General features: G+C 67.6%; 97 protein-coding genes, 2 tRNA genes and 1 pseudogene (1 of these 100 running past the window's edge). 49 read left to right on the top strand and 51 right to left on the bottom strand.

Translation table 11 applies throughout. The features are described 5' to 3' along the window. From BM394_RS13425 to BM394_RS13405, 5 genes are all read right to left on the bottom strand, one after another. Positions 1-143: the 5' portion of a GroES family chaperonin gene (locus tag BM394_RS13425; RefSeq protein WP_092632434.1), read on the bottom strand. Its footprint begins 178 nt before the window's first position; only the first 143 of its 321 coding nucleotides appear in the window; it begins with the start codon at positions 141-143; its stop codon lies off the left edge, out of view. Between the two features lie 83 nt (positions 144-226). Next, positions 227-2,095 (bottom strand): NHL domain-containing thioredoxin family protein, encoded by a 1,869-nt coding sequence (locus BM394_RS13420; RefSeq protein ID WP_092978390.1) that lies wholly within the window; start codon positions 2,093-2,095, stop codon positions 227-229. Positions 2,096-2,193: 98 nt separating this feature from the next. After that, positions 2,194-3,084: an ornithine cyclodeaminase family protein gene (locus tag BM394_RS13415; RefSeq protein ID WP_092978238.1), complete on the bottom strand. Its 891-nt coding sequence runs from the start codon at positions 3,082-3,084 to the stop codon at positions 2,194-2,196. Between the two features lie 476 nt (positions 3,085-3,560). Then, positions 3,561-3,794, bottom strand: coding sequence for a hypothetical protein (locus BM394_RS13410; RefSeq protein WP_092978236.1), 234 nt, complete (start codon positions 3,792-3,794; stop codon positions 3,561-3,563). 717 nt (positions 3,795-4,511) lie between these two features. Next, positions 4,512-5,789, bottom strand: coding sequence for an acetyl-CoA C-acetyltransferase (locus BM394_RS13405; protein WP_092978234.1), 1,278 nt, complete (start codon positions 5,787-5,789; stop codon positions 4,512-4,514). Between the two features lie 125 nt (positions 5,790-5,914). Between BM394_RS13405 and BM394_RS13400 the strand changes: the two genes are divergently transcribed. From BM394_RS13400 to purL, 5 genes are all read left to right on the top strand, one after another. Beyond that, positions 5,915-7,252: a 3-oxoacyl-ACP reductase gene (locus BM394_RS13400; RefSeq protein WP_092978388.1), complete on the top strand. Its 1,338-nt coding sequence runs from the start codon at positions 5,915-5,917 to the stop codon at positions 7,250-7,252. A gap of 196 nt (positions 7,253-7,448) precedes the next feature. Then, on the top strand, positions 7,449-8,333 hold the full coding sequence (locus BM394_RS13395) for a MaoC family dehydratase (RefSeq protein WP_092978232.1): 885 nt from the start codon (positions 7,449-7,451) through the stop codon (positions 8,331-8,333). Positions 8,334-8,460: 127 nt separating this feature from the next. Continuing rightward, positions 8,461-8,700, top strand: coding sequence for a phosphoribosylformylglycinamidine synthase subunit PurS (gene purS / locus BM394_RS13390; RefSeq protein ID WP_092929888.1), 240 nt, complete (start codon positions 8,461-8,463; stop codon positions 8,698-8,700). Continuing rightward, entirely contained in the window at positions 8,697-9,383 is a 687-nt protein-coding gene (gene purQ / locus BM394_RS13385; protein WP_092978230.1) for a phosphoribosylformylglycinamidine synthase subunit PurQ, read from the top strand. The genes purS and purQ overlap by 4 nt, the downstream gene beginning before the upstream one ends. After that, the gene (purL, locus tag BM394_RS13380) at positions 9,380-11,713 is read left to right on the top strand and encodes a phosphoribosylformylglycinamidine synthase subunit PurL (protein ID WP_092978228.1); all 2,334 of its coding nucleotides are present in this window, start codon (positions 9,380-9,382) and stop codon (positions 11,711-11,713) included. Before purQ ends, purL begins: the two co-directional genes overlap by 4 nt. A gap of 192 nt (positions 11,714-11,905) precedes the next feature. Here purL and BM394_RS13375 read toward each other — a convergent pair whose 3' ends face one another. After that, positions 11,906-12,724: a lysozyme gene (locus BM394_RS13375; RefSeq protein ID WP_092978226.1), complete on the bottom strand. Its 819-nt coding sequence runs from the start codon at positions 12,722-12,724 to the stop codon at positions 11,906-11,908. Positions 12,725-13,082: 358 nt separating this feature from the next. Between BM394_RS13375 and BM394_RS13370 the strand changes: the two genes are divergently transcribed. Continuing rightward, positions 13,083-15,260: a putative bifunctional diguanylate cyclase/phosphodiesterase gene (locus BM394_RS13370; protein WP_175530091.1), complete on the top strand. Its 2,178-nt coding sequence runs from the start codon at positions 13,083-13,085 to the stop codon at positions 15,258-15,260. Between the two features lie 271 nt (positions 15,261-15,531). Here BM394_RS13370 and BM394_RS13365 read toward each other — a convergent pair whose 3' ends face one another. Then, the gene (locus BM394_RS13365) at positions 15,532-16,383 is read right to left on the bottom strand and encodes a GGDEF domain-containing protein (RefSeq protein WP_092929896.1); all 852 of its coding nucleotides are present in this window, start codon (positions 16,381-16,383) and stop codon (positions 15,532-15,534) included. 499 nt (positions 16,384-16,882) lie between these two features. Here BM394_RS13365 and BM394_RS13360 point away from each other — a divergent pair, with 499 nt between their 5' ends. Beyond that, positions 16,883-18,244: a glycosyltransferase 87 family protein gene (locus tag BM394_RS13360; protein ID WP_092978384.1), complete on the top strand. Its 1,362-nt coding sequence runs from the start codon at positions 16,883-16,885 to the stop codon at positions 18,242-18,244. Positions 18,245-18,461: 217 nt separating this feature from the next. Here the strand turns inward: BM394_RS13360 and BM394_RS13355 are convergent, their stop codons facing one another. Both BM394_RS13355 and BM394_RS13350 read right to left on the bottom strand, forming a co-directional pair. Then, positions 18,462-19,907, bottom strand: a complete 1,446-nt coding sequence (locus tag BM394_RS13355) for a hypothetical protein (RefSeq protein WP_139235218.1) — start codon at positions 19,905-19,907, stop codon at positions 18,462-18,464. Between the two features lie 221 nt (positions 19,908-20,128). Then, positions 20,129-21,358, bottom strand: a complete 1,230-nt coding sequence (locus BM394_RS13350) for a hypothetical protein (RefSeq protein ID WP_092978222.1) — start codon at positions 21,356-21,358, stop codon at positions 20,129-20,131. A 333-nt stretch (positions 21,359-21,691) separates the two neighbouring features. Here BM394_RS13350 and BM394_RS13345 point away from each other — a divergent pair, with 333 nt between their 5' ends. Further along, entirely contained in the window at positions 21,692-22,843 is a 1,152-nt protein-coding gene (locus BM394_RS13345; protein WP_092978220.1) for an AI-2E family transporter, read from the top strand. A gap of 439 nt (positions 22,844-23,282) precedes the next feature. Here the strand turns inward: BM394_RS13345 and BM394_RS13340 are convergent, their stop codons facing one another. Beyond that, positions 23,283-24,479, bottom strand: coding sequence for a GGDEF domain-containing protein (locus BM394_RS13340; RefSeq protein WP_092978382.1), 1,197 nt, complete (start codon positions 24,477-24,479; stop codon positions 23,283-23,285). A gap of 616 nt (positions 24,480-25,095) precedes the next feature. On the opposite strand from BM394_RS13340, the gene macS reads away from it, so the two are divergent. Then, complete coding sequence (macS, locus tag BM394_RS13335; protein ID WP_425427661.1) at positions 25,096-26,262, top strand: MacS family sensor histidine kinase; 1,167 nt, start codon at positions 25,096-25,098, stop codon at positions 26,260-26,262. An 11-nt stretch (positions 26,263-26,273) separates the two neighbouring features. After that, positions 26,274-26,951, top strand: coding sequence for a response regulator (locus BM394_RS13330; protein ID WP_092929906.1), 678 nt, complete (start codon positions 26,274-26,276; stop codon positions 26,949-26,951). 51 nt (positions 26,952-27,002) lie between these two features. Here BM394_RS13330 and ptsP read toward each other — a convergent pair whose 3' ends face one another. The 3 genes from ptsP to BM394_RS13310 all read right to left on the bottom strand — a co-directional run bounded on the left by ptsP (position 27,003) and on the right by BM394_RS13310 (position 32,253). Beyond that, the gene (gene ptsP / locus BM394_RS13325; RefSeq protein WP_092978218.1) at positions 27,003-28,640 is read right to left on the bottom strand and encodes a phosphoenolpyruvate--protein phosphotransferase; all 1,638 of its coding nucleotides are present in this window, start codon (positions 28,638-28,640) and stop codon (positions 27,003-27,005) included. 886 nt (positions 28,641-29,526) lie between these two features. Then, positions 29,527-29,832 (bottom strand): glutaredoxin family protein, encoded by a 306-nt coding sequence (locus BM394_RS13315; RefSeq protein WP_342752610.1) that lies wholly within the window; start codon positions 29,830-29,832, stop codon positions 29,527-29,529. Between the two features lie 321 nt (positions 29,833-30,153). Further along, a complete protein-coding gene (locus BM394_RS13310; RefSeq protein ID WP_245780170.1) occupies positions 30,154-32,253 on the bottom strand; it encodes an MMPL family transporter in 2,100 nt (699 codons plus the stop codon). A gap of 176 nt (positions 32,254-32,429) precedes the next feature. On the opposite strand from BM394_RS13310, the gene BM394_RS13305 reads away from it, so the two are divergent. Next, positions 32,430-33,194: a TetR/AcrR family transcriptional regulator gene (locus BM394_RS13305; RefSeq protein ID WP_092978210.1), complete on the top strand. Its 765-nt coding sequence runs from the start codon at positions 32,430-32,432 to the stop codon at positions 33,192-33,194. Positions 33,195-33,240: 46 nt separating this feature from the next. On the opposite strand, the gene BM394_RS13300 is transcribed toward BM394_RS13305, so the two are convergent. Continuing rightward, the gene (locus BM394_RS13300) at positions 33,241-35,205 is read right to left on the bottom strand and encodes an acyl-CoA dehydrogenase family protein (RefSeq protein ID WP_092978208.1); all 1,965 of its coding nucleotides are present in this window, start codon (positions 35,203-35,205) and stop codon (positions 33,241-33,243) included. Between the two features lie 131 nt (positions 35,206-35,336). On the opposite strand from BM394_RS13300, the pseudogene BM394_RS23715 reads away from it, so the two are divergent. Then, positions 35,337-35,477, top strand: a pseudogene (locus BM394_RS23715) (type II toxin-antitoxin system BrnA family antitoxin); the annotation flags it as partial. A gap of 204 nt (positions 35,478-35,681) precedes the next feature. Here BM394_RS23715 and BM394_RS13290 read toward each other — a convergent pair. Together BM394_RS13290 and BM394_RS22445 are read right to left on the bottom strand one after the other, a co-directional pair. Next, a complete protein-coding gene (locus BM394_RS13290; RefSeq protein WP_092978206.1) occupies positions 35,682-35,891 on the bottom strand; it encodes a hypothetical protein in 210 nt (69 codons plus the stop codon). Positions 35,892-36,356: 465 nt separating this feature from the next. Next, complete coding sequence (locus BM394_RS22445; protein ID WP_139235217.1) at positions 36,357-36,659, bottom strand: hypothetical protein; 303 nt, start codon at positions 36,657-36,659, stop codon at positions 36,357-36,359. Positions 36,660-37,101: 442 nt separating this feature from the next. On the opposite strand from BM394_RS22445, the gene brnA reads away from it, so the two are divergent. Next, on the top strand, positions 37,102-37,335 hold the full coding sequence (brnA, locus tag BM394_RS13285) for a type II toxin-antitoxin system BrnA family antitoxin (protein ID WP_092978204.1): 234 nt from the start codon (positions 37,102-37,104) through the stop codon (positions 37,333-37,335). Positions 37,336-37,427: 92 nt separating this feature from the next. Here brnA and BM394_RS22835 read toward each other — a convergent pair whose 3' ends face one another. Continuing rightward, positions 37,428-37,925, bottom strand: a complete 498-nt coding sequence (locus BM394_RS22835) for a calcium-binding protein (protein ID WP_175530090.1) — start codon at positions 37,923-37,925, stop codon at positions 37,428-37,430. A 378-nt stretch (positions 37,926-38,303) separates the two neighbouring features. On the opposite strand from BM394_RS22835, the gene BM394_RS13275 reads away from it, so the two are divergent. Further along, a complete protein-coding gene (locus BM394_RS13275) occupies positions 38,304-38,618 on the top strand; it encodes a hypothetical protein (RefSeq protein ID WP_092978200.1) in 315 nt (104 codons plus the stop codon). Positions 38,619-38,757: 139 nt separating this feature from the next. Here BM394_RS13275 and BM394_RS13270 read toward each other — a convergent pair whose 3' ends face one another. The 8 genes from BM394_RS13270 to leuS form a co-directional block, all read right to left on the bottom strand. Continuing rightward, positions 38,758-39,174: a hypothetical protein gene (locus tag BM394_RS13270; RefSeq protein ID WP_092978198.1), complete on the bottom strand. Its 417-nt coding sequence runs from the start codon at positions 39,172-39,174 to the stop codon at positions 38,758-38,760. Positions 39,175-39,180: 6 nt separating this feature from the next. Then, positions 39,181-40,596 (bottom strand): hypothetical protein, encoded by a 1,416-nt coding sequence (locus BM394_RS13265; protein ID WP_139235216.1) that lies wholly within the window; start codon positions 40,594-40,596, stop codon positions 39,181-39,183. Positions 40,597-40,685: 89 nt separating this feature from the next. After that, positions 40,686-41,210: a hypothetical protein gene (locus BM394_RS13260; RefSeq protein ID WP_092978194.1), complete on the bottom strand. Its 525-nt coding sequence runs from the start codon at positions 41,208-41,210 to the stop codon at positions 40,686-40,688. A 45-nt stretch (positions 41,211-41,255) separates the two neighbouring features. Further along, positions 41,256-41,594, bottom strand: coding sequence for a hypothetical protein (locus BM394_RS13255; protein WP_092978192.1), 339 nt, complete (start codon positions 41,592-41,594; stop codon positions 41,256-41,258). Between the two features lie 42 nt (positions 41,595-41,636). After that, positions 41,637-42,452, bottom strand: a complete 816-nt coding sequence (locus BM394_RS13250) for a carbohydrate binding domain-containing protein (protein ID WP_139235215.1) — start codon at positions 42,450-42,452, stop codon at positions 41,637-41,639. Between the two features lie 409 nt (positions 42,453-42,861). Beyond that, positions 42,862-44,736, bottom strand: coding sequence for a DUF262 domain-containing protein (locus tag BM394_RS13245; protein ID WP_092978188.1), 1,875 nt, complete (start codon positions 44,734-44,736; stop codon positions 42,862-42,864). A 153-nt stretch (positions 44,737-44,889) separates the two neighbouring features. Next, positions 44,890-45,123 (bottom strand): hypothetical protein, encoded by a 234-nt coding sequence (locus tag BM394_RS13240; protein WP_092978186.1) that lies wholly within the window; start codon positions 45,121-45,123, stop codon positions 44,890-44,892. Between the two features lie 188 nt (positions 45,124-45,311). After that, entirely contained in the window at positions 45,312-48,224 is a 2,913-nt protein-coding gene (gene leuS, locus BM394_RS13235; protein WP_092978184.1) for a leucine--tRNA ligase, read from the bottom strand. A 432-nt stretch (positions 48,225-48,656) separates the two neighbouring features. Here leuS and BM394_RS13230 point away from each other — a divergent pair, with 432 nt between their 5' ends. The 5 genes from BM394_RS13230 to BM394_RS13215 all read left to right on the top strand — a co-directional run bounded on the left by BM394_RS13230 (position 48,657) and on the right by BM394_RS13215 (position 53,790). Further along, positions 48,657-49,562, top strand: coding sequence for a type IV toxin-antitoxin system AbiEi family antitoxin domain-containing protein (locus tag BM394_RS13230; RefSeq protein WP_092978182.1), 906 nt, complete (start codon positions 48,657-48,659; stop codon positions 49,560-49,562). A gap of 153 nt (positions 49,563-49,715) precedes the next feature. Further along, the gene (locus BM394_RS22830; protein ID WP_175530089.1) at positions 49,716-49,853 is read left to right on the top strand and encodes a hypothetical protein; all 138 of its coding nucleotides are present in this window, start codon (positions 49,716-49,718) and stop codon (positions 49,851-49,853) included. Between the two features lie 317 nt (positions 49,854-50,170). Next, entirely contained in the window at positions 50,171-50,869 is a 699-nt protein-coding gene (locus BM394_RS13225; RefSeq protein WP_092978179.1) for a hypothetical protein, read from the top strand. A 181-nt stretch (positions 50,870-51,050) separates the two neighbouring features. Further along, on the top strand, positions 51,051-53,168 hold the full coding sequence (locus tag BM394_RS13220) for an N-6 DNA methylase (RefSeq protein WP_092978177.1): 2,118 nt from the start codon (positions 51,051-51,053) through the stop codon (positions 53,166-53,168). 91 nt (positions 53,169-53,259) lie between these two features. Further along, the gene (locus BM394_RS13215) at positions 53,260-53,790 is read left to right on the top strand and encodes an SdpI family protein (protein ID WP_092978175.1); all 531 of its coding nucleotides are present in this window, start codon (positions 53,260-53,262) and stop codon (positions 53,788-53,790) included. Between the two features lie 139 nt (positions 53,791-53,929). On the opposite strand, the gene BM394_RS13210 is transcribed toward BM394_RS13215, so the two are convergent. Together BM394_RS13210 and BM394_RS13205 are read right to left on the bottom strand one after the other, a co-directional pair. Then, positions 53,930-54,502, bottom strand: a complete 573-nt coding sequence (locus tag BM394_RS13210; RefSeq protein WP_092978173.1) for a YqgE/AlgH family protein — start codon at positions 54,500-54,502, stop codon at positions 53,930-53,932. Between the two features lie 305 nt (positions 54,503-54,807). Further along, a complete protein-coding gene (locus tag BM394_RS13205; RefSeq protein ID WP_092978378.1) occupies positions 54,808-56,259 on the bottom strand; it encodes a CCA tRNA nucleotidyltransferase in 1,452 nt (483 codons plus the stop codon). 393 nt (positions 56,260-56,652) lie between these two features. On the opposite strand from BM394_RS13205, the gene BM394_RS13200 reads away from it, so the two are divergent. The 11 genes from BM394_RS13200 (at position 56,653) to BM394_RS13150 (ending at position 71,317) form a co-directional block, all read left to right on the top strand. After that, complete coding sequence (locus BM394_RS13200) at positions 56,653-57,186, top strand: NUDIX hydrolase (protein ID WP_092929946.1); 534 nt, start codon at positions 56,653-56,655, stop codon at positions 57,184-57,186. Then, positions 57,183-59,630, top strand: coding sequence for a DUF6049 family protein (locus tag BM394_RS13195; protein ID WP_092978171.1), 2,448 nt, complete (start codon positions 57,183-57,185; stop codon positions 59,628-59,630). Before BM394_RS13200 ends, BM394_RS13195 begins: the two co-directional genes overlap by 4 nt. Positions 59,631-59,995: 365 nt before the next feature. Then, positions 59,996-61,825 carry a murein biosynthesis integral membrane protein MurJ gene (gene murJ / locus BM394_RS13190; protein WP_092978376.1) on the top strand — a complete coding sequence of 610 codons (1,830 nt, stop codon included), beginning with the start codon at positions 59,996-59,998 and terminating at the stop codon, positions 61,823-61,825. A gap of 137 nt (positions 61,826-61,962) precedes the next feature. Further along, positions 61,963-63,606, top strand: coding sequence for a protein kinase family protein (locus BM394_RS13185; protein WP_092978169.1), 1,644 nt, complete (start codon positions 61,963-61,965; stop codon positions 63,604-63,606). 266 nt (positions 63,607-63,872) lie between these two features. Further along, positions 63,873-64,481, top strand: coding sequence for an RNA polymerase sigma factor SigM (sigM, locus tag BM394_RS13180; protein ID WP_092929952.1), 609 nt, complete (start codon positions 63,873-63,875; stop codon positions 64,479-64,481). Further along, a complete protein-coding gene (locus BM394_RS13175) occupies positions 64,478-65,353 on the top strand; it encodes a hypothetical protein (protein ID WP_092978167.1) in 876 nt (291 codons plus the stop codon). Before sigM ends, BM394_RS13175 begins: the two co-directional genes overlap by 4 nt. Before the next feature lie 251 nt (positions 65,354-65,604). Continuing rightward, complete coding sequence (trxB, locus tag BM394_RS13170) at positions 65,605-66,618, top strand: thioredoxin-disulfide reductase (protein WP_092978165.1); 1,014 nt, start codon at positions 65,605-65,607, stop codon at positions 66,616-66,618. Between the two features lie 103 nt (positions 66,619-66,721). Next, complete coding sequence (gene trxA / locus BM394_RS13165; RefSeq protein WP_092978163.1) at positions 66,722-67,048, top strand: thioredoxin; 327 nt, start codon at positions 66,722-66,724, stop codon at positions 67,046-67,048. Between the two features lie 287 nt (positions 67,049-67,335). Next, positions 67,336-68,484, top strand: a complete 1,149-nt coding sequence (locus BM394_RS13160; RefSeq protein ID WP_092978161.1) for an N-acetylmuramoyl-L-alanine amidase — start codon at positions 67,336-67,338, stop codon at positions 68,482-68,484. 320 nt (positions 68,485-68,804) lie between these two features. After that, positions 68,805-70,169 (top strand): aminotransferase-like domain-containing protein, encoded by a 1,365-nt coding sequence (locus BM394_RS13155; protein ID WP_092978159.1) that lies wholly within the window; start codon positions 68,805-68,807, stop codon positions 70,167-70,169. A 197-nt stretch (positions 70,170-70,366) separates the two neighbouring features. Continuing rightward, the gene (locus tag BM394_RS13150) at positions 70,367-71,317 is read left to right on the top strand and encodes a D-alanine--D-alanine ligase family protein (protein ID WP_092978157.1); all 951 of its coding nucleotides are present in this window, start codon (positions 70,367-70,369) and stop codon (positions 71,315-71,317) included. A gap of 495 nt (positions 71,318-71,812) precedes the next feature. Here the strand turns inward: BM394_RS13150 and BM394_RS13145 are convergent, their stop codons facing one another. From BM394_RS13145 to rpmH, 8 genes are all read right to left on the bottom strand, one after another. Then, entirely contained in the window at positions 71,813-72,802 is a 990-nt protein-coding gene (locus BM394_RS13145) for a ParB/RepB/Spo0J family partition protein (RefSeq protein ID WP_092978155.1), read from the bottom strand. Further along, positions 72,799-73,734: an AAA family ATPase gene (locus BM394_RS13140; protein ID WP_092925610.1), complete on the bottom strand. Its 936-nt coding sequence runs from the start codon at positions 73,732-73,734 to the stop codon at positions 72,799-72,801. Before BM394_RS13140 ends, BM394_RS13145 begins: the two co-directional genes overlap by 4 nt. 68 nt (positions 73,735-73,802) lie before the next feature. Continuing rightward, positions 73,803-74,510 carry a 16S rRNA (guanine(527)-N(7))-methyltransferase RsmG gene (gene rsmG / locus BM394_RS13135; protein ID WP_092978374.1) on the bottom strand — a complete coding sequence of 236 codons (708 nt, stop codon included), beginning with the start codon at positions 74,508-74,510 and terminating at the stop codon, positions 73,803-73,805. Between the two features lie 454 nt (positions 74,511-74,964). After that, positions 74,965-75,531 carry a Jag family protein gene (locus BM394_RS13130; protein WP_092978153.1) on the bottom strand — a complete coding sequence of 189 codons (567 nt, stop codon included), beginning with the start codon at positions 75,529-75,531 and terminating at the stop codon, positions 74,965-74,967. Positions 75,532-75,563: 32 nt separating this feature from the next. Next, positions 75,564-76,511, bottom strand: a complete 948-nt coding sequence (gene yidC, locus BM394_RS13125; RefSeq protein WP_092978151.1) for a membrane protein insertase YidC — start codon at positions 76,509-76,511, stop codon at positions 75,564-75,566. Between the two features lie 6 nt (positions 76,512-76,517). After that, the gene (yidD, locus tag BM394_RS13120; RefSeq protein WP_092978149.1) at positions 76,518-76,841 is read right to left on the bottom strand and encodes a membrane protein insertion efficiency factor YidD; all 324 of its coding nucleotides are present in this window, start codon (positions 76,839-76,841) and stop codon (positions 76,518-76,520) included. Continuing rightward, positions 76,841-77,338, bottom strand: a complete 498-nt coding sequence (rnpA, locus tag BM394_RS13115) for a ribonuclease P protein component (RefSeq protein WP_092978147.1) — start codon at positions 77,336-77,338, stop codon at positions 76,841-76,843. Before rnpA ends, yidD begins: the two co-directional genes overlap by 1 nt. A 12-nt stretch (positions 77,339-77,350) precedes the next feature. Next, on the bottom strand, positions 77,351-77,494 hold the full coding sequence (gene rpmH / locus BM394_RS13110) for a 50S ribosomal protein L34 (protein WP_092627947.1): 144 nt from the start codon (positions 77,492-77,494) through the stop codon (positions 77,351-77,353). 566 nt (positions 77,495-78,060) lie between these two features. On the opposite strand from rpmH, the gene dnaA reads away from it, so the two are divergent. The 14 genes from dnaA to BM394_RS13045 all read left to right on the top strand — a co-directional run bounded on the left by dnaA (position 78,061) and on the right by BM394_RS13045 (position 95,064). Then, positions 78,061-79,950 carry a chromosomal replication initiator protein DnaA gene (gene dnaA / locus BM394_RS13105; RefSeq protein WP_092978145.1) on the top strand — a complete coding sequence of 630 codons (1,890 nt, stop codon included), beginning with the start codon at positions 78,061-78,063 and terminating at the stop codon, positions 79,948-79,950. A gap of 991 nt (positions 79,951-80,941) precedes the next feature. Continuing rightward, positions 80,942-82,063: a DNA polymerase III subunit beta gene (gene dnaN, locus BM394_RS13100; protein ID WP_092925145.1), complete on the top strand. Its 1,122-nt coding sequence runs from the start codon at positions 80,942-80,944 to the stop codon at positions 82,061-82,063. Between the two features lie 121 nt (positions 82,064-82,184). Then, positions 82,185-83,075 (top strand): phosphogluconate dehydrogenase (NAD(+)-dependent, decarboxylating), encoded by an 891-nt coding sequence (gene gnd, locus BM394_RS13095; RefSeq protein ID WP_092925147.1) that lies wholly within the window; start codon positions 82,185-82,187, stop codon positions 83,073-83,075. A gap of 72 nt (positions 83,076-83,147) precedes the next feature. Further along, positions 83,148-84,323, top strand: coding sequence for a DNA replication/repair protein RecF (recF, locus tag BM394_RS13090; protein WP_092978143.1), 1,176 nt, complete (start codon positions 83,148-83,150; stop codon positions 84,321-84,323). A 151-nt stretch (positions 84,324-84,474) separates the two neighbouring features. After that, positions 84,475-85,062, top strand: coding sequence for a DciA family protein (locus tag BM394_RS13085; protein WP_092978371.1), 588 nt, complete (start codon positions 84,475-84,477; stop codon positions 85,060-85,062). 456 nt (positions 85,063-85,518) lie between these two features. After that, positions 85,519-87,492: a DNA topoisomerase (ATP-hydrolyzing) subunit B gene (gyrB, locus tag BM394_RS13080; protein ID WP_092978141.1), complete on the top strand. Its 1,974-nt coding sequence runs from the start codon at positions 85,519-85,521 to the stop codon at positions 87,490-87,492. A 118-nt stretch (positions 87,493-87,610) separates the two neighbouring features. Beyond that, a complete protein-coding gene (gyrA, locus tag BM394_RS13075) occupies positions 87,611-91,366 on the top strand; it encodes an intein-containing DNA gyrase subunit A (protein WP_092978139.1) in 3,756 nt (1,251 codons plus the stop codon). 159 nt (positions 91,367-91,525) lie between these two features. After that, complete coding sequence (locus BM394_RS13070; protein ID WP_425427660.1) at positions 91,526-92,299, top strand: DUF3566 domain-containing protein; 774 nt, start codon at positions 91,526-91,528, stop codon at positions 92,297-92,299. A gap of 140 nt (positions 92,300-92,439) precedes the next feature. After that, a tRNA-Ile gene (locus BM394_RS13065) sits at positions 92,440-92,513 on the top strand. A gap of 66 nt (positions 92,514-92,579) precedes the next feature. Beyond that, the gene (locus tag BM394_RS23025; RefSeq protein ID WP_130468691.1) at positions 92,580-92,696 is read left to right on the top strand and encodes a DLW-39 family protein; all 117 of its coding nucleotides are present in this window, start codon (positions 92,580-92,582) and stop codon (positions 92,694-92,696) included. A 99-nt stretch (positions 92,697-92,795) separates the two neighbouring features. Further along, positions 92,796-92,871 (top strand) — tRNA-Ala (locus BM394_RS13060). Positions 92,872-93,146: 275 nt separating this feature from the next. Next, positions 93,147-93,536, top strand: coding sequence for a VOC family protein (locus tag BM394_RS13055; RefSeq protein WP_092978137.1), 390 nt, complete (start codon positions 93,147-93,149; stop codon positions 93,534-93,536). 132 nt (positions 93,537-93,668) lie between these two features. After that, complete coding sequence (locus BM394_RS13050) at positions 93,669-94,199, top strand: DUF1648 domain-containing protein (RefSeq protein ID WP_092978135.1); 531 nt, start codon at positions 93,669-93,671, stop codon at positions 94,197-94,199. Positions 94,200-94,431: 232 nt separating this feature from the next. After that, complete coding sequence (locus BM394_RS13045; protein WP_092978133.1) at positions 94,432-95,064, top strand: class I SAM-dependent methyltransferase; 633 nt, start codon at positions 94,432-94,434, stop codon at positions 95,062-95,064. Between the two features lie 97 nt (positions 95,065-95,161). Here the strand turns inward: BM394_RS13045 and BM394_RS13040 are convergent, their stop codons facing one another. From BM394_RS13040 to BM394_RS13020, 5 genes are all read right to left on the bottom strand, one after another. Beyond that, positions 95,162-96,136: an NAD-dependent epimerase/dehydratase family protein gene (locus BM394_RS13040; RefSeq protein ID WP_092978131.1), complete on the bottom strand. Its 975-nt coding sequence runs from the start codon at positions 96,134-96,136 to the stop codon at positions 95,162-95,164. A gap of 106 nt (positions 96,137-96,242) precedes the next feature. Continuing rightward, on the bottom strand, positions 96,243-96,800 hold the full coding sequence (locus BM394_RS13035) for a TetR/AcrR family transcriptional regulator (RefSeq protein WP_245780166.1): 558 nt from the start codon (positions 96,798-96,800) through the stop codon (positions 96,243-96,245). A gap of 345 nt (positions 96,801-97,145) precedes the next feature. Next, positions 97,146-97,406, bottom strand: coding sequence for a hypothetical protein (locus BM394_RS13030; protein WP_092978129.1), 261 nt, complete (start codon positions 97,404-97,406; stop codon positions 97,146-97,148). 367 nt (positions 97,407-97,773) lie between these two features. Beyond that, on the bottom strand, positions 97,774-98,331 hold the full coding sequence (locus tag BM394_RS23935) for an SRPBCC family protein (protein WP_175530087.1): 558 nt from the start codon (positions 98,329-98,331) through the stop codon (positions 97,774-97,776). Positions 98,332-98,418: 87 nt separating this feature from the next. Beyond that, positions 98,419-98,979, bottom strand: coding sequence for a hypothetical protein (locus BM394_RS13020; RefSeq protein ID WP_092978125.1), 561 nt, complete (start codon positions 98,977-98,979; stop codon positions 98,419-98,421). Between the two features lie 206 nt (positions 98,980-99,185). On the opposite strand from BM394_RS13020, the gene BM394_RS13015 reads away from it, so the two are divergent. Further along, complete coding sequence (locus BM394_RS13015; RefSeq protein WP_175530086.1) at positions 99,186-99,749, top strand: peptidylprolyl isomerase; 564 nt, start codon at positions 99,186-99,188, stop codon at positions 99,747-99,749. 57 nt (positions 99,750-99,806) lie between these two features. Further along, positions 99,807-100,730 carry a rhomboid family intramembrane serine protease gene (locus BM394_RS13010; protein WP_217643488.1) on the top strand — a complete coding sequence of 308 codons (924 nt, stop codon included), beginning with the start codon at positions 99,807-99,809 and terminating at the stop codon, positions 100,728-100,730. A 181-nt stretch (positions 100,731-100,911) separates the two neighbouring features. Here BM394_RS13010 and BM394_RS13005 read toward each other — a convergent pair whose 3' ends face one another. Further along, the gene (locus tag BM394_RS13005) at positions 100,912-101,361 is read right to left on the bottom strand and encodes a PH domain-containing protein (RefSeq protein WP_092978123.1); all 450 of its coding nucleotides are present in this window, start codon (positions 101,359-101,361) and stop codon (positions 100,912-100,914) included. 88 nt (positions 101,362-101,449) lie between these two features. Beyond that, on the bottom strand, positions 101,450-101,716 hold the full coding sequence (gene crgA / locus BM394_RS13000) for a cell division protein CrgA (RefSeq protein ID WP_092978355.1): 267 nt from the start codon (positions 101,714-101,716) through the stop codon (positions 101,450-101,452). Between the two features lie 266 nt (positions 101,717-101,982). On the opposite strand from crgA, the gene BM394_RS12995 reads away from it, so the two are divergent. Next, entirely contained in the window at positions 101,983-102,807 is an 825-nt protein-coding gene (locus BM394_RS12995; protein WP_245780165.1) for a class E sortase, read from the top strand. Positions 102,808-102,835: 28 nt separating this feature from the next. Continuing rightward, positions 102,836-102,991 (top strand): hypothetical protein, encoded by a 156-nt coding sequence (locus BM394_RS22825; RefSeq protein ID WP_092978119.1) that lies wholly within the window; start codon positions 102,836-102,838, stop codon positions 102,989-102,991. 161 nt (positions 102,992-103,152) lie between these two features. On the opposite strand, the gene BM394_RS12985 is transcribed toward BM394_RS22825, so the two are convergent. After that, a complete protein-coding gene (locus BM394_RS12985) occupies positions 103,153-103,791 on the bottom strand; it encodes an NAD-binding protein (protein WP_092978117.1) in 639 nt (212 codons plus the stop codon). A gap of 28 nt (positions 103,792-103,819) precedes the next feature. Further along, positions 103,820-105,196 carry a TrkH family potassium uptake protein gene (locus tag BM394_RS12980; protein WP_092978115.1) on the bottom strand — a complete coding sequence of 459 codons (1,377 nt, stop codon included), beginning with the start codon at positions 105,194-105,196 and terminating at the stop codon, positions 103,820-103,822. A gap of 228 nt (positions 105,197-105,424) precedes the next feature. Here BM394_RS12980 and BM394_RS12975 point away from each other — a divergent pair, with 228 nt between their 5' ends. Then, complete coding sequence (locus tag BM394_RS12975; protein WP_092978112.1) at positions 105,425-106,066, top strand: aminodeoxychorismate/anthranilate synthase component II; 642 nt, start codon at positions 105,425-105,427, stop codon at positions 106,064-106,066. A gap of 148 nt (positions 106,067-106,214) precedes the next feature. Here the strand turns inward: BM394_RS12975 and pknB are convergent, their stop codons facing one another. The 7 genes from pknB to BM394_RS12940 form a co-directional block, all read right to left on the bottom strand. Continuing rightward, on the bottom strand, positions 106,215-108,191 hold the full coding sequence (gene pknB / locus BM394_RS12970; protein WP_092978110.1) for a Stk1 family PASTA domain-containing Ser/Thr kinase: 1,977 nt from the start codon (positions 108,189-108,191) through the stop codon (positions 106,215-106,217). Beyond that, positions 108,188-109,996 (bottom strand): serine/threonine-protein kinase, encoded by a 1,809-nt coding sequence (locus tag BM394_RS23520; protein WP_092978107.1) that lies wholly within the window; start codon positions 109,994-109,996, stop codon positions 108,188-108,190. The genes pknB and BM394_RS23520 overlap by 4 nt, the downstream gene beginning before the upstream one ends. A gap of 3 nt (positions 109,997-109,999) precedes the next feature. Beyond that, complete coding sequence (locus tag BM394_RS12960; RefSeq protein WP_092978105.1) at positions 110,000-111,463, bottom strand: peptidoglycan D,D-transpeptidase FtsI family protein; 1,464 nt, start codon at positions 111,461-111,463, stop codon at positions 110,000-110,002. Then, positions 111,460-112,929, bottom strand: a complete 1,470-nt coding sequence (locus BM394_RS12955) for an FtsW/RodA/SpoVE family cell cycle protein (protein WP_092978103.1) — start codon at positions 112,927-112,929, stop codon at positions 111,460-111,462. Before BM394_RS12955 ends, BM394_RS12960 begins: the two co-directional genes overlap by 4 nt. Continuing rightward, the gene (locus tag BM394_RS12950; RefSeq protein ID WP_092978101.1) at positions 112,929-114,425 is read right to left on the bottom strand and encodes a PP2C family protein-serine/threonine phosphatase; all 1,497 of its coding nucleotides are present in this window, start codon (positions 114,423-114,425) and stop codon (positions 112,929-112,931) included. The genes BM394_RS12955 and BM394_RS12950 overlap by 1 nt, the downstream gene beginning before the upstream one ends. Continuing rightward, positions 114,422-114,886 carry an FHA domain-containing protein FhaB/FipA gene (locus BM394_RS12945; RefSeq protein ID WP_092925187.1) on the bottom strand — a complete coding sequence of 155 codons (465 nt, stop codon included), beginning with the start codon at positions 114,884-114,886 and terminating at the stop codon, positions 114,422-114,424. The genes BM394_RS12950 and BM394_RS12945 overlap by 4 nt, the downstream gene beginning before the upstream one ends. A gap of 52 nt (positions 114,887-114,938) precedes the next feature. Continuing rightward, on the bottom strand, positions 114,939-115,343 hold a 405-nt coding region (locus BM394_RS12940; RefSeq protein WP_139235221.1), incomplete at its 5' end, for an FHA domain-containing protein.

Genomic DNA, 115,343 nt, shown 5'->3' with positions numbered 1-115,343 from the left:
TCGCCCCAGAGCAGGCGTTTGGCCACCTGGGCGGTCGCGGGTATCACGATGCCGCCGCTGCTGCGACGTTCACCGGACTCTTCGGAGACCCGCACCATGACCCGGTCATGCAACATCTGGATCTCAAGCTTGGCATCGGTCACCCGGAAAGTTTACGCGTCCGGTCGAGTCCGCCGAAGGCGCAGGGTAGGCCGCCGAGCCAAGCCACGGAACCGCGACGAGCCGGTCACTGCTCGTCCAGCCCACCCATGACCAGCGGCAACCGCTCGCTGCCACCACTGTCGAGCCGGACCGGCACTCCCCAGTCCTGCCTGGTCAGTCGACAAGCCGGATGCTCCACCTCGGAATCGTCGTCACAGCTGGCCGCCTGCGCGACCACGTGCAGCACCCCGTGCTCGATCCCCTCGGCCAGCACGAGCCGCCTGCTCAGCTCCGTACCGACACCGGCGCCCTCGACCAGCAAGTCCTCCGGGGAGGAGCTGATCTCGAGCCGGGTGGAAGGGCCGTAGCGCTCGTCCAACTTCTGCCCGGGCGGAGGGTCGAAAACCACGGTGAGCTCGACCTCACCGGGACTGATCTCGGTCGCCGGGCGGTTGACCCGCTGGGACCCGCCCTCGATCAGCCGCGCGGTCACCCCTGGCGGCACCGGGCGTTCCAGCCGGTGCGCGGTACTCGCCGCGACCACCAGCTCGCCTTCGGATGTGGTGGCGCCGGACGGCTCGGCGACACCGGTCGCCAGCGTCGAGACCTCCCCGGTGGCTGGTTCGTAACGCCGTACCGCGCCGTTGTAGGTGTCGCAGATCGCGACGGTGCCGTCGGGCAGCACCGCGACACCGAGCGGGTGTTGCAGCAGCGCATCCGAGGCGGGGCCGTCGGAGTGGCCGAAGTCGAACAGGCCCTTGCCGATCGCGGTGTGCACCTCGAAAGCGTCTGCCGCGGGCTCCACCCAGCGCAACGCCGAGGTCTCGGCGTCGACGAACCAGAGCCGCTCCTGCTCGCCCGCCCCCGCGACGGCGAGGCCGGAGGGCTGGGCGAAGAACGCCTCGGTCGCCGGGCCGTCGCGCAACCCCTCCACGGTGGTGCCCGCGAACCGGGTGATGCTCTCCGCCACGGGATCGAACAGCCCCAGGGTGTGGTTCCCGGCCATCGCGATGACCACACCGCCCGCCGGTTCCCACCAGGTCACGTCCCACGGGCTCGTCAGCGCCGTTCGCGACGCCGCACCGGAATCCGGCTCGTCGCGCCACTGCGCACCGGTTCCAGCGACCGTGACGACCGCACCGTCGGCCAGCCGCAGCCCGCGCAGCAGGTGATTGACCGTGTCGGCCACCACGACGTCGTAACCGACCCGCGCCGCGACCCGCTCGGGCAGCAGTGCCATGCCACCGGGCTCGCTGAACGAGGCGAATTCGGCCTCCCCGTCGGCGTCGCCCCTGCGACCGGTTCCGATGCGCCGCAGCGGGGTCTCGCCGTCCGCCGCGAACTCGACCAGCGAGTGTCGCGACGAGTCCGCGACGAGCAGGGTTCCCCCTTCCAGACCGAGCACCTTCGTGGGGAAGCGCAGCGTGGTCTCCGGCTCCGGGGCCTCGACCCGGGGTTCGGCACCCCGGTGGAGGGTGCCGCGCCGCTCGTGCTCGGGCACGAGCTCGCCGAGTATCCGGCGCAGCGCTTCGACGTGCCCCTCCCCGGCAGCCTGGTGCACCACGTAGCCCTCGGGATCGATCAGCACCAGGGTCGGCCACGCCTTGACCGCGTAGTCGCGCCAGGTCGCCAGCTCCGGATCGTCGAGCACCGGGTGGTCCACGCCGTAACGCTCCACGGCGGCGGCGAGCGCGTCCGGGTCCGCCTCGTGCTCGAACTTGGGCGAGTGCACGCCGATGGTGACCAGTTCCTCGGCGAACTCCCGCTCCAGCGGGCGCAGCTCGTCGATGACGTGCAGGCAGTTGACGCAGCAGAACGCCCAGAAGTCCAGCAGCACGAACTTCCCGCGCCGCTCGGCGAGTCGTGGTGTGGTTCCACCGGTGTTCAGCCAGGCGCGCCCGGAGGGTTCCGGGGCTCGGACACGGGCACGGCGGTTCTGCTGCGAAGTACTCACGTCCGTGCTCAACAGCACCGCACTCGGTGATGTTCCCTTGCGTGGCGCAGACAACCCACGTGGCACGGGCAACGAGCCGGCGTCCGAAGCCGAGGATCTCACCCGGAGATCGCGCCGAACAGGCGATCGGCGAACAGCACCTCCGAACCGGCCAGACCGACCGAGCAGTACACCGTGAGCTGATCGGAACTCTCCCGACCGGGGTGAGCGCCGATCAGGACATCGCCCAGCGACACCAGCCTCGCCGGATCGGCGAGGAAGTCGGGCAGAGCCGCCGCCTGCGACGGCGAGTCGCAGGTGACGACCGCCGCCCGTTCGAGCAGTTCAGGAGGCATCTCGTGCCTCGTTCGCCCCTTCGGCCCCACGGTCGTCACGTGCGCGCCGGGAGCGATGTCCGCCGAGTCGATCACCGGGCTCTCCGAGCGGGTGGCCAGTACGACGACCTCGGCGTCACGTACCGCCGAAGCCGGGGTCGCGACGGTCTCGGCGCGCAACCCCAGCCTGTCGCGTACCTCGGCCGCGAACACCTCGCGGTTGCGCTCGTCCCTGCTGTGCACCCGGACCAGTTCGGGGGAGCGGACGGCGCTGCCGGCCCAGACCTGGGTCCACGCCTGCTTGCCGGTTCCGATCACGGCGAGCGTGCTCGCTCGTTCGTCGGACATCGCTTCCACGGCGGCACCACCCAGGGCACCGGTGCGGCGGGCACCCAGTTCGTCCCCCACCACGATGCCGAACAGACTTCCCGCGGCGTCCCACAGCGCCACCAGCTGATCTCCGGCGGGTGTACCGGCACGGTAGGCGCGGAAACCGCTGACACCGCCCGGCAGGCCACCGGTGGTGTAGTAGTAGTCGAGATCGCCGAGCTCGGCGCTGACCCGGGGAGGTGCGGCGAGCTCACCACGAGCGAACCGGCGGAGGGACTCTCGCGCGGCGTCGACGGCCACTTCGGGATCGACGGTGACGACGTCGGCATCGGTAAGTACGCGCATGTGCCGATGTTCGCAGCGCTCCCGGCCCCGATCATCAGTCGCGTGACTACACATGGGCGGTGCCGCGTCCCGGTCGATGGCTCCGACTACGAGTCGCCGGCCCCGGAAGATCGGGCGCGAGGACCGGTGAACTTTCGTAGCGACAGAACCGTATCCGATTGCCGGAAAACGAGAACGGCGCGCACCGAACGTCGGGGGGCGTCGGTACGCGCCGGGAAACGATCCGCGTCGAAACCGATTCACGCGATATCGGAATCAATTTCATTCGCGGTTTCCGCGATATCGCCGGTCGTGCTCCGGGGGACAGAGCACGACCGTTCGGTGTTTTCGGTTCTTCACCGGCAACACCGCATCACCGCGTTCACTTCGCACACGTACCCGGACGCGGCCACCGGGAACGAAGCACGAGGCCAGAACGATCTCGACGGACCGGAACGACCTCGACGGATCAGCCCCGGATGATCGGACTCGGCTGATCAGGCCGCCTCGGACATCCGCCTGTCCAGGGGTCCGTGATCCGCCGGGATGACGTGATCCACCGGAGTCAGCGGGGTGAGGTCACCGGAAGTCGACATGTCGTACTCATCGCTCTCCTCGGAATTCGGAGGGGAGCGATTGATGCGTTGCGGAGTACGGTGGTCGCTTACGTAGAACACGCTTGCCGCCAAGATCGGAAGCAGTGCACCGATCATCACGATGGCAATGTTCATGGTGCCTCTCCTTAAGGCTGTCCGAAACACTGAGTGATTTTTCGATCACTCAGGGTGATCATTATGGGGCTATGGCATCGCCCTGCCGTACAGATCGTCCTGTCATACAGGTCGCCCTGCCATACAGGGATGCCGTTATCGGACTCGTCGCTCTCGCGACGAAGAGACACCTCGTCCGGCGCGTGGGAATCCACCCGTTGGGCGAGGACGTATGGGAGGCGCCTACCTACCGTTCACCGGCAAGCAGAACACCGGGGGTGGTGAGCTCCGCGATGCTGCCAGGTCGGGGGTCCGACAGCATCGCGGAGTCACCCCGTTCATCGTGCCTGTACATCAAAGCGTTACACCCTCGACGTAGTGTGTCTCGGATCACATTTTGCGATCGAGTCACGATGTCGATCGATCGGGAACACGAACCGTCCTCAGTACGATACGGACAGTCATACCCGGAGGGGAAAGTGTTCTTCGGACGGGTTCCGAAAACACTTGATCACCGTGTTGGTCCCCGACCGACGAACGGAAACCGAACCGGTGCGAATTCCCGAGCGGGGCAACCAATGTAGCGCGGCTCACGGAACGGGGCACGGCGAAAACCTACCGCCCCGTCCGCTCCGCGAAACGACGATCACAGTCCATTTCGGACCAAGGCCGCACGGGAACGTGACCGCCCGGGCCCGGTACGGCCGGACGAGCACCGGAACCCGAGCGGAGCCCCGATCAGCGTTCGACGACGGCGGTGAGCCCCTGGCCACCGGCCGCGCAGATGGACACGAGTCCACGACCGGACCCACGCTCCGCCAGCAGCTTGGCCAGGGTCGCCACGATCCGCCCACCGGTCGCCGCGAAGGGGTGCCCGGCGGCGAGCGAGGAACCGTTCACGTTCAGTCGCTCGGTGTCGATCTCGCCCAGCGGTTCTCCCCTGCCCAGTCGCTCGGCGCAGAACTCGGGATCCTGCCAAGCCCGGAGCGTGCACAGCACCTGCGAGGCGAATGCCTCGTGGATCTCGTAGAAGTCGAAATCGCCGAGCGAGCCGCCCACCCGGTCCAACAGCCTCGGCACGGCGTAGGCGGGAGCCATCAACAGCCCCTCGTCACCGCTGACGTAGTCCACCGCATCGGAGACGAAGTCACCGATGTAGGCCAGCACCGGCAGCTGGTGTCGCCGCGCCCACTCCTCGCTGGCGAGCAGCACCGTGGCCGCGCCGTCGGAGAGCGGGGTGGAGTTGCCCGCGGTCATGGTGGCCCGCTCGCCCCGCCCGAACACGGGTTTGAGCTTGGCGAGCTTTTCCGTCGAGGAGTCCGGCCGCAGGTTCTGGTCGCGCGTGAGTCCCTGGAACGGGGTGACCAGATCGTCGAAGAATCCCCGATCGTAGGCGGCGCCGAGCCGCTGGTGACTGCGGGCGGCCAGCTCGTCCTGCTCCGCCCGCTCGATGCCCCACGCCTCCGCCGTCCTGGCGGCGTGCTCGCCCATCGAGAGCCCGGTGCGGGGTTCCTCGTTGCGGGGAATACCGGGTACGACGTGCTTCGGCCGCAGGCCGGTCAGCGCCCCCAGCTTGGCAGCGGTGCCCTTGGCGTGATTGGCGCGCAGCAGCACCCTGCGCAGCTCGTCGTTGAGCTCGATCGGCGCGTCGCTGGCCGAGTCCACACCGCCCGCGATGCCGGACTCGAGCTGCCCGAGAGCGATCTTGTTCGCCACGGACACGACCGACTCCAGGCCGGTGGCGCAGGCCATCTGCACGTCGTGCGCGGGAGTGCGCGAGTCGAGACCGGAGCCGAGCACGACCTCGCGCGCCAGATTGAAGTCGCGGCTGTGCTTGAGTACCGCCCCGGCGACGAACTCACCGACGCGCTGTCCGGACAGTCCGTAACGAGCCACCAACCCGTCGAGGGCGGCGGTGAGCATGTCCTGATTGGACGCACGCGCGTAGGGACCACCCGAACGTGCGAACGGGATTCGGTTGCCTCCGACGATGGCGACCCGGCGAGTTGTGGACATGGCCGATTCCTCCGCACAGCTGGTCGACGAACACCCGGAACGGCGCCGGGCATGACTGGAAACTTAACCTACCGACGGGTAGCTTATGCGTCGAGTGCCGGTCACGCATGGAGGAGTTGCTCGTAATGGCGGATCCGTACAGCAAGCTGGTCACATCCCGGTACGGGCGGCAGTTGGCCAACCGTCTCGGGCTGCCCACCCCCACCCCGCTGCGCAGGTACCGACCGGGTGAGCCGCTCGTCTCCGGCCCCGTACTGCTCGGGGAGACCGAAGGGGGCAGGCTCGGCGAAGCCGTGTCCGAGACCCTGCGGAGGGCGAACGCCGAGACGCACCGCAGTCGGGACGACGACGCCGAGTACGCGGCGCTGGTCTTCGACGCCACCGGAATAACGGGCAGCACCGAACTCGGGGAACTGCACGAGTTCTTCGGCGCCACGATCCGGCGAGTGGGCAAGTGCGGCAGGCTGATCGTGCTGGGCACCCCGCCGGAGGAGATCGACGATCCCGCGGAGCGAACCGCGCAGCGCGCGCTGGAAGGATTCGTGCGCACCGCGGGCAAGGAGCTCAAGCGCGGCGCCACGGCCCAGCTGGTCCAGGTCTCGCGGGGCGGGGAACGGGCGATCGACTCCACGCTGCGCTTCCTGCTCTCGTCGAAGTCGGCGTTCGTCTCCGGCCAGGTGATCCGCGTCGGAGCGGCCGAGGCACCCACCGCCGACGAAGCGCGACCGCTGCGCGACAAGGTCGCGCTGGTCACCGGCGCGTCACGAGGCATCGGCGCCGCCATCGCCGAGACCCTGGCCAGGGACGGGGCCCACGTGGTGTGCCTGGACGTCCCCGCACAGGGGGAGGACCTGGCCGAGGTCGCCAACCGCGTCGGCGGTTCGACGCTCCAACTCGACATCACCGCCGAGGACGCGCCCCGGCAGCTGATCGAACACGTCGAACAACGGCACGACGGGCTCGACATCGTGGTGCACAACGCGGGCATCACGCGGGACAAGACCATCGGCCGGATGAGCCGGGACCAGTGGGAAGCGGTGCTGCGGGTCAACCTCGCCGCCCAGGAACGGATCAACACCGCGCTGCTGGCCGACTCCTCCCCGCTCCGCAACGGCGGCAGGCTGGTCGGGATCGCCTCGATCAGCGGTATCGCGGGCAACGTGGGGCAGGCGAACTACGCGACCTCCAAGGCCGGAGTGATCGGCCACGTGCAGGGCCTCGCGCCGCGCGCCGCGGAACGCGGCGTGACGATCAACGCCGTGGCCCCCGGATTCATCGAAACCGCGATGACGGCGGCCGTACCGCTGTTCGTGCGCGAGGCGGGCCGCAGGATGAACAGCCTCTCGCAGGGCGGGCTCCCGGTCGACGTCGCCGAGACCATCGCCTACTACGCGGATCCTGGGTCGGCCGGAGTGAACGGCAACGTGATCCGCGTATGCGGGCAGAGCCTGTTGGGTGCTTGAGGGGTTCGGCGGCTCGGTTGGCGTGGGTAGTTCGGTGGCGGAACCTCTCGCACGGCTCTCACTGCGGGTGCCCCGACATCGGGTAGCGGACCTGGGCAAGTCCTGTGTAAGGGCCCGAGCAGCAGCATCCGTAGCAGGACGGACGAGCCCGATTACGACAAGTCGCGGCGGATTACCGCAGGAAGGTGAGACGAGGATGCCGACCGAGGAACTGAGCGAGTCGCCGAACCTGGGCGCGCTTTACCTGAAGGCAGCGGGAACCGCACCGCTGCGGCGGGCCGGGCGGGACGCCGAGCTCCCGGACACCGAGTACGTCCGCTCCGGGATCACGATCGACCGCGAGCACCTGGCGGACTACAACCGGCTGTGCGGGTTCGGCACCCGCGACGAGCTGCCGATCACCTATCCGCACATCACCTCGTTCCCGCTGGCCGTGCGGCTGATGACCGATCGCGACTTCCCGCACCCGCTGGTCGGCCTGGTGCACGTCGCGAACCGCATCACGCGGTACGAGCCGGTGTCGGTGACCGACTCGATGACCCAGCGGGTGCGGCTGGCGAATCCGCGCCGCCACCCGAAGGGACAGCGGTTCGACGTGATCACCGAGACCAGCGTCGACGATCGGCTCGTCTGGAGCGAGACGAGCACGTACCTGCGACGGGGTACCTCGGACGACTCCGTCCCCAGGCCGGAGGGAATTCCGGAGGTGACCGCCGAGACTCCCACCGCGGTCTGGCGGCTGCCCGCGAACCTCGGCAGGCGCTACGCGGCCGTGTCCGGTGACCGCAATCCGATCCACCTGCACCCGCTCACGGCCAAGGCGTTCGGCTTCCCCCGGACGATCGCGCACGGCATGTGGTCCAAGGCCCGCTGCCTCGCCGCCTTCGAGGGCAGACTGCCCGACGCCTGCACGGTCGAGGTGGAGTTCGCCAAGCCGGTGCTGCTTCCCTCCAAGGTGGACTTCACCGAACAACCCCGCACCGAGCAACCCGGCGAGGCGGACCCGGCGAAGCTCTTCGCGCTGCGCTCCGCCTCGGGCAAACCACACCTGAAGGGGCGCCTGCACGGCCTGCCCGAGTGATCCAGCTCCCACGTGGTACCCGGCCGCCCGTGAGGGAACTCGCAGGTCAGTTACGCTTTGCTCGTAACGCCGACCATCCGCGCCCGCGGTAGCGGGACGGATCCGCACAGTTTCCGGAGCGACGCCCGTGGCCCGAGTCGTTGTCGACGTAATGCCGAAGCAGGAGATCCTCGATCCGCAGGGACAGGCGGTTGCCAACGCGCTGCCCCGGCAGGGGTTCGAGGGAATCTCGGAAGTCCGTCAGGGGAAGCGGTTCGAGCTGGAGGTCGACGACGGCGTCGACGACGACACGCTCGCCCGAATCGCGGAGAACTTCCTGGCCAACCCCGTGATCGAGGACTGGGCCGTGCGCCGGGTGGAATCGTGAGCGCCGCCGGGGCCAGGATCGGGGTCATCACCTTCCCGGGGTCGCTGGACGACGGCGACGCCCGCCGCGCGGTGCGCCGGGCGGGTGCCTCGGACGTGGCGCTGTGGCACGGTGACGCCGACCTGCACGGAGTGGACGCCGTGATCGTCCCCGGCGGGTTCAGCTACGGCGACTACCTGCGTTGCGGCGCCATCGCCAAGTTCGCCCCGGTCATGACCGAGGTGGTGCGCGCGGCCGGGCAGGGCATGCCGGTGCTCGGGGTGTGCAACGGGTTCCAGGTGTTGTGCGAGGCCGGGCTGCTGCCCGGCGTGCTGACCCGCAACTCGGGGCTGCACTACGTCTGCCGCGACCAGTGGCTGCGCGTGGACAACAACACCAGCACCTGGACCACCCGCTACGAACCCGGCGCCGAGCTGCTGATCCCGATCAAGCACGGCGAGGGCCGCTACGTGGCCGAGGAACCGGTGCTGGACCGCCTGGAGGGCGACGGCCGGGTGCTGTTCCGCTACGTGGACGGCAACCCGAACGGCTCGCGACGCGACATCGCCGGAATCACCGACGAACGCGGCAGGGTCGCCGGGCTGATGCCCCACCCCGAGCACGCCGTCGATCCACTCACGGGGCCCACCGACGACGGCCTCGGCATGTTCCTGTCCGCCCTCGACACCCTGGTGGCAGCATGACCGACCCCACCCGCGAAGCCGCGACGCAGGACCCGGCCACGCCGAACGGCGCCGAACCGGTGGACAGCGTCGAGCAGGCCGCACGGACCCCCGAACTCGACCAGCCGTACCGCGAGCTCGGCCTCGCCGACGACGAGTACGAGCGCATCCGCGAGATCCTCGGAAGGCGCCCCACCGAGGCCGAGCTGGCGATGTACTCGGTGATGTGGAGCGAGCACTGCTCCTACAAGTCCTCCAAGACGCACCTGAAGTACTTCGGCGAGACCACCACCGACGAGATGCGCGCCAAGATGCTGGCGGGCATCGGTGAGAACGCGGGAGTCGTCGACATCGGCGACGGCTGGGCGGTCACCTTCAAGGTGGAGAGCCACAACCACCCCTCGTACGTGGAGCCCTACCAGGGCGCGGCCACCGGTGTCGGAGGCATCGTGCGCGACATCATGGCGATGGGCGCGCGTCCCGTGGCGGTGGCCGACCCGCTGCGGTTCGGTCCGGCCGACGCCGACGACACCCGCCGCGTACTGCCCGGTGTGGTGGAGGGAGTCGGTGGCTACGGCAACTGCCTCGGGCTGCCCAACATCGGCGGCGAGGTGGTCTTCGATGAGTCCTACGCACGGAACCCGCTGGTCAACGCGATGTGCGTCGGCGTGCTCAAGTCCGACGAGCTGCAGCTGGCACACGCCACCGGAGCGGGCAACAAGGTGATCCTGTTCGGTTCCCGCACCGGGTTGGACGGCATCGGCGGTGTCTCGGTGCTGGCCTCGGAGACCTTCAGCGGCGACGAGACCGGCAGTGGTCGCAAGAAGCTGCCCAGTGTGCAGGTGGGCGATCCCTTCACCGAGAAGGTGCTCATCGAGTGCTGTCTGGAGCTCTACGGCTCGGACCTGGTCGTGGGGGTCCAGGACCTCGGTGGCGCCGGGCTCTCCTGCGCCACCTCCGAGCTGGCGGCGGCCGGTGACGGCGGTATGCGGATCGATCTGGACACGGTGCCGCTGCGTGCCGAGGGGATGAACCCGGCCGAGATCCTGTCCAGCGAGTCACAGGAGCGGATGTGCGCGATCGTCCGCCCCGAGGACGTGGACTCCTTCATGGCGGTCTGCCGCAAGTGGGACGTGACGGCGACGGTCATCGGCGAGGTGACCGACGAGGAGCACCTGCGGATCGACTGGCGGGGCGAGTGCGTGGTCGACGTCCCGCCCCGGACCGTGGCCGACGAGGGGCCGATCTATCAGCGCCCGGTACGGCGCCCCGCGGAACAGGACCTGATCGCCGCGGACGACGCGAACACCCTGTCGCGCCCGGCCACGGCTGCCGAGCTGCGCGAGACCGTGCTGCGGATGGCGGCCTCGCCCAACCTGTGCTCCCGGGAGTGGGTGACCGGCCAGTACGACCACTACGTGCGAGGCAACACCGTGCTGGCGCAGCCCTCCGACGGGGGCGTGCTGCGGGTGGACGAGGAGACGGGCCGCGGCATCGCCGTGGCCACCGACTGCAACGCCCGGTACACCAGGCTCGATCCCTACGAGGGTGCGCGGCTGGCGCTGGCCGAGGCCTACCGCAACGTCGCGGTCACGGGCTCCAAGCCGGTGGCGGTCACCAACTGCCTCAACTTCGGCTCGGCCGAGGATCCCGGCGTGATGTGGCAGTTCCAGCAGTCGGTGCGGGGGCTGGCCGACGCGGCCGCCGAACTCGGCATCCCGGTCACCGGCGGCAATGTGAGCTTCTACAACCAGACCGGTGGTGACCCGATCCTGCCGACACCGGTCGCCGGGGTGCTCGGGGTCATCGACGACGTGACCGCCCGGATCCCCACCGGTATCGGAGCGGCGCCGGGTGAGTCGCTGCTGCTGTTGGGAGACACCCGCGAGGAGTTCGGCGGTTCGGAGTGGAGCCGGGTGGTGCACGGCCACCTCGGCGGTACCCCGCCGCGAGTGGATCTGGCGCGGGAACGGCTGCTCGCCGACGTGCTGGGGATCGGATCGCGAGACGGGCTGATCTCGGCCGCGCACGATCTCTCCGAGGGAGGACTGGCCCAGGCGCTGGTGGAGATGTCGCTGATCGGTGAGACCGGGGCGCGGATCGTGCTGCCGGAGGAGGCGGACCCGTTCGTATGGCTGTTCGCCGAGTCGGCGGGTCGGGTCGCGGTGTCGGTGCCGCGCGGTGCGGAACTGAAGTTCACCGAGCTCTGCTCGGCGCGTGGTCTGCCCTGCTCGAAGATCGGCGTGGTGGACGACGAGTCGCGGGCGCTGGAGATCCAGGGCGTCGGCGACATCCCGCTGTCGGAGCTGCGGGAGGTGTGGGAAGGCACGCTTCCCCGACTGTTCGGCTGATCGCCTCCGGGTGAGTGCCGTCGACACCGACGCCTGTCGGCGGCACTCCTCCTCGGACCCCGCAGCGGTGATTGTCCGTGTGGTTGTTTCTGTGGTCGGGTTGCGGTACGTGAGTCGGCGTCGCGCGGTGCCGCGCCACTCCTGGGTGGTTCCCTCAAGCGATGAGCGGTCCCGTCCCGCGACGCGTCCGACTCACCCGCGAGCCAACCGTTCGAGCTGGTCGTAGGAACCGTTGAACAGGTTCTTGTCCAACGGGGACGAGGTGTACTGCCAGAAGGTGTGGAACCCCCATCCGTGCGGTAGCGGACCGATGTAGTCGTTGTAGCGCGCGACCCACAGTGGATTGGTGTCGCTGAAGTCGGCGGCCACGCACTTGTTCCACCAGCTGGTGCTGGTGTAGATGGCGGGATTCCTGCCGGTCAGTTTTCGATAGGTGTCGCTGAAGTCCCGGATCCAGTCGGTCATGGCCGCCTTGCTCTTGCCGTAGCAGGTGGGGCCGTACGGGTTGTACTCGATGTCCAACGCGCCGGGCAGGGTTTTGCCGTCGGCGGACCAACCACCTCCGTTGGCGACGAAGTAGCGCGCCTGGGCGGCTCCACCGGAACGGTCGGGCAGTGCGAAGTGGTAGGCACCCCGGATCATTCCGACCTTGTACGAGCCGGTGTACTGGTGATTGAAGTCCGGACTGGTATAGCCGGTCCCCTCGGTGGCTTTGACGTAGGCGAACCGCATTCCCTTGTTCCACCAGTGTCGCCAGTTGACCCAGTTCTGGTGGCCGCTCACGTCCATCCCCTTGACCGAGGGATTGCGTGCCGCGGCGGGATCGGCGGACGGATCACCGCCCTCGTTTTCACGGATCTGCGAGCCCATCTCGTGGCCCGCCCGCTGCTGTGCCGACGACGAGTCGCTCACGGCCTGCGCGGAGGTGCCCAGCAGCAGTACCGCGCCGAACAACGCTGATAAGGCAACGGTCAGCGCTCGGGCGCGACCACATCCCCTCGAACGGTGCATGATTGTCCCCTCGTGCTCGTCCCGCGGCCCGGGGGCGTGGCGTCGGTCCCCACGGGTAACCGCCGTTGTGGAATTCCGGTCGTGCGTGAAAGACTGCGATCGTTCCACCGCACCACTAGATATCGTGTTACCTTTTCACCACAATGAGGCAAATCGGACAACGCGCGTTTCGCAAAACTCGACCCGTTCGGGTGACATGATCAGCCGATTCGATCTTTGTCAGCACTTCCCGCCAATTCACAGCGGCTAGCTACCCTGGGCGGCAACAGGTTCCGCGTTCGACCGACGGGTGGCATCGGCCGTATGCTCCCCACGTACTTTGCGCGGGCGACTACGAGAAGCGGAGGGCGCCGCGGGCATGACCGGCTGGACAGCGCCTGTTTCAAGCGCTCACGAGGTGACGGGTGTGGACGGACAGCGCAAACGGGACTTCGCCGCTGCCTGGAGCCGGGCGCTCGTGGGGACCAGTTACGTGCCGATGACCGGCGCGGAAGTGGAAGAGCTGCTGGAGGGCTACACCGACCAGCTGGCCGAAGCGTTGCTGAGCGAGCCGCAGAACACCGACGCCGCTCGCGAGATCGGTTCCGAGCTGGTGTCGGTGCACTTCACCGGCGCCGAATCCCTCGCGAGGACGATCGAGAACGTCGGGGAGCACATGCTCCCCGCGTTCGGCATCGCGGAGAGCCCCGAGATGCGAACGCGCGTTTCGGCGATACAGTCCGCGATCTCGGCGGGATTCATGCAGGCGGCCCGCAAGCGGACCCTGGACGAGCAGGAAGCCATCCGCCAGGCCGTGCTGGACGCGCGCGACTCCGTCGAGCAGGCGCTGCGCACCAGCGAGGCCAGGTTCCGGGCGATCTTCGCCGAAGCCGCCATCGGTATCGGGATCGCCGACACCGAGGGGCGGATCATGGAGGCCAACGCCTCGTTGCGGCGGATCCTGGGACGCACCTCCGAGGAACTGCGCGGCCTAATGGTCTACGACCTGGTCGACCCCGAGGACAACGACACCGTCTGGCGGGTCTACGAGGAACTCGTCCGCGGCGAACGCGAGCAGTACCGGGTCGAGAAGCACTTCACCCGCCCGGACGGAAGCAAGTCGTGGACCGAGCTGATCGTGTCGCTGGTGCGCGGTGAGGACGGCCTGCCGCTCTACCAGGTCGCGATGATGGAGGACGTCACCGACCGCAAGATGCTGCAGGACCGGCTGCGGCACCAGGCCCTGCACGACCCGCTGACCGGCCTGCCCAACCGTGCTCTGTTCCTGGACCGGCTCACCGAGGCCCTGCGCGAGGACTCCGAGAACACCAAGCGAACCGACCGGGTGGCGCTGTGCTACATGGACCTGGACGGCTTCAAGGTCATCAACGACAGTCTCGGACATCACGTGGGTGACGACCTGCTGGTGACCGTGGCACAGCGCCTCGACGAGGCCGTGCGGGGGGAGGACCGGCTCGTCGCGCGGATGGGCGGGGACGAGTTCGTGATCCTCATCCAGGGATCGCAGGGCACGCAGCAGGCCATCGAAGTGGCCAACCACGTGCTGGAAACCCTGGTTTCCCCGATGCGGGTCGGCAACCAGGAGCTCGCGGTCTCGGCCAGCATCGGGATTCTGGAGCGCTCCACGGCGGGACAGACACCCGCCGAACTGATGCGTGACGCGGACGTCACGCTGTACTGGGCCAAGGCCGAGGGCAAGAACCAGTGGGCGCTGTTCGACACCGAACGCAACGCGAGCGAGGTCGCGCAGTTCCGGCTCTCGGCCGCCATGCCCGCGGCGCTGGAACGCGAGGAGTTCTACGTCGACTACCAGCCGCTGGTGGAGCTCGGCGAGTACACCGTCTCCGGCGTGGAGGCGCTGGTGCGGTGGTGGCACCCGGAGCTGGGCAGGCTCGGCCCCGACCGGTTCATCGGCCTCGCCGAGGAGACCGGCATGATCGTCCCGCTGGGACGTTGGGTGCTCCGCAAGGCGTGCGAGCAGGCAAGGGCCTGGCAGGACGAGTTCGGGCGGGACGCGCCGTTCATGAGCGTGAACCTGGCCGTGCGGCAGTCCCGGGACCCCAACCTCGTCTCCGACGTCACCGAGATTCTCGACCGGACTGGTCTGGACCCGGCCAAACTGCAACTGGAGCTGACCGAGAGCGCGATCATGGGCACCGCCGACGAACCGCTCGAGGCCCTGCGCACACTGTCCCGGATGGGAGTGCGCATCGCGATCGACGACTTCGGCACCGGCTACTCCAACCTGGCCTATCTACGGCACCTGCCCGTGCACGAACTCAAGATCGCCGGTTCGTTCATGGAAGGACTGGCCGACAGCGAGTGCATCGATCCGGTGGACGCCCGGATCGTGAGCACCCTGGTCGACCTGGCACACACCCTGGGGCTGACCGTGACCGCCGAGGGCGTCGAAACCCGCGCCCAGGCCGAGCGGATGAGCGAGATCGGCTGTGAAACCGGGCAGGGCTGGCTCTTCGCGAAACCGGGTGCCCCGGACGCGGTACGGGAACTGCTGACCGCCGAACAGCACCGGTGACACCGGAACATCCGAGTGACGCCGGAACATCCGAGTGACGCCGGAGTGTCCCGAGGACGCCACCGGTGCGACCGGCTTCCCCGCGTCGGCCGGCTTCCCCGACGTTGTCGGGATGAGCTCCCGGAACCGAACTCCCGGACCACGCCGCCGACCCTGCCGTGGGGCCGGACGTGGTCGCTGCCGAACGTGGTCGCGGCCGGGAGCCGGCCGCGGCGGATACGCCGTGCCGACTCGCGACGGCCGCGGACCGAAGTCGGTCCAGCGGAAGACGTCAGTCCTTCAACTGCCGCTCCGCACGGCTGATCACCGAATGCACCGAGGCGTTGCCGTCACTCGTGACCCAGGAGACCCGAACGCTCGGTCGGACCTGTCTGCGCTGCAGCCGCATGGGCCGGACCACCGCGCTGCGGGCCCCCTCCGCGATCTCGTCACCGGTCCCGCTGGGATGTTCCACGACCAACGCGAACTCGTCACCACCGAAGCGGGCCACGGTGTGCTCGTCGGCGACGCTCTGCCGCAGCCTCCCCGCGATCATGGTCAACAGCTCGTCCCCCTGGGCGAAGCCGTGGTCGACGTTGAACTGTTCGAGCCTGCGGACATCCACGAGCACCAACGTGGTCAGGGTGGTCCGACAACGGGCCCGCGCCAGTGCCTGGTCGAGCCTGTCCAGCAGCAGCACCCGCCCCGGCAGGCCCGTCAACGGATCCGTCATTCCACGGGAGTGCGACACGTCGGAATCCACCGGTTGGAGGAACATCAACACCCGCTGTTGCGAACAGGTGCGGGTGGGCTGGTAGTCCATCCAGAGGTGTCCGCTCGGCTTGCCCTCCCGGGTGATCACGACGGGCGTGGACATCCGGGTGCCGGTACGCAGCACCTGGCTGGTCAGATCGGTCCAGTCGGGCAGTCGCGCTCCGGTACTGTCCCGCATCGCCCAGTCCGCCGGGCGCGAACCGGTGAGCAGATCCGTGCGATCCAGCCGCAGCAGATCCGCGGCGGCGTCGTTCGTGGCCAACACCTGACCCCGCTCGTCGGTGAGCATGAATCCGGCGGTCAGACTCATGATGAGTTCATCCCACACCCCGGTGAACTGGGATACGCCAGTGGCATAGACAACACTCATTCGGAGCTACCCTCCCCACCAGATGGAGCAGTGAATTTGAGCCTCCCCTCGTAGCGGGATCGAATTCAAGGGTTCCGACACCACACGTCATGGTGTTTTTTCGTTGAGTCACTAACACAACGTGAGCACTGTCGAATCCCGGAGACCCGAGGTGATGTTTTCGCGACGGTTCGGCGACATCGAGATGAACCGTGGCGGTCCTCCGGCGTCGTGCCCCGACCTCCTACTCTGGTTGGCATCTCGACTGCTGTCCGGGAACGCGTTCCCTCCCGAACGATCGGCCCGCCGATGGAGTCGTCCGGCTCACCGACCCGTGCCGCGGGCTCCGTCGTGCTGCGTGGCGGACCCCGCGACACTGGCACTCGGCGGCTGGGAGTTCCCGGAAGCCGAGTGGGAACGGACGCGGTTCCCGGATCGCCCGACGAACCAGCAGGACCAACAGGACGGTGGCAGTGTGCGGCCGACAACACAATTCCCCGAACGGGGATCACTTGTCAGCATGGTGTACGAACACCGAAAAATACTCTGTGTAATCGCACTGTGCGAGTTCCTCGCGGTGGTCCTCGTCTCGGCCATCGACCCGCACGCACACATCGACGGCGAGGTGTACCGACTCGGAGCACAGGCGTGGTTGAACGGGCAACCGATCTATCACGACCTACCGCCCACCGAAGTGGGGCTGCGGCTCCCGTTCATCTACCCACCGTTCGCGGCTGTCGCGTTCACACCGCTGGCACTGGTCTCCAAGACGGTCGCCGTCGCACTGATCATGTTCGTCAGCCACGTCGCCCTGCTGATCACGCTGTACGTGATCCTACGAACGGCCGACTTCTCCCCGTCGAACCGACGAACCGTCCTGCTGATCACCGCCGCGGTGCTGCCGTTGGCCACCCTCGCCGAACCGGTACGGGAAACCCTCACCTACGCACAGATCAACCTCGTGCTCATGGCGCTGGTGGCCGTCGACTGCCTGTGGCGGGCGGACGGTCACCGCAAGCTGCCGTACCCCAGGGGACTACTGCTCGGCATCGCGGCGGGACTCAAGCTCACACCCGCCGTGTTCCTGCTGTTCTTCCTGCTGCGCCGGGACCTGCGCGCGATCGTGACCACGGTGCTGACCTTCCTGGCGACCGTGGCGCTCGGTTTCCTGCTCGCATTCGACGACGCGCGCGAGTTCTGGCTGCACGAGGTGTTCGCCAGTAGCGACGTCTCGTTCGGACCGCAGTTCACGGGGGATGCCTCGATCTACGCGGGCAACGTCTCGCTGCGCTCGCTGCTGAGCAAGCTCACCGTGCCGGAACCCTGGTTGAGCGTCTGTCTCGGGGTACTGATCCTGCTGACGGCGGGCTTGGCGGTGTTCGGGATGCTGTCGGCACTGCGCGCCCGGGACGGACAGCGCCGGGACCACTCGACAGCGCTGGTGATCAACGCGGTGTTCGGCCTGCTGATCTCGCCGATCTCCTGGTCGCACCACTGGGTCTGGATAGTGCCGGGATTGGTGCTGCTGTTCGGACGTGGGTACACGCGGCGCGACTGGCCACTGCTGCTCTCGCTGGGTCTCGCGGTGGAGCTCTACCTGATCGGTCCGCACTGGCTGGTTCCGCAGGGTGACGGCAAGGAGCTCACGTGGAACTTCTTCGAACACCTGCTCGGCAACGCCTACGTGTACCTGGGAGTCGGTTTCCTGGTCTACCACGCGTTCCTCGGCTGGAAAGCCCGGTACTCGAGTTCCGAGGCGAGAACACCGGTTTCCGCGGCGACGAGTCCCGATCAGGCGAGTTCCGGTCAACGGCCGGTTTCCGAGGACTCCGGTCCCGCGGGGAGCGCGAGAGCGACCGCGCCGGACGGACACGGCGGTTGAATCGCCGCCGGAGCGGCGCTCCCGCACGTGCGGCTCCCTGACGCGGCGACCTAGTCCGAGACGACAATCGGGGCCGGGGAGTTCCCAGCTCCCCGGCCCCGATAACGCCGCCCCGCGGCTACCGACAATCGCCAAGCGGCTCCGCGAGGGCGGCAGGACGCGTACTTCCGGGGTGGTCAGTCCCGGTCGTACGCGTGCGGCGACCCCGCCATGACGCTCACACGGCACCGACCTTCGGCATACCGTTGGCATCCAGGGCGGGCAGTGGATAGGTGTGCCCGTCGAGCAGCGGCAGCGCCATCATCGTCGCCGGTGCGGCACCACGGGCGGTGGGCCGCTCGCGGAACGGGTTGGAAGTCACCTGCTGGCGCTCCGGCATCGCGGCGGCCAACTCGTCCAGCTCGCGCACCACCACACGCGAGAGTTCGGGACGCTCGCTGAAGAAGACCTCGTCCTCCTCGGCTTCGTACGCCGGGATGACGGTGGTGGCCTCGATACTCAACTCGCGTGCGATGCGGGAGAAGCCGCCGGTCTCGACGTTGCCGTCGAAGGCGTTGAACTCGCCCAACGGCTCGGCGAGCTCGGCCCCGTCCGAACCGTTCGCCGAATCCGGAGTGGCGACCAGGAGTTCCGGCGCCACCAGGGTGGGGACCTGCTCGGCTCGCTGATGCGCCTCGTTCGGCAGCCGGAGCGGCTCGGCCTCCTCGGCGGGGCGCTCGACGCCGGAACTCGCCGACAGCGCCGAGCGCAGCAGCTCACGCGGCACCGCTCGCAGATCGGGCCCGGTGTCCAGCCCGGACGAGGTGAGATCGATCGAATCGGTGAGCAGCAGCCCCGGCGAGTTGCGCGACCGCGCGGCCGGACCGGCCTGGACGATCCCCTCGCCGCGTGGGGCGGCCAGTTCGGGAGCCACGGCGGGATCGGTGTGCGGTGTGACCAGCGCGAGGGGCAGCGTCTCTGTGGTGCTCTCGTCGACGTGCGGCTGGGCATCGACTCGCTTCCGGGCGTCGACGAGCGTGTCGACGACCCCGCCGATCGGCCCGGACCAGCTCAACGAGCGGTGGAAGCCGTCCGCCGGTTTGGTCTCCTGGGCCGCGTGCCTTCCCCGGGAGCGTTCCCTGGGCTGAGCCTCGACACGGTCGGTGGTTCCGAGCGGAGCGGAACGTGCCACATCCGTGCGCCAGGACAGCTCCGGCAACCCGGTGGACGGCCCCGAACGGGGAGGTTCCACCGGCAGGCGTTCCGCCGATTCCGCACGAGGCGGGATCCAGTGCTGCCGGGCGGTCTGCTCGACGGTCCGCTCGACATCGGGCTCCGGCGCATCGGTGATGCGCGGGATCCGCTGGGTGCGCTCGTTGTCGACCTCGGGTGGGACGTCGCGTATGGGTTCGATGACGCCGACGAGGGTGTCGGCAGTGGCGTTGGCGACCGTGTCCCGGAGCGGGTCCTTGCCGTCCTCCGGGAACAACTCACCGGCGAAGCACAGCCCACTGCGGCTGGGGGTGCCGTCTCCGGCCGCTTCCGCGGGAGTCAGCGGGTCACCGAGCGGTGAGGTGGGACGATCCGGGCAGTTCCCGGACGCCGCGGCCACGCCGGTACCGGCCGCGAGCATTCCGCCGGTCACCAGCGCTGCTTGCACGCCTCGCCTTGCCCAAGTCTGCATGGAACTCTCCTCCGATTCCTTTCCCGCGATACAGGAGTGCCCCTGCACGCAAGCTTTGTGAGAACTGCGATTGCTGAATGACCCGATCGAGCGAGCCCGGATTCCGGTTCCGGTAACACTCGGGGTCGAAGTCGCGGAGGGCGAAAAACACTGCTCGGGTGTGACGGTGAGTGGAGATCACTCGAACCGGCCCGAGACGGTCCGCCACGGCGGACCGAGAATCAGTCGGGAGTGGTACCCGGTTGCGGTCCCTCGGAGCTCGCGGGGTCGTAAACATTGGCGCGCGTTATGGCGCCGGGTGAGGGGACGGCGGACCGTGAAACGGGAAGCGAGTCCCCGAGACCGTAGCCGCCGTGCGAGCCGCCGCCGGAGGTGTTGGCATCCGTGTCGCAGCCGCAGTCACCGGACGGGAAAGGAAGTTTCCCGCCACGATTCTCCGTGGGCGAACCGTCGCGTTCGGAGCGCGATTCGTGGTTCAGCCAAGCGATGTTCCGGTCGATCGCGGCGAACGCCGCCGCTTCCCGGGAGTCGGATTCGGAACCGGACGCGCCGGAGTCGTTCGGCCCGGTCTCGTCGGAGGTGTCACCGGGATGCGCGGCGGACACATCGTCGTCGGGTAGTACCGCCGTGCCACCGATCTCGCCGGAGACTTCGTCCGGAACGTCGCCCGGTGCTTCCCCGGAGACCGTTTCGCGCAGCGAGTCGTGCAGCCGCCCCAGACCCGACTCGACCGTTCCGGTGAGCGATTCCTCGCCCGTTGTCCCGGAAACCACGGTGCCCGCCACTCGTTCGACGGGGCGCAGCAACGGATCGACCTCACGTCGCGCGGTCCGCAGTCCGTCGGAAACCGAGCCGGACAGCCGCTCGGTGGTTCCCCGGAGTCCGTCGCGATCCAGCACAGTCCCCAGTGGATCGGTTTCTTTTCCGATCACCTTTCCGCCGTCCGATTCCGCGGAAACGGTCAGGGAGGTTCGAACTCGATCACCTCGGGCCCGATCAGTTCGGAATGGGCCGGTTTCGGCCCGGTCTACCTCGGCCGGTTCGCCCGATGCTCGGGTCGCCGTACCGCTCCCGACGGCACCGCCGACCGGATCCACCGTGGTGGTTCGAGCGGAAGCTTCGAGCCCCAGCGCCCGGGGGAGTGTCGACACCGGACCCGACTGGCCCGTACCCGACTCCACGCGGGATTCGGCCCGCTCGGCGTCGTAGCGATCGTGCGCCTCGGAACCACCCGTTCCCGAGCCGGGAGAGTGGTCGTCGACGTGTCGGATCAGCGCCCCGACCTGGCGGAGCGTACCGTCCTCGGAAGGTTGCTCGACCGCCACGGCCTGCACGGATCCGAAGAACCAGGCAGCGGAAACACCGGCCACGGTTCCCCCGACAGCGACCAGCGCACGGGACAGCCACCGCCGTTGGCGGTCGGCCGTCACACACTGCTCGCCATCGAACATGAACTCCGCAGCCTCCTCGGGACGACATTCCCGCCGGGACGGACCCGGACGAGGAAAGGCGGTCGAGCACCGGCCGATCCTCGCGTGCGGTCCATCGCCACGCCGGTCGAGGAACAACGTTCCGTCGAGCCGACGGACAACCGGACCGGAGCACGCCCAGCGGATTGCCGACGATCACTCTTCCAAAGACATCCCCCGGTTCGCATTCATTCAGCGCTCGGTTCGTCACATCGTGTGACAGGCCGGTATGCCGCGTACGTCCCGAACCGGACACGGCACAACCGGAGCCGTGAGTCACCACCGTGATCCACCACATGCGTATACGGTTGCGGTGTGAGCGCCTTCAAGGTCACGGATTCGGACGAAGCCGCCAGGGTTCCGGTCGCGATACGGGCAACGGCAGCCCTCAGCTGGCGGGTGTTGGTCATTCTCGGCATGCTGTACGCCCTCGGATGGCTGGTGGGCAGGCTGTCCGTGGTCGTCATCCCGGTGGCCATCGCGCTGCTGCTGTCCGCGCTGCTGGCTCCGGCCGTGGCGGCACTGTCCAGATTGCGCGTACCGCGCGGACTGGCCACCGCGGTCGTACTGGTCGGCGGACTCGCCGCCTTGGGCGGCATCCTCACCTTCGTCATCAACGCGTTCATCGCGGGTCTGCCCGACCTGCAACGACAACTGATGGCCAGCCTGGACACCATCCGGGAGTGGGCGGCCACCGGTCCACTGCACCTCGGTGAGGCGCAGATCAACAGATACGTGGACCAGGTCGGGAACTGGCTGCAGGACAACCAGCAGCGAATCACCAGCGGAGCGCTGGCCACGGCCACCACCTTCGGCAGCTTCCTTACCGGGATGCTGCTGATGCTGTTCACCTTGATCTTCTTCCTGCACGACGGCAGGCGGATCTGGCTGTTCCTGCTGGGGCCGATGCCGGAACCGTTGCGCTCCCGGCTCGATCTGGCGGGAACGAGGGGATTCGACTCGCTGATCGGCTACATCCGGGCGACCGGCCTGGTGGCCGTCGGTGACGCGTTGGGCATCGGGATCGGGTTGGCCATAATAGGTGTGCCGCTGGTGGTGCCGCTGGCGGCGCTGGTGTTCCTCGCGGCGTTCATCCCGATCGTCGGTGCCGTGGCGTCCGGAGCGGTCGCGATACTCGTCGCCCTGGTCGCCGAGGGGCCGATCGCGGCGCTGCTGACGCTCGGGGTGGTGCTCGGCGTGCAGCAGCTCGAGGGCAACGTGCTGCAGCCGCTGCTGATAGGCCGTGCGGTGCGGCTGCACCCGCTCGCCGTGGTGCTGGCGATCAGCGTGGGAGCCATAGTGGCGGGCATCATCGGCACGCTGCTGGCCGTACCGGTGCTGGCGGTGCTCAACTCCGCCGTCCGCGCGCTTTACGAGGGCGACGGGCAGGCGGAACCGGCCACCGCCACAGTGGAAGGCGGTCGGGAACCCCCCGAAAGCGACAGCGAAGAGCCCGCACCCGAATGATTCGGTCGAATTCGGTTCGCCCCGCGTAGCTGATCGGGTAGCCGTCACGTGAGTCGGCGCCTTGCCGCGTTGGGCCGCTCTTGAGTAGCGACCTACGCGGCGAGCGGCCCGGCCTCGCAATGCATCCGACTCACGCACCGGGGACACGTGCGCTGCGACCCGCACGGTCACTTCCCGACAGCGCTCCCGAGGGCGACGATTTCGCGAGAAATCGCCGCACCGCTGGGCGAGGTACGCCGGTCCCTAACCCCGACCACTTCCGCAGGCCGAACCCCAATCATGCAAGCAATCGGCACCGCCGCGGGCTCTCCGGTGCGGCTCTCGCGAGGAAGGCCCGACGTTGTGTAGGTCGCTACCCGATGTCGGGCCTCCCCGCAGCGAGAGTCGTGCCAGAGGTTCCGCCACCCGTACCGCTACGCAACGGGCGAGGGGAGAACGCTCACGCAAGGCTGACGGCGTTGCGCCCGCCCGCCTTGGCGGCGAGGAGGGCCGCGTCGGCGGCCACCAGCAGGTCCTCCAGTTCGTAGCCCAGCCGCTCGGTGGCGGCCACACCGATGCTGACGGTGAGATCGTCGAGTTCACGATGTACTCCTCGCGTGTCCCGGGCGGGTACGGACAGCGAGGCGGTGGAACTCCGGATGCGGTAGGCGATCTCGCAAGCGGCCGGGATATCTGCGTCGGGTAACAGCACGACGAACTCCTCGCCGCCGAAGCGCCCCACCAGGTCACCCTTGCGGACACTGCCGCGCAGCATCAACGCCATCGAGGCCAGCGCGGCGTCTCCAGCCAGGTGTCCGAGCTCGTCGTTGACGCGCTTGAAGTGATCGAGATCGAGCAGCAGGATCGCGGCCCGCTGTTGCCGGGAACTCGCCCTGCCCAGCTCCGCGCGTGCCAGTTTGTCCCAGTGGACCGCGTTTACGAGTCCGGTCTTGCCGTCCCGTTGTGCCGAGCGCCGCCACTGCGGTAGTTGACCGGCCATGTCCAGCAACGCCATCGGTGGTGCGGCGAGCAACGCACTGGCCGGGTGAAGCTCCATCGCCACCGCCAGCAGGATGCCGAGTGCGGCGGCGACGATACCGAGCAGGACATCGATCGGATCCCCCAGGAACTCGGCCCTGGTCGCCCGTGGTCTGCGCAGTCGGAGCCCGAGCGCCACGATCGCGGCCCGAAGCAGCAGCAGGGTGGCCGAACCGGCGACCAGCAGCAGAGGGTTCCACCGCGGCTCGTGCCATCCGACGACCGCGCGGGCCGCGAACGTGGCCGAAACGGTGGCGGCGGTGACGAACATCCACCGGTACGACTCGCCGCGCACGTCGAGCACCCCGTGCAGGGCGGGACCCAGCAACAACAGCACGAGCAGGTTCGGCGGCAGCGTGAGCATGCCGGTGACGAGATAGCAGATGTGGATCGTCCAGGGGTCCCGGCGCACCTCGTCGCGCAGCTGGATGGACAACGAGGTGCCGACGATCACGACGCCGGCGGTGAACGCGAGCATCCCGAAGCGGTGCAGCGTGTCGGACGTCGGAGGAGCGGTGGTCAGGATGACCGCGAACACCAACGACACGGCCACGACCTGCACCGCGAGTACGTAGACCAGCGCCGCGGGCCTGAGCCTCCACAATGGCCAGTACCCCATGAAACTCACTCCTCCCCTGCCGGGAGCCTCGCACAGATCCGGTCGGGTTCGAAGCCACACCCTGTGCCGCGTTCGATCCGAAGCGTCGATCACACGCGGAACCCCGTTTCCCGTTGGATGTCCGAGGTGATCGACTGGTTCCGTTCGGTGAACCCATCGGTCCGATGACGGCGTCGACAGCGGTCATCGGGAGCCCGTTCCGAACGTCGTTGTCGCTCCGGAAACGGTCCTCGGGCTGGGACGGGTCTGTCGTGGCCGCGGGGAACGCGCCGTTCCGTGCGATCGATAATCGGTTCGCCCACGCCGCACTAAGGCGAATAAGATTCATGCTTGGCTGGTTCGCACGTCACGACGTGCGGAGAAGAGTCACGGCGCGGGGCGAAAACCGGCGCGAAGGTCCTGGAGCGAACTCCGCGAAGGCTGGAACGAGGAGCCCGGCGCGCTCGTCGATACGTATGGCCCTGGCAAGTTCGCCGGAAAGGAACGCCGAAGAGTGGGCAGCACGACCAGCGACAGCACGGACGGACACCGAAACCGAACCCTGTGGCCGAGAATGTGGCGAACACTCACGACGACAGGCGAATCCCCACACACCACGACGAACCGGAACGGACAGCTGGAAGCGGTCCCGGACGGTCGCATCCCGCTCTGGCGGGCACACAACGGACTACGCGTGATGACCCTGATCTACGCTTTCGTGTGGTTCCTGGTCATGCTGCCCGACTACCGCGAACCGGTGCTGGGTTCCGTGATCATGGCATCGATGGTGGCCTGGACCGCGTTCACCATCTGGCGCTACAGCAAACCGTCGGGCCGCACGAAACGACTGGTGCTGCTGGACCAGTTCGTCACGACGGGACTGTTCGGGCTCTGCTACTTCGTACTCACCGAGCACCAGCTGGAACAGGGACTGCCGACCGTGGTCACCATGTGGCACGCCTCGATGGTCACCGCCGCGGCGGTACGGTGCGGCATGCCGGGAGGGTTCGTGAGCGGCGCGGCCGCGGCGTCGGCCAATTTCGCCATGCGCGGTTACATCGATCCCAACATGTGGATGGACACGGCGCTGCACCTGGTGATCGGACTGCTGCTGGGGCTCGCCTCGGAAACCGCCAAGCGTTCCACCCAGCGGCTGGCCAGAGCACTGCGCGCCGAGGCGGCCACGGCCGAACGCGAGCGGTTGGCACGCGACATCCACGACAGCGTGCTCCAGGTGCTGGCACGAGTGCGACGCCGGGGTGGTGAGCTCGGCGGCGAAGCCGCCGAACTGGCCACCATGGCCGGTGAGCAGGAGACGGCGCTGCGCGCCCTGGTCTCCACCGGCCCGGCAGAACGCGGCGGTACGAGCACGGACCTGGCCGCGCGCCTCCGAGCGTTCGAGGGCACGGGGGTCAACGTCTCGGTACCCGCCACCGAGGTCACGCTGCCCGCGGAAACGGTCACCACCCTGTACTCGGTCACCAGCGAGGCCCTCCAGAACGTCGCGGAGCACGCGGGACCGGAAGCACACGCCTGGATCCTGCTGGAGGATCTGGGGTCCGAGATCGTGCTCAGCGTCCGGGACAACGGTCCCGGTATTCCGGAAGGCAGGCTGGAGGAAGCGGTCGCCGCGGGCAGGATGGGAGTAGCGCAGTCGATCCGTGGCCGGGTGGAGAGTCTCGGTGGGACTGTCACGTTGGACACCTCGGCCGGTGAGGGCACCGAATGGGAAATCCATCTCACTCGCGCCGATTCGCGGGACCGGGCCGTGCACAGTGGTGCACGGGAACGCGGGAATTACTGAGGAGCGAGAACATGACGGGATCGGAGATTTCGGTGATGGTGGTCGACGACCACCCGATCTGGCGAGACGGAGTGGCGCGGGACCTCACCGAACGGGGATTCCGCATCAGCGCCACCACCGGCGACGCGGTCTCGGCACTGCGCATCTCACGGACCGTGCACCCGGACGTGGTGCTGATGGACCTCAATCTGGGCGACACCTCCGGGGTGGAGGCGACCCGCCAGATCACCCAGGAAATACCCGGAACCAGGGTCCTGGTGCTGTCGGCCAGTGGCGAGCACGCCGACGTGCTGGAGGCCGTCAAGGCCGGGGCCTCGGGGTACCTGGTCAAGTCGGCCTCCGTGGACGAGCTGGTGGACGCGGTACGACGCACCTCGGTGGGAGACGCGGTGTTCACCGCCGGTCTGGCGGGCCTGGTGCTCGGTGAGTACCGGCGGATGGCGGTCACCCCGGACGACTCGGATCCGGACCCGCCGCGGCTGACCGAACGGGAAACGGACGTGCTGCGGCAGGTCGCCAAGGGCCTGACCGCACGCCAGATCGCGAACAAGCTGGTGATCTCGCACCGCACGGTCGAGAACCACGTGCAGTCCACACTGCGCAAGCTGCAGCTGCACAACCGGGTGGAACTCGCCCGCTACGCGATCGAGCACGGGCTCGACCAGGAGGGCGAGGCTCCACCGGATTGAAGCCTCCCCGAACCGGTGGAGCTTCGTGCGCACGACGAGTCGCCGCTGGATTCATTCGAACGCCGCACGCGCCGCCGCCTTGGCTCCGGCGGCGTCCGACGCGGCGAGCGCTGCCTCGGCGGCTCGTTCACAGGCTCGCAGCGAGGCACCGGCAACCGCCGACCCCACGGCGGGAACGGCCGTGGCGACCATGGAAAGACTGCTCACGCCCAGCCCCACGAGTACCCGGCCGAGCAGCGGATCGGCGGCCGCTTCACCACAGACCCCGACCGACTTGCCCGTCTCGCCCCCGGCACGACCGATCATCGCGATCAACCGCAGCAGGGCGGGCTGCCAGGGGTCGTTCAGCCCCGCCAGCGCGCCGAGCTGCCGATCGGCGGCGAACACGTACTGCGCCAGGTCGTTGGTACCGATGCTGACGAAGTCGACCGCTTCGAGCAGTTCTCCGGCGATCAACGCCGCCGCGGGCACCTCGACCATCGCACCGACGCGGGCTATCCCTGCCGTCCTGGCACGTTCGGCGAACCAGGCGGCCTCCTCCGGGGTGGCCACCATGGGAGCCATCACCGAGACGTCCGCCCCCGAGTCACCGGCGGCCGCCGCGATGGCGGCCAGTTGCCGGTCCAGCACCTCCGGCCGGTCGAACGCCACCCGCAACCCGCGCACACCCAGCGCCGGGTTGGGCTCGGCACCGGTTTCCAGGAATCCCAACGGTTTGTCGGCACCCGCGTCCAGGGTGCGCACCACGACGGGTTTCCCGGCGAACGGTTCTAGCACCTCCGCGTAAGCCGCCCGCTGGGTGGCGACGTCCGGTTCGTCCTCGGCCGCGAGGTAGCAGAACTCGGTACGGAACAGCCCGACTCCCTCGGCCCGCGCGGAGACGGCTGCCGCCGTGTCCGCGGCCGCGCCCACGTTGGCGAGGATCTTGACCCGGCTCCCGTCCGAGGTGCCGCCGCTGCCGGTCCAGTTCGCCGTGTCGGCCCGTTCGGCGGCGCGGACCTCGACCCGCTCCTCCGACAGTCCGACCGCCCCGCTGTCGCCGTCGACCTCGGCAGCGATCGCGGAGGTCCCGGCGAGCAGTCCGCGCACCGCCACCACGGCGGGGATTCCCAACGAGCGGGCGAGAATCGCGGTGTGACTGGTGGGGCCGCCCTCCTCGGTCACCAGGGCCAGCACGAGGTCCGGATCCAGATCAGCGGTGTCCGCGGGCGCCAGGTCCCGCGCGAGCAGCACGCTGGGCTCCAGCAGGGTGGGAACGCCGGGAGGCCGCACACCGAGCAGTTCGGCGATGATCCGGTCCCGCACGTCGTGCACGTCACGCACCCGTTCGGCCAGGTAACCACCGGTGGCCCGCAGGGACTCCGCGAACTCGTCGGCGGCTTCCAGCACGGCCCGCGGTGCGGGCACCGCGCGCTGGCTCACGAGCTGCTCGGCGCGCGAGCTCAACGAGGGATCCATCGCCATCGCGGCGGTGGTCTCCAGGACGGCCTTGGCGTCTCCCTCGACGCCCGCGGCGCGTGCGAACAGTCCGTCGGCCACGGCTTGGGCGGCGGGTGAGATCCGCGCGGCCTCGGCTCCCGGATCCGTCACGGCGGGGGAGGCGGGGGGTTCGGGCAGGGGCTCGGCGACCCGGACCACCGGGCCGGCGGCCTGACCGTTGCTGACGCCGACACCACTCAATCGCAACATGGTCTAGACCATACCTTTCGGCTAGCTGTTCCCGCGACGCCGAACCTCCCGACGCCGTACGGGCTCACGGGACCACGAAACCCGTTCGAACGAAACAGTGACCACTCGGCCGGACAGGAACAACTCGGACAGGGACAACTCGGCGTGCGAGGGAACTTACTTCACTCGAACGAACCAGCGGGCTGCCGACAATAGGTAACTCATGAGTAGCCGCACGGATCCCTGTCCCTCGTACTGACCAGCAGGCTGGAGACATGACACAACGAAACGTGACACACTCGCGAACCGTCGAACACTCCCGAGCACACCTCGCCGGCCCGGCCCGGCGGGTTCACCGGCTCTCGCTGGGTGAACCGGTGGACACCAGCTTCGTCCCCCCGGAAGCCGTCCCGAGGGCGGCCACCACGGATTCCACCACGGCTGACCACTCGAGCCGGGAAAGCGGGAGCACGGTCACCACCGGACCGAAGAACACCAGGTTGACACTCGTGACCCGGCTCCCGTACCGCACCGGACGGTTACGCAGATACCACGCGGACGGAAGGCATCGGAGAGTCCGCCCTTCACCCGGCGGATCAGGCTGAGCGCTCTCGCACGATTCGCGTATTTCGAACCGAATCCACCCGTTAACCACACCCCCGTTCGGGGGTTATTGGGAACGGAATCGCACCGTTTTCGGGTTCCTCGGGGTCACACTGGAATGGTTGCAGCTCGTCGATATCGCGCCATCGGCGATCGCAACAGCCGGGCCGGTCGTAACGCCCCCCGTACGGCCGGCCCCGGTCCTCGGCTCCGTGGCGGACTAACGCCGCCGGTCCTCCCGGAACGGGAGCCGGCGGGAGGTCCCGCCGGCCGAACATTCCCGAAGACCGGGCGGAGGCCGCGATCAGGAGTCACGCAACCGCAACGCCCGAAGCGCACCGTTCACAAGGCCCGGTTCGCTCTCCGGTAGCGCCGCGGGAGCGTGCGTCGCCGCGGCCTCGCGCACGGCCTCGGCCGAAGGGTTGACCGCCGACCAGGAACCGATCACCACGGTGGGAACCGTCTCGTTGCCATCGGCGAGTTCCCGGACAGCGGCGGCCGCCCGTTCGTCCTGCCAGATGTCGGTCTCCTCGAAGCTCACGCCGTGTCTGCGCAGTCCGGCGCGCAACGAGATGCAGAACGGGCAGCCCGGGCGGGTGTAGACCAGCACGTTGCCGTCCTTCCCGGCTTCCCCGTTCGCCCGGTGCTCCCCGTCAACAGCGTGCTCCCCGTCAACAGCGTGGTTCGGGCTCTCCCCGCTCGGTCGCACGGCCCGCTCGTCGGAATCACTGGGGTTCTGTCGCCACGACATCGGCCACCTCCGGCTCACTCGTCGTCCTTCTTCGGTACCGCCTCGGGCTCCCGCGTCACGCTCTCGCGAGATCACCGTAGACGCGGCGTGATGTTCACTCGAGCTTCTCGGCACCGTGGGCCGACTCCGGCGGCGGTTTCCGACCGCCGAACGCCCCGCTCCACGGTTGGAACACTCCGATCAGCGCACCGATTCCGGCTCCGCTTCGTTTCCGGCCTCCGCTTCGGAGCGGCCGCCCCGTCGCCACGACCGGCGCGGCTTTCCGGGTGCCCACCATGACGCATCACCCAGCAACCGCAGCAAAGCGGGTACGAGGATCATTCGCACCACGGTGGCGTCCAACAGCAGCGCCACGATCATTCCCACCCCGATGAACCGCATCATCGTGACGCTGGAAAACGCGAAGGCTCCGGTGACCACTATCAGCAGCAGCGCGGCGGCGGTGATCATCCGGCCGGTCCTGGCCAGCCCGGTGCGCACCGCGTCGGACGTGTCGGCACCGTGGGCGCGCGCCTCGGCCATCCTGGAGAGCAGGAAGACCTCGTAGTCGGTGGACAACCCGAACACGACCGAGGCCATCAGTACGACGATGCCTACCGACATGGGGGCGGGAGTGACGTTGATCAGTCCGGCACCGTGTCCGTCGACGAAGATCCAGGTGAGCACCCCGAAGGTCGCGGAGAGGCTGAGCACGCTCAGCATCACGGCCTTGATCGGCAGCAGTACCGAGCCGAACGCCAGGAACATCAGCACCAACGTCGCCCCGACGAGCAGCACCGCCACCCACGGCAGGGTTTCCACGGTGTCGCGCAGACTGTCCAGGTTCAGCGCGGTGGTACCGCCGACCAGCACCTCGGTGTCGGGTGGCGGAGGCAACGATCTGATCTCGTCGATGGCGTCGTTGGCCCGCTGGCCGAACGTATCCGTCTCCAACCCCGCCTTGAGCACCACGACCCCGTCCCGGCCGCCCGCGACACGCGCCTGGCCGATACCGGGAACCCCGCCGACGGCATCACCGAAGGAGGCGACCCGCTGCCGTGGGGGCGCGTTCCGGCCGCCGTCCAGCACGATCCGAACGTTGTCACTGCTCATCGCGGGAAAATCCGCCCGCAGCCTCTCGATTCCCTGCCTGGCGGGATCGTCCTTCGGCAGGATCCGCTCGTCCGGGGTGCCGAACTTGGTCCCCAGGAACGGCGCTCCCAGCAGCAACAGCACGGCGAGGATCGGGAAAGCCGTCAGCATCGGACGTTTCATCACCGCGTCGGCGAACCGGTACCAGCCACGCCCGGGTTCGGCGTCGGTTCTACGCTCGCGGCGCCAGGGCACCGCGAGCTTGTCCACCCGGGAGCCGAGCATGCCGAGCACGGCGGGCAGCACCGTCAACGAGATCACCGCGGCCAACGCCACCGAGGACATCCCGCCGTACGCCAGTGAGCGCAGGAAGCTCTGCGGGAACAACAACAGGCTGCCCAACGCGATCACCAGCAGCGTGGCGGAGAACGCGACGGTACGGCCCGCGGTCGCCACGCTACGGCGCACGGCCGCCCCGGTGGAGTTGCCCGCCGCGAGCTCCTCGCGGAACCGACCGACCACGAACAGGCCGTAGTCGATCGCCAGTCCCAGCCCGAGCAGGCTGGCCACGTTGACCGCGAAGATGTTGACGTCGGCGAACAGCGTGATCAGGCGCAGCAGCCCCAGCGAACCGAGCACGGCGGCACCGCCGACCAGCACGGGTAGGGCCGCCGCGACGAGACCACCGAATACGATCACCAGCAGTACCAGCACCACGGGGAGCGAGACGGCCTCGGCCATCGCCAGATCGTGCTTGGAATGCCTGCTCATCGACGCCTGCAGCGGGACGCTCCCCGCGACGTCGGTGCTCGCTCCGGCCACGTCGAGCCGATCGGCTATCCGCTCGTAGGCGCCGGTCTTGTCCCCCTCGCCACCCGCGAGTCGGATGGTGGCCAGCCCCGTGGTGTGGTCCGCATCGGTCAGCGCGGGGTTCGGGGTGCTCCAGTAGGAGTTGACCTCCCGCACGGCGGAGTCGGGCAGGTCGGCGAGCGTGCTCCGGATTCGTTCACTCAGCTCGGGGTTGTCAACGGTCCCCCGGTCCACGCTGTAGAGCACCACCACGTCGCCGCTGGAACCGAGTACCCGCTCGGCCCGTCGCTGCGCCTCCGCCGCCTCGCTGTCGGGTGACTCGTAACCGCCCTGGGATAATCGGTCGAACACCCCGAAACCCCAGACTCCGCCCGTGATGACCACCAACAGTACTGTCACCAGCACCGGGAGCCTGCGCCGATACGCGAGGGATCCCCAGGAAGCGAACACACGGACCTCCGGCTGTGCGGTCGGGGCCGTACAGTGGCTACGACCCTGCCATTCCCGAGTTAACGGCGTTTACTTCGCCCCACTGTAGCGATGAACTCCGAGATGAGCACCCGATGGAGTGACACATGAACGGAGTCACTCGACGTGAACAGCTGCGTGCTGCCACGGAACTCGACATCCGCAGGCACGCGCGCGAACTGCTGGTCCGCGAGGGACAGGAAGCGGTGACGCTACGCGCGATCGCACGTGAGCTCGGCATCACCGCGCCCGCGCTGTACCGCTACTACGACTCCCGCGAGGACCTGCTCCACCGGCTCTCCGAGGACATCTGCGACGACCTCTCGGCGGAGCTGAACGAGACGATGCGCGGCATCGAGGACGACCACCTGAGCAAGGTGTTCGCGGTGTGCCGAGGTTTCCGGAGCTGGGCGCTGGCGCATCCACGGGAGTTCGGGCTGGTGTTCGCCACCCCGGGCGGCAACGGTGGTGCGAACGCCGGTGTCGACGCTCGGGACCCCGCACCCACGGCGACGACAGTGCCCACCACACGCAGCGACGAGCTGGGCAGCGTCTTCCTCGGCGTGGTCGGCCCGCTCATGGCGGAGGGAGCCAACAACTCGCCACCGCCCCGGATTCCCGAAGAGCTGCGGGCCGGACTCGCGGACAGCCAGCGCGACCTGGCGGCGGCCTTCAACACGCACGGCATCGAGATGCCCCCGGAGGCGCTCAGCGCCGAGGCGGTCTACATGCTGCTGCGCTGGTGGGCGAGACTCTACGGCCAGGTCGCGCTGGAGGTTTTCGAGAAGTTCCCCTTCGACGTCAGCCACGCCGACCGGCTGTTCGAGTCGATGCTGGAGGAACTCGGCCGGGAGTCCGGGCTGTACCGGTAGCGGGTTCGCGGATCGACGGAACGTCCCCGGCCGGGCCTCGGGAGCTTCAGCCGGTACCGGGCTGCTCACCGGTCGCGATCGGGGCGCTCAACCACTGACGCGGCATCCCGAAGGCGGTGACCAGCTCGACCGCGTGCGGGCGCAGTCCCTTGCACAACGCGTTGACGGCCTCGGTGATCGCCTTGGACCGGCGCGGACTGAGCCGCTCGTGTTCCAGGAACCAACCGCGATCCGCCTCGATGTCGCACAGCACATACAGATCGCACAGCCGCTCCAGCACCTCGGCGACCGCCGGATCGGTGCAACGCTCGATCCCGGCCACGAAAGCCTCCAGCACGACGCGCTCGACGTGCACCCGCGCGGCGCGCAGCACGTGGTCCTGCGCGTCGTTGAACACCTCGAACGGGTCGGCGTCCCCGGCCCCGGCACGGCGCAACCTGCGGGCCACCCCGTCCAGCACGTGCCGTTCCCTGTCCTCGAACAACCGCAGCTGCCAACCCCGGTCGAACAGCGCGTCCTCGTCGTCCCTACCGGGTGAGGCGTCCACCAGGCGCTGGATCAACGAGCGGGCGGCGGTCCGCTCGATCACGGTTCCCACGAACTGATCGGCGACGTAACGGGCCATTCCGAGCGTGCCGAGCTCGTCGAAGCCCTCGCGGTAGCCGGTCAGCAGTCCCTTGGCCACGAGTTGCAGCAGTACCGTGTTGTCCCCCTCGAAGGTGGTGAACACGTCGGTGTCGGCCTTCAACCCGGCCAGCTGGTTCTCGGTCAGGTACCCCGCTCCGCCGCAGGCCTCGCGGCAGTCCTGGATGGTGCGGGTGGCGTGCCAGGTGGTCACCGCCTTGAGTCCGGCGGCACGGGACTCCAGCTCCCGCTGGGCGCGCCCCTCGGGATCATCCTCCGGGGAGGCTTGCCGCAGGTCGTGCAGCGTGGCGACCAGTTCCTCCTGCGCGAAGTGCAGCGCGTAGGAGGTGGCCAGGGCGGGAAGCAACTTTCGCTGGTGTGCCAGGTAGTCCAGCACCGGTGTCTCGCCGCCGGTCCGGGGGTTGGTGAACTGGCGCCGGGTGTCGCCGTAGCGCAGCGCGATCTCCAGCGCGAGCTTGGTCGCGGCTCCGGCGGTGCCCGCCACCGAGACCCGCCCGGTGATCAGAGTGCCGAGCATGGTGAAGAACCGTTTGTTCACCCCCTCGATCGGGCTGCTGTAGGTGCCGTCCTCGGCCACGTCGCCGTAGCGGTTCAACAGCGCTTCCCGTGGCACTCTCACCCGGTCGAAGGAGATCCTGCCGTTGTCCACCCCGTTGAGTCCGGCCTTGCGACCGCAGTCCGAAATGGACACTCCAGGTAGCGGGTTTCCCGCTCCGTCTCGGATGGGAACCAGCAGGGCGTGTACCCCGTGGTTCTCCGTCCCGCCGTCGGAAGTGGGGGTGTACAGCTGGGCGAAGACCGCCGCGGTGCGCCCGTCCCGCGCGGCGTTGCCGATGTAGTCCTTGCGCGCGGACTCGTCCGGGGTGTGCACCACGAACTCGGCCGTGGCCGGATCGAAGACCGCCGTGGTCCCGAGGTGCTGCACGTCGGAACCGTGTCCGGTCTCGGTCATCGCGAAACAGCCCGGCTCCGATAGGTCCATGATGGACCGCAGGTGTTCCTCGTGGTGGTGCTCGGTTCCGAGCGCGGTGACCGCACCACCGAAAAGTCCCCACTGGACACCGGCTTTGACCATCAGCGAGAGGTTGCCCGCCAGCATCTCCATGGCGACCACCGAACCGCCGCGGTCGCCGGATCCGCCGTACTCGACGGGAAAACCGATCCGGACGATCTCGCTGTCGGCCAACCGCCGCAGCTGTTCGAAGGTGTGTGCCCGGTGGGACTCGGTGTCCAGCCCGTCGCCGGTGGGCAGGGATTCGTTCTCCAGGACGCCGCGCACCCGGTCACGGACCTCGCCCCAACGGCCGTCCAGTGACTCGCGCAGCTTCGCGGGATCGAACTTCACGGGGATACTCGGGATCCGCATACGTCCTCCAGCTCGTTCGACTACCGCCAGCTCGATTACCCCGTGACGGAGTTGTCGAACCAGTCTGGCGCCTTCGGGGGTTCGGAGCGCGGTGACTCCGCGTCAGGAGAACATCGGATCATCTCGGTGCGGAGCAGCGGCGCGTCAACGTCGATTTCCCCGTCCGGATGGTCGCCGCGCTGTATCGCGAAGCCGGGAGGCTGGGTGTACGTCAGTCCGTCAGCAAGGTCTGGCTCGCCGACCGGCTGGAGCACACCACACACGCTGTCTGAGGTCGCGAGGTGAGCGGAACTCGACGCCCGGTGGAAGTCCTGCCCGCCCGAATTCCCACCCGAGCATGAAGTTCGCACGGCGAATCCGCGGTCGGCTGTCGCTCCGGCAGCCCGGAATGGGGAGATCACGACCGTTGCACGGCGACAGCCGACCGGGACCCGTCTGCCGTCCCGCGATGCGGGGCGGCAGACGAGCTTCAGGCGTCAGCCCCTGCCGTAGTAGGGGATCTCGCAGTTGACGACCTTGTCGTCGAGATCGGCGTTGTAGCGGTCGGTGCCGGGACCGCAGTCGACGACGTCCGCCTCGTCGTCGGAACCGAGCTCGTCGGACATCACGGTGTCGTCGCCGGGACCGGCGTAGAGGTAGTCACTGCCCTGTCCACCGTGGCGGAAGTCGTCACATGCGCCAACCATCGCGAGTTACCGATGGCCGTCTCGCGCCGCGCTGGGTCGAACGCGGCTGGTCGCCGCGAAACCACGCTGCTCGCTGAGCACTTCCCGTGCTCGGGCAGTCGGCGGCCCGAACACATCCACTCTCGATCGCTTCCGAGACAGTTTTCGGGGATTCGGTTCCCGCCCACGAAACCGAAACCCCGAAAAGAAAGTGTGGTTGTCGAAACAACCACGACGAAGAAGAGCTCAGCCGACCACGTTCACCGACCGACTCGGCATCGTTCTCACTGATGGCGACACTGGTCGCGCCGCCATCAGTTCACTCCGCCATTTCACTCCGCGGATTATGTGGTCGGGTTGTGCGGAGACGCCACTCGAGAGGCGTGTCGGCGTCTCCGCACGCAATTTCGTCGTCGCACCGACCTATGAAGCGAGCATGTGCGGGACGTGGTCGGAATCACCGTTGGACGCGCCCATCGGAGTTTTTTACTCTTCGATGCCGATCCAATTGACGTACCATCCGTAGTCGTTCGCCTCCTGGGCGGTAAGAGGACCACCCGTACGCCACAGGAGGTAGACCCTGAAACCGGTCGGGGTTGGGTCGTACACGGCGGACGTGCCGCCGCTCAGTTCCCACATATTCCCCCCTCCACCTCCGACGGAAATGGTATAAACAGGTGTATTGGTGAAGTTTCCGTCGCTCGTGTTCACATCGAGCTTGACGCCGTTTCCGTGCGTTTCCCATCCTGAACCGCTGGTGGCTCCGGAGGCGATGCGTATACTGGCCACTGGATTCCTTCCCTCAGTTTGCACGGTGTTCGACCGGCAGATGATCGAACATGATTAGAATGACACGAAAAACAAGATTCAGAAATACTCTATCCGTGCCATGCCATCGACACGATAGAGTGAACGTTATTCATGAGGCTGCGCAGCAGGTACGAAAGCGTTCCAGTCCGGTGATGATGTGGACGACGCGTTGCAAGTGGCAGAGGCGCCCGCGATATCCGGTGGCTAGAATGTTCCAGTTCTTGAGATGCGCGATGACTCATTCGGTGGGAGCGCGCCATCCTGCCAAGGCCGCGTTGAAGGCAGCGCGATCGGCGTCGAGACACTGCCGGAAGACCCGATCGGCCGCCTCGGCGGCAAGTGATGCTCAGCCGGACTGTGCGTCCGGAGAACATCGGGATCATCTCGGTGCGTAGGTCTCACGCTGCGGAGGTAGGGATTTATGAGGGCTGCTGAGTTCGACGACAAATTCGATCGCGGCGAGGAGATCACCTCGACGCTCGATCTCGCCAAGGCACAACGTCCCGGTGAGGAGCAGCGGCGCGTCAACGTCGATTTCCCCGCCTGGATGATCGCGGCGCTGGATCGTGAAGCCAGGAGGCTGGGTGTGACGCGTCAGTCCGTCATCAAGGTCTGGCTCGCCGACCGGCTGGAACACACCACGCACGCTGCCTGAGCCCGCGAATCAGCGGGACTCGACGCCCTGCCGAAGCCCTGCCCGCCCAGAACCCTGTTCGAACTTGACGCTCGCACGACGAAGTGCAGGCGTCAGCCCCTGCCATAGTAGAGGATCTCGCAGTTGACGACCTTGTCGTCGAGATCGGCGTTGTAGCGGTCGGTGCCGGGACCGCAGTCGACGACGTCCGCCTCGTCGTCGGAACCGAGCTCGTCGGACATCACGGTGTCGTCACCGGGACCGGCGTAGAGATAGTCACCACCCTGTCCACCGTGGAGGAAATCGTCACCGTTGCCACCCCGGATGACGTCATTGCCGGAGTTGCCGAACAGGCTGTCGTCATCGGCCTCGCCGAAGATGACGTCGAAGCCGCCCCGGACCTTGATCACGTCCTGACCGGGCGTGCCGTGCAGGCCATCCGGCCCTTCGGTCCCTTCCTGGCGGTTCTCCTCGTCCGCCGCGGCGGTGAGCGTAGGCTGGGTCTGGGAAGGCGTCGCCGCGGCCAACGGCGCGCCTACCACCAGAGCAGCCGCGGCGATTCCGGTTCCCACCAGTCCGGTCAGGCCGGTTCTCGTACGCGTGGTACGCACAGCGGTTCGCTCCTTTCGCCGTGCGATCAGCCCTCCGTAGCCCCTGGGGCTGATCCCACGATTCGGTTTCCGTATGCCACTCCTGGTGACGTAGTACCCCACCGGAGGTTGAGTGTCGGATCCGGACGATTTGAAACCACAGTGCACTCCGTTCCCACGAGCGGCGGCCGTCCGGGACCGGCTTCCGCCTCCCTTCCGTAGTGACCACGATCGATCGGACGGATGCGGCGACGCGATAGCGAGATCGGGTGGAACCGAACCGGTTCGATTGACCGTATTCGGACGCGCCGAACAAGCTGGGATCGGAACACCGCCGGCCCGAAGCGCAGTCGATCGGCGAACTCGCTCCCGCGGCGGACGTGGCGGAAAGGTGGAGCCGTGGAAATCGAGCACACCGTCGCCGCGCTACGCAACGCGGCGCGGGCCAGCCGCGACGCCGGTGAGCGCGACCCGGCTTCCGGCCACGACTGTCAGGAGAACCTGAAACCGCTGCGCGCCGCGCTGGGTGAGCTGGCCGAACCGCTCGGCGGCACCGTCAAGGAGCTGCTCAGGCTGATCGAACGGAAGCTGCGGGACGAGCTGCATCATGATCCGGAAACGGCGGCGAGGCTCTCCCGCGCCGTGGAGGCCGCGAACGAGTGGACCGACGAGCTGATCGCGTGGTTGCGCCCGCCGAGCGAACAGCGGGAGTGACAGCCACAGTCCTCACTGGTGCTTTCTGGTCGTGTTGTCGAGTGACGTAGCACCTACTCGATATCGGGCCTCCCGGAGCGAGAGCCGGCGGGAGGTTCCGCCAAGCGAGCGGCTCGGCAACCCGGCCGGAAAACTTCGATCAGAGGCTCTGGGTGTCCGTGAGGTAGAGCCACTTGCCCGAGAGCTCGTCCAACCAGACTCCCTCCTCCTCGATGTCGGGGTGGACGAGCCGGCGCGTCTCGCCGAACCGGGACTCGACGGTGACCAGGAAGCTCTCGACCAGCCAACCGTCGTCACCCTCCAGTCGGACATAGGCAGGGAAACGGTCCAGGCTCGCCATGCTCAGCCTCGGCCTGCGCGGATCGTTGTACTTCGCGGACTTGGTGTCGCCCGTGGGCCCGAAAGTGATGTGGATGGTGTCGTTGCCCGAGAAGGAATCCCCCTTGTCCATACGGAACTCCCGGCCCGCCAGCCCGAGAAAGAACCTGTCGGTGGAGTCCGTGGCGCCTTCGCTGCCGGACTTGGTCTTAATCTCGATCCGTTCGATCCAGCTCATCGTCGTTCACTCCGTTTCGTGGATCCGCTGTCGCGTCTCGGGTTTCCGCCGTTCGACGACCGGCGAAATGTAACGGGGTTTTCGTTGTCCCGCCCCGTAACCGGGACACTGGTCCACCCGGAACTGGAAGGACACCGTGTTGTCAGTGAATCGCCCTTCCAGCAGCAGCGATCGGCATACCCGATCAGCCAGCAACCGGAAGGTCGGCAGTTCCGTCAGTCGTTCCGGGACCCGATCGCGTTGTTCGAGCAGTTCCGAGCAGACGTCGAACAACGCCTTGTCCTCCCGGCGTTCCGGGAACCAGAGAATGTGGGTGGGAGCTCGTCGCCCCGCACCGGCTTCCGACCACCAGGGTGAGGTCTCACCGTCCGGGTGGACGACGCGATAGGCGATCCGGAAGTCGTGTTCGGCAGGTTCCGGCGCGAAGAACCGCCAGTCGGGCAGCCACACCCCGGCACGGTCGAGTGCCCGCAACCGGTCTAGGGAGCGGTGCGGCAACTGGCACAGCAGGATGAGCAGAAACCACACCGCCAGTCCGGTCTCCAGCGGACTCGGCTTTCGCAGCCGCTCCCGAACGTGCCGGAAAAGTGATCGCCCACCGGGAACGCGAGGTGCGTTCCTCGCCACCGACCACACCGCCGGATAGGTGGCCAGGAAAGCCCAGAAGAATCTCCCCAACCCCATGATCCCGGCAGTCACCAGGTGGAACGTGGCCGTGGCAGAAAGCACCACCGGTGCGTGTCGTCCTCGGTACGGGAATGCGACTCCGAAACCGCACTCCAGTGTGATCACGCAGATCTCCGCCGCACGCACCGCCCGGGGGAACCGATCGCACCACGCGTGGACCGCGGAGTTGCCGTAGGTCCTGGTGCGCAGCACCCCGGCCAGCGCCCCGCCCTCACGCCAGGGGCGGCCACCGAGCTTGGCCCCTCCGGAGATCGAGTAGGCAAGCAGCGCCTGCCCCGCCAGCCAGCGCAGGCACGTCCGCACCGCGTGGGGGTCGGACTGACGCACCCGGGCGAGCGTGCAGCCGAACTGCACCAGGAAGGAGAGCTGGTCCGAACCGTCAGAGCCGTATTGGTGGCGCGGGTGCAGCAACCGCGAAGCACCCGCCGCCACCCCACCGGCCAACAGGCGTGGCCAGCGTCGAGTCGTCGGACTCAGCAGCACCACCGAGGCCAGGATCCGTGCCGTGTGCAGTGCACGGGTGCCGCGCTCACTCCCCACCGCGTCGTAGAGGCGGCGCAGCGCGTCGTGACCACGGGGGTCGCGCTCGCGCAGCACCGACCAGTTGTTCAGCCCGCCCCAGGCACGGTGTCGTGCGTTGCGCAGGTACTCCAGACTGGCGATCAGCTGGGTGGTCGCCGAGAGCCGCTCCGACCAGATCAACGCCTCGTGCTCCGCGACGACGGTATCGCGCACCGGGTCACGGGCGAACCTCGACGATCCGACCGCTCGAGCGAGAGCCGCGAACCGTGGCCACGGGCCACGCCGGTTCCGCACATCCGTCGTCACGACGAATCACTCCGGTTGCCGGAGGGCACCGTTTCCGCGTGCCGGTCGGAGTCCGACTTCTTGTCGTCACCGGCGCAGGATCCGCATGACTCCTGCTCCTTCTTACGGCACTCGCAGGGTCCCTGTCCGATGCTGCCGAGGATGTTGGCGAGTGCCTCCAGGATCCGCGCCAGGATGTTGCCCAGCCTGCAACCACCGATGGCCATCAACGCCTGGGTCACGGTGCCGAGCAGAGCTTCGAGGATTTCGTTGAGTCCGTTGAACGGTGGTTTCGGCGGCGGACCACCTCCGGTGGTGGTCACCGATTTGCCACCGGTGGCGGCGGTGTTCTTGTCCGGCTTCTTGTTGTTGTCGTTCGGGGAGGGGGCCAGGTCGTACCCGTCGGAGTACCCCTTGGCGTAGCCGTCCTTGTAACCGTGCTCGCCGTCAGTCTCCTGGGGCCGCTTGGGCTTGCCGGCCATCTTGTCCTTCTGGCCCTGCTCCTCGCCCGCTACCAGCCCATCACGGTATTCGTTCGCCACGAGATTTCCCAATTTCGGCCGACCGGAGGCTCATCCACTTCGTACTCACTCGGAATCCCGCTGTTTGATCCCGTAACGCTTCCAGGCGTCCTTCCAGGCATCCCTCCTACCTTCGGCATAGGCGTCGTCGGCCTCCTGCTGCTTGCTCTTCCGACACTCCTCGAGCTGCCGCTTCACCTTTTCGTGCTCTTTTTTGGATACGGTTTCCTCTTTCTCCGGTTCGGGAGCCTGGTCGTACCCGTCGGAGTACCCCTTGGCGTAGCCGTCCTTGTAACCGTGCTCGCCGTCGGTCTCCTGGGACTGCTTGGGCTTGCCGGCCATCTTGTCCTTCTGGCCCTGCTGCTCGCCGTCGACCAAACCATCGCGATACTTGTTGTCGGACATCGAATCCTCTCTTCGAAATCGGACGAATATCGGGGAGAGAGATCAGTTCTTGTTGATCCCGTAACGCTTCCAGGCGTCCTTCCAGGCATCCCTCCTACCTTCGGCATAGGCGTCGTCGATCTCCCGCTGCTTGCTCTTCCGACACTCCTCGAGTTCGCGCCGGCACTCCGCGAGCTTCTGCTCGCAGTCCTTCTCGTTCTTACCGTGCTCCCCGCTATCCGATCCCTTGCCGGTCTCGAACACCCGAACGTCGGTGATCCCCGCCTGGCAGCTGAACGAATCGTTTCCGTGGAACTCGACCGTGGTTGCGCCCGACTCCGCCGTGAACTGGAGCTTCGCGTCCCGGTGCCAGGAGGGGACCGGCGGGTCGGGGGTGAATCCCGCGTCGAAGTGGTGGGACTCGATCACCTCCCCCGACTTCTCGTCACGTATCCTTACGGTGAAGTCGTTCGGTTTCCCGACACAGTTCTGCCAGACGTTCGGGCCGTGATCGAAAACCAGCCTGTAGCTGTTTCCCCGCTTCGTTTCGATGGTCTGCTTGATTCCACCGTTCGGCTGGAACTCCTGCCCGAGATCCACCGCTGGACAGTTCTTCTCGTGCTTGGCGAAAGCGGCACTGAGGTAATCGAAACCCCCTGACTGCGGATTACCCCCACTGGAGGTGTATATGGCCTCCCAGGGATCGGGCCAGTAAGGTGGTTGAATAATACTCGAGTTCCACCAGTTCGACGGAGGCGACGACTTTTTCTCGAACCGCCCGTTCTTTATCAGGTTTTCCCCCGCCAACAACCCTCCAAGGGCAAAATCGTCCTCGGCCTCGCCTATGATCAACTTACCCCCGATCCGCGACCCCTTCAATCACACGAAGGTGTAAGCATTCCGGAAAACAGCACACAAAAACAACAGCCCCGACCGGAAACATCCCTGACACCCAAGAGTGAGTTTTCTGGACAAAAAACACTGGATTTGATAAAGGATTTTTCGGCGAACCGAAGCCACCGGAACGCATTCACGGGGAACCGGAATGAAGGATCGGACCTCACCCGATCGGACCGATTCGGGGATCGTCCGAGGGACGGAAACACCCGCGAAAAGGGGAGCTCCGACCACCGGAAGTCGGAACCGCCCCTTGTTCTTCGAGGCTTCCTCGATGTCAGCGTTGTCCGCACGGTGCGCCCAGTTACCCGGGAGCGGTGTCCCAACTGCTCGTCGAACCGGGCGACCACGCGGCGGGCCTGTGTCTTGCGTCAGGCCCGCCCGACATCGCTTATGGCCGGTAGTCCTCCAGTCGGGCCGGATCCCAGATTCGGTCCACCAGGGCTCGAACCAACTTGCTCCGCTCCTCGTGCTCGGCCTTGCCGAACCGGTCGTACGGCCGAAACGGCAGGCCGGACCGCTCCACGAAAGAGCTGAACTGGGGCTGGTGCTGATAGGCGGCGCTGGTCAGGCTCGCGGCGTAGAGGTTCTGCTTCGCGTAGTGCGGCGCCTTCTGCTCGAACGGCTTGTCCTGATAGCTGCGGTTCACGTCGGCGGGCAGCAGCACCAGACCGGCGACATGGTCACGCCACAGGTCGAAATCCTCGCGGGTCGGACACTCGTCGGCGTAGCGCTCGTGGTGGTCGGGCCAGATGTGCTCGATGTCCCACGGGTTCCGCAACGTCCGGTCCACCAGTTCGTCGAAGCGATCGGGCTTACCGGCTTCCCGCTCGGTGTAGGCGGTCAGCCGGGCCAGCAGATGGTAGATGTAGCGCCTGCTGAACTGGTTCAGCCCGAGTCCCGCGATGCCGCGCCGATAGCGGCTCGGACTCCCGTCGAACGAGACATCGGCCTCGTCCTGATCCAGCTTCGCCCGCAGGGTGTCGATCAGATCCGGCAACGACATGCCGCGGATGTCGCGGCACAGCAACCACATGGCGTAGTTGACACTCGAATAGCTGATCCGGATGTAGTTGGCGGCTCGGCGCATCACCCAGATATCGAGGTAGGTCGCGGTCGCGGCGAGCTTGCGGCGTACGGTCTCGTCCTCGTCACCGACCCTGAGCGGCGCCAGCAGCACGGTACTTTGCCAGGTGAACTCGTTGTGCGCGTTGTAGAACACCGGTTCCAGACCCGAGGTGTAGCCGCGCGAGGCCTCCAGAACCTTCCGGTACGCCCGAGCGAAGAACGGCACCTCGTTGGTCATCAGGGCGAGGTTGCGCCCCGCGTCGCCCACGCCGACGCGGCTGGTGTTGTCACGGACCCAGCGGTGGAACGTGGAACCGATCAGTTCCCAGTCCCGGTCGAGAGCACCCGCACGACGCTCCCGGATCGACTCGGCGTACTTGGCACGGAGCCATGCCTTGACGAAGGTGGCGTCGCGTTCCGCGTCGGGGCCGGGCTCCCAGGAAGTCAGGTCCAGCAGAGTCCTCTTCCAAATACGGTTCGCGTTCGCCCGCTCGCCCGCGTCTTCCACCGCACCGAGCAGATACGCCTTCAGCATGTCCACCGGGCTCAACGGTTTGCCCCGGTCGTTCATCGTCTCGAAGATCGAGTACGCGTGCGCGTCGGTCTCGGTCGCGATCTCGATCAAACCGACATTGCCGATCAACCAGTATATGAACGGCTCCAGCCCCTCACCGAGCTCGTCCGCCGGATCGATCGACACGAGGTCGTTGTACCGAGCGACGATCGTCCGGATCGACTCGTCCTTGCCCTCGGCGTCGTAGTCCTCACCGTCGAACAACGCCCTGAGCACCGGCACGCGCTCGGCGATGTCGAGGTTGAACTTCGGCTCGCCGTAGTCATCGGAGAAGATCAACGGCTCCACTGTTGAGGTCACCCTGAGCCCGCGCTCCCGCGCCACCCGGTACAGGTGGATCAGCAACAACGTCAGGGAGGTGACCCGCTGCTGACCATCGACCAGGTAGCTCTTGTTGCCACGCCTGGTCACGATGATCGAACCGAGGAAGTAGTCGCCGTAATCACTGGCGTCCCTCGGCGTGTCGCCGGTGCGGTAGAACGTCGAGAACCTGTTCTGCAGATCGGTGACCAGTTCTTCGATGTTCTCCCGATCCCACTTGTACTCCCGCTGGTACTCGTCGATCGCGAAGGAACGGGACTGCAGCAGCTCCTTGATCGTGCGGTAGTGCGGCGTGATGCTCATGCTTCTCCCCTGCGGCAGGCAGGCACGTTCGCCCGGTTCGGCAGTTCCCGCATAATGATCCACTTCACCACGTCAGCCTTCGCGAACCGTCGTCACTTACGGGCAGCGCGCCGACAGATGTCCTTGCTCGCCCGCGGACGCGGCTGGTTTCGCTCACTCGGACTCGTGCACGTCGGACACGGTCACATCGGTCTCGGCCAAGGCGTGTTGTTCGTCCTGGTATCCCCGCAGTTCCTCGTCGGACAGGCGTGCCGGCGCGGCGAAGGACTCGTGTTCGAAGGCCGGTCGAGCTACCGTCTCGTCCAGGCTCGCGCCGCCGTAGTCGCGCTCGGCGATGCGGGCGAGTGTCTCCCGAGCGGCGGAGTCGATCCGCACGTTCGTTCGCATGTTTCGATCATGCGCTGGTTACGCGGCCGCGGCCGACATCGGGGTCTGTCACGGCGTCGTCTCACGGCACGGTCGCAACCGTCCCCGAACATTCCCGGTGAGTTCCCGGGACTCCGGTTCCGATACGAGGAACCGAAGCCCCGGCGAGGACGCTGTGACGGGCGAACCCGCCACGACGGGAAACCCGCTCAGCCGACCACGTTCACCAACCGACCCGGCACCACGATCACCTTGCGCGGCTCACCGCCGCCCAACAGCTCCACGACCCTGCTGTCGGCCAACGCCGCGGCCCGGATCTCCTCCTGCTCGGCCGAGGCCGACACGGTGATCCGGGAACGAACCTTGCCGTTGAACTGAATCGGGTACTCGACCGTGTCGTCGACCAGGTACTCCTCGTCGGCCACCGGGAACGGCCCGTGCACCAGGCTCCGCTCGTTCCCCAACCGCGACCACAACTCCTCCGCCAGATGCGGCGTCAACGGAGCCACCAGCAGCACCATCGGCTCCATCACCGCGCGCGGCGGACCGGCGGCACCCGAGTACGCCTTGGTCACCCGGTTGTTCAGCTCGATCAGCTTGGCCACCGCGGTGTTGAACTGCAGCGCGTCGTAGTCCTCGCGCACCCCGGCGATGGTCTTGTGCAGCGCACGCAGCAGCTCGACGTCGGGTTCCTCGTCGGTGACCCGCACCCCGCCGGTCCGCTCGTCGACGACGTTGCGCCACAACCGCTGCAGGAAGCGGTGCGAACCGACCACGTCCTTGGTCGCCCACGGCCGCGAGGCGTCCAACGGCCCCATGGACATCTCGTAGAGCCGCAACGTGTCCACGCCGTAGGCGTCGGCCATCTCCTCGGGCGAGACCGAGTTCTTGAGGCTCTTGCCCATCTTGCCGTACTCGCGGTTGACCTCCTCGCCGTTGTAGAAGTACTTGCCGTCCTGTTCGACGACCTCCTCGGCGGGCACGTAGACACCGCGCGAGTCGGTGAACGCGTAGGCCTGGATGTAGCCCTGGTTGTACAGCCTGCGGTACGGCTCCTCGGCCGAGACGTGCCCCAGGTCGTAGAGCACCTTCTGCCAGAACCGCGCGTACAGCAGGTGCAGCACCGCGTGCTCCACACCGCCGACGTAGAGATCCAGTCCACCCGGATCGTTCGCGCCGTGCCGGTCGGGGCGCGGCCCCATCCAGTACCGCTCGTTCTCCGGATCGACGAACCGCTCGTCGTTGTCGGGATCGATGTAGCGCAGCTGGTACCAGCAGGACCCCGCCCACTGCGGCATCACGTTGGTGTCGCGGTGGTAGTGCTTGAGCCCGTCGCCGAGGTCCAGTTCCACCTCGGCCCAGTCGGACGCCTTGGACAGCGGCGGTTCGGGTTGGCTGTCCGCGTCCTCGGAGTCGTAGGTGCGCGGGGAGTACTCGGCCACCTCGGGCAGCTCCACCGGCAGCTGGTCCTCCGGCAGGCCCCTCGGGTTGCCGTCCTCGTCGTAGACGATCGGGAACGGCTCGCCCCAGTAGCGCTGCCGCGCGAACAGCCAGTCGCGCAGCTTGTACTGCACGCTGCCGCTGCCGTGACCGTGCTGCTCCATCCAGGAGACGACCTTGGTCTTGGCGTCCTCGACCGAGAGGCCGTTCAGGCTCAGCCCTGTGGCCTCCGAGGCGGAGTTGATCGCGGGTCCGTCACCGGTGTAGGCCTCGCCCTCGAAGTCGGCCGGGGGTTCGACGGTGCGCACGATGGGCAGTCCGAACTCGGAGGCGAACTCCCAGTCCCGCTGGTCCTGCGCGGGGACCGCCATGATCGCGCCGGTTCCGTAGGCCAGCAGCACGTAGTCGGCGGCGAACACCGGAACGAGCTCGCCGTTGACCGGGTTGACCGCGCGCAGCCCGGTGAAGACCCCGGTCTTGTCCTTGTTCTCCTGCCGGTCCAGCTCGGACTTCGTCGCGGCGAACCGGCGGTACTCCGCCACCGCCTCGGCCGGGCCCGAGTAGCCGCCGGTCCAGCGTTGATCGGTGTCCGCGGGCCACTCGCCGAACTTGTCGGGGGCAGCGAGGATCTCGTCGACCAGCGGGTGCTCCGGGGCGAGCACCATGTAGGTGGCGCCGAACAGGGTGTCCGGCCTGGTGGTGAACACCTCGATCGTCTCGTCACGACCCTCCAGCGCGAAGTGCACCTCCGCGCCCTGGGAACGGCCGATCCAGTTGCGCTGCATGGTCTTGACCTTGTCCGGCCACTCCAACCGGTCCAGGTCGTCGACGAGCCGGTCGGCGTAGGCGGTGATCCGCATCATCCACTGCTTGAGGTTGCGCCGGAACACCGGGAAGTTACCGCGTTCGCTGAGTCCGTCCGCGGTGACCTCCTCGTTGGCGACCACGGTCCCCAGGCCGGGGCACCAGTTCACCGGGGCCTCGGAGAGGTAGGCCAGCCGGTAGGAGTCGATGATCTCGCGCTGCCGGTCGCTCCCCAGTTCGTCCCACGGGGTGCCGTCCGGCGTGGTCCGCTCACCGGAGGCGAACTCCGCTTCTAGCTCGCTGATCGGGCGGGCACGCCCCCTGCCCTGGTCGGCCTCGGTGTCGTACCAGGCGTGGAAGATCTGCAGGAAGATCCACTGCGTCCACTTGTAGAACTCGATGTCGGTGGTGGCTACCCGGCGCCGCTCGTCGTGACCGAGCCCGAGCCTGCGGATCTGCGTGAGGTAGCGCTCGATGTTGTTCTCGGTCGTGGTCCGCGGGTGGGTGCCGGTCTGTACCGCGTACTGCTCGGCGGGCAGCCCGAAGGCGTCGAATCCCATCGTGTGCAGCACGTTGCGCCCCAGCATCCGGTGGTAGCGCGCGTAGACGTCACTGCCGATGAATCCGAGCGGGTGCCCCACGTGCAGGCCGGAACCCGAGGGGTAGGGGAACATGTCCTGCACGAACAGCTTCTCGGATGCGGCGTCCTGCCCACGCAACGGTCCCACCGGGTTCGCGGCGTGGTAGCTGCCGAGCTCCTCCCAGCGCCGCTGCCAGTCCCGCTCGATGTCGCCCGCGATGCCCGCGGTGTACCGGAAGGGGGGCGTGTCGTCGCCCGCACCATCCGTGCCCTGTGAGTTCCGTTCCGCGCCACTCATCGTGTGCGTTTCCTTCCCCTAGTCCGTCGCTCCGACTCGCCGGGTAACGCTCCGAGCGACTCATCGGTGTGCCGCCACTGAAAAGTTAAAAACCCCTCAGCCCTTGAGGGCATGAGGGGTTGCCGCGCCGAGGGTCGATCGCCTCAGCGCGGCTTCGTAAGCAGTCGGGCGGTGGCCACGACGGACAGCATAACCGGAGCGTAAAGCGCGATAACCGGGTGGGAACCCCCGACAGAGGGACAGCTGCGAACGAGGCGGATACCCCGGACGGCGTTACGGTCCGCCTTCGAGACCGGAGAGGTGGAGCCGGGGCTCCTCCCCATCGCAGTCACTGACACAAGCACTGACTCGGAATCTCGATCTCGCACACGAAAGCCGCAAAAGTAACCTTTAAATGTAACTAATGCTGTAACCAGCTTGTATCGTGGCGGTATGAAGACAACGCAAGCACTCGCGAAGCTCGGCGACTACTCGTCGGCCCAGTGGGGGATGGTGACCACGGCGCAGGCCCGCCAGGTGGGTGTCGGCAAGGTCACGCTGACTCGGCTGGTCGATCGGGGAGTACTGGTGCGCCTACGTCACGGGGTGTATGCCGTGGCGGCGGCCGAGGAGACCGAACACGCCGACATCAAGGCCGCCTGGCTCGCACTGAACCCCGGGGTTCCTGCCTGGGAAAGACCGGTCCTCGATGACCAGGGCGGAGTGATCTCGCACCGCAGCGCCGCTTTGCTGCACGAGCTCGGCGATCTCGTGGCCGACAGCACGGAGATGCTCGTGCCCCGTCGGCGAAATCTTCGGGATCCTTCCTTGCGGTTACGGCCGAGGGGCCTCGAGGAATCCGACGTGACGCTGATCGCCGGACTTCCGGTAACGACGATCGAACGAACCATTGTCGATCTGCTCGAGGACCATGTAGATGCCAGTCACGTGGCACCGATCATCCACTACGCCGCCCGCGACGGCAGACTGGATCTTAACCGTCTTGCCCCGCGTATCGACGTCTACAGCCGCCGATATGGGCTCGCGAGCGGAGACGGACAGGCCCTGCTGGATCATCTACTCGACCAAGTCGGTGACGAATCGCCGAGTGAACGCGTTCTGGCCGAGATCCTGCGTTCCTACCCCGAGGTCTATGAGGAAGTCAGCCGGAACACGCGACGCGGCTCAGCACCCGAATCGGGTTCCGATGCGGAATCACGGCTTCCCGACCTCACCGAGGCGCGCATGGCTCCGGTCCGCCGAACCCTGAACGCGGCCACACGCTCCCGCCATCGCCGATACAACACGTGTTCACCAAGTTTCGACACAGCACCGGAAACCATCACCGAGCGGCGCTGACGAGCATTCGCGGCGTCGTCGGTACCGACGGGGCGATCTCGCGGCCTCCACGGATTCTGCCGGTTGACCGCAACGACTCGTTCCGCACAACACAGCGAGACAGGGTTGCCGAGCCCGTACTTCGTGCCCGAGCACCGCAGCTGGACCGGAGTCATGCGAAACAAGCCAGTGCGACTGGGCGGATTCGGCGAACTGCGCACCTTCGGAAATACCGCCGCCCTCGCCGACCTGTTCCTCACTCCGCTGCTGCACGATGATCGTCTCAGCACGGTTTCGCAAACAGTCGGGTGATGACCGCGCCGGACAGCGTAACCGGAGCTTAAAGCGCTTCCGCGCGCCGGAAGGGTTGCCGAGGCGATCCTCCGTCCAACGCCACGAACCAATCGCGCATTGCAATGCGCTTGACACTGCAGGGGGCACGCTCTACTCTTGATCACCAGCAAGAGAGGACACAAGAACCGATCGCGTCGTGGGGCCCATGACGCGTCGCAGACAAAGATGCCCCGGGCGGCATAACGGCGGAAAAATCGACCGTAGAGGCGGACCCGGGGCTTACGTAAACAACAATAGCATCGGCGCGGACTCGGCGCCAGTTCTGGAGGGAGAGCATGACCGACAAGTTGCCAGAGTGGATCACCCACATGCTCTCCCCGGCCCGCCTCGGCCCGTACCTGAAAGCGGCCGACGGCGATACGCACCACGCATTCGAGCTGTACCAGTGGAACCTCAGGGTGAGCGCTGCCTTCTACACGCCACTGCACTGGCTGGAGGTGGGGCTGCGCAACACCCTTAACGAAGCCTTCCGCAACTACTACGGTCTGGAAGACTGGTGGTCGGTAGCTCCCTTGGCTGACAAGGAACTGGCAACCATCCGCCAGGCCCGTGCGAGACTCCGCGAGCAAGCACATCGCCGTGGGGATACACCACAGACGTGCGCCGACGACATCGTGGCTGAGCTGAACTTCGGATTCTGGGTTGCGCTGCTCAGTAAGGGCAAGAACTACGATCGTGGGTTCTGGCACCCTTTCCTCCACGCGGCCTTCGCCAATCACCGAGGGCTACGGCGGGAGCTGCACGACGAGCTGGACCCCATGCGCGTATTCCGCAACCGGGTGATGCATTACGAACCGATCACTAATCAGAACCTGTGGCGCAAACGGGAGGATCTACACCGCTTGGTCGGTTATTTTTCACGGGAAACGGCCGAATATCTACGCGCCACGGACAGCCTGCCCCGCATCCTTTCCGAGCGGCCTGGGCCGCAGGGTGAGAATTACGAGCCCGCGAACGACGGGGAACCAGTATGACCGGTCGCGCCCGACGCATCTATTCGGCCGACGTCACTCGGCGTATCGATATGGACCGGGTCACTGGTGGCAGCTGCACACTGGCTTTCCGGTCATGATCGCCAACCACTCCGGTGCGCACCCGTTCGACGAGCGACAGATCACCGGTTGGTCGAACACTCCACGGATTCCGCCGTGATCCTTGCGCGATGAAGAGCCGATCGATCCCAGCTACGACAGGTGTTTCGGGGAGGACAAGCAGATGGAGCCGAAATCGGTATCTTCACCCGTCGGACGTGCGCAAGTATCCGAACTGGCGCACGATCTGCTGCGGGCGCTTCGCGGTCTCATCGAGCCACGGCACTACCGGGTGCCGCTCCTCGCGCTGGTCTATCTGCGAAGCAACGCCCCCGAGAAGTGGAAAGAACTACGGAGCTCGGCGGGGCAACACGATCGGGACGGGATAACCGCCGCCTTGCAGCGGGTCAATACGACTCTCCACTGGCTGCCGAATCACTACGGGATACCCGGTTCGGAGACGCTGGAAGCGTTGGTCGAGTTCGCGCGCGAGCTCGACCAGGAGTTTCCCGTCGATCGTTCCGCCGCGAACGTACCCGCGTTGAGTGAGTTGTTCGATTACCTGGTGGAAACACTCTTCGCGTACAACCACGACGGTGTGGAGTACTACACGCCGTGGTCCGTGGCACGCACCATGATCAGAATCATCCGGCCGAGCAGCGCGGAAAAAGTGCACGATCCGTGCTGCGGAGTGGGAAACCTGCTCATCGAGACGTCGCGGTTCCACCGCGAGCGCGACTGCTCCGTCCCCGCTCCCCAATTGTCCGCTCGCGCGCTGACCGAGGAATCCCTGATCGTCGCCAGCATGCGTGCGGAGTTCGAAGGCGCGGCAGTGGAGATCGGAGCGGAACCCGAGAACGTCCTGCTACGGGACTCGCGCGCTTTCGAATCGTTCGACGTGATCCTGAGCAATCCACCCTTCGGCAAGAACATCCAGTTCGACACGAGCCACAAGAACGACACGCGCTGGCGCTACGGAACCCCCATGGGTGGTGACCCAAGCTTCGCGTGGCTGCAACACGCTGTGGACAAGCTCGTGCCCGGAGGTCGGGCCGCCGTGCTGATGGGGGAACAAGCAGGCTTCAGCGGCGGAGCCAATGGCCGCATCCGCGCCGCGATGTTGAATGACGGTGTTGTCGAAGCGGTGATCACGCTACCGCGCGGCCTGTTCCACGCCACCGGTATCAGTGTCAGTGTCTGGATACTGCGGAAACGAACCGCTGGGGAATCGACACGCGACGAGGTACTACTAATCGACGCATCAGAGATGGGACGGCTCGTCGAACGCAATCGACGCGAACTGAGTCACGAGGAGATCGAGCGGATCGCGAATGCTTATCGGGATTTCCGAACGGGGAAGAACACTGCGGAGGAGGGGTTCCTGCGCGCGGTCCCGCTCGAAGAGATTCAGGAACGCGACCACCTGCTGACCCCCCGCGGTTATCTCACCGGAGCATCCGAGGAGACCGACCCGGTCACGATCGTCCGCGAAGTCCGACAAAGCGACGCCCGCATGCTCGAAGTCGACGAGCACGCACGGCACGAGGACAGCGTGGTCGAGTACGCACTGTCGGACAGCGGCCTGCGTTCGGACAGCGGCCTGCGTTCGGAGAACCTCCCGATCGAATCCGGATGGGGGGAAATCACGCTTGGCGAGGTGTGCGAAGCGCTGGCAGGCCCCAGTGGCCAACTGCGCAAGCTTGAGTACCACTCCGAGGGGGTCGCTCTCGTCGCGCCGAAGAACATCCACAACAACCGGATCATCGACGAAGGCATGAACCACATCGCTCCGGAACAAATCACGGGGAAGCTGGAGCGGTACCGACTGGCGGACGGAGACGTGCTATGCGTACGTACCGGCTCTCCCGGACGCCCCGCCCTCGTGGATCCCTCACACGGTGGAGCACTGTTCGGCACGGCGTGTATCCGGTTACGACCGGATACATCCCTCGTCACCGGCCAGTTCCTGACCTACTGGTTGGGTACTCCCCAGGCAAGGGAGTGGATCTCGCGTAACTCCAGCAGCGGTACGATTCCGAGCCTGAACGCGCGTGCGCTGCGAGCACTGCCCGTTCGCCTACCGCCGTTGTGGGTCCAACGCGAGATCGGAAGAGTGTTCGGGACGCTGGACGACAAAATCGCGGCGCACGATAACGTCGTTCGTGCCACGGCGGAACTTCGCGAGTCGTTGGGCTCGATGCTGGGTAACGGCATGTTCTCGACCAGTGACGGTTCGGACTGAGTCAACGGCCGATTTCAGCGCCGGTGTGCTCCCGCGCACCCGATGCGGGAGCTGTCCGTGCCCGAGCGCGGCGGAGTCGTAGGCTGGCGGGGTGGCAGTCGCATCGCTGATCATCGTGTGTGCCGTCGTGATCCTCGCCGGTCTGGCAGCGCTGGCGCTCGGGTGGCGCGGGTTGCGTGGCACCCTGCCGCGCAATCGCTACGCGGGGGTGCGGACCCCCGCGGCGCTGCGTGACGACGAGACGTTCCGCCTGGCCAACCGGGTGGCCGCTCCGCCGATCCTCGCCGGCGGCACGATCGCCGTGGTGGTGGGCTGCTGCCTGGCCGCGCTGGGCGGCACCGGCACGGGATGGCTGATCACGGGAATCGGCGTGCTCGGCGCGCTGGTGCTGATCGTGGCCGGTGGCGTGCTCGGTGGGCGAGCGGCAGCGGCGGTGCCCGAGACCGCCCCCGCGGCTTCCGGTTGTGCCGCCTGCTCCTCGGCCCCCGCGGGGAACGTGTCCGAGCCGAGCGGTGGTGGCTGCGCCGCAGCCGGGTTGTGCTCGGCGGCGGGCGGATGCTTCGCCGCCACGGCTCCGGGAGCGAGCGGGAACGAGGGCACGGCCGCGCCGGACGGCCGGTGAGCCGGGAGCACCGCGAGGTGGCGTCCACCGAGAGGCTCGTCCATCGGGAGGCACTCGTCCATCGGGAGGGACTGCCGCGCCCCGATGCGTGATCACAGGGTCACGGCACTTCTCCGCTGCCCGAGCGGGGGCAACTCGCTCAGTTGAGCTGTACGTCCCCCGGATGGGTGGCCAGGAAAGCCAGTGGCGGCCCCTGCCTGCGCAGCACCCTGGCCCACAGGTTCTCGTCGGGCGGCGCGATCACGTCCTCCGGCAGTGCCGGGAACACGTGCCAGTCACCCCGGTCGATCTCGCCCGTCAGCTGCTGCTTGCCCCAGCCAGCGTAGCCCGCGAAGAACCGCATCCCGCGCGCCTGACCGGCCAGCTCGTCCGGGTCGCTGTCCAGATCCACCAGCCCTACCGGCCCGTTCACACCGACGATGTTGCTGAACTCCCCGGCGTCGACCCCGGTTCGCAGCGCGGCGAGGCAGATCGCGGTGCGCTGCTCGACGGGCCCGCCGACGAACAGCGACTGGGGTTCGCTCGCCAGCTCGCCCCACTTGGGCAGCACGTCGTGCACCGGTATCTCGCTGGGCCGGTTGAGCACCACGCCGAGCGTGCCCTCGTCGTGGTGGTGAATGACGAAGACCACCGCACGGCTGAAGTTGTCGTCCTGCAGCGTGGGCGCCGCCACCAGCAGCGTCCCCGGTTTCACATCCGCGTCGGATCCCACCCGCCCATGATCTCACTACCGGGCGGAGTTGGGGACCGGCCGTTCGTACCGAGGAGTGTCGAGGCACCGATACCGCCCGGCGGCCCGGCGAAAATTTCGCGAGAAATCGACACCGCCCGGGCCGCACCGCCCCCACCGGCGCGGCGATTTCGCGAGAAATCGACGCTCGGCGACAGCGAGACGGAAGCGGCCACAGCGAGAGGGAAGCGACGAAAGCGATCGAGGGCACGGAGCCGGGAACAGTGAACGCGAGCCGGTAGCAGTGAGCACTACTACCGAACAGTGATGCTCACTAATAATGCCGACTACTGCTCCGGCGGCTCGACCCCCTGCTCACGGGCCCAACGATGCAGTTCGGCTACCGCGTCCTCCCGCTCCAGCGGTCCCTGGTCCAGCCGGACCTCCTTCAGATGACGCCACGCCTGACCGACGAGCGGCCCCGGGCTGATCCCCAACAACCGGATGATCTCGTTGCCGTCCAGGTCCGGGCGGACCCGCGCCAGGTCCTCCTCCTCGGCGATGCGCTGGATGCGGGCCTCCAGGTCGTCGTAGGAGCGCTGCAGCGCCCGTGCCTTGCGCTTGTTGCGGGTGGTGCAGTCGGCGCGGACCAGCTTGTGCAGCCGCCGCAGCAGATGCCCCGCGTCGTTGACGTAGCGACGCACCGCCGAATCGGTCCAGTTGCCCTCGCCGTAACCGTGGAACCGAAGGTGCAGGTACACGAGATCGGAGACGTCGGAAACGACTTCCTTGGAGTACCGCAGCGCACGAAGCCGCTTGCGGGCCATCTTGGCGCCGACGACCTCGTGGTGGTGAAAACTCACCCCGCCGCCCGGCTCGAAACGCCGGGTGGCCGGTTTGCCGATGTCGTGCAGCAACGCGGCCAACCGCAGCACCAGATCCGGCTCGCCATCGGGGTCCTCGGCCCGCTCCAGGTCGATGGCTTGATCCAGTACTACCAGTGAGTGGTAATAAACGTCCTTGTGCTGGTGGTGCTCGTCGATCTCCAGCCGCATCGCGGGCAGCTCGGGCAGCACGTGCTCGGCCAGACCGGTGTCGACCAGCAGTTCGATGCCGCGGCGTGGGTAGGTGCCGCAGAGCAGTTTGGAAAGCTCAGCCTGTATCCGTTCCGGAGTGATGCGCTCGATCTCGGCTGCCATCCGGCGCATCGCGTCCAGCACCCGTTCGGCGGGCTCGAACCCCAGCTGCGCCGCGAACCGGGCGGCACGCAACATCCGCAACGGGTCGTCGGCGAAGGACTCCTCCGGTGGGGCGGGGGTGTCCAGCCGCTGCCGGACCGCGTCGCGCATCCCGCCGTGCGGATCGACGAACTCCCCGGAGATCGGTTCGACCGCCATCGCGTTGACCGTGAAGTCCCTGCGCAGCAGATCACCGGAGATGGAGTCACCGAAGACGACCTCGGGGTTGCGGCTGGTGCGGTCGTAGGTGTCGGCCCGGAAGGTCGTGATCTCCACGGTGACGCCGCGCCGGTAGGCCCCCAGGGTGCCGAACTCGATACCGGTGTCCCACACCGTCTCGGCCCAGTCGTCCAGCAGTCCGCGCACCCGCTCCGGCCGCGCGTCGGTGGTGAAGTCGAGATCCCCGCCGAACCGTTCCAGCAGCACGTCGCGCACGCTGCCGCCCACGATGTAGAGGGAAAGCCCCTCGGCCGCGAACCGTTCGGCCAGCTCCCGAGCGGTCGGCACCAGTCGCGACAGCTCCCGCACCACGTTGTGCTGCGCCGTCCGCACGGCGGTCACTTCGGGATCGTCGGTCCGCGCGGCGGAGTCGTGGGAACCCGCGGCGTCGAAAACGGAAGGGGACACGGCCGTCAGGGTATCGGCCCCCAATGAATCGACCACGGCGGTCACCGCACCCGGCACCTCGCGCGACGGACGCGCGTTCCGATCCGGTCGAGCGGCCGAGCCGGTACGGCGTCCCGGGTGGGAACTCGTGGGACGTCACCGTCGAACCGGAGTGCGCACGGGACCGTGATCATTACTATGATCGCATCGTTCGTCGCCCGAACGGGTGAGCCTGGATGGTCGAGGGGACCTGGATGGTCGAGGGGCGGAGGGCGGCGCCGATCGGAACGCGCCACGGCGGTCGTCGAGAACGACGGTTACCCGACCGATCGCATTACCATCGGCTACATGCCCCCTCTGCCCGGTCGCTCCGGCGGCTCCCGATCCAAACGTCGGGGTCCGCGGCGGCGGCGCGGGCTGCGGACCGTGGACGAGACCTCCGCCGGTGGGCTGGTCGTCGACGGGAGCTGGGAGAACGCCGCCGTCATCGGACGTTCCGACCGGCGGGGTCGGTTGCTGTGGTCCCTGCCCAAGGGCCACATCGAGACCGGCGAAACACCGGAGGAGACCGCCGCGCGAGAAGTCTCCGAGGAGACGGGCATCATCGGACGGGTAATCCGCCCGATCGGGACGATCGACTACTGGTTCGTCGCGGACAACCGGCGGGTGCACAAGACCGTGCACCACTTCCTGCTGGTGGCCATGGGCGGCGATCTTTCCGACGAGGACGTGGAGGTCACCGAGGTGGCGTGGATGCCGCTTGGTGAGCTGGACAAGGCTCTGGCCTACGCCGACGAGCGCAGGCTCGTCCAGCACGCGATCGCGCTGTTCGGTCCCGGGGCGGGCAGCGCGGAGTTCGGCACCGGAACGGAGCACGGATGAACCGCGGCCCCGGTCACGCACGAAAGCCGCGCGGCGCACGGATCCGGTTACGGGCGGGGCTGCTGCTCGTGGTGAGCGCCCTGCTCGCCGCGTTGGCCCCCGTGACCACCCCGGTGGCCGAGGCACAGCCCACCGAGCGGATCGACATCACCGTGTCCACGGTCACGCCACAGCTGCTTCGGAGTGATTCGTCGAACACGCTGACGATCAGCGGAACCATCCACAACACCAGCGACAGCACCCTGCGCGACCTGGAGATGCGACTGCAGCGCGGCAAGGCCCGCGCCACCCGTGCCAGCGTGCTCAAGGCACTGCGGGACCGGGCGTCCACCGCCGTGGTGCGAACCAGGTTCGAGCCGGTCGCCACGAGACTGGCAGCGGGCGCCCGGACCGGCTTCGAACTACGGGTGACGCTGAGCGGCGCGGACTCCCGATCGCTGCGCGTCGACTCCCCGGGAATCTATCCGCTGCTGCTCAACGTCAACGGTGAGCTTCCCTCCCAACGACGGGCCCGCCTCGGCTCCACCCGGTTCATGCTGCCCGTGCTCTCACTCCCGGGAGGATCCCCGGCGGCCCCTTCCGAGAGCACGCCGGTGACCACGCTGATACCGCTGATCGACTACCCGAGGATGATCCAGCAGCGGCTGCCCGGACGGCCGACCATCCTCACCGACGACCGACTCGCCCGATCACTGGCGCCGGGCGGCAGGCTGCACGGCCTGGTCCGGGCGGTGTCCGAGGAGGTCCCTCCGGACGAACCGCTGGGCAAGGGACTGTGCTTCGCGATAGACCCGGACCTGATCGTCACGGCGAAGGCCATGGCCGAGGGCTACCGGGTGCGCCGGGACAACGGCGACACGGTGCGGGGAACCGGTTCGGAAGCCGCCAGGACCTGGCTGGACGACCTGCGGTCGGTGACCCAGGACCGCTGCGTGATCTCGATGCCCTACAGCGACACGGACGTGGTGGCGCTGGGGCGTGCGGAGCTGCCCGAACTGATCGAGAACTCGCTGGACGGCGCGGACGCGGTGAGCGAGGAGCTGGGCGTCGAGGTCCGCGAGGACGTCCTCTGGCCGGTGGACGGAGCGCTGGACGAACCGGCCGCCTCCCAGCTCGCCGACACCGCGGTGAACAAGGTGCTGCTGCACCCCGACTCACTGGCGAGCACCGACGGGTCGCTGCGGCCGGCACGGCTGAGCACCGCGAACTCCGACTACACGCCGAGCGCTCGGCTGATCGACCCGCTGGTGGCCGACGCGCTCAACCCCATGCGCGGGCAGAGCGCCGCCAACTCGACCCAGCTCTCCCCACCGGGTGACGCCACTCCAGCACTGCTGGACGGCCTGGCGAGCCTGACGTTCCGCTCCCGGAACGCGGCGGTGCCCGGCACCACGCTCATCGCCCCGCCCCGTCGCTGGAATCCGAATGAGGGGGAGCTGCGCGACTTCCTCTCGGGACTGCGAACGCTGCGGGACGCCGGGTTCGTGCGGCCGACGGCCCTGCCCGAGCCCGGTGACGGCTCGGCGGAGCGGGGAGCGGCCGGAACGCGGGAGCAGTCCGCCGGGAGCGCTACCCGGCAGGTGGCGCTCGCCTATCCGGCGAGCAGCGCCGCCGACGAGATCCCGCAACGGGTACTCGACGAGCTCGCGGCGCAGAACCGCAAGGTCGGCCGGTTCTACCGGGCCGCGGCGCGTGAACCCGCCAAGAACGTCGACCCGGCCAGCGTGACCACACCACTGCGCAACGGCCTGTTGCGCGGCGCCTCCAGCGCATGGCGGGGTGAGAGCGGCACCGCCCGGAAATGGCTGGAAACGGCGGAGCGGACCCTGCGGGGGATCCTCGGCAGCGTTCGGCTGGGGGATCCGAAGCCGATCTCCCTGACATCGAGCAACGGCAAACTGCCCGTGACGGTGGTCAACGACCTGCCGGTGACCATATGGTTCGAGCTGCACGTGGACAGCCCACGCGGGGTGAGCGTGGACGATCTCGGCAGGTTGAAGGTTCCCGCCAACGGCAAACGCCAGTTCCTGCCGAAGCTGCACGCCGAGCGGGCGGGCAAGTTCACCGTGGATGTGACGATGCGCACCGAAGGGGGCACGAAACTGGGCAGGACCCAGCGCATCCGGGTGAACTCGAACGCCTACGGCACGGTTTCGCTGATCATCACGATCAGCGGTGCGGCGCTGCTCGTGCTGCTTTCCGGCAGACGTATCGTCCGCCGGATCAGGGGCCGCAACGGCACCACCACGCCGAACGGTCCCACCGGGACAGCGGCGGAACAGCCGGGTCCGAACGGGAGTGAGCCACCCGACACTCCGCCGAACTCGCCCGAAACGAAGAATGCGAACGAAACGGCCGAAACACCGCTCGGCTCGGCGGACGACACCCGAACGGACGGCGCGGCCGACCGCCCGACCACCGAAAATGATCCACAGCAGAGCTGAGACCCTTTGACCCGAGCCCTGTGCACAGCGTCGCGATCAGTTTCCGGGCGCACCGGAACACAGCGGTTCCCGGGAGCTCGCGGGCTCCGGGACCGCACCGGTCATCGGAGAGGTCCGCTCGTCGGAGGCACCGGTCGCGGGTGGCGAGCGCACGGTGAGCACCTCGCCGGATCGGGGCCCGCCCACCCGTAACGGCGAGCCATCAGGTGACGCGGCCTCAGCTAACCTGGCCGGGTTGCACACGTACGGGTGAGCATGCCGATCGAAGGAATGAGTTGGTGAACGGAGACAACCGCACCGGAGCCCTCGGTTCGCGAGGAGGACCCGGTGGGGAGGACGCTCACCCGACAGAACCGCTCCCACGGATGACCGGTTTCCCGGCGCCTCCCACCTCGGCACCGAACACGGACGCCTCCGACAACGCCGCGGAGCTGACCCAACCGATACCGACCGTCGGCCACGGCCCCGGCAATGTCCGGGCCGAGCAGCACACCGAGGTCATCCCCAGCGTCGACGACAGGGCCGAGCGCTTGACTCCCGATCCGGAAACCGCCCGCGCCCAGGGGGACGAAACTTCCGAACCCCGGCACAGCGGCGGCAAGAAGTCGCTGCTCAAAGCCAGCGGATCGATGGCGATCGCCACGTTGATCAGCCGGATCACCGGATTCGGCTGGAAACTGGTGCTGGCCTACACCATCGGGTTCAGCGTGGCCAACGACTCGTTCACCGTCGCCAACACGCTGCCGACCAGCATTTTCGAACTGCTCATCGGTGGTGTGCTCACCAGCGTGATCGTCCCGGTGCTGGTGCGGGCGCAGAAGTCCGACGCCGACGGCGGGCAGGAGTACGTGCGCAAGCTGCTGGCCGCCTCGGGACTGGTGCTGGTGGTGGGCACCCTGGTGTCCCTGCTCGCCGCACCGGGACTGGTCTGGCTGTACATGGGCGACTCCGACAAGGCCAACCCGGAACTGGCCACGGCTTTCGCCTACCTGCTGCTGCCCCAGATCCTGTGCTACGGCGCCAGCGCGCTGTTCGGCGCGCTGCTGCAGTCCAAGCAGATCTTCGGCCCGCCCGCCTGGGCGCCGGTGATGAACAACGTGGTCATCCTCGCCACGCTCGGCGTCTACACCATGCTGCCCGGCGAACTGACCGTGAATCCGGTGCGGATGACCGACGCGCACCTGCTGACCCTGGGGATCGGCGTCAGCTGCGGTGTGCTGGCGCAGGCGTGCGTACAACTTCCGGCGCTGCGCAGAACCGGGCTGAGTTTCATCCCCAGATTGGGTTGGGACTCCCGGCTGTCCGAGTTCGGCGGGATGACGCTGTGGATGCTGGGCTACGTCGGGGTCAGCCAGGTGGGGTTGCTGGCGCTGTCCCGCGTGGCCACCGCCGCCGACCCCGGCGCGTGGTCCATCTACAACTACGTGTGGATGCTGCTGCAGCTGCCCTACGGGGTGATCGGGTTCTCGGTGATGACGGCGATCCTGCCGCGCATGAGCGCGGCCGCCGCGGACGGGGACAACGAGCGGATGGTCGGTGACCTCTCGCTGGGCAACCGGCTCTCCACCGTCTCGCTGCTGCCGATCAGCGCGGTGATGACCGCGCTCGGCGTGCCGATCGCCATGGCGCTGTTCTCCGTCAGGGACGGCATCGGCTCGGTCGAGCAGCTCGGAGTCGCGCTGGCCATCTCCTCGTTCGGCGTGCTGCCCTTCGCGATCACCATGATGCAGATGCGCGCCTTCTACGCCCTGAAGGACGCGCGGACCCCCACGCTGATCATGGTCGTGATGACCGTTGTGAAGGTGTTACTCGCGATCGGGGTGGCCGGTGTGCTGCCCGAGGAGAGCGCCGTCCTGGGGATAACGTTCACGAACTCGTTCACCTTCGTCATCGGTTCGCTCGTCGGCGAGTTCTGGCTGCGGACTCGACTGGGCCCACTCGGCACCCGCCGTTTTCTGAGCACTTTGGGCAGAACGCTGGTGGCCTCCGTGGCGGGCGGAGCACTGGCCTGGCTGGTCAGCACCGGTATCGACACGGTTGTTCCCGGCGACGCCGGCGCCGTGATCGGGTGGCTGCAGGTGGTGTTCGGCGGCACTATCGGACTGGCCGCCATCTTCGGCGTGATGTGGCTGCTGCGGGTTCGGGAACTCCAACCCGCGTTCAACCGAATTACGGGTCTGCTGCGTCGCCGCTGACGGCGGTGTCACGTACTCTCGAACGGGGAGTCTCTACGGCGGGGCGGACGGGATCATCGTGGACTACGACCGCCCTTGCACGAGCGGGGTTCGCGTTCGGCGACCCTTTGCCGACGGGAAGAATCGGGAGACGGCAGGTGAGCGGAAAACCGACCGAGCAGCCGGGTGCCGGACAGCACGAGGACACGATTCACAACGAGCGAACCGTGCGTCGGGAGGACACTACGAGTACGGCACACGCATCCGAGCAGCGACTCGCGCCGGGCGCGGTACTCGATCACGGACGATATCGGCTGCTCGCCAAGGTCGGTTCGGACAGTCGTTGCAACGCTCAGCTCTGGCGGGCCAAGGACGGCGTCCTCGGACGCGACGTCTCCCTGACGATCATCGTCGGGGACAGCACAGACACCACCCAGACCTCGGACGCGCGCCGCACGCTGGAACGCGCGATGCACGCCAGCACTTTCAACCACGTCGGAGTGGCCAGGGTGCTCGACGTGGTCAGCAGCGCTCCCGGCGATCCGGACGGTGTGCTGGGCATCGTGATAGCGGAGTGGACCCACGGCAGCGACCTGACCGAGTTGATCTCCGACGGCCCGCTGGCCCCGGGTACCGCCGCCAGGCTGCTGCAACCACTGGCCGCCGCCGTGGAAGCGGCGCACCACGCGGGACTGGTGCTGGGCATCGACCACCCGCAGCGGGTGCGGGTCACCGGCGACGGCGAGATCCGGATGGCGTTTCCGGGGCCGATGCCGGACGCGGGTTCCGGGGAGGACGTGCGTGGGCTGGGCGCCGTGCTCTACCTGCTGCTGACCGGTCGCTGGGCGCTTTCCGGCAGCCCGGAGGGCGTCTCCTCCGCACCGGCGGGACCCGACGGGACCGTCGTCTCACCCCGCACGCTGCGCCCGGCCATCCCGCTGGAACTGTCAACGGTGGCGGTGCGCGCACTGGGCAGTCCGGAGTCGAACGGCACCACCGGCGGCGTACGAACCGGGGCGGCGGTGCTGCGGGTGCTGGAGCAGTACGCGCAGCAGGACGCGGGTGAATCCGTGATGCACTCGGCACCGGCGGGGGTGGAGGCTCGCGGCGACGACGTCTGGCAACGCGAGGACCCCAAACCCGACCCGGGCAGACGGCGCAAGCTGATCTACGGGGTAGGGGCCGTGGCCGTGGTGACGCTCTTCGTGGTCAGCTGGCTGGCCGCCATGCTGATCGGCATGTTCGTGGGCCCCGAGAAGACCTCGGGCCCCAACCAGATCGTCGGTGGGGAGACGAGCAGCGACTCGCAGCAACAGCCGTCGTCCAGCTCGGAGGAGAGCTCCGCGCCCCCACCGAAACCGCTCGCGGTGACCGGCTCGGACGTGTTCGTCACCGAGCAGGACCGGGACAACCGGGACGAGGTCGACCTGTTGCACGACGGTGACAAGGGCACCAGCTGGCAGACCGACGGCTACAACGACCAGCTCGGAACCGGGTTCAAGAGCGGGATCGGCATCGTGCTCACGTTGGAGAACCCCTCGAAACTCACCGAAGTGGACGTCACTTCCCCCAGCTCGGGGACCGAACTGGAGATTCGTGCCGCGTCCGACGACTCCCCGGAGCTGTCGAGCGCGAAGGTGATCGGCGAGGGCGAGCTCAGCGACGGAACCACCACCATTCCGGTGAAAACCGACGAGTCCACTTCGCACGTGCTCGTCTGGATCACCGGGCTGTCCCAGGGCGACCGCTACAGCTCCGAGATCGAGGAGATCGAGCTGCGCGGCAACAACGGGCAGGCCTGATTCGATCGTCGCGCGCGCCCGGCCCCGGGGCCGGGCGCTCTCCCCGCCGCGGGGCGAGAGCCCGCCGGGAGGGGAGGCGCCGAGCGGATGGGCGCCGCCGGTTCCGGGCCGTTTCGCGTCCCACCACCGACAGGGCGCGGGATCGAGGGGCGCGGGATCGTGGCGACAACGCCTGACAGCGCGGGGAAGTCCACTGCGGTGGGGCGGAACGCGCTCTGACCAATCTGGTGGATGTGTAACAGCACATAATCAGTAGGGTTCGTGGCGTGTCAGAAACCGCCAGTTCGGATGCCGATCTCATAGCGGCTCACCTATCCGGGGACCGGCAGGCGTTCTCCGAGCTCTTCCGGCGGCACCGTGATCGACTGTGGTCGGTGGCCCTGCGGACGATGCGTGATCCGGAGGAAGCCGCCGACGCGCTGCAGGACGCGATGATCTCCGCGTTTCGCAACGCGGGTTCGTTCCGCTCCGAGTCCAGGGTCACCACCTGGCTGCACCGGATCGTGGTGAACGCCTGCCTGGATCGAATTCGCAGACGTCAGGCCCGAGCCACCGTCCCACTACCGGAGGACGGCCCGGGCGAACCCGCACACCCGCACGACAGAATAGCCGAGCACGACACCCGAATGGTCGTATCGGACGCGCTCGGCGAGCTGCCGGAAGATCAACGAGCCGCTATCGTGCTCGTGGACGTCGAGGGATATCCGGTTTCGGAAGCGTCGAGACTGCTCGGCGTGGCCGAGGGCACCGTCAAGAGCCGCTGTGCCAGAGGCCGGATCAAGTTGGCGCAACTTCTCGGGCATCTACGGAACCCGAGTGCGGACGCGCACGTCTCAGACGAAGGCATGGCCACGCGTCGACGGGAGGGACGATGAGTGGCGAGGATCGGCGTGCCGGTGAGCACGGGGTGCCGGAATGGTCCCCCGAGATGCTGGCCGAACTGCACGCGGGAGCGCTCGACGAGGAGACAGCGGCGCGACTACGGCCCGCGACAAGCGCTGATCCGGCAGCCGCGGCGGTCCTGACCGCGCTGGAGACCACGCGGAGCCAGCTGGCGGAACAGGCCGCCGTCGAGATACCGGAGGAGGTGGCGGCCCGCATCGAACAGTCACTGGCCGTCGAACCGCTTCCGGTGGACACGGACGGCGCCGACGGACAACACGAGCACACCGTCGGACACGGGATCCACGGTGACGAACGAGCGGAGTCCCACGGCTCGCCGGGGCCGGAACGGGCCGAAGTGATCGACATCGGGCGTGCTTCCGGCCGGGGCGGCAACCGACGCCGCCGACGCCGCGGGCTCGTGTGGGGCTCGGGCCTGGTGGCCGCGGCCGCCGCGGTGCTGGCCGTGGTGCTGGTCACGCTTCCGGGCGGCGGCTCCGGTGACCATCAGGCGGGCGACACCGGTTCGGAGCCCCCGGCCGCCACCGGCCCCTCCGACCCACCGTTGGCGTTAACCGGGGAGCAGGCGACGCTCAACGGCGAACAGCTGCGGGCAGTGCTCTCCGCCGAGGAGCGGTACGCGGGCGGGCTGGACGACCCCGGCCGACTGCTGCGGTGTTTACAGGCGAACGGGATCTCCGACAGCGACCCCATGGGAGCGCAGCGGATCACCTTCAACGGTGAACCGGCCCAGCTGATGGTGCTGTCCACCGGCGAGGTCGGCCAGTTCCGGTTATTGACGGTCGGTACCGACTGCGGGGCGGGCAATCCCGCCACCATCTCGGACACCGTGGTCGGTGGCTGACCGGGAGCTCCGAGCCGGATCGTCCACGAGGGTGCCCGACCTCGCCGTTCCGTATGGCGCGGCCGGCGAGGCCGACGAGCGGTCGTGGGGCGGACAACCGGGTTCGCCCCGGCCGCGAGAACAACGGTCCAGCATGTGGGCGCGGGCACTCACCCCACGGGGGTGGGAACAACCGACGCCTAGTATCGCGTTGACGATGAAGCGCGCGGACACCGACCACGCGCGAACGACGTGACGACGGAAGGGGCGCGGTGACTGGCGACGTGCGGAACCTGATTGTCGTTGGCTCCGGTCCTGCCGGCTACACCGCTGCGGTGTACGCGGCAAGGGCGGAGCTGCGACCGCTGGTCTTCGAGGGCACCCAGTACGGCGGTGAACTCATGAACACGACCGATGTGGAGAACTATCCCGGATTCCGTGACGGGATCATGGGCCCCGAGCTCATGGAGCAGTTCCGCTCCCAGGCGCAACGCTTCGGGGCGGAGCTCAAGACCAGCGACGTCGAGGAGATCGATCTCGGCGGCCAGGTCAAGACCGTCACCTCCGGCGGTGTGGAGTACCGCGCCAGGGCCGTGATCCTGGCGATGGGTGCGGCGGCGCGCTACGTCGGCGTTCCCGGCGAGGACCGGTTGCTGGGGCGTGGAGTCTCCTCGTGCGCCACCTGCGACGGCTTCTTCTTCCGCGACCAGGACATCGCCGTGGTCGGCGGTGGGGACTCCGCCATGGAGGAGGCCACCTTCCTGACCAGGTTCGCGAGGTCGGTGACCATCCTGCACCGCCGCGAGGAGTTCCGCGCCTCCAAGATCATGCTTGAGCGGGCGCGGTCGAACGAGAAGATCCACTGGCGCACGAACACCGTGGTCACCGAGGTCAACGGCGAGGGCACCGTCTCCGGGCTCACCGTGCGGGACACCGTCACCGGGCAGGAGTCGGAACTGCCGGTGACGGGTATGTTCGTCGCGATCGGGCACGACCCGCGCAGCAAGATCGTCGCCGACCAGGTCGAGGTGGACGAGGAAGGCTACGTGCAGGTGCACCATCCCTCGACCGCCACCGACATCCCGGGTGTGTTCGCCGCGGGCGACCTGGTGGACAAGACGTACCGGCAGGCTGTCACGGCTGCCGGTTCGGGCTGCTCGGCGGCCATCGACGCGGAGCGTTGGCTGGCCGGACAGGAGGCCTCCGACGCGGCGGAGGTCGCGCCGGAACTCGTCGGTGGTGGGTACGGAGCCGCCACCGAGGCCGACACCGCGGCAGCCCACTGAAGGCCGCGAGCGAAGACCCGACCACTTCCGGTGTGGTCCCGCCGCACCGAGGGGCCGGTGATCACCGCCCCGTACCGATCCGAGCACCGAGTAAGGAGCGAAGATGGCAGCCAAGCCGGTTACCGTTGATTCCGAGTCGTTCAAGAACGACGTCCTCAACAGCGACAAGCCCGTCCTGGTGGACTTCTGGGCCACCTGGTGCGGCCCCTGCAAGATGGTGGCCCCGGTGCTGGAGGAGATCGCCTCGGAGCACGAGGACAAGATCACCATCGCCAAGCTGGACATCGACCAGAACCCCGGTGTCGCCCGTGACTACCAGGTGATGTCGGTTCCCACCCTGCTGCTGTTCTCCAACGGGGAACCGGTCAAGCAGATCGTCGGTGCCAAGCCGAAGGACCAGTTGCTCTCGGACATCTCCGACTACCTGTGACAGGTGACCACACCTGTCACACCAGGGCGGCGACGCCCGAGTGGTACCTCGACGAGATCCCACCGCCCATCGGGGCGGTGGGATCTCGTGTTCGAACGGTCGACGATCAGGGCCGACCAGGCTAGCGGAACGTACCGAAGCGACGACGGTGTGGCCCGTGGCCCACGCTCCACAGCGACAAGGCACAATACTTCGCAGCGGACCGCATCGGAATAAACTGATACTTGGGGGTAATGACACGTCGTTAGCACCGGCCGAGGTCGGTGCCTGAATCGAGCGAGGAGTGCATGCAGCTGCTCCACCGCGGTGACGTCGGCCCGGCCGTAACAGAGATCCATGGCGTTCTCGTTACGCTGGGACTCTTACCACCGAACGGCCATGTGGGACCGGCCACCTATGACGAGTCGGTGGAACACGCGGTACGCGCCTTTCAACAGCAACGAGGCCTGATAACCGACGGCGTCGTCGGCCCGGCCACGTACCGAGCGCTCACGGACGCCAAGTGGCGGCTGGGCGATCGTTCGCTCGCTTACTTCGTGTCCCGCCCCATCAGTGGTGACGACGTGTTCGCCCTGCAGGAGCGGCTGCTCGAACTGGGGTACGACGCGGGCCGCCCGGACGGGATCTTCGGCGGGCAGACCGAGTACGCGCTGCGGAACTTCCAGCGCGAGTACGCGCTGAACTCGGACGGGATCTGTGGACCGGCGACCCTGCGTTCGCTGCGACAGCTGGCCCCGAAGGTGCGCGGCGGACGCCCGGTCTACCTGCGGGAGCAGGAGAAGGTGCGGCGAGCGGGGCCGCGTCTGCGCGGCAAACGCATCGTCATCGACCCGGGACACGGGGGCAGTGACCGGGGAGCGGTGATCAACGGTGTGGCCGAGGCCGACCTGGCCTGGGACTTCGCCCGCAGGCTCGAGGGCCGCATGGTCGCCACCGGTATGGAGGCGCTGATCTCCCGAGGCCCCAACTCGTGCCCCGCAGAGGCCGACCGGGCCTCGTTCGCCAACGAGGCGGGCGCGGACCTGTTCCTGTCGCTGCACGTGGACGCCAATCGCTCACCGCAGGCGCAGGGAGTCGCGACCTTCCACTTCGGCACCGGCAACGGCACCACCTCGAACGTGGGGGAGGCGCTCGCCGGTTTCCTGCAGCGCGAAGTGGTGGCACGCACCGCCATGCTGGACTGCCGCAGCCACCCGAAGAGCTGGGAAGTCCTGCGCTGGACGAAAATGCCAGCCGTGCGCATCGAAGCCGGGTACCTGAGCAACCCGGAGGACCGGGCGCGGCTGTTGGACCCCGGCTTCCGCGACGTGGTGGCCGAGGCGGTGCTCGTCGCCGTCAAACGGCTCTACCTGCTGGGCGAGGACGACCGACCCACCGGCTCCTTCACCTTCGACGATCTGCTGCGCTACGAGCTCACCCGCGCCGAGGGCGCCTGAACGCGCGTCCGAGACGGAACATCGGGATACTTCCGAGAGCGGCTCTCGCACCAGGAGCGCTCTCGGAGATCACCGCCGCGATCGGACATTCGTGGTCCGCGACCACGCACAACGGTGCCGCCGGTCAAGCATTCCCAGGGGCCGTTCGGAGCTTTTCAACTAGTGATTTTGCTCACTGTTGGCCAGGATGGAACGAGGCGGACGTTACACAACCGCGAACGTCACACGATGAACCGGTTAGAATCGCCGGATCAAATCCGGTCCCGCTTCCCCGTGACCGGTGCCGATCACACGGCGCACCACCGACCCTGGAGCGCGGAATGTCCGATCATTCGAACCAGCCGAACGAGCAGGCCGAGCCGGAGAAAACCGGCACGTCGACTCCCGCGACGGGAGCGGCGATGGGCAACCTCGACACTCACTCCGCACGGTATGCCGAGCGCACGGCGGGGATGACGGCATCGGAGATCAGGGCGCTCTTCGCGGTGGCCAGCAGGCCGGAAGTGGTTTCGCTGGCGGGTGGCATGCCCAACCTGGCGGCGCTGCCGCTGGATTCGCTGTCCGAGGAAGTGGCCAGGCTGATCGCCGAACAGGGACAGGCGGCGCTGCAGTACGGCTCCGCACACGGCGTTCCGGAGTTGCGCGAGCAGATCTGCGAGATCATGGCACTCGAGGGCATCTCGGGCCAGCCGGACGACGTCATGGTCACCGTGGGCTCGCAGATGGCGCTGGACCTGGTCACCAGGATCTTCTGCGATCCGGGCGACGTGGTGCTGGCCGAGGGGCCCTCCTACGTCGGCGCCATGGGCGCGTTCTCCACCTATCAGGCCGATGTGGTGCACGTGGCGATGGACGAGCACGGGCTGCAGCCGGACGCGCTGCGCGCTGCCGTCGAGGAACTCCACGAGCAGGGCAGGACCATCAAGTTCCTCTACACGATCCCGAACTTCCACAACCCGGCCGGCGTCACGCTGGCGGAGGAGCGACGCCCGGAGATCCTGGAGATCTGTTCCCGGCACGGCATCATGGTGCTGGAGGACAATCCCTACGGCCTGCTCGGATTCGAGGGCCAGACCTACTCGTCGCTGCGTTCGCTGGATCCCGACAACGTGGTGTACCTGGGCTCGTTCTCCAAGACCTTCGCGTCCGGACTCCGGGTCGGCTGGGTGCTGGCACCACACGCCGTCCGGGAGAAACTCGTACTCGCCGCGGAGTCGGCGACGCTGTGCCCACCGACGTTGAACCAGATGATCGTCTCGCGCTACCTGAGCACGCACGACTGGCTGGGACAGATCAAGAGCTTCCGGGAGCAGTACCGGGAACGCCGCGACGCGATGCTCAGCGCGCTGGAGCAGCACATGCCCGCGGGCTGCGAGTGGACCCGCCCCGACGGCGGCTTCTTCGTGTGGCTCACCGCCCCGGAGGGTGTGGACACCAAGGCGATGCTGCCGCGAGCGGTCACCCAGCGGGTGGCCTACGCCTCCGGGACCGGTTTCTACCGGGACGGCCTGGGAACCAGGCAGATGCGGCTGTCGTTCTGCTATCCCACCCCGGAACGGATTCACGAGGGCGTTCGCAGGCTGGCCAACACGCTCAACGAGGAGCTGGACCTGCTGCGAACCTTCGGCTCCGGTGGCGGACGTGAGCTCTCCGGGCCGCAGACCCCCTCGCCGGACACCGCCTGATCGTCGGTGAGAGAGCCGTACGGCCGTTCCCGGTTCGGGGTCTTCCCAGCCTCGGCGAGCGCTCCGAGCCCGATCGGGGCAGCCCTACCGACCGGTTGCCGAACCGCATAACGTCGTCCGGGTAGGTTTTTCGTACTGGTCCGGTAAGTCCGTCACGCTCGGCAGGGTGTGACGGACTTCGTCATGCAGGAGTCCACTTGAGCGATCGCTGGGTTGCCGTACTTTCCGGAGGACTGTCGCACGAGCGCGACGTCTCGTTGCGTTCCGGCCGCAGACTGTCCGCCGCACTTCGCTCCACCGGGCTCACCGTGACCGAGCTGGACGCCGACCACGAACTGCTCAACCGCCTGAGCATCGAGCGGCCGGAAGCGGTGCTGGTCGCGTTACACGGTGGGGAGGGGGAGAACGGCGCGATCCAGTCCATCCTGGAGCTGCTCGACATTCCCTATGTGGGCACCGATCCCCGGGCCTGCCGCCGGGCCTGGGACAAGCCGACGGCCAAGGCCGAACTCGCCAGGGCCGGGTTGCCCACTCCCGAGTGGATGGTGCTGCCGCAGTCCACCTTCCGCGAGCTCGGTGCTCATCCGGTGTTGGACGCCCTGGTGGACAAGATCGGTCTCCCGCTGATGCTCAAACCGGTTCAGGGCGGCTCCGCGTTGGGCGCACGAGTGGTGCGGGAGTCCTCGGAGCTGCCCTCCGCGATGATGGGGGCGTTCTCCTACGGCGACACGGTCCTGGTCGAGAAGCTGGTGGAGGGCACCGAGCTGGCGATCGGGGTGCTGGAGGACTCCGATGGGCCGCGCGCGCTCCCCGCAGTACGAATCGAACCGTCGAATGGGATCTTCGATTACACGGCGCGCTACACGGCGGGGCTGACGAGCTATCAGGCTCCCGCCGAGCTCTCGGAGGGCGTGGCTCGACGCGCGGCCGAACTGGCCGTTTCCGCGCATCGCCTGTTGGGACTGCGCGACATCTCGCGTACGGACGCGATCGTGGACGAGTCCGGCGAGGTCCACTTCCTCGAGGTGAACGTTTCGCCCGGCCTGACCGCGACCTCGCTGATGCCGATGGGGATCGAGGCGGCGGGACGTGGACTCGGGGACGTCTTCGACGGACTGATCGAACGAGCGATCGACGGTCGGGACTAGCGGCTCCGGCCTCGCGTCGTTTCACGTGAAACGCGGGTGCTGTTTCCGTTCACGAAAGCACCGCCCGAAACAGAATGTCACCGTGACGGAACCATGTCGGGCCCAAGGGACCTTCGATTCCGTCCGCGGTTGGAGCGCGCCGGGGCAGTGGCCGCACTGCCCCGCTGTGCGACGCCTTCGCCCCGCGGTGGAAACCACCACGGCGAATCACAGTCACCACCACGCGGCTCGCGCATCGGCGATTTCTCGCGAAATCGCCGCGCCGCTACGACACAGAGCCGAACTCAGACCACCCTCGCGGGCCGAGCCCTAACTACTCCCGCAGGCTGAACTCCCACCACTCACGCAGTCGGCACCGCCGCGGGTTCTCTCGTGGTGCTCTCGCGAGGAAGGCCCGACGTTGTGTAGGTCGCTACCCGATGTCGGGCCTCCCGGAGCGAGAGCCCGCGAGAGGTTCCGCCACCCGCACCGCCAAGCAAACCGAGCCGCCGACAATCAATCCCCCAACAGGAGTTCCGTGAGCCTGCGCAGATCGTCCGAGGAACCGAACTCCACGACAATGCGCCCCTTCCGTTGCCCGGACTCCACCTTCACCTTGGTATCCAGCCAGTCGGCGAGGCGATCCTGCACTTCCTCGGCCCCCGCGAGCTCCATCTTGGGACGTTGCTTGGACTTCGGCTTCTCCGGCTGTTCCCGCTTCTTGAGCGTCACCTGCTCTTCGGCCGCACGCACCGAGAGCCCTTCCGCCACGATGCGGTTGGCGATCTCCTCCTGGTCCCGCGCGTCGTCCAGACTGAGCAGCGCTCGGGCGTGTCCGGCCGCGAGCACCCCGGCTGCGACTCGACGTTGCACGGGCAACGGCAGTCGCAGCAGGCGAATCATGTTGGTGATCACGGGCCTGCTGCGCCCGATCCGATCGGCCAGCTCGTCGTGGGTGACCTCGAACTCCTCCAGCAGCTGCTGATACGCGGAAGCCTCCTCCAGCGGGTTGAGCTGCACCCGGTGGATGTTCTCCAGCAACGCGTCCCGCAACAACGCGTCGTCCTTGGTCTGCCGGACGATCGCGGGAAGCGTGGCCAATTCGGCCTGCTGCGCCGCTCGCCAACGGCGCTCGCCCATGATGAGTTCGTACTGCTCGCCACCGTCGAGCTCACGCACCACGATCGGCTGCATGAGGCCGAACTCCTTGATGGAGTGTTCCAGCTCGGCGAGTGCGTCCTCGTCGAAAACCTGGCGTGGCTGCCTCGGATTGGGAACTATCGCCGAGATCTCGATCTCGCGGTAGACGGCTCCGGCGACGCTCTCGCTCGTTTCACGTGAAACAACGGGTTCCACGGCGGAGCCACCGGCCGGGGAAGCGGTATCAGCTCCGGCCGAAACCGTCACCGTGTCGAAATTATCCCCTGTCGGTGGCGCCTCCGATTCCGGAGCACTCGGAATGAGTGCGGCCAGTCCGCGGCCCAAACCACCACGACGCTCGGTCATGACGTCTTCCTCTCCGTACCGCGCTCGGCGATCTCACGAGCAGCATCCAAGTAACTCATGGAACCCCGCGAGCCGGGGTCGTAACTCAGCACGGTTTGCCCGAAGCCGGGAGCCTCGGAAATCTTGACGCTACGAGGGATGACGGTTCGCAGTGCCCGCTCACCGAAATAGTTGCGGACTTCCTCGGTAACCTGTTCGGCGAGCTTCGTACGTCCGTCGTACATGGTCAGCAACACGGTGGAGACGTTGAGCCCGGGGTTGAGGTACGACTGCACCAACTCGATGTTGTTGATCAGTTGCCCCAGTCCCTCCAGCGCGTAGTACTCGCACTGGATCGGGATCACCACTTCGTGCGCGCCCACCAGCGCGTTCACCGTGAGCAGTCCCAACGAGGGCGGGCAGTCGATGAAGACGTAGTCGTAGTCCAACTCGTCGAGCACCGCCGGTCGCAGTGCCTCTCGCAGTCTCGCCTCGCGAGCGACCATCGTGACAAGCTCCACCTCCGCGCCTGCCAGATCGATGGTGGCGGGCACACAGCTGAGGTTCTCCGACTGTGTACTGGTGGCGGCGGCGTCGGCGACACCGATCTCACCGAGCAGGAGTTGGTAGACCGAGGGAACCCCCGCCTGGTGATCCACTCCCAGCGCGGTACTGGCGTTTCCCTGCGGGTCGAGATCTATGACCAGAACCCGCAGTCCCTGCACTGCCAGCGCGGTGGCCAGGTTGACCGTGCTGGTCGTCTTTCCCACGCCGCCTTTCTGGTTGGCGACGGTCATGATCCGACGCTCATCGGGTTTGGGCAATCGGGTCGATTCCGGAGCCGGGGAGGAGGTGCTCCGTTTCGCCTCCTCCACGAGAGGGGTCCAGGCGGTCCAATCGGAGCTCGCTTCCTCCGCCTGCGCCCCCTCGCCGGCCACGGCGGGGAAGCGCATCCCACCCATGGAACGACCCTTTGTTTCACGTGAAACACCATCGGTCTGGTTCGATTCCGGGGTCACCGTCACCGTTCCTTTCTGTTTGGCCGGTTGTCCGGCCGACGCGTCCCCATCCCACGAGCTCGCCTTCCGGAGCCGGTGGAACGTGACGGAGCCGCCTCCGAACGCCGCACCACGACGACATTGGCAGGAGTCTCCAGCACATCCGTTCCGCAATGGCGCACCTCGGCCGACACGCCACCACGACGTGCTATCGCGGCACGATCACGCTCCAACTCCTCGGACGCACTGGCACCCTTCTGCGCGAGCAGCAGGCCGCCCGGACGCAGCAGCGGCAGACACCATTCGGCGAGCCGCTCCAACGAGCTCACCGCCCGAGCGACCACGAAGTCCTGATCGTGCAGCCGGGCACGGATCGGTTTTTCCTCCGCTCGTCCCCGCACCACCGTCACGGGCAGTCCCAGATCATCCGACAGTTCCTCCAGCCACGCGACCCGACGCGCCATCGGTTCCAGCAATGTGACGGTCAGATCGGGACGAGCGATCGCGAGCGGTATACCGGGTAGTCCCGCCCCGGAGCCGACATCGACCACCGTGGCTTCACGTGGCAACAACTCCCGCAACACTGCCGAGTTGTAGATGTGGCGTTCCCAGAGCCGGTCTCCCTCCCTCGGACCGATCAAGCCACGTTGCACGCCATCCGTCAAGAGGCGTTCCGCGAACTCGCTCGCCAATGACGCCCGATCACCGAAAATCATCCGCTCCGGTGACATTCCCTCGACCCCTCGCACAGCTTCACCCGCATCATTCTCGGCCGGGAACCGCCCGACCGGACTCTCGTCGTCCAACAACCCGCCTCTTCGATGCCCCGGTTTCGATCCCGTTCATCATAGAGTTGTTTCACGTGAAACACGCCCCGAAGGCAGGCTTCGACACAGCCACCCACGGAAAACGAATACTTCTCACACGACATCGGTGACGCCCGCCGAACGGTCACGCCGCGCCCCTCGGGCAACGAACCCGGGCCGCCCCGCACACCACCCCGCGAGCGAGACCGCCGCACTGTTTCACGTGAAACGCCCGCGCGACCGCGTGAGCCCACCCCACGAGAAAGTCACGGGACGAAGCCACGGGCCCCGCCGAACACAATGCTGCCCCTGTGACGCGATGTCACAGGGGCAGCATGACAACGAACCGGTCCGGCCGGAACGACCACACGCCGAGGAATCACCCGGCCCGGTAAACGACCACACGCCTGCTGGGCGGTTCTCCCTCGCCCTCGCTGGTGACACCCGACACCGCGGCGACCGCGTCGTGCACCACCTTGCGCTCGAACGGACTCATCGGGCGCAGCCGCTGGGTCTTACCGGTACTCGCGACCTTCTCGGCAGTCCGACGGCCGAGATCACTGAGTTCGTCGCGCCGGTTCGCGCGCCAACCGGCGATGTCGAGCATCAGCCTGCTGCGCACCCCGGTTTCCTGCTGCACGGCCAGCCGGGTGAGCTCCTGCACGGCTTCGAGCACCTCGCCCTGCGAACCGACGAGCTTCTCGAGGTCCTTGCCGCCTTCCACGCTCACCACGGCACGCCCCGACTCCACATCCAGATCGATGTCGCCGTCGTAGTCGAGCAGGTCCAACAGCCGTTCCAGGTAGTCACCGGCGATATCGCCTTCGCGCACCAGATCGGCTTCGCTTCTGGCCGTCGATCCACTGTCCCGATCAGTGGCCTGTTCGGAACCACTGACTGCCACGGACTGCTCGTCCTGGCCGGCCTCCTGCACGGTATCGGACACTGGGTGTCTCCTCTCTGGAGCTGCTTACGGATTCACCGGTGCTCGTCCGGCTTGTCCGTGTCGCTGGAACGGTCTTCCGGTATTCCGGGCAATTCGGCTCGCTCGTCGTCTTCCGGTCGGGCACGGGAGTCCACGCGCTCGACCGGCGAGGAATCGATCACCGCGGGCGCCGCGTCCGGCGTCTGCTGCCGCTGTGCTTCCTCCTCGTCGATACGTCGAAACACGATACGCTGCTGCCCGAGGGTCCAGAAGTTGTTCGCCAACCAGTACAGCAGGATCGCCAACGGCAGGAACGGGCCGGCTACCACGGCGAACGCCGGAAAGAGCCACAGCATGATCCGATTCATCATCGCCTGCTGGTTCGGAGCGGGCGAGGGGGTGCGTTCGCCACGCTGCCTGGCTATCGAGTGTCTGGTGGTGAAATGCGTCGCGATCCCCGCCGCGATCATCAATGGAACTCCGACCAACAGCATCGAGGCCCGATCGGTTCCGAAAGTGCTCAGCGCCTCGGCAGGAGCCGTGAGCGTGCCGGAAAGGCTGGCGCCGAACAAGTGGGCGTCGAGGAAGGAACGCACCCCCTCCGCGCCGAAGAAGTAGTTGCTCTCCTCGTTCGGCTGAAAACCGTTGAGCACCCGGAACAACCCGATGAAGACCGGGACCTGCACGATCATGGGCAGACATCCACCGAGTGGATTGAACCCCTGCTCGGACTGCAGCTTGCGCATCTCGGCGGTGAGACGCTGCGGATCGTCGGGGTAGTCCCGCTGCAGCTGCTGTATCCGCGGCGCGACCTCCTGCATCTTGCGCATGGAGCGGACCTGGTGCACGAAGGGCTTGAACAGCAGGATCCGCAGGGTGAACACCAGGAACATCACGGACAGCGCCCAGGCGAAACCACTGTCCGGACCGAGCAGCGCCCCGAACACGGCATGCCACGACCACAGGATGAACGAGACCGGGTAATTGATGAAGTCCAGCACTTCGGGCTACTCCTCGCCGGTGGAAGGATCTGTGGCGCGACGCGTGTCACGGGGCGGCGGAACCGGATCCACCCCACCCGGGTGCCAGGGGCCACAGCGCGACAGTCGCCGCAGCGTCAGCCAACCGCCCCTGAGAGCGCCGTGAACCCGCAGCGCCTCCACGGCATAGGCACTGCAACTCGGATAGAACCGGCAGGTGGGCGGAAGTATCGGTGATACGACCTTGCGGTAGACGTGGATCGGCAACGAGAGCAGCCAGGCGATCGGCCCCGGGCGAGTCACGGGAGCCGCTGCCGAGTCATCGGACGAACCGGGGTCTTGCTCTGCCATTACGCGGGATCCGTGGTGGAGTGGGCACCACCGTCCGATTGATCACCCGGAACCGGCAGGCCCAACTTGCGAGCGGCCCTGTCCAGGTCCCGGCCGAGTTCCGCACTGGTGGCCGCTGCCGCTGGTGGCAGCGCTCGTACCACCACCATTGTGCCCGCGGGCAACACCGGAATGCGGTCACGCATCAGATGACGCAGCTGTCGCGACACCCTGTGCCGGACCACCGCGTTGCCGACGGCCTTACTCACGACGAAACCCACCCTGGGTCGCTCCCGCTTTTCCAGGGTGGGCGGACTGTCGGATGTTCCGCGCTTGTTCTCGTCGTCGGGTTCAGCGACGGCATCGCCGGCAGCCCGGGACTTCACGGCCGGTTCGGCATCCACCGTCCCGCACGTCAGTGCGTGCAGCACGAGACGTGGCCTGCCCGCTCGACGTCCACGACGTACGACCCGGGTGAAATCCTGGCTGCGCCTGAGCCGCGCTGCCGCTGGAAGCACGGCCCGCCCCGATCAGGCGGTCAGACGCTTACGGCCCCTGCGGCGCCGGGCGGTCACGATGGCGCGGCCGGCCCTGGTGTGCATCCGCTGCCGGAAACCATGCGTCCTGGCCCGTTTGCGGTTGTTCGGCTGGTAGGTGCGCTTGCCCTTGCTCACGGTCGGCTCTCCCGGTTACTACAGGCCAACCATGCGCCTTACAAGGCACAAGATGGCCGCTGTGGCTCGGTCAAGTGTCCCCGCGCTGGAAAGCGGAAGCGGCTTTGGAGCTTTATCCGCGGCAGGCGCACGCACTCTGGTCGTACGCGCACGATCCCGTGCGGACGAACCAGGTTGGGCGCCGGATCGGACTTCGCGACCGACACAACCATCGAACGCCCGCATTACAGCGGGAGACCCAACGAGGGTACTTACTCGAACGCCGAGCCGCGTAGCCGGGGTGCCGGTCAGCGAGGGGACCGGCGCCGCGATCAGGATAGCGCCGGGGATTTCCGAACTCGATCAAGACCGCCCCCAAGAGCGGGCGGAGCGCCACGGACGCCCCCGACAGTCACGGGCCTCCGGCTCTGTCGTACCTTCGGCAGAGCTGTGGACAACTCTGTGGATACCTCGTTTCCACCTTGTCGTACACAGGTGATTCGACCCGGAACCGGCCGAGCGGAACTCACGAACCCGCCACCGGGGCATCCGGAGTCCCACGGCAACGAGGGGAGGGGAGCTCAGCGGTGTCGGACCACCAAGCCGATCTCGGCAGGGTCTGGGACGAGGTGGTGCACGAGCTGTCATCGGGAACGCTCTCACCCCAACAACGCGCGTGGATGCGCGTGACACGTCCCATCGGACTGCTGGACGGGACCGCCCTGCTAGCGGCCCCGAGCGACTTCGCGAAAGAGGCCATCGAGCGCGCCCTGCGGGATCCGATAACCGACGCGCTCTCGCGCAGGCTCGGCAGAGAGATCTCGCTGGCCGTGAAAGTGGACACCGCGGTTCCCGCCCCGACGCGCCCCGTCACGCCACAGTCCATGGGCGAGGAGGACGGCGAGGACGTCCCCGGTTCGGTCGACGCCGATCCGGAACCCGACCCGGAACCCGTCGACGAGGGCCGGTGGCAGGTCGGTCAGGTCGAGCTGCCCTACGAAACCGGCTACGGCGCCACACCGGGGAACGGGCCGGTGGGCTACATCCCCACGGACGAGGCGCAGGGATGGCACGGCAGGCCGAGCGAGCACCGGCAACGCCCCCAAACCACCCACGAGACCGAGGACTACGGCAACACCGCGCACACGGGTTCGATCAGCGGGGCACTTCCCCCGGCCCCTCCGGAGCAGCACCGCCCCGGGAGCACGGGGTCGGACTACTCGTGGCAGGGCATGACCCCCCTGCCGTTCGGTCCGCAGTACCGGGCCGGCGAACAGCACGCCGACGGTGAGAGCGACTCCGAGCCCGAGGAGGACGAGGAGGGGGAGGCCCTGCGGGCGGCCAACGAGATCTGGCCGACCTTCGGCGGCGACAACAAACCGGAGCAGCAGCAGGGACAGCCCTACACGGCACCCAAGAACGGTCCCCCCACCTCCCAGACCCGGTTGAACGCGAAGTACACCTTCGACACCTTCGTGATCGGCTCCTCCAACAGGTTCGCGCACGCGGCCGCCGTCGCCGGGGCGGAGGCACCGGCGCGCGCCTACAACCCGCTGTTCATCTGGGGAGAGTCCGGACTGGGCAAAACCCACCTGCTGCACGCGGTCGGCCACTACACCCAGCGGCTCTTCCCGGGAATGCGGGTGCGCTACGTCTCCACCGAGGAATTCACCAACGACTTCATCAACTCGCTGCGGGACGACCGGCAGGTGGCCTTCCAACGGCGCTACCGGGACGTGGACGTGCTGCTGGTGGACGACGTGCAGTTCCTGGAGGGCAAGGAGGGAACCCAGGAGGAGTTCTTCCACACCTTCAACACGCTGCACAACTCGAACAAGCAGATCGTGGTTTCCTCCGACCGGCCGCCGAAGAGCCTGCACACACTGGAGGACCGGCTGCGCACCCGGTTCGAGTGGGGACTGATCACCGACATCCAGCCCCCCGAACTGGAGACCCGCATCGCGATCCTGCGGAAGAAGGCGGCGCAGGACCGGTTGGCCGCGCCCGCGGAAGTGCTGGAGTTCATCGCGGCACGCATCGAGCGCAACATCCGGGAGTTGGAGGGCGCGCTGATCCGGGTGACCGCGTTCGCATCGCTGAACCAACAGCCGGTGGACGTGCAGCTCGCCGAGATCGTGCTGCGCGATCTGATTCCGGACGACGCCCAGCCCCCGGAGATCAGCACGCAGACCATCATGTCCATGACCGCCGAGTTCTTCGGCGTGACGGTGGACGATCTGTGCGGCCCGGGCAAAACCAAGGCACTCGCCCAGGCGAGACAGATCGCCATGTACCTCTGCCGCGAACTCACCGACTCCTCGCTGCCCAAGATCGGCCAGAGTTTCGGTGGGCGGGACCACACGACGGTGATGCACGCCGACAAGAAGATCCGCAAGGCGATGGCCGAGCGGCGCCGGGTCTACGACCACGTGCAGGAACTCACCGCCAGGATCAAGCAGCAGGCATCGTTCCTCTGAACGGGGTTCGGCGGCTCGGTTGTCGCAGGGGCTCGGGTGGCGGAACCTCGCGTGCGGCTCTCGCTCCGGCCAGACCCGACATCGAGTAGCGACCTACACCACCTCGGGCCTTCCTCGCGAGAGATCGACGCCGCCCGTGTCGGTGGCCGAGCGGTCCGACGCCTTCCGGACACCTCACCCGATGAATCGAACGAAAAGCGCAAAACGGGAGTGTGCACAACCTTGATCACACTGCGTACTCGGGAAGCACGAAGATCACACAAATGTGAATTTCCACATCTGAACCCCGCTGAAAGTCACTCGGAAGTGGGGTTGTGCACAGCTTTCGGGATCCCCAAGGATGAGCTGGAACAGCGCCCGATCGCCTCACAGGCTGTACACAACAGCGGGGAACTTGCCCACAGCTACCCCCAAGTTACCCACAAGATGTCCACAGATTTATCCACAACCTGATCGAGCGATCACGGTGTATCCACAACAACTGGGGACAACCTGCGAAAATCTTGGGGATCGACTGTGGATCAACACACCACAACTGTGGACAACTTGGCTTGTGGATAAATCGGTCCACAGTGCGGCCTGTTCGTCCCCAAGTTGCCCACAGGATTCTCCACAGTCGGGTAGGGCCGCTCAGCAGCGAAAAACCGGGTTGTCCCCAATATCCACAGCCCCTACTACGCCTGCGTTGTTTGGTTTTTCTCTTAAAGACAAGGGGAAACGAAGTAAGGCCGCGAATCAAGATCAACTTCTCGGGAGTTCCGGGCTCGACGAGCCGTGAAACCCCGGACCCACGTCATGGGCGCAGAGCGCACGCTCTACCGTGGGAGACCCATCGGGCTTGAGAGCCGCTGCGGTTCCGCCGCGCTGGGTGGGGGCTCGAAGCACGATTCGCCGTACCCGCTTCGGTTCGCGGTGCACAGCACACCCGCATCCCGTTCGACCAGGCTCTCCACGACCGAGACGTCGTGGAACCGGAACCGAAAGGACACTCATGAAGATCCGTCTGGAACGTGACGGTCTCGCCGATGCTGTCGCCTGGGTCGCTCGTAGCCTGCCCTCACGCCCGCCTGTACCGGTGCTGGGTGGGATGCTGCTGGATGCCGACGAGGGCAAGCTGACCATCTCCGGTTTCGACTACGAGGTCTCGGCGCAGGTCGGTGTGGACGCCGAGGTGGAGACCGGCGGCAGGACGCTGGTCTCCGGCAGGCTGCTCGCCGACATCACCAAGGCGCTGCCGCAGCGCCCCGTCGAGATCACCGTCGACGGTTCCCGGGTGAGCATCACCTGCGGCAGTTCCCGCTTCAGCCTCCCCACCATGCCCGTGGAGGACTATCCACAGCTGCCGCGGATGCCCGAACTCGCCGGCTCCGTGCAGGGCGACTCGTTCAGCTCGGCGGTGGCCCAGGTCGCCGTGGCCGCGGGCAAGGACGAGACGCTGCCCATGCTCACCGGCGTGCGGATCGAGATCAACAATGATCAGCTGACCCTGGTGGCCACCGACCGGTTCCGGCTCGCGATGCGCGAGCTCACCTGGCAGCCAACCGAGTCCGTCGAGGACACCGAGGTGCTGGTTCCCGCACGCACCCTGTCCGAGTCGGCCAAGACACTGGGCGGCGCGGGCACCACCGTGGAACTGTCGCTGGCCTCCTCCGACGGGCTGCTCGGCCTGTCCGGAACCACCCGCCGCAGCACGACCAGGCTGCTGGACGCCGAGTTCCCGCCCTACCGCAAGCTGCTGCCCGACGAGTACTCCACCTCCGCCGTGGTCGACGTGGGGACGCTCGCCGACGCGATCAAGCGTGTCTCGCTGGTCGCCGAGCGCGGCACCCAGGTGCGGCTGGAGTTCTCCGAGAACGCGCTGCGCCTGACCGCGGGCGGTGACGACGAGGGCAGCGCCGAGGAGGAACTCCCGGTCGAGTTCGAGGGCGAGCCGCTGACCATCGCTTTCAACCCGAGCTACCTGCAGGACGGGCTGTCCGCGCTCAAGGCGGACCGGGCCCGCATGCTCTTCACGACTTCCAGCCGTCCCGCCGTGATCAAACCCGCGGGCGAGGACGGCGAGGTGCTTCCCGGGTATTTGTACCTGCTCATGCCGGTTCGGATGCCGGGCTGAAAACGCAGCACGTTCACGCGGCCCAACGCGGTGCGACGTCGGCTGCGACGACGTTGCTGTGACCTCGCCCCGGTGTGATCCGCCGGGGCGAGGCCAGCGAAGTGTGTGAAAGGGAGTTTCGGTGCAACTGGGTCTGGTCGGTCTCGGCAAGATGGGCTACAACATGCGCGAGCGGCTGCGCGCGGACGGCCACGAGGTCGTGGGCTACGACCGTGACCAGCAGGTAGCCGACGCGTCCTCGATCACCGCCATGGTGGCCGAGCTCACCGCGCCGCGCACCGTGTGGGTCATGGTTCCGCACGGCGAGCCAACCAGCAGCACCGTCCGAGAACTCGCCGGACTGCTCGAACCGGGTGACCTCGTGATCGAGGGCGGCAACTCGCGCTACACCGACGACCGGGACAACGCGGCGTTGCTGGCCGAGTCCGGAATCTCCTACGTCGATGTGGGCGTTTCCGGCGGAGTCTGGGGTGCCGACAACGGCTACGGCCTGATGGCGGGTGGCGAGACCGCCGACGTGCAACGCGCCATGCCGATCTTCGACACGCTGCGCCCCGCGGGCGAGCGGGCCAAGGGCTTCGTGCACGCGGGCCCGGTCGGCGCGGGCCACTACGCCAAGATGGTGCACAACGGCATCGAGTACGGCCTGATGCAGGCGTACGCCGAGGGCTTCGAACTGCTCGCCGCATCGGACCTGGTCACCGATGTCGCGGGCACGATCAAGGCCTGGAGCCACGGCACCGTGGTGCGTTCCTGGCTGCTGGACCTGCTGGTCCGGGCCATGGAGCAGGATCCGGAGCTGGAGCAGTTGCAGGGCTATGTCACCGACTCCGGTGAGGGCCGCTGGACCGTCGAGGAGTCCATCAACCACGCGGTACCCACCCCGGCGATCACCGCCGCGCTGTTCGCCAGGTTCGCTTCCCGGCAGGACGACTCACCCGCCATGAAGGCGGTGGCCGCGTTGCGCAACCAGTTCGGCGGTCACGCGGTGCAGTCCAGCGACGGCGAGTGAGCCGCTGGTGGTGGCCGCGCCGCGGTCACCACGTCCCCACCCGGTTCGTGCCTCCTCGCCCCTAGGACCGTCGTGTACGTACGCCACCTGCAACTCACCGATTTCCGGTCCTGGCAGCACGTGGACCTTCCGCTGGACGCCGGGCCGACGGCGCTGGTCGGCGCCAACGGTCAGGGCAAGACGAACCTGGTCGAGGCGCTCGGCTACGTGGCTACCCTCGGTTCGCACCGCGTGCCCAACGACGCCCCGCTGATCAGGCACGGTGCCCAGCGCGCGGTGGTGCGTGCGGCCGTGGTGAACCAGGACAGGGAGCTGCTCGTCGAACTGGAGATCGCCCCGGGACGGGCCAATCGCGCGCGGATCAACCGCGGTTCGGCCACGAAACCGCGCGACGTCCTCGGCATCCTGCGCACCGTGCTGTTCGCCCCGGAGGACCTGGCGCTGGTGCGGGGCGATCCCGGCGGGCGGCGGGACTTCCTCGACGAGCTGCTGGTGGCCCGGTCCCCGCGCTACGCCGGGGTGCGTTCCGACTACGAGAAGGTGCTCAAGCAGCGCAGCGCACTGCTGAAGTCGGCGGGCGCGGCGCGGAGCACCGATCCGGCCGACCTGCGCACCCTCGAGGTCTGGGACGGCCACCTGGCCAAGTACGGCGCCGATCTCCTGGCGGGCAGGTTGGACCTGGTCGCCGACCTGACGCCGCACGTCACGCGTTGCTACGCCGAGGTCGCCGCTGACGGGTCGCAGCCGGAGGAGGGCCCCGCGTCCCGGGTGGCCGAGCTGGCCTATCGCGGCAGCGTGCCGGGACTGCCCGAGGAGTACGGTACCCCGCACGGCACACGGGCCGATCCCGTCACGATCGAGTCCGCCCTGCTGACGCGGCTCGGCGAGTCCAGGCAGCAGGAGTTGGAGCGCGGTGTGTCGCTGTCGGGGCCGCATCGCGACGACCTGGAGCTGGTGCTGGGGCAGGCTCCGGCCAAGGGATATGCCAGTCACGGCGAGTCCTGGTCGTTCGCGCTCGCGTTGCGACTGGCCTCGTATCACCTACTGTCCGAGGATGGTGCCGAACCCGTGCTGCTCCTGGACGACGTCTTCGCGGAGCTGGACGCGCGGCGCCGCGCCCGGTTGGCCCGATCGGTGGCCGGGGCGGAACAGGTGCTGGTGACCGCGGCCGTGGCCGAGGACGTTCCCGCCGAACTGTCGGGGGTTCGGTTCGACGTGCGCGAGGGGGAGGTGCGGCGTGCCGAATGAGTTCGGAGGACGACCCAGGTCCGCGGCCGAGCGTGACGCGTTGTTCGCGTCCTGGCGGCCGGCACGACCAGCGTCGGGCCGGTCCCTTACCTCACCCGGCGGTGGCGACTCGGAGCACGGGGCCACGGTTGGGGATCGAACTGTGGACAGTGTGGACAACTCGAAGGGTGCTTCGAGTTCCCGCGACACCACATCTGCCGATCGCCGGGCCGCGGGACCCGAACCCGTTGGGGCAGCGGGCGAACGGACGACGGGTTCGGACCTGGCCCGCGCGGCGTTGCAGGCGGCGCGCGAGAAGTCCAAAGCACGCCCCCGTGGCCGGGGCGCACGCCCGACCGGCCGCACTCGGCGCAGCCGTGGCTGGTCCGGCCCCGACGCCGACGACCGGGATCCGCAGGAGCTGGGGCGACTGCTCCGGCGGGTCGTCGACGCCAGGGGGTGGTCCGAGCGGTTGACCGGCGGCCAGCTGTTCGGGCGCTGGGCGGAACTCGTGGGGGAGGAGATCGCGGCGCACAGCGAGCCGGTCGAGCTGAGCGAGGGGGTGCTCACGCTGCGGGCGGAGTCCACGGCGTGGGCCACCGAGCTCCGGTTGTTGCAGCGCCAGCTCGTGCAACGGATCGCGGACGGCCTCGGCAGCCGGGTGGTGCGGCGGATCAAGGTGTCCGGTCCGGCGGCGCCCAGCTGGCGGCACGGGCCCCGGCACATCTCCGGGAGGGGACCGCGCGACACCTACGGGTGATCCCTTCGCGGGGTGGCGGTGCGTTCCCGGCGCGTGGGGCGTCTCGGGGATCGGTGGGAACCACCGACGGGAAGGAACACCGCCGAGAGCCGGGTGGAACCGGGCGGTCCGTGATGGTGGCGTCCCGCTTTCGGGTGAGGCTCGCGCGGTTCGGGCACCCGGGTTGTACCGGACGGCAGGCTACAAGTCAGAATCCCCATGTCGTGTTCGCCGCCCTTTAAAGGTGTCCTGATCCGTTTTGGTGGCTCTGTGAGCAAGTCAGAGGTGTCCTTGGCGGCTTTCTGACAGGGCCGACCAGTAGAATGGTGGCGGGTCCGGTTCGTTCGTCGGTGTCGTGGCGTTCCAGTACCGGACGGCGGTGGGGTCGTACCGGCCCCGGCCCGCGGGGCGGCTTCGCCGATCCCGCCGTGCGGGCCGCAGACTCAAGCGATTCGGCTCTAGGAGACTCCGAGGCCCGTGACAGCGAAGAAGAACGAATACAGCGCTTCATCCATCACCGTTCTCGAGGGCCTTGAGGCAGTCCGCAAGCGTCCCGGCATGTACATCGGCTCGACCGGTGAACGCGGCCTGCACCATCTTGTGCAGGAGGTTGTGGACAACTCGGTGGACGAGGCGATGGCAGGCCATGCCAGCGAGGTCACCGTCACACTGCTCGCCGACGGCGGCGTCCGCGTAACCGACGACGGGCGCGGTATCCCGGTGGACGAGCACCCCGTGGAGAAGAAACCCACGCTGGAAGTCGTGCTGACGATGCTGCACGCGGGCGGCAAGTTCGGCGGTGACAGCTACGCGGTCTCCGGCGGGCTGCACGGTGTCGGCGTCTCGGTCGTCAACGCGTTGTCCACCGGACTCGAGGCCGAGGTGCACCGCGACGGCCACGTGTGGCGGCAGCGCTACGAGGACTCCAAACCCGTCTCGTCCCCGGAGCGGGGCGAGCGCACCAGTGAGACCGGCACCAGCATCACTTTCTGGGCCGATCCGGAGATCTTCGAGACCACGCGGTTCGACGCCGAGACCATCGCCAGGCGGCTGCAGGAGATGGCCTTCCTCAACAAGGGGCTGCGCATCGTGCTGCGGGACGAGCGCGCCGCCGCCGAGGACAGCTCGGGGGAGGACGCCTCCGGCGAGTCCGCCCGCGCCGCCGAACGGGTGTTCCACTACCCGGGTGGCCTGGAGGACTTCGTCGCGCACATCAACCACACCAAGGACCCCATCCACAAGAAGATCGTGAGCTTCAGTGCGGCCGGCGAGGGGCACGAGGTCGAGATCGCGATGCAGTGGAACGAGGGGTTCAACCAGTCGGTCTACACCTTCGCCAACACGATCAACACCCACGAGGGCGGTACCCACGAGGAGGGCTTCCGCTCGGCACTGACCAGGGTCGTCAACTCCTACGCCAAGGAGAAGAAGCTCCTCAAGGACAAGGACGGCAGCCTGACCGGCGACGACGTCCGCGAAGGACTCGCCGCGATCATCTCGGTCAAGGTCTCCGAACCGCAGTTCGAGGGCCAGACCAAGACCAAGCTGGGCAACACCGAGGTCAAGTCCTTCGTGCAGACCACCGCGTTCGAGTGGCTCAACGACTGGTTCGAGCGCAACCCCGCCGACGCCAAGAACATCATCAACAAGGCGGTCTCCTCCGCGCAGGCCAGGGTCGCCGCCCGCAAGGCCAAGGACCTGGTGCGGCGCAAGTCGGCGATGGACATCGGCGGGCTGCCGGGCAAGCTCAAGGACTGCCAGTCCAACAACCCCGACGAGTGCGAGCTCTACATCGTCGAGGGCGACTCGGCGGGCGGCTCCGCCAAGGAGGGCAGGGAGTCCCGCTATCAGGCGATCCTGCCCATCCGAGGCAAGATCATCAATGTGGAGAAGTCGCGGATCGACAAGGTCCTCAAGAACAACGAGGTCCAGTCGATCATCACCGCCCTGGGCACGGGCATCCACGACGAGTTCGACCTGTCCAAGCTGCGCTACAGCAAGATCGTGCTGATGGCCGACGCCGACGTGGACGGGCAGCACATCCGCACGCTGCTGCTCACGCTGCTGTTCCGGTTCATGCGACCGCTGATCGAGAACGGGCACGTCTACCTGGCCAGCCCGCCGCTCTACAAGATCAAGTGGCCGCGTTCGCAGCCGCAGTACGTCTACAGCGACCGCGAGCGCGACGCGGTGCTGCAGCAGGGCGCCGAGGAGGGGCGCAAGCTGCCCAAGGAGGAGGGCATCCAGCGGTACAAGGGGCTGGGCGAGATGAACGCCCCCGAGCTCTGGGAAACCACCATGGATCCCGACAACCGCGTGCTGATGCAGGTCAGCCTGGACGACGCGGCCACGGCCGACGAGCTGTTCAGCGTGTTGATGGGCGAGGACGTGGAAGCGCGCCGCTCCTTCATCACCCGCAACGCCAAGGGCGTCCGACTGCTCGACGTCTGATCGGCGCCCGCGCCGAATCCCCACGACCCCGCGTGCTCGTCCGGCGGTGGTCGGGCCGCGTACCCGACGGGGCCACCGGGCGAACCGCGACCGCCAACCCAGCGAAGAGAAGGACGGTATGACCGAGACCTTGCCCCCGGAGGGTGGCCGAGTCGAACCGGTCGATCTCCAGCAGGAGATGCAGAACTCCTACATCGACTACGCCATGAGCGTCATCGTGGCGCGGGCGCTGCCCGACGTGCGCGACGGGCTCAAACCGGTGCACCGCAGGGTGCTGTACGCGATGTACGACTCCGGGTTCCGGCCCGACCGCTCCTACGTGAAGTGCTCGCGCGTGGTCGGCGACGTGATGGGTAACTACCACCCGCACGGCGACTCCGCGATCTACGACACCCTGGTGCGGATGGCCCAGCCGTGGTCGATGCGCAACGTGCTCATCGACGGCCAGGGCAACTTCGGCTCGCCCGGCAACGATCCGGCCGCCGCCATGCGCTACTGCGTAACTGGTGACACCCTGGTGAAACTGGCCGACGGTTCGTCGGCGCGCATCGGCGACATCGTGCCGGACGCGCGGCCGAACAGCGACAACGACATCGATCTCAAGGTGCTCGGACGCTCCGGCGATCCGGTACGTGCCGAGAAGCTCTTCCACTCGGGTGAGCACCCGACTCTCAGGCTGCGCACCAAGGGCGGCTACGAGCTGACCGGAACGTACAACCATCCGGTGTTGTGCCTTACGAAGGTGCTCGGCGTTCCGACCCTGCTGTGGAAGCTGCTGGAGGAGATCGGCCCCGGCGACCACGTCGTCATGCAGCGGAGCGAACCTTCGCAGGGTGAGCCGTTGCCCTGGGAACGGGAGCGAGCGCTACTGGCTGGAGCCTTCGTTAGCGAGGGTTTCGCTTCACCGGGCCGTGCTGGTTTCAACAATCTGGACGAGGACTTCTTCCGCTACGTGGTCGAGCTCTACGATGCGGTGGTTGGTGGTCCGAGGTATGTCTCCTCGCGGCGGATCGCTTCCGGTAACACGCTTCACGAGCTCGACATTCAGGACATGTCGAAGTTCCGGGAGAGTGTCCTCGCTGAGCTCATCGGAGATCGGAGCGCGGACAAGACGGTCCCGGAGTTCGTGTGGCGCGAGGGAAGTGAAACCAAGCGGGCCTTCCTGATCGGGCTGTTCACCGGCGACGGTTCGTGCTCCGCGTTGCCGCGCAATTCGGTACAGATCTCCTACTCCACCTACAGCCGTCGGCTGGCGGGGGAGGTTCAGCAACTGTTGCTCGAGTTCGGGATCGTCTCCAAGATCTCCGAATACGCCTCGGGTGAGTTCAAGATCGTTGTCACCAATCGTCGGGATGCTCGACTGTTCGCCGGTCGTATCGGCTTCCACGACACCAAGCAACGGAAACTGGCCGGAATTCTCGACGAGATCCCGGCACGCAGCACGGCTATGAGTCACGACCACGTTCCGTACGTCGCTGACTACATCAGGGAGCGCGGCGCCGAACGCTGGACGGAGCGCGACTGGCTGCGGCGGCACAACGTGGACCGCATCGAGCGCTGGGAAACGGATCGTGCCGAGATCACGAGCCGGATCACCGACTCCGAGGTTCTCGACGTTGTCGAGCCCCTGGTGGACGGCAGATTCTACTACGCCGAGGTCGAATCGGTCACCGATGCCGGGCCCCAGCCGGTCTACAGCCTCCGGGTGGACAGTGACGACCACTCCTTCGTTACCAACGGGTTCGTCAGTCACAACACCGAATCCCGGCTGGCGCCGCTGGCGATGAGCATGCTGGCCGAGATCGAAGAGGACACCGTCGAGTTCTCGGACAACTACGACGGGCGCACGCAGGAGCCGGACGTCCTGCCCTCGCGCATCCCCAACCTGCTGGTCAACGGCGGTGGCGGCATCGCGGTGGGGATGGCGACCAACATCCCGCCGCACAACCTGCGCGAGGTCGCCGACGGCGTGGTCTGGGCGCTGGACAATCCCGAGGCCACCGACGACGAGCTGCTCGAGGCCATGATCGAGCGCATCAAGGGGCCGGACTTCCCGACCCACGCGATGATCATGGGCACCAACGCGATCGCCGACGCCTACCGCACGGGCCGCGGCTCGCTCCGGATGCGCGCGGTGGTCGACGTGGAGGAGGATGCCAAGGGGCGCACCTCGCTGGTGGTCACCGAGCTCCCGTACCAGGTCAACCCGGACAACCTGATCGAGAACATCGCCACGATGCATCGTGAGGGCAAGATCTCGGGGATCACCGACATCGCCGACGAGTCCAACAGTCGGCGCGGGATGCGCATCGTGGTCACGCTCAAGCGGGACGCGATCCCCAAGGTCGTGCTCAACAACCTCTACAAGCACACCCAGCTGCAGACCACCTTCGGCGTCAACATGCTGGCGCTGGTCGACGGCGTGCCCCGCACCCTGCGGCTGGACCAGGTGATCCGCTACTACGTGCGGCACCAGATCGACGTGATCGTGCGGCGCACCAGGCACCGCCTGCAGCGCGCCGAACGGCGTGCCCACATCCTGCGCGGGCTGACGCTGGCGCTGGATCAGCTGGACGCGGTCATCAACCTGATCCGGGGCTCGTCGACCGTGGACGACGCCCGTTCCGGACTGATCGAGCTGCTCGGCATCGACGAGGACCAGGCCACCGCGATCCTGGACATGCAGCTGCGCAAGCTGGCCGCGCTGGAGCGGCAGAAGCTGCTGGACGAGCTGGCTGAGATCGAGACGCAGATCGCCGATCTCAACGACATCCTGGCCAAGCCGGAGCGGCAGCGCCTGATCGTGCGCGACGAGCTGATGGAGATCGTGCACAAGCACGGCGAGGAGCGACGCACCAGGATCGTCCCGTACGAGGGTGAGGTTTCCATGGAGGACCTCATCGCGGACGAGGACGTGGTGGTGACCATCACCCGAACCGGTTACGCCAAGCGGACCCGTACCGATCTCTACCGGGCCCAGAAGCGCGGCGGCAAGGGTGTGCAGGGCGCCGCGCTGAAGCAGGACGACATCGTCTCGCACTTCTTCGTGTGCTCCACGCACGACTGGATCCTGTTCTTCACCAACAAGGGGCGGGTCTACCGTGCCAAGGCCTACGAGCTGCCGGAGGCGAACCGCACCGCCCGCGGGCAGCACGTGGCGAACCTGCTCGCGTTCCAGCCGGACGAGCACATCGCCCAGGTGATGCAGATCAAGGACTACACCGTCGCCCCGTACCTGGTGCTGGCCACCAAGAACGGGCTGGTCAAGAAGTCCAAGCTCACCGACTTCGACTCCAACCGTTCCGGTGGGCTGATCGGCGTCAACCTCAAGGACGGCGACGAGCTGGTCGGTGCCGTGCTCTGCTCGCCGGAGGACGACCTGCTGCTGGTCTCGGCCGAGGGGCAGTCCATCCGCTTCAACGCCAGTGACGAGGTGCTGCGCCCGATGGGACGTGCCACCTCCGGCGTGTTGGGGATGCGGTTCAACTCCGGTGACGAGCTGCTGGCCATGGGCGTCTGCCACGAGGACCGTTACGTGCTGGTCGCGACCCAGGGTGGGTACGCCAAACGCACGCCCATCGACGAGTACCCGGTGCAGGGACGCGGCGGTAAGGGCGTGTTGACCATTCAGCACGACCGGAAACGTGGCAGGCTAGTGGCAGCGCTCATCGCCGAACTGGAGGATGAGCTCTACGCGATCACCTCCACGGGCGGGGTCATTCGCACCACCGCCAAGGAGGTGCGCAAGGCCGGTAGGCAGACGAAGGGGGTGCGCCTGATGGATCTGGGTGAGGGGAACTCGCTGGTGGCCATCGCGCGCAACGCCGATGAAGCCGCCGATCCGGACGCAGCCGGCCCGGAGCAACGAAAGTAGGCGCGGGGCACCCCGCGTGGCAGGCAGCCGACGATCAGTGAAGGATCGCTCGTGACATCTTCGGACAAGCCGCAGGAATCGGAGTCCCGTTCAACCGGCGAGCAGGAAACGACCTCGACCACTACGACGGCGGAGGCGACCACCTCGGTTTCCGAGGGGATGTCCACGGACGCTGCCGAGAGCGGTGGGGATTCGCGTGGTTCGGCCGGTGGCGCGAAGGGCTCCAGCAGTGAGGTCGACGGTTCCGGGGGCACTCCTCCCTGGCAGCGAGTGGGTGGCTCGATGAGCGCTTCCGCCGCCTCGGCGGACACCTCCTCGGGTGCCACGGAGGTTTCGGACGACTCGGACGGGCATCGTGGCGCGGACTCGGGGACGGGATACGAGGAGGAGGAAACGCACCGGATTCCGCATCCCGGTGGCTCGGCCTCCCAGCCCGCCGGTTCGCAGTCCCTCGGGGACTCCGCCGGTGACGGTGCCGCGGAATCGGCCCGTGCGGGAATCTCGCTGGGCATGGGGGGCGGCGCTCGCGGTGGGGCGGCCACTCAGGGTGCGCCGCGTCGGCCGAGTCGCGGTCCTCGGCGGGCGAGCCTGCAGATTCGGCGGGTGGATCCGTGGTCGGTGCTCAAGCTGGCACTCATGCTCAGCGTCACGCTGTTCTTCGTGTGGTTGATCGCCGTGGCGGTGCTGTACGGGGTGCTCGGCGGTATGGGGGTCTGGGAGCAGCTCAACGGGACGTTCAGTGAGCTGACCCAGCCCGAGAACTCGTTGAGCCAGCCGTTGATCAGCCCGGTGCGGGTGTTCGCGGTGGCCTCGATGATCGGTGCGGTCAACATCGTGCTGTTCACCGCCCTGGCCACCGTCGCCGGGTTCATCTACAACGTGGCGGCGGACTTCGTCGGTGGGGTCGAGGTGACCCTTTCCGAACGGGAGTGAGGTTCCGTTTGACTCCCGGTTCCCCGGTTGACCTGGGGTTCCGGGAGTCCGCTCCGGGGGCGATCGTCACTCGGGGCGGTGAAGGGGACCCCCCTTTGGAAGACGATCGTGTGGGTGTGTAGTATCTATAACCGCACGCAGGGCCTATAGCTCAGTCGGTTAGAGCGCTTTGCTGATAACGAAGAGGTCGGAGGTTCAAGTCCTCCTAGGCCCACGTGACACGTGCCGCCGCTGCGATTATCGCGGCGGCGGCATACGTTCGTAGTAGGAGGCGTCCGAAGTGAAGAAGCTGCTCGTTCTCGCTGCTGTTGCCGGTGCCGTCCTGTTCGTCGTGCGTCGCAAGACCGCGGCCAAGGCGGAGGCCGATCTGTGGCGTGAAGCTACCGCGGAGGTCTGAGCGAACCGCGGTTCGGCCGCGCTTCGGGGTGTCCCACTACGACACCACCGATCGGGCAACGTTGTCCGCGGGCCGTGGGGCAGTGCTTCGGCGCTGCGAGGGGACGTAGCTCAATCGGCAGAGCACCGCTTTTGCAAGGCGGGGGTTAGGGGTTCGATTCCCCTCGTCTCCACCATCGAGGGACCAGGTCATGTGGCCTGGTCCTTTTTCGTGTTCCACCGCGTGATGCGTCCCGGGGCATACCCGGGGCACAGTCGCCGAGCCGGACTCCCCGGCAGCGGAAACCGCTGAAACCTTGCGGTCACGTGTGTCGCACGGTCGGTCGCGGATTCGAAAAATCCTTCGCGCCTGTTCGAGTCGCCCATTACGATCTCGAGCGGTTCTCACGGTGGGAGCTCGAGAGATCCGCGCCTGGCCGTCCGGTCGCTGAGCTGAAAGCAGGTTTCGTCAATGGCGTGTCGTATCGGTGAGCTCGTGCTCGATTGCCGCGATCCCGAGGTGCTGGCGCGGTTCTGGTGCGAGGTCCTGGACTTCGTGGAGCTCGGTCGCGAATACGCCGGGGAGGACTACGCCATCGAGATCGGGCCGCGCGAAGGGTTCGGTGGTCCACAGCCGACGATCATCCTCCGGAGCGGGGGCGAGCCGGGTCAGGGGAAGTCTCGACTGCACATCGATCTCAACCCCACTGATCGTGATCAGGACGCCGAACTCGAACGCCTCCGCGCGCTCGGGGCGCGCCCGGCCGACATCGGCCAGACCGGCGAGGAGCAGTGGAACGTCCTCGCCGATCCCGAGGGCAACGCGTTCTGCCTGCTCAAGGCCCGTCTCAACCCGCTCTGACGGCGCCGCGTGCCCGGCGCGGTGTTTCTCCGTGGTGGGCTTCGTCGAGCTCGGCGAAATTTCACAACTGCCCGCCACGGTGCCGTACAGGGGGCGTTCCGGGGCGGGGACGCTTCAGCGGGGTGATGTGCGATGTCCACGGAGAGCAGGCCACGGTTCCCGTGGCCGTGGTTGGTGCCGAGTCTCGTGCTCCTGGTCGGCATGAGTGCTTGGGGAGCGGCGGTGTATCCCGAGCTGCCCGAGACGGTGCCTCAGCACATCGGCCCGGGTGGGGTCGACGCGTGGGCACGCAAATCCGTCGGCTCCGCCTTCGTGCCCGTCTTCCTCTACATCGCGACCACGGTGCTGTTCGCGGGCGCCGCCTTCGCCGTCGCACGGACCGACCCCGAGAACGAGCTGCCGTCCGCCGCTCGTACCGGCGCGGTCAAGCGCCCCGCCACCGGAGCCTCGGCGGTGCGGCAGGCCAGGGCGGTCCTGGTGCTCAACGCCGCCCTGGGCACGGCGCTGCTACCGCTGTGCGCCGTCCAGTGGCGCACCACACGGACGGCCGAGGTCGGCTGGTGGCCGCTACCGGTGTTCCTCGTGCTCTTCGTCGCCGGGTTGGTGCCGCTGTTCGTCGCGGCTCGGCGGGATCGGGTGGAGAAGCGTCGAACCACCCGCTGAGATTCCCGCCTCGGGTCCGCGCCCGGTGGATACGCCCGGTCGGACGAAGCCGGGTTTCCGAGTGACGCACGCCGGGCATCCCGCATGCGCACGGGAGCGGCACCTCTTCGGTGGCCGCCTCGGTTGCCTCGGTGCTTCGCGAATCCCGGAAACGGCACGCCGTTGTCGTTCGGGAGTAGTTTGAATGTCGTCTCCGGTCGACAAGCGCCGAAGCGGAAAGCACAGGTGGGAAATGCGGACGACGGCAACGAAACTCGAGCGATCCCGGCGGCACTGGGATCGGCAGTCCCCGAGCTACGACCGGCAGATGGGGCGCATCGAGCGTCGCTTCTTCGGTGACACCAGGCAGTGGTTGTGCGGGTTGGCGGAGGGGGAGGTGCTGGAGGTGGCCATCGGCACCGGGCTCAACCTCGACCGGTATCCGGCCGGGATTCGATTGACGGGGGTGGACATCAGCACGGGGATGCTCGACCAGGCGCGCCGTCGCGCCGAGAGATCGGGGCGTTCGGTGGAACTCGGCATCGGTGACGCGCAGCGGTTGGCCTTCCCGGATTCCTCGTTCGACACGGTCGTCTGCACCTTCTCGCTGTGCGCGGTTCCCGATGTCCGCGCCGCGTTCTCCGAGATGGATCGTGTGCTCAAGCCGGGTGGATTGCTGTTGTTGGCCGATCACGTGGTGAGTACCTCTCGGCCGGTGCGGGTGGTGCAGCGACTGCTGGATCTGGTCATGGTTCCGCAGGCTGGGGAGCACTTCCGGCGTCGTCCGATCGAGCAGGTCCGCGCGGCCGGTTTCGAGCTGCAGCGGCACGAGAGGTTCAAGCTCGGTATGGTGGAGCGCCTGGTCGCCCGCAGTCCCGCGTCGTGACGCCTACCGGGCCCGTGGCGAGGTCGCCCGGAGCTGTGGTCGCTGCCCGTGTCGTTCCCCGAGTCGTCCGGTGCTTCGCTGCGGTGCGAGCCTTCCGTTACGGATTCCGGGTGTCCTGTCGAGCGGTCAGGAAGTCGCGATACCACTCGACGGTGGCGCGCAAGCCGTCGACGAGCGGGGTGGGTCGACGGTCGAAGTGCCGCTCGAACGGTGTCGAGACCATGTTCTGCGGCACGAGGTGCTGGTAGAAGATCTCGGCGTACTCGCTCATGAACCGCTCGTCGAACGGTCCGGTGGCCACCGGTTGGTCGAGCACCCGTGTGGTGATGCCGTCGCCGATGATCCGTTCGACGAGTGCGTGGATGTGCTCGGTGCTGACCGCGGGCACCGTGGGCAGGTGCCACACCCGACCGATCGCCGCCTCGTCGGTGGTGGTCCCGAGGTCGACCAGCCCGGTGGCGATGTCGGGCAGGTAGGAGTAGCTGTGCGGCAGTGTGATGTCGCCGAATCCCAGGGCGGGCTCGCCGGTCAGCACGGCGGGGAAGAACGCTCCTCCCAGCGTGGAGTTCACCACCCGCGGCCCGTAGAAGTCGGCGGCTCGTCCCAGTGCGACTCTCGCTTCGCCGGTGTGGTGCGCGTCCAGGTAGGCATGGTCCAGCGCGGCGCGCATCCGACCCTTGCGGCTCGTCGCCTCCCAAGGGGTCTGTTCCGTGATCGCCGCGCCGTCGGCCTCGCCGTAGGGATAGAGCGTGTCGAGCACCACCAGCCTCGCGTCGTTCCGGTGTGCGGCGGTGAGCGCCGCTCGGCCGATGTTCGGCATCGCCTCCACCTGGAGGTGGTAGGGCACGTTGACGGCGTGGTAGATCGTCGCGGCTCCCTCGGTCGCCGCCACCGCCCGATCGGGTGAGGAGATGTCGGCCGTCACCGTTTCGACTCCGGCGGGAACGTCGTCGATCGGGGTGCGGTTGACGTGTCGTACCCGCAGGCCACGTGCGAGCAGTTCGTCCACGAGGGTTCTGCCGGCGGGACCCGCGCCGAGTACGACGTGTGGTTTGCCGGTGGTCGGGTTCATCGTTCCCTCCAGTTTGTGAGTGACTGTTCATTCACTTTTGTGGGCGACAACGGCCGTCGTGATGTTCGCCGCCGTGAGGTCTTTCGGCTGAGGCGGAGAACAGTGGTCAGGAGGCCGGGCTGTGCCGGAATCCCTTCGTGAGCGAGTTCGCCCAGTCGGCGTCGGTCTCGAACGCGTCGATCGCGGTCAGCAGGTGGCACAACTGGCCGCGTGCCAGAAAGTGCTGTGCCTGGCTCGCGTCGGCCCGTGCCCTGGAGATCACCAGGGAGGTGATCCGTCCGACGCCGTCGCGCACGGCCGATGCCACTTCCGGGAGCTGGGTCGAGGCCAATGCCTGCACCTGTAGCAGCAACAGGTCGCGGTCACTGATCAGTTCGGCGTACCGGGCTCCCATCCTGTTCAGGATCTCGCCGCTCTCCGCGTCCCCGGCCTCCTCGGCGGCTTCCGCGAGTTCGTCGAGTATGCGGTCGTAGCAGTCACCGATCGCCGCGACGAACAGGTCGATCTTGCGTGGGAACAACTTCATGACGTAGGCCGAGGAGATTCCCGCGTGCTCGGCCACTCGAGTAACCGGGCTGGTCTCGTACCCGGAGCGGGCGAACACGGTCACCGCGCTGCGGATGACGGCGCGCCTGCGCTCCTCGGCTGTCGCTCTGGAACCCATCCGCATAGTGAGTGACTGTACATTCACCATCGTGGGGTCGCAAGTAACCCCGAGGCGGCGCACAGCCCGACCCGCGTGCTGACCGTGTTGACGCTGTTCTTCGTGCCGCTGATCCCAACGCACGTCAAGCGGGTCACACAGTGCGCCTTCCGCGGTTCCGTACAGAAAGTGTCCAAAAAGGACGCTTAACGCATGACCGCTCAGGAACAACCCCGGTTCGACTCCGCCGCTCCGGCCGGGAGCGGAGCAGTGACACCCGACTGCTTCGTGTGACGAACGATGCCCTGTTGTGCCGGTGCCTCGAAACGTCGAGTCCGGACCGCGCGAGGCGCGTACCGAACGGGCTCAATTCGACTGGGCGTGCCGACCGGCGGTCTGCAGCACCGCCACATCCGACCGACCCGTTCCGCTCGACTCGCTGTCGACGGCATCGGTCCCGGCCTCCTCGCTGTCGCGGTGCCTGCCGCTGAGCGCCGAGTCGACCAGCAGGTCCGCGAACTCGGGCGGCTCGGAAACGGCGATCTCGGAGTCGATCGGATCGGACAGTTCGCGGGCCAGTTCGGCGAAGATCGGGTTCATCGTCTCGTTCGTGAGGTTGTCGGACATCGTTTCCTCTCCTGTTCTCCGGATCGTTCCGCTCGGTTGTCGCGTTGTCGTCGTTGTGGGGAGGGGCCCGAACTTCCCCGGTTCGGGCCCCGGTGCACCGCCCGATCCCTCCCCCGTGAACGCCGATGACCGGGCGGTGCTCACGGACGCGTGCCCTCGGCGCCGGGGCTCCCCGTTGCCGTCCGTTGTCCGTGGGACGCACGGTCCGCCCGCTCGTGACGTGACTAGATCCGTCCGATTTCGTTCCGCTACCCGGTCGTTATGACCGGTTCGGGAAACCGCGGCGCGGCCGCTGGTGGCCGGAAAGCCTGTCGGTGCGTCGGACAGCCCGGTCTCCGCTCCGCACCGGGCGTCGTGCCGGGGTACTTCAGTCGGTCGCGGCGCGGCCGTGTGCCTGCTCGACGGTTCGCTTCACGGCGCGGACGGTGTGGCGCATCCCGCCCTCCAGTCGCGACCTGCGGCGGGCCAAGAACAGCGCCGCCTGCTGCTCGGAGAGCTCGGCGAGCTGGACCCGCAGCCCGTGGCGGAGTTCACTCATCACGTACCGCTGGGTCAGCAGACAACCGCCCTCGGCAGGAGTGATCTCGAACGACCAGATCGAGGTGTCGGCCGCGTTCACACTGCTGTGGACGCACCACGAGAACAGACGGGGGCGGTCGGCCTCCAGGACCTCGCACTCGGTGGTCCAGTCGCGCCGCTCGTCCCTGTTGTGGCCGTGGAAGCGGGCTCCGGCCTGTCCGGGTGGGTCGGTGAGCCATTCCCCACCGGTGTTCTCGGGGGCTCCACTCGCCCATGCGGGTGATGTCGCTGACGGTGTCGTAGACGGTGTGGGGAGCGGCGTCGATGTGTACGGCGGCGTGCAGCTCGAAGCGCGTGTCGATCTCGGGCTCGGCCATACGCGTACTCTGCCGAGCCACCCTGACAAATCGCTCCGACGAATCGCCCAGGGTTAGCGGCGTGGGGGCCGGTACGAGATCCACCGGCCCCCACATCCGCTGTCGTTCACCGTCGGTCAGTGATTCTGCGACCCCTGGTGCGGCTGCTTGTCCGAAACCTGTCCGTTCTCGGTCGACGCGGGGCTCTGGCCCTGCGGCTCGTTCGGGGGGAACTGCCCGTCGTCGATCGGCAGTTCCTCGGGACGGCGCGAGAGGGCGGCTGCCGCCGCTGCCGCGGTTCCGGCGAGGATCAGCACCACCCACGGCCACTTGCGCCGCTTGGGCTTGCCCGGATCGATCCGCCCCGCAAGCTCCTTGCGCGCGACCTCGGCGCTCTTGGCGAGCTGTTTGCGCTGCTTGGCGGTCCGCTTGTCCCACGCCTTGCGGGCCTTCTTGCCGCGTTTGGTGAGTTCCTTGCGGGACATTCCGGTGGCCCGCTGCGCGATGCGTTCCTGCAGGTCGTCCGTGGAGATGCCGCGTGCGGCCAGCTCCTGTTCGGCCAGTGCCGCGGCCTGCTTGGACACCTTCGATCCCACGGTGCGGGCCTTGACCGCCCCGTGCTTGGCGCCCTTCACTCCGGTGCCGACGGCCCTGCCCACGTTCTCGCCGGCGCGGGACATCGCTTTGACCTCGTCCATGCTGTTGCCTCCTATTCCTGGGCCCTGCCGGACTCCTCGCCCGGGTGGCACCGCTGATCGTCCGGCTTTCGCGGGATTACCGCCGTGATCAGCGAGCTGTGGACCCGGTGCTCGCTTCGCGTTCACCGGGTACCGCGCACTCCTTGACGATCAAACCCCATACTGCACCCTGTGGCGGTTCGTACGCTCGTCGATGCGAGGATGAGGTGGTGGCAGACAACGGATCGCTCGTGGGAACGACGGTGACCGCGACCCTGCATACTACGCAGGGCAATATTCGAGTCGAGTTGTTCCCGAACCAGGCTCCAAAGACCGTGTCCAACTTCGTCGGGCTCGCGGAGGGGACGGCGGACTACACGGAGCCCAACGCGCGGGGTGAACGGTCCGGCCCGTTCTACGACGGTGTGATCTTTCACCGGGTCATCGATGGTTTCATGATCCAGACCGGGGATCCGACCGGTACCGGTCGTGGTGGCCCCGGTTACACGTTCTCCGACGAGTTCCACCCCGAGTTGCAGTTCAACCGGCCGTACCTGTTGGCCATGGCCAACGCGGGGCCGAACACCAACGGCTCGCAGTTCTTCATCTCGGTCGCGCCGACCACGTGGTTGAACTACAAGCACACCATCTTCGGCGAGGTCGCCGACCAGGAATCGCGTAACGTGGTGGACGAGATCGCCAACACCGCCACCGGTCAGGGCGATCGTCCTGTCAACGACATCGTCATCGAGAAGGTGACCATCGAACGTGGCGAGACCGCCGAAGCCTGAGCCGTGGCGACGCGGCCGGTGCCGGTCGCGCGCCTCGCACGTGGAGCGGGGATCGAGGTGAACGTTCCACCCGGACAGGGCGGGGACCCGAACAGTCCCCAGGGCATGCCGACGTGTCCGCGTCACCCGGACCGGCAGACCGGGCTGAGCTGCACGCGTTGCGGGCGCCCCGCTTGCCCGGAGTGCCTGCGGGACGCCTCGGTGGGGCAGCACTGCGTGGACTGCGTCAAGCAGGGACAGCGCGGCGTTCGCCAGCCGGTGACCGTGGCGGGGGCTCCGCTGCGGAGCAAACCCGTGTTGGTTCCCGGGTTGATCGCGGTGAACGTGCTGCTCTACGTGCTCACCGCGGTCCAGGCTGGTTCGGCAGCCGCCAACAGCTCCGCCCCGCTGTTCCAGGCGTGGTGGTTGATGCCCGCACAGGTGGCGGGGGAACAGTGGTGGCGGGTCTTCACCTCGGCCTTCCTGCACTTCGGGCTGATTCACCTGCTGATCAACATGATCGCGCTGTGGGTGGTCGGTCGTGATCTGGAGTTGTTGCTCGGCAGGCTCCGGTTCTCCGCCGTCTACCTGCTCTCGCTGCTCGGCGGCAGCATGTTCGTCTTCCTGTTCGACGCGCCGTTCACGCGGACGGCCGGTGCCTCGGCCGCGTTGTACGGGTTGTTCGGCGGGCTGGCGGTGGCCGCATGGCGCCTGAAGCTGAACATAAGGCCCATCCTGCTCGTGATCGGGCTCAACGTGGTGCTTACCGTCACCATCCCGAACATCTCGCTGTTCGGGCACCTCGGTGGACTCGTGCTGGGTGCGGTGTCCACCGCCGCGCTGCTGTACGCGCCCGCCGCGCGCCGCAACCGCTGGCAGGCCGGAGGACTGGTCGCGGTGTTCCTGGTGATCGTGGCCGCGATGCTCACCCGCGACGCGATGCTCGGCGGCACCGTGTGCGACGTGCTGCAGGGCAGGGAGCTCTGCGTGCGGACGGACTGATCCGAACTCCCGCCGCACCGGGACTCGTCCGCACCGGGAGCCGTGTGAGTTCGTGGGACGCCGAGCGCCGCTTCACGGTCCTCGTGGGTGTGGATTCCCCTCGTGGGTGTGGCTTCGGAGTGTCCCGCGACATCACCCCGGAAGTTTCAGTGCCGCGGGGTTATCAGCGCCGCCGTGTTTCTCAGCGCCGCAGCGTCTCGAGGTACTCGGCCACCTCGGCCGGTTCCGCGCCCAGATCGAACCGCCCCAACAGCAGCAGTCCACCGGTCAGATCCGCTTCGGGAACCTCGATCTCCAGCATCGGTACGGTGCGACCGAACCGGCTGCTGGTGGTGACGCGGTACGAGAGCCGTGCCCAGGGCCAGCGGTGGCTGCCACCGAGCGTGCGCACGGTTATCCCGTCGGGGTCGGCACGAAGCCTGGGACGCAGGTAGGTCAGACATCCCGCGACCACCACGACCACCGCCAGGGCGGCGCCGAGGAAGACGCGGTCGAGGCTGCTCCCGGCCAGCCACACCACGGGTACCAGTCCCGCGGCCACCACCCAGCAGAGCACCAGCGCGCCTACCGGTGTGGACCAGATTCGGGATTGCGCCGCGCCGGGAACGCCGGAGTCGTCATCGCAGCTCAACGGCTATCCGAACGAAGTTGTCCACAGGAGTTGTCCACATGGGGATGACTTACATTCGTGTTATTCGGCGTCCCGGCCCGGACAGCTCTCACCGCCATTTCATGGTCATCAACAACCCGATGATTATGAACCCGAAGCCGACGGCGAAGTTCCACGGCCCGAGATCGGCCATGAACGGGATCTTGGGGCCCGCCAGATAGTTGACCACCAGCCACAGCAGGCCCAGCACCATCATGCCGAGCATCACGCCGACGTAGATGGGGTGGGAGGGTCCGGCTGACTTCGCCTTCACCGGTGTGCGGCGATCTACTGGCGGGGGTGAGGAGGTCTTCTTGCGGACCTTTGACTTGGGCATGGTGTCCTCGCCAGGTGGGTTCGGCCGCCCCGACCGTGCTGCTCGCCCGGTGAGACGGACCTTCCTCGACACGTTCCACACGCCGCCCAGCGAGGTGATCCGCACGTTCGACCGGACCGGCACCGTCGGTGCCCGGCGACCGGCGGCGGGCGAACCGCCCCGAGGCGACTTGTCTCCACTCACACGTTAACGCAATATCCCGATTTTCCGAACAACCCGTATGCTGCTGTCGATATCCCTCGATCGGGGTCGGTGAGGACGTCATGGTGAGTCTCGACACGCCGCCGCAGGCACCGCCGCCGGAGCGACGGCCGGGTCGGCTGCGCGCGGTGCTGCGCGGATTCGGGGAGGGGCTCATCACACTGGGGCTGGTGGTGCTGCTGTTCGTGTTCTACGAGGTGCAGGTGACCAGCTGGTTCTCGGCACGCCAGCAGGCCGATGCCACGCAGCGGTTGAGTGATCGTTGGCAGGAGGTCTCCCCCGAGGACCGGGCACCGGAGCCCATCCCCGGGCGTGGCTTCGCCCGGCTCTACGTACCGGCACTCGGATCGGGCTTCCCGTTCACCGTCCTGGAGGGCACCGACCAGGACACCCTGGCCGCCGGGCCGGGGCACTACACCGGCACGGCCCTTCCCGGGGAGCGGGGCAACTTCGCCCTCGCCGGGCACCGCTCCGGACGCATGGCCCCGTTCGGGGATCTCGACCGGCTCGGCTCCTGCGACGCGATGGTCGTCGAAACTGCCACCGAGTGGTACGTCTACCGCGTGCTCCCGCTGCGGGGCGAGGCCGCCGACTGGGACCCGGAAACCGCTCCGGAACGCTGTGCCGGTGCGGCACCGATCGGAGGGCCCTACCGCGACGTCTTCGGCAGGAACATCGTCGAGCCACAACGTCGCGAGGTCATCCACCCCGTGCCCGGCGTGTCCCGTGGAACGGTGCCCGAGCAGTGGCGCAGCAGGCTGATCACGCTCACCACCTGTCATCCGCGCTACTCGGCCGAGAAGCGGATGATCGTGCACGGCGTACTGACCAAGCGTTATCCGAAGGTGGCGGACCGACCGGATCTCCGGCCGCCGGAACTGGGCGGCTGAGCACCGCGACACGAGAGCGGGTTGTGGAATGTACGCATGGATCTGGCGCCGGCTGCCCGGGCCGCTCGCGGTGCGGGCCGTCACGGCGCTGCTGCTGGTGGCCGGGGTGATCGCGCTGCTGCTGTTCGTGGTCTTTCCCGCGGTCGAGCCGCTGCTGCCGTTCGGCGACCCCACCCTGGAATGAACCCTCGCGGGAATCAGTGGCCCCGCCACCCGTTCCGGCCCGCGCTCTCGGTGTCGGACCACTCCGGCCTTACCTACCCGATGTCGGGGCACCGCAGCGAGAGTCGTGCCGGAGGTTCCGCTACCCGGCCACGGTGTCAAGGGAGGGCAGCCAGAGTTCCACTAAGTTAGGTCGGCGAACCGCTCGACGTCGTTGGACCGGCCGGACACGATCAGGATGTCGCCGTGATGCAGCACGGTTTCCTGCGTGGCGTAGGTGAACCCCTCGCCGGGACGCTTGATCCCCACCACCGTCACCCCGTACTTGCTGCGCACCTTGGTCTCGCTCAGCGGGCGTTCCACCGCCGCCGCGGGGGCGCGGGTCTTGACGATCGCGTAGTCGTCCTCGAACTGGATGTAGTCCAGCATCCGGCCGGTCACCAGGTGTGCCACCCGTTCACCCATGTCGTGCTCCGGTAGGACGACTCGGTGGGCCCCGACCCGTTCGAGAATGCGGCCGTGCTGCCTGCTGATCGCCTTCGCCCAGATGTGGGGGATCTCGAAGTCGGCCAGCAGTGAGGTGGTCAGGATGCTGGCCTCCAGGTCGTCCCCGATCGCCACCACGGCACGCCGGAAGTCGGGCACGTCGAGTTGGCGCAGCACCTCGGGGTCGGTGGTGTCGGCCACCGCCGCGTGGGTGACCACGTCCGAGAACTGCTGCACCAGGTAGGGCCGGTTGTCCAGCGCGAGTACCTCCGAACCGCCCTCGACGAGCTCCATCGCGAGCGAACCGCCGAAGCGGCCCAGCCCGATCACCACCACGCGGGACGGGCGTGCACCGTGACTCTGTCTACCCAACGATCGGTCGCTCCTCCGGCAAGTCGTAACGGCGGCCACGCTCCCGCAACGCCAGAGCGGAGGCCATGGTGATCGGGCCCAGCCTGCCGGTGAACATCAGCACGATCAGTACGAGCTCACCCGCTCGCGGCAGCTGTTCGGTGATGCCGGTGGAGAGACCGACGGTACCGAAGGCCGAGATCGATTCGAACAGGGTCACGTCCAGTTCGAAGGGCGTGATGACGAGCAGCAGCAGCGTCGCGGTGAACACCATGCCCACCGCCACCAACACCACGGTAAGCGCCTGGCGCTGCAGCCCCACCGGTAGTTTGCGTCCCAGCACGTGCACCTGCGCCTCGCCCCGCACCTCGGTGAATATCACGAACGCCAGCAGCGCGAAGGTGGTGACCTTGATACCGCCCGCGGTGCCCGCGCTGCCGCCGCCGACGAACATGAGCACGTCGTTGACCAGCATCGTGGTCGGGTTGATCTCGCCGATGTCCACGGTGGTGAACCCGGCGGTGCGGGGGGTTATGCCGTGGAACAGCCCGACCAGCAGTTTGCTCCCGGCGCTCAGCGGCCCCAGGGTCTCCGGATTGTTCCACTCGAACGCGCCGAAGGCCAGCACGCCGACCACCAGCAGTGCGGAGTAGGCCAGCAGCGTCACCCGCGCGTGCAGCGACCAGCGGCGTCGTTTGCCGCGCAGCCTGCGGCCGATCTCGAACAGCACCGGGAATCCCAGTCCGCCGACCACGACGGCGAACAGCACCGGCAGGCACACCAGCGGATCGGTGGCGTAGCGCTGCAGGCTGTCGGGGTAAAGCGCGAATCCGGCGTTGTTGAACGCGGAGACGGCGTGGAACACCCCGAAGTAGGCGCCCTCCCCCCACGATTGGCCGTACCCGAGCACGAACCGGAGGGTCAGCGCGAGCGCGGTGATCGCCTCCATCGCGAGGCTCAGCGTGATCACTCCCGCGATCACCGAGCGGACGTCACCGAGGCCGAGGCTCTTCGTCTCGGTCTGGGCGCTGCGGCGCATTCGCAGTCCCAGCCTGCGCACCACGAGCATGCCCAGCAGGGAAGCCAGCGTCATGATGCCGAGGCCGCCCACCTGGATGAGCCCGAGGATCACCACTTCGCCGAAGGTGGACCAGTGCGCGGCGGTGTCGACCACCACCAGGCCGGTCACGCACACCGCCGAGGTCGCGGTGAACAGCGCGGTCACCCAGTCCGTCGTACCGCCCTGCTCCGTCGAGACCGGCAGCATCAGCAGTCCGGCTCCCACGAGCACGGCCAGTGCGAAGCCGATGACCACCATCCTGGCCGGGTGGCTGGCCCGGAGGAACAGTCGCAGCAATGCCGCCGGCCGCCGCACCACGGCGATCAGCATCCCGTTCGGTCTCCCGCTGGTCGTCACGGCGCCACCGCTGGTCCCGGCGCCGAGGAACTAGGCGTGTCCACGAGACGCGGAGGCTATCGCATCCTCGTCGCCCATCACGAGCGACTCGCCGCGTCTTCGCAGTACAGCGGGCGAATCGGGTGATTCGGGTGACACGTCCCGGGGCGGAGTCCTCCCGGGGCTCGCCGCACACGGGGCCGGCGAAGTAGGCTGACCGGCGTGCGGGTTCTGGTGGTCGACAACTACGACAGCTTCGTCTACAACCTCGTGCAGTACCTCGCTCAGCTCGGGGTGGAGTGCGTGGTTCGCCGCAACGACGTCGTGACCGACGAGGACGTCCGATGGTCCGACGGTGTGCTGCTCAGTCCCGGGCCGGGCAAACCCGAGGGTGCCGGGCGTTCCCTGGAACTCGTCACCGGTTGCGTGCGCGAGAGCAGGCCGCTGCTGGGGGTGTGCCTCGGCCACCAGGCGTTGGGGGCCGCACTGGGGGGCGTCGTCGAGCGGGCGCCGGAGCTGCTGCACGGCAAGACCAGCGAGATCGAGCACGGCGAAGCCGGTGTGTTCGCCGGGTTGCCGCATCCGCTCGTGGCGACTCGCTACCACTCGTTGACACTGCGCCCGGACAGCGTGCCCGCTGAGCTCGACGTCACCGCACGCACCGCCGACGGGGTGGTGATGGGGCTACGGCACCGTGAGTTGCCGTTGGAGGGCGTGCAGTTCCACCCCGAGTCGGTGCTGACCGAGGGCGGGCACCGCATGCTGGCCAACTGGATGGACCTCGCCGGGTGCGCGCCGGACTGGGACCTGGTCGAGGAGCTGGAACGCGGCATGCGGGAGCTCGCCGCGAACGCGCTGCGCTGACCGTCAGCCGGGACCCACCCGACCCCGGGGCCGACCCGAAACCTGGGTGGCCTGACACGAGACATCACGGGTGTTGCCAGGTCCCGGACGTGTGCGATTCGTCCGGGACGGTGGTTCCAACCCGTGACGGGCCCCGGGGCCGCGCCGATCAGTCGAAGATGCCTCCCCCGGGAGAATCCGTGCTCGACGTCTCGGTGGGGTTCTCCTCGCTCTGCTCGACGCCGATCCGCAGCGTCACCTCACCGTTGCGGTCCAGCTTCGAGTCGGCCGAGGGGGAGGTGGCCACCACCGTGTCCTCCTTCGAGGATTCGGAAACGGCCTTCTCACCGGTCCTGACCGTGCCCTTGAAGCCCGCCTCGCGCAGCGCGGACTTGGCCTCGGACTCGTCGAAGCCGATCAGGTCCGGCATCGATATCTGCGAGCCGTCCGAGACGGAGAGCGTGACCTCGGAGCCCTTGGCCACGCTCGACCCGCCGGAGGGGCTCTGGCTGACCACGGTGCCCTGGTCCTCGGCCGAGGCGATCTCCGTGGTCGAAACGTCGAAGCCCGCCGAGCTCAGGAGTTGTTCGGCCCGTTCGACCTGGAGCCCGGTCACGTCGGACAACGGTTGCTTCGGGACGGCCTTGCCCACCACGACGTTGATCGCGCTGTCCGCTTCGGTCCGGCCGGTGGTGTCCTGTTCGATGATCTTGCCGACGTCCGACTGGTCCTGCACTTCTCGTTCCTGCCGGGTCCCGAGCTCCAGGTTCTTCTGCTCCAGCGCGGCCCGGGCCTCTCTGATCGTCATCCCGCGCAGGTCGGGGACCTTCACCGAGTCGGGGCCGGTCCCCTTGATCAGCTCTATCTTCTGGTCGGGCGGGTACATCCCGGTTCCGGGCGTCTGGCTGATGATGGTGCCCTCTTCGCTGGCGGCGGACTGTTGACTCGGGTACGAGACGTTCTCGAACCCGGCAGCCTTGATCTGCCGCTTGGCCTCCGAAACCTCCATCCCGGTCAGATCATTCAGCCGGAGCTGTTTCGGCCCCTCGGAACCGCCCCCGTTGAACATCACCAGAGCCAGCCCGGCCAGCAGGGCGAACACCGCCACGCAGGCGGCGGTGACCAGCCCGATCGTCCACCGCCTGCGCCTTCTGCGGTCGTAATCCTCGTCGTCGCCGTCGTAGTCCGGCGGCATAGCCGCCGCCGTGCGGGGCTCGCGTTCGTTGCTCACCCGGGTGGTTTCGGTCTCCCCGGCGGTGAGTTCGGTCTGCTCCTCCTCGGACATCACCAGCGGCGCCCTGGGGCGTTGACCGGAGAGCACCCGCACCAGGTCGGTACGCATCTCGGCCGCCGACTCGTAGCGGTTCTCCGGGTTCTTGCTCAGCGCCTTGAGGATCACCGCGTCCAGCTCGGCGGGGACCTGCTGGTTGACGTCGGAGGGTTTGCCGGGCTGTTCCCGGACGTGCTGGTAGGCCACGGCCACCGGCGAGTCACCGGTGAACGGCGGTTCACCGCACAGCAGCTCGTAGAGCACGCAGCCCGACGCGTAGACGTCGCTGCGGGCGTCCACGGTCTCACCGCGGGCCTGCTCGGGGGAGAGGTACTGGGCTGTGCCGATGACCGCGGCGGTCTGCGTGACGGCCGCCTGCCCGTCGGCCACCGCCCGCGCGATCCCGAAGTCCATCACCTTCACCGCGCCGGAATCGGTGATCATGATGTTGGCCGGTTTCACGTCGCGGTGCACGATGCCGTGCCTGTGGCTGAAGTCCAGCGCGGCGGACGCGTCGGCCATGACCTCCATCGCGCGGCGCGGTGCCAGGGGGCCCTCGGTCTTGACGATGTCCCGAAGCGTCCGGCCGTTGACGTACTCCATGACGATGTACGGCAGTGGCCCGTTCTCGGAGTCGGTCTCGCCGGTGTCGTAGACGGCGACGATGGCCGGGTGGTTCAGCGCGGCGGCGTTCTGCGCCTCCCTGCGGAACCGCAACTGGAAAGTGGGATCCCGAGCGAGGTCCGCGCGCAGCACCTTCACTGCGACGTCCCGGCTGAGCCGGACGTCACGGCCACGGTGTACCTCGGACATGCCCCCGTAGCCGAGGGCGTCCTCGATCTCGTAGCGGTTGGAGAGAAGTCGCGGTGAGCTCATCGCTGCGTCGTCCCGATCTGTGTCCACGAGCGTCCCATCAAGTTGCCCCGGAAAGCCGTGACGGCTGTCGCCGACCGGTTCCGGGCGCGGTGCGCGGTTCCCCCGACTTCGTTCTTAACGGCTCCACGCGTCTCGTCCACGATCGACGAGATCGTGTCGGTGCCTTCGATTCGCGGTGGCAGTGCGTACTGCCGCGGTGTGTCGATTCCCCGCGTGCCGGGCGCCCGTTCCGCCACCAGCCTCGGAATCGACGAAGGCCGTCCCTCAGGATGCCGTACCGATCCGCCGTTGAATGCCTCCGGAGAGGCGAAATCGGCCAATCTCACACGACTGTCGGCGCCCGAGCGGGCACTCGGTGTGGCATCCGGGGCGGTCTGTCCGGCGCCGCGCGTGCCTGCCGAACGATCGTACGTCAGCAGCAACGCGAAACCACCGGCGATCAGTATCAGTACCACGAGCACGCCGAGCACCACCAACAGAGCGGTCCGACGCCCTGGGAGGCGCCGCGAAGCCGGGTGTCCCAGTGGATGTCCCAGTGGATGTCCCAGTGGGTGGTCGTGCCCAGGGCCGTTGTTCCCGCCACCCGCGATGCCGGGGGGTGGTGCCGGTTGTGGCGGGATGACCCCCGGGGGAACGGTGCTGCCCGTCGGATGCGGTGCCCCCGCGGGTGGTGCGGGGTGGTTTCCCGGTGGTCGGTTGGCGCCGTACGTGGTGGGTGCCAGGTGTCCCCCGGTCGGTGGCAGGGTGTTCTGCTGGCCTCCGTGGGGTGGCTGACTTCCGGTCGGTGGCTGTGGGGGCGGCGGTTGCGGTACGTGAGGGTGCTGTCCTGTTGAACCCTGGCCCGCTGCCCCCTGTCCCGTCGAAGGCTGTCCCGTCGTGGGCTGTCCCGGATACTGCTGCACCGGAGCGTGGCCGAGCGTGTTGGGCGGCTGCTGTGGAACCGTCAGTGCCACCGGGGTGGGCAGGGGTCTGCCCGCCCGCACGCTGGCCACCGCGTTCGCGAACTCGCCGCCCTCGGAGTAACGCCTGCGGGGGTCCTTCACCAGGGTCGCTTCGATCAGGGCTCGGGCTCCCGGCGGAACGTCCGGCGGCAGCGGCTGCGCCACGTCGCGGATGTGCATCATGGCGACGGTCACGGCGTTGTCGGAGAGGAAGGGACGGTGGCCACGCAGGCACTCGTACCCGACCACCGCCAACGAATAAACATCGCTGGCCGGGGTCGCCTCGCCACCGAGCGCCTGTTCGGGCGAGATGTAGTGCGCCGTCCCCATCACCATTCCCGAACGGGTCACCGGTGCCGCGTCCGCTGCCTTGGCGATGCCGAAGTCGGTCAGCTTGATGGTTCCGTTCGGTGTGACCAGGATGTTTCCCGGTTTGACGTCGCGATGCACCAAACCGCGTTCGTGCGCGGCGTGCAGCGCGTTGCCCGCCTGTTCGAGCATCTCCAGCGTGTGCTCGGCCGTGATGCGTCCCTCCCTGGCGAGAATGGCGGCGAGGGGTTCGCCCTCGACGTGCTCCATCACCAGGTAGGCGGTGTCCTCCGGCCCGTCCGAGACGGCCGCCGCCTCGCCGTAGTCGTGCACCGCGGCGATTCCCGGATGGTTCAGCGAGGCGGTGGTGCGTGCCTCGGTGCGGAACCGGTGCAGGAACTCGGCGTCGCCGCACAGTTCGGGTTTGAGGACCTTGACCGCGACCGTGCGGTCCAACCGCACGTCCACGGCCTGCCACACCTCGCCCATACCGCCGACGGCTATGCGCGTGGCGAGCCGGTAGCGCTCGGCGAGCGTTTGGCCGGAGTTGGGCACCCGTCAGCCACCCCCCTGCAGGCCGGCGCGGATTACGGCTCGCGCGACCGGTGCGGCGATCTTGCTGCCGGTGGCGTCGGCCCCCACGTTGCCGCCGTCCTCCACGACGGCCGCGACCGCGATCCGCGGGTTCTCGGCCGGTGCGAAGGCCACGTACCAGCCGTGCGGATCCTTGCCCTCGCCGTGCTCGGCGGTGCCGGTCTTGGAGGCGATCTGCACGCCGCTGATCTTGCCCTCGTCGCCCGCGTACTGCTCGGCCTTGATCATCATGTCCCGGATGGTGTGCGCGACATCGGGCGAGACCGCCTGGCCCAGCTCCTCGGAGTCGGTGCGGTCGAGCACCGACATGTCCGGGGCCAGCGTCTTCTCCACCAGGTGCGGCTTCATCACCTTGCCATCGTTGGCGATCGCCGCCGCCACCATCGCGTTCTGCATCGGGGTCATGCGCACGTTGAACTGCCCGATACCGCTCTGGTAGAGCTGCGCCTGGTTCTCGATGTCGCCGATCGAGGACGGTTCCACGCCCATCGGGATGTCGAGATCCTGGCCGAACCCGAAGCTCCGCGCGGTCTCCCGCAGCTTCTTCTCCCCGACGTCACCGGCGACCTCGGCGAAGGCGGTGTTGCACGAGCGTGCCATCGCTTCCCACAGCGGTGCCGTGGGCATACTCCCGCACGTGGCGCCGCCGTAGTTGGGCAGCTGGGCGTCGACCTTCGGCAGCTTGATGGAAGACTTCGCGGTCACCTCGCTGTTGTAGTCGTACTTGCCGGTCTCCAGCGCGGCGGCCGCGGTGATCAGCTTGAACGTGGAGCCCGGCGGGTACAGCGTCGAGGTGGCCCGGTCGACCAGGGGGTCGTCAGGTGCCTCGCGGAGCTCGTTCCACGCCTGCTGCTGCTCGTCCGAGGACAGGCTGGCCAGCCGGTTCGGGTCGTAGGACGGCGAGTTGGCCATCGCCAGGATCGAGCCGTCCTGCGGGTTCAACGCGACCACGGAACCGCGCACGCCGCTGTCGGCGAGCTGGTCGTAGGCGGTCTGCTGCATGGCGGGGTTCAGGGTCAGCTCCACGTTGCCGCCCTGCTGCTCCTGACCGCTGAACATGCGCTGCAGCCGGTTCAGCGCCAGCGAGTCGGCGGTACCGCTGAGCACCTCGTTCTCGGCCCGCTCGATCCCGCCGCGTCCGTAGACGAACGAGAAGTAGCCGGTGGCGGGTGCGAAGGCCGGTCCGTTGGCGTACTCGCGCTTGTACTCGAACCGTTCGCTGTCGGTGGCCTCGGAACTGGCCAGCAGCTTGCCGTCGGCGATGATCTGACCGCGCGGCGTGGAGTACTGCTGGTACAGCGTTCTGCTGTTGCCGGAGTGATTGCGCAGCGCGTCGGCCCTGATGACCTGCACATAAGTAGCGTTGGCCAGCAGTAGCACGATCATCGCCATCATGGCCATGGCCACTCGTCGTAGTGGCTTGTTCATCGTGGACGCTCCACCAGCTCGGTATGTGCTTCGGCGATCGGGGGTTGTTGCGGCTGCGGCTTACTCGGTTGCTGCGGGCGTCTGGAGGCGTCCGATATCCGAAGCAGTAGTCCCACCAGCACGTAGTTGCCGACCAGCGACGAACCACCCGCCGCCAGGAACGGCGTGGTCAGTCCCGTCAGCGGGATCAGACCGGTCACGCCGCCCGCGATGACGAAGACCTGCAGCAGCATCGCGAACCCCAGCCCGCCTGCCAGCAACTTGCCGAAGGAGTCCCGAACCGCCAGCGCCGCCCGCAGGCCACGCGCGGTCAGCAACAGGTACACCAGCAGCAGCGCGGCGAGCCCGAGCAGCCCCAGCTCCTCGGCCGCGGCCGCGAGAATGAAGTCGTTCTTGGCGTAGGGCACGATCGCGGGACGTCCGCCGCCGAGGCCGGAACCGCCGATGCCGCCGGTGGCCATGCCGAACAGCGCTTCGCTCAGCTGGTAGCCGGAGTCGCTGGTCATGGGATTCAGCCACGCGTCGACCCGCTGCTGCACGTGGCCGAACAGCGAGTAGGCGGCCAGGCACCCCGCCGCGAACAACGAGAGCCCGATCGCGATCCACACCGCCCGTTCGGTGGCGATGTAGATCATCACCAGCACGATGCCGAAGAACAGCAGCGAGGTTCCCAGATCGCGTTCCAGCACCACGATCCCGATCGAGGCCGCCCACGCGACCAGCACCGGAGCCAGGTCCCGCGCGCGGGGAAGGTCGATGCCGAGGAATCTGCGTCCCGCCGTGGTGAACAGCTCCCGCTTCGACACCAGGAAGGAGGCGAAGAAGATCAGCAGCAGGATCTTGGCCAGCTCGGCGGGCTGGAACGACAGTGGACCGAGCTTGATCCAGAGCTTGGCCCCGTTGATGTTCGGCGCGATCATACTGGGCAGCACGGCGGGCAGCGCCAGTGCCACCAGGCCCACCAGGCCGCAGGTGTAGCTGTACTTGGCCAGCGTGCGGTGGTCCCGGACGAACACCAGCACCAGTGCCAGCAGCACCAGACCGAGCGCGGTGTAGAGCACCTGTGAGGGCGCCGCGGGCCCGAAGGACTCTCCGGCGCGTTCGGCCTCGGCCGCGTTGCCGATGTCTATCCGGTGGATCAGCACCAGGCCGAGCCCGTTGAGGAACGCGACCAGCGGCAGGATCAGCGGATCGGCGTAAGGGGCCCAACGTCGGACCGCCAGGTGCGCCAGTCCGAACAGCGCGAGGAAAGCCAGCCCGTAGTAGAGGATCTGGCTCGCGGGCTGTGATTCCAGGTTGAGATTGACGAGTGTAAGTGCGCAGGTGACGACCACGGCGGCGAATGCCAGCAGCACCAGCTCCGTACCGCGCCTGGTCGGTGTGGTGGTCGCGGCGCCTGTCCCCTTGCCCGTGCCCGGTCCGCCCGGGGTCTCGCGGTTGTCCGGGTTGGTCGAGGTGGCTGCCATCAACTCACCGTCCGGCAGTTGACACCCGGTTCCTGTTCGGGAGAACTCAGCGGTGTTCCTTCGCTGGACGACTGCGAGTTCTGGTTCGTCGCGCTCGGCCCGGTGCTGGAGTCGGCGGGATCGTTCCGTGCGGAGGCGCCGGTGGCGGGGGACTGCTGTCCGTTGTCGTCGCCGGAACCGTTGTTACGGGCGTTGTCGTTGCCGGAACCGTCGTTGCCGGTGTCGCCCTGGTTGTTCTCGGAGTTCTGCTCCGTGTCGTCGCAGATCGGCAGCAGCGCGCTCAGTCGCAGCCGGTGGATCGTCTCCCGCGCCTCGTCGAGATCGGAAACCTGCGTTATCCCGTCGCGCACGTCGGCGCGCTGGGCTTCCTTGAGATCCTGTACCTCGATCGGTGTGCATCCCTCCGCCGCGCCGGGAGGACAGGACAGTTCCAGCTGCCGGTGCATGCTCATCCCCAGCACACTGCCCTGCACACCCTGGAAGATCGCGACTTTCTGAGAGCCGTTCACCCCGATGTAGTACTGGTTGAACAGCCACCAGCGCCCCGCGAAGATCAGCCCCGCCAGCACCACCAGCACGCCGAAGCCGACGAGCATTCCTCGTAACCAGCGTCTCCGGCGTGGTGGATCGGGGGGCGGGGCATCGAATTCCCGCTGCTGTGGCGTCGGCTGGCTCCGGGTGGCAGCAGAGGCGCGAGCCGCGGCCGAGTCGGGCTGTGGACGGGGGTCCTGGTCGTCGAACCCGGCCGCTCCGGCGACTATCGGCGCGTCATCGCCGAATTCGACGTCTACGACGTCGGCGACGATCACGGTGACGTTGTCCGGCCCACCGCCCTTGAGGGCGAGCTCGATCAGCCGGTCGGCGGACTGCTGGGGATCGGATATCCCGAGTGCCTCGGCTATCGTCTCCTCGCTGACCACACTGGACAGACCGTCCGAGCACAGCAGGTAGCGATCGCCCGCTCTGGCTTCCCGTACCGCGAGGCTGGGTTCCACCTCGTGGCCGGTCAGCGCGCGCAGCAGCAACGAGCGCTGCGGGTGGTTGGCGGCCTCCTCCTCGGTGATCCTTCCCTCGTCGATCAGCGACTGCACGAAGGTGTCGTCGTGCGTGATCTGGGAGAGTTCGCCGTTGCGCACCTGGTACGCCCGGGAATCACCGATGTGGACCAGGCCGAGTTTGCTTCCCGCGAACAGCATGGCCGTCAGCGTGGTGCCCATGCCGTCCAGATCCGGGTCGCTGGCGACCAGTTCCGAGATCGCGTTGTTGCCGGACAGCATCGCTTCGTGCAGTTGGCCCAGCAGGTCGTCACCGGGTTCGTCGTCGTCGAGCGCGGACAACGCCGCTATGACGACCTTGCTTGCCACCTCGCCGGCGGCGTGGCCGCCCATGCCGTCCGCGAGGGCGAGAAGTCTGGGGCCGGCGTAGACCGAGTCCTGGTTGTTGGAACGGACCAGGCCGCGATCACTGCGGGCCGCGTAGTGCAGGACGAGGGTCATGAGCGCAGCTCGATCACCGTTTTGCCGATTTTGATCGGAGCTCCGAGCGGGACCTTGGTTGGCCCCGTAACCTTCGTCCGATCGAGGTATGTGCCGTTGGTGGAGCCCAGATCTTCCACGTACCAGTCCTGGCCCCGTATCGACAGCTTCGCGTGTCGAGTCGAAGCATAGTCGTCGTCCAGGACGAGTGTGGAGTCATCGGCGCGACCGATCATTATGGGACGCCCCTCCAGTGTTATTCGGGTTCCCGACAGCGCCCCTCCGGTGACCACGAGCTGCCGTGGTGACTTCGTTTTCGGGCGTGACTGCTTGCCGGACTTCTTGCCCGCTCCCGGAACCGACATGCGCAGTCCGGAAGCCGACTGCAGGTCGGAGCGCACCACACGCAGCGCTACGAGTACGAACAACCAGAGCAGGGCGAGAAACCCTGCTCTGGTCAGCTGAATCACCAGCTCGGACACTTGTTGGGGACGCTCCTAGCTTGCTGGTCGGCTCGTGCTGGTAGGGCAGGACTCAGCCCTGAGCCCGGAAAACCAGGGACGAGTGACCGACGCGAATGACGTCGCCATCGGCCAGTTGCCAGGTCTGCACCGGTGTGCCGTTGACCGTGGTGCCGTTCGTCGACCCCAGGTCGGCGAGCATCGCCGCCTGGCCGTCCCACTGGATCTCGATGTGCTTGCGGGAGACCCCCGTGTCCGGCAGCCGGAACTGGCCTTCCTGCCCACGCCCGATCACGTTGCTGCCGTGCTGCAGGGTGTACGAGCGGTTGGAACCGTCGTCGAGCTGGAGGGTGGCGGTCAACTGCCTGGGAGCAGCGTCCGGCGGGTAACCGCCCGGCGCTCCCGGCGGTGGGTATCCGGGTTGGCCGTAGCCGGGGGGCTGCTGGCCGTAGCCCTGGTCGGGGAACCCACCGGACTG

Origin of the sequence: Actinopolyspora lacussalsi subsp. righensis (assembly GCF_900116555.1) — a bacterium.
In the GTDB taxonomy this organism is placed as follows: domain Bacteria; phylum Actinomycetota; class Actinomycetes; order Mycobacteriales; family Pseudonocardiaceae; genus Actinopolyspora; species Actinopolyspora lacussalsi.
This window is presented reverse-complemented; position numbering and strand designations above follow the sequence as displayed.

What these genes read in the sequence shown, in the direction of transcription:
- BM394_RS13415 (WP_092978238.1), bottom strand. Translation starts at nt 3,084, where the DNA reads ATGCGCGTACTTACCGATGCCGACGTCGTCACCGTCGATCCCGAAGTG.
- BM394_RS13410 (WP_092978236.1), bottom strand. Translation starts at nt 3,794, where the DNA reads ATGAACATTGCCATCGTGATGATCGGTGCACTGCTTCCGATCTTGGCG.
- BM394_RS13405 (WP_092978234.1), bottom strand. Translation starts at nt 5,789, where the DNA reads ATGTCCACAACTCGCCGGGTCGCCATCGTCGGAGGCAACCGAATCCCG.
- BM394_RS13400 (WP_092978388.1), top strand. Translation starts at nt 5,915, where the DNA reads ATGGCGGATCCGTACAGCAAGCTGGTCACATCCCGGTACGGGCGGCAG.
- BM394_RS13395 (WP_092978232.1), top strand. Translation starts at nt 7,449, where the DNA reads ATGCCGACCGAGGAACTGAGCGAGTCGCCGAACCTGGGCGCGCTTTAC.
- purL (WP_092978228.1), top strand. Translation starts at nt 9,380, where the DNA reads ATGACCGACCCCACCCGCGAAGCCGCGACGCAGGACCCGGCCACGCCG.
- BM394_RS13375 (WP_092978226.1), bottom strand. Translation starts at nt 12,724, where the DNA reads ATGCACCGTTCGAGGGGATGTGGTCGCGCCCGAGCGCTGACCGTTGCC.
- BM394_RS13370 (WP_175530091.1), top strand. Translation starts at nt 13,083, where the DNA reads ATGACCGGCTGGACAGCGCCTGTTTCAAGCGCTCACGAGGTGACGGGT.
- BM394_RS13365 (WP_092929896.1), bottom strand. Translation starts at nt 16,383, where the DNA reads ATGAGTGTTGTCTATGCCACTGGCGTATCCCAGTTCACCGGGGTGTGG.
- BM394_RS13360 (WP_092978384.1), top strand. Translation starts at nt 16,883, where the DNA reads ATGGTGTACGAACACCGAAAAATACTCTGTGTAATCGCACTGTGCGAG.
- BM394_RS13355 (WP_139235218.1), bottom strand. Translation starts at nt 19,907, where the DNA reads ATGCAGACTTGGGCAAGGCGAGGCGTGCAAGCAGCGCTGGTGACCGGC.
- BM394_RS13350 (WP_092978222.1), bottom strand. Translation starts at nt 21,358, where the DNA reads ATGTTCGATGGCGAGCAGTGTGTGACGGCCGACCGCCAACGGCGGTGG.
- BM394_RS13340 (WP_092978382.1), bottom strand. Translation starts at nt 24,479, where the DNA reads ATGGGGTACTGGCCATTGTGGAGGCTCAGGCCCGCGGCGCTGGTCTAC.
- BM394_RS13330 (WP_092929906.1), top strand. Translation starts at nt 26,274, where the DNA reads ATGACGGGATCGGAGATTTCGGTGATGGTGGTCGACGACCACCCGATC.
- ptsP (WP_092978218.1), bottom strand. Translation starts at nt 28,640, where the DNA reads ATGTTGCGATTGAGTGGTGTCGGCGTCAGCAACGGTCAGGCCGCCGGC.
- BM394_RS13305 (WP_092978210.1), top strand. Translation starts at nt 32,430, where the DNA reads ATGAACGGAGTCACTCGACGTGAACAGCTGCGTGCTGCCACGGAACTC.
- BM394_RS13300 (WP_092978208.1), bottom strand. Translation starts at nt 35,205, where the DNA reads ATGCGGATCCCGAGTATCCCCGTGAAGTTCGATCCCGCGAAGCTGCGC.
- BM394_RS13290 (WP_092978206.1), bottom strand. Translation starts at nt 35,891, where the DNA reads ATGGTTGGCGCATGTGACGACTTCCGCCACGGTGGACAGGGCAGTGAC.
- brnA (WP_092978204.1), top strand. Translation starts at nt 37,102, where the DNA reads ATGAGGGCTGCTGAGTTCGACGACAAATTCGATCGCGGCGAGGAGATC.
- BM394_RS13270 (WP_092978198.1), bottom strand. Translation starts at nt 39,174, where the DNA reads ATGAGCTGGATCGAACGGATCGAGATTAAGACCAAGTCCGGCAGCGAA.
- BM394_RS13255 (WP_092978192.1), bottom strand. Translation starts at nt 41,594, where the DNA reads ATGTCCGACAACAAGTATCGCGATGGTTTGGTCGACGGCGAGCAGCAG.
- BM394_RS13245 (WP_092978188.1), bottom strand. Translation starts at nt 44,736, where the DNA reads ATGAGCATCACGCCGCACTACCGCACGATCAAGGAGCTGCTGCAGTCC.
- BM394_RS13240 (WP_092978186.1), bottom strand. Translation starts at nt 45,123, where the DNA reads ATGCGAACGAACGTGCGGATCGACTCCGCCGCTCGGGAGACACTCGCC.
- leuS (WP_092978184.1), bottom strand. Translation starts at nt 48,224, where the DNA reads ATGAGTGGCGCGGAACGGAACTCACAGGGCACGGATGGTGCGGGCGAC.
- BM394_RS13230 (WP_092978182.1), top strand. Translation starts at nt 48,657, where the DNA reads ATGAAGACAACGCAAGCACTCGCGAAGCTCGGCGACTACTCGTCGGCC.
- BM394_RS22830 (WP_175530089.1), top strand. Translation starts at nt 49,716, where the DNA reads ATGCGAAACAAGCCAGTGCGACTGGGCGGATTCGGCGAACTGCGCACC.
- BM394_RS13225 (WP_092978179.1), top strand. Translation starts at nt 50,171, where the DNA reads ATGACCGACAAGTTGCCAGAGTGGATCACCCACATGCTCTCCCCGGCC.
- BM394_RS13200 (WP_092929946.1), top strand. Translation starts at nt 56,653, where the DNA reads ATGCCCCCTCTGCCCGGTCGCTCCGGCGGCTCCCGATCCAAACGTCGG.
- BM394_RS13195 (WP_092978171.1), top strand. Translation starts at nt 57,183, where the DNA reads ATGAACCGCGGCCCCGGTCACGCACGAAAGCCGCGCGGCGCACGGATC.
- murJ (WP_092978376.1), top strand. Translation starts at nt 59,996, where the DNA reads ATGACCGGTTTCCCGGCGCCTCCCACCTCGGCACCGAACACGGACGCC.
- BM394_RS13175 (WP_092978167.1), top strand. Translation starts at nt 64,478, where the DNA reads ATGAGTGGCGAGGATCGGCGTGCCGGTGAGCACGGGGTGCCGGAATGG.
- trxA (WP_092978163.1), top strand. Translation starts at nt 66,722, where the DNA reads ATGGCAGCCAAGCCGGTTACCGTTGATTCCGAGTCGTTCAAGAACGAC.
- BM394_RS13160 (WP_092978161.1), top strand. Translation starts at nt 67,336, where the DNA reads ATGCAGCTGCTCCACCGCGGTGACGTCGGCCCGGCCGTAACAGAGATC.
- BM394_RS13155 (WP_092978159.1), top strand. Translation starts at nt 68,805, where the DNA reads ATGTCCGATCATTCGAACCAGCCGAACGAGCAGGCCGAGCCGGAGAAA.
- BM394_RS13145 (WP_092978155.1), bottom strand. Translation starts at nt 72,802, where the DNA reads ATGACCGAGCGTCGTGGTGGTTTGGGCCGCGGACTGGCCGCACTCATT.
- BM394_RS13140 (WP_092925610.1), bottom strand. Translation starts at nt 73,734, where the DNA reads ATGCGCTTCCCCGCCGTGGCCGGCGAGGGGGCGCAGGCGGAGGAAGCG.
- rsmG (WP_092978374.1), bottom strand. Translation starts at nt 74,510, where the DNA reads ATGTCACCGGAGCGGATGATTTTCGGTGATCGGGCGTCATTGGCGAGC.
- yidD (WP_092978149.1), bottom strand. Translation starts at nt 76,841, where the DNA reads ATGGCAGAGCAAGACCCCGGTTCGTCCGATGACTCGGCAGCGGCTCCC.
- dnaN (WP_092925145.1), top strand. Translation starts at nt 80,942, where the DNA reads ATGAAGATCCGTCTGGAACGTGACGGTCTCGCCGATGCTGTCGCCTGG.
- gyrA (WP_092978139.1), top strand. Translation starts at nt 87,611, where the DNA reads ATGACCGAGACCTTGCCCCCGGAGGGTGGCCGAGTCGAACCGGTCGAT.
- BM394_RS13070 (WP_425427660.1), top strand. Translation starts at nt 91,526, where the DNA reads ATGTCCACGGACGCTGCCGAGAGCGGTGGGGATTCGCGTGGTTCGGCC.
- BM394_RS13055 (WP_092978137.1), top strand. Translation starts at nt 93,147, where the DNA reads ATGGCGTGTCGTATCGGTGAGCTCGTGCTCGATTGCCGCGATCCCGAG.
- BM394_RS13050 (WP_092978135.1), top strand. Translation starts at nt 93,669, where the DNA reads ATGTCCACGGAGAGCAGGCCACGGTTCCCGTGGCCGTGGTTGGTGCCG.
- BM394_RS13045 (WP_092978133.1), top strand. Translation starts at nt 94,432, where the DNA reads ATGCGGACGACGGCAACGAAACTCGAGCGATCCCGGCGGCACTGGGAT.
- BM394_RS13040 (WP_092978131.1), bottom strand. Translation starts at nt 96,136, where the DNA reads ATGAACCCGACCACCGGCAAACCACACGTCGTACTCGGCGCGGGTCCC.
- BM394_RS13035 (WP_245780166.1), bottom strand. Translation starts at nt 96,800, where the DNA reads ATGGGTTCCAGAGCGACAGCCGAGGAGCGCAGGCGCGCCGTCATCCGC.
- BM394_RS13030 (WP_092978129.1), bottom strand. Translation starts at nt 97,406, where the DNA reads ATGTCCGACAACCTCACGAACGAGACGATGAACCCGATCTTCGCCGAA.
- BM394_RS13020 (WP_092978125.1), bottom strand. Translation starts at nt 98,979, where the DNA reads ATGGACGAGGTCAAAGCGATGTCCCGCGCCGGCGAGAACGTGGGCAGG.
- crgA (WP_092978355.1), bottom strand. Translation starts at nt 101,716, where the DNA reads ATGCCCAAGTCAAAGGTCCGCAAGAAGACCTCCTCACCCCCGCCAGTA.
- BM394_RS22825 (WP_092978119.1), top strand. Translation starts at nt 102,836, where the DNA reads ATGTACGCATGGATCTGGCGCCGGCTGCCCGGGCCGCTCGCGGTGCGG.
- BM394_RS12980 (WP_092978115.1), bottom strand. Translation starts at nt 105,196, where the DNA reads ATGCTGATCGCCGTGGTGCGGCGGCCGGCGGCATTGCTGCGACTGTTC.
- pknB (WP_092978110.1), bottom strand. Translation starts at nt 108,191, where the DNA reads ATGAGCTCACCGCGACTTCTCTCCAACCGCTACGAGATCGAGGACGCC.
- BM394_RS12960 (WP_092978105.1), bottom strand. Translation starts at nt 111,463, where the DNA reads ATGAACAAGCCACTACGACGAGTGGCCATGGCCATGATGGCGATGATC.
- BM394_RS12955 (WP_092978103.1), bottom strand. Translation starts at nt 112,929, where the DNA reads ATGGCAGCCACCTCGACCAACCCGGACAACCGCGAGACCCCGGGCGGA.
- BM394_RS12950 (WP_092978101.1), bottom strand. Translation starts at nt 114,425, where the DNA reads ATGACCCTCGTCCTGCACTACGCGGCCCGCAGTGATCGCGGCCTGGTC.